The following is a 114,041-nucleotide window of genomic DNA, read 5'->3' on the forward strand; positions in this document are numbered from 1 at the left end:
CTGCTGCGTCGTCAGCGCGCGTTTCGCGAAGAGCCGGGCCTGATTGCCGATGGTCGCGATATGGGCACGGTGGTTTTCCCTGATGCGCCGGTAAAAATTTTCCTTGATGCCAGTTCGGAAGAGCGTGCGCAGCGTCGCATGCTACAGTTGCAGGAGAAGGGCTTTAGTGTTAACTTTGATCGCCTTTTAGCCGAGATAAAAGAACGTGATGATCGCGACCGTAATCGCGCCATCGCGCCTTTAGTGCCTGCGGAAGATGCTCTGGTGCTGGATTCGACCAGCCTCTCTATTGAGCAAGTGATTGATGCGGCACTAAAATATGCCCGCCAGAAGCTGGGCATGTGATTTTTCGCTAATAACAGAATTGCTGTAACCCTGTACCAGGGAAAAGGTGCAGGGCATGTGAAACAACCCCATCCGACATGAAGTCAGGTGGACGTTAAATTAAAGAATCCTGAAGATTACAATATGACTGAATCTTTTGCTCAACTCTTCGAAGAGTCCCTGAAAGAAATCGAAACCCGTCCGGGTTCAATCGTCCGTGGTGTTGTTGTTGCTATCGATAAAGATATCGTGCTGGTTGACGCTGGCCTGAAATCTGAGTCTGCCATTCCGGCTGAGCAGTTCAAAAACGCTCAGGGCGAAATTGAAATCCAGGTGGGTGACGAAGTTGACGTTGCTCTGGACGCAGTAGAAGACGGCTTCGGTGAAACTCTGCTGTCCCGTGAGAAAGCGAAACGTCACGAAGCTTGGATCACGCTGGAAAAAGCTTACGAAGAAGCAGAAACTGTTACCGGTGTTATCAACGGCAAAGTCAAGGGCGGCTTCACTGTTGAGCTGAACGGAATTCGTGCGTTCCTGCCGGGTTCACTGGTTGACGTACGTCCGGTACGCGACACGCTGCACCTGGAAGGCAAAGAGCTTGAATTTAAAGTGATCAAGCTGGATCAGAAACGCAACAACGTGGTGGTTTCTCGCCGCGCGGTTATCGAATCTGAAAACAGCGCTGAGCGCGATCAGCTGCTGGAAAACCTGCAGGAAGGCATGGAAGTCAAAGGTATCGTTAAGAACCTTACTGACTACGGTGCATTCGTTGATCTGGGCGGCGTTGACGGCCTGCTGCACATCACTGACATGGCGTGGAAACGCGTTAAGCATCCGAGCGAAATTGTCAACGTGGGCGACGAAATCACTGTTAAAGTGCTGAAGTTCGACCGCGAGCGTACCCGTGTGTCTCTGGGCCTGAAACAGCTGGGCGAAGATCCGTGGGTTGCTATCGCTAAACGCTATCCGGAAGGTACCAAACTGACCGGTCGTGTAACCAACCTGACTGATTACGGCTGCTTCGTTGAAATCGAAGAAGGCGTTGAAGGCCTGGTACACGTTTCTGAAATGGACTGGACCAACAAAAACATCCACCCGTCTAAAGTTGTTAACGTGGGCGACGTGGTTGAAGTTATGGTTCTGGACATCGACGAAGAGCGTCGTCGTATCTCCCTGGGTCTGAAGCAGTGTAAAGCTAACCCATGGCAGCAGTTCGCTGAGACGCACAACAAAGGCGATCGCGTTGAAGGTAAAATCAAGTCAATCACTGACTTCGGTATCTTCATCGGCCTGGACGGCGGCATCGACGGTCTGGTTCACCTGTCTGACATCTCCTGGAACGCGACTGGCGAAGAAGCCGTTCGTGAGTACAAAAAAGGCGACGAAATCGCTGCCGTTGTACTGCAGGTTGACGCAGAGCGCGAGCGTATCTCTCTGGGCGTGAAACAGCTGGCTGAAGATCCGTTCAACAACTACATCACTTTGAATAAGAAAGGTGCAATCGTCACCGGTAAAGTGACTGCAGTTGACGCGAAAGGTGCTACAGTTGAGTTAGCAGACGGCGTGGAAGGTTACCTGCGCGCTTCTGAAGCTTCACGCGACCGCGTTGAAGATGCAACCCTGGTTCTGAGTGTTGGCGACGACGTTGAAGCCAAATTCACCGGTGTTGATCGTAAAAACCGTGTTGTTAGCCTGTCTGTTCGTGCTAAAGACGAAGCTGACGAGAAAGATGCAATCGCAACTGTTAACACCAAACAGGAAGAAAGCAACTTCTCTAACGCAATGGCTGAAGCGTTCAAAGCGGCTAAAGGCGAGTAATCGACCTTACGCATCGGGCGACGTCATGTCGCCCGATTTCGGTAAAAAGCTGTCAAACCTTGCCAACAGGGATTAACCGGAGGATTAATGACCAAGTCAGAACTGATTGAAAGACTTGCAGGCCAGCAGACTCATATTCCGGCGAAAGTCGTTGAGGATGCGGTTAAAGAGATGCTTGAGCACATGGCCACTACCCTGGCCCAGGGCGAACGCATTGAAATCCGGGGATTCGGCAGTTTTTCTTTGCACTATCGCGCACCGCGCACCGGTCGTAACCCGAAAACGGGCGACAAAGTGGAACTGGAAGGTAAATACGTTCCCCACTTCAAGCCGGGCAAAGAACTGCGTGACCGTGCAAACATTTACGGCTGAGCAGTTACCGAATCGCAGAAACGACACCTCCGGGTGTCGTTTTTTTTGCGCGTTATTTTGTTTTGTGACTTCTTTTCCCCGATTTTGTACAGAGTAGCAAAGCTGTAAAAGGTTTTGCGGCTCTTCTCTCAGCGTTTTCTCTTCACAAGTGATTTTAAGCCGTCTGGTTGTCACACTGTCCGCGACAAAAGGAACGGATATGATGACGCTCACATGGACAGGACTCGCCGCGCTGACAATTGTTGGCGCCTTACCCTTACTCTTTCTGCCGAATCTGCCTGGCTTGCCATTGCTGGCAGGCATGGCCCTGATTGCCCTGATAGTGATTCATCTGCCCGCTGCCAGCCTGCGCCTGTGCGGATATGGCCTGTTGCTGCTGGTATGGGCATTAGCTGATGGCCGACAGATGACGGACACGATCTCCGTGCTAGTCGCGCAGCCGCAAACCGCCAGCGTACGTATTGATGAAGTGCAATCAGAGCGACAACGTATAAAGGTGAAACTGATTAAGGTGGAAGGTCGCTATCTGTTTCCACCCTTGTATGCCTGGCTGTCATTGCCGGACGAGGAGATCGACTACTGTCCCGGGCAGCGCTGGCAGATGCGCTTACGTTTGCGCGCTCTGCACGCGCAACTGAATGAAGGAGACTTTGACGCCCAACGTTTCGCCCTTGCTAACCACACGCCTTTTCAGGGTCGAATCCTCTCCCGCCAGCCTGAAAATGCGCAGTGCAACTGGCGCGAGCAAATTATCCTGCATCACCAAAAAGTGATGCAGACGCTGCCTGAACAGGGCGTACTGAATGCGCTGGCGTTTGGTATTCGTGACGGGCTGACGGATGAAACGCGTCAGCTGTTACGGGAAACGGGAACGGCGCATCTGATGGCGATTTCCGGCATGCACATCGCGCTTGCCGCCAGCGTCGGCTGGCTGATGCTACGCGGGGTGCAGTGGTTTTTGCCCGTAACGGCCATCGGTTATTTGACGCCGCTGCTCGGAAGCTGGCTTACCGCAGCACTCTATACCTGGCTGTCCGGCACGCTGGCGCCGGCGCAGCGCGCTCTGCTGGCGTTAACGCTCTGGACGGCATTACGTATTTTTGGCCGGAATCTTACCGGCTGGCACATCTGGACGTTATGCATCGGCCTGATGCTGTTTTTCGATCCGCTCACCGTGCTTTCAGACAGCTTCTGGCTCTCTGCGCTGGCGGTGGGCATGCTGCTAATCTGGTATCACTGGTTTCCCTTACCGCCGCAATATGCGCGCCAGCGTCGCTGGATGGCGCTGCAACTGGCACATCTTCAATTAGGTATGCTGCTTCTTATGGCACCGCTACAGGCGGCGTTGTTTAACGGCATCAGCCTGACGTCGCTGATAGCGAATCTGTTGGCGATTCCCGTCATCTCTTTTATCACGGTGCCGCTGCTCCTGCTGGCGATGCTGATTCCCGTAGCGCCGGTGCATACCCTGCTGTGGTGGCTGGCCGATCGATCCATTGCGCTGGTTATCTCCGGGTTGACGGCGTTGCCGCCGGGCTGGTGGCGCTTGAGTGAGGCAGGATTATGCGCCGCGATCGTCTGGGGCGGCATGCTGGTTTGGCGTCTTGGTTGGTGGCGCGTGTCGCCGCTGAGCTGTTGCAGCCTGGTTTTAGCGCTTCTGCTCTGGCGCTATCAGGAGGAAAAGGCGGACTGGCGCGTTGATATGCTTGATGTAGGACACGGCCTGGCCGTAGTGATTTCTCAGGGCAGCGAAGCGGTAATTTACGATACCGGCAATCGCTGGACAAAAGGGGATGCGGGAGAACGTATTATCGCGCCCTGGCTCCAGCGCAAAGGGATGCGCATTAAAGAAGTGATCCTGAGCCATAAACATCTGGACCATACGGGAGGAATGAATGGATTGAAGCAGGTCTGGCCATTTCTTGCCGTACGCAGCGCCCTGGCGCAGCCTGGACATCTGCCCTGTTATCGCGGTACAGAGTGGAAATGGGGAATGCTAAGTTTTCATGCGCTTTGGCCAAACATGATCCCCACACAAGGTAACAATAATGACTCCTGCGTAGTGAAAGTCAGTGACGGCACGGTAACGCTGTTGCTTACCGGCGATATCGAACGTGAGGCGGAACGTAAGCTGGTTGCGATGGAAAAACAGGAATTACACGCCGATATTTTGCAGGTTCCTCACCATGGCAGCCGGACGTCATCGACACCGCTTTTGCAACGCCATGTCTCAGGCAGCGCCGCGCTGGCATCGGTGGCGCGTTATAACGCCTGGCGAATGCCTGCCCGCGAGGTGGTAAACAATTACCGAAAAAATGGCTACCGCTGGTCTGATACGGGGCAATCGGGCCAGCTCAGCGTCCGGATACATCAGGGAAAATGGCGAATCGCCGGGCTGAGAGAGCAAATAATGCCTCGTTGGTATCATCAGTGGTTTGGCGTCAAACGCGATTCCAGGTAGAATGAGCGGCTATTTCTAACATCGTGAATAAATAATGCATCAAGATAAAGATCTCTCGACATGGCAGACATTTCGTCGACTCTGGCCGATGATCGCGCCACATAAAGCTGGATTGCTGGTGGCTGCTGTCGCCCTTGTGCTGAACGCAGCAGGCGATACGTTAATGCTCTCTCTGTTGAAGCCTTTACTGGATGATGGATTTGGTAAGGCAGATAAATCAGTACTGATATGGATGCCGTTAGCGGTGATAGGACTGATGCTGATCCGTGGTATCACCAGCTATATCTCCAGCTACTGTATTTCCTGGGTCTCCGGCAACGTAGTGATGAATATGCGCCGTCGCCTCTTTGGCCATATGATGGGGATGCCGGTATCGTTTTTTGATCAGCAGTCTACCGGTACCTTGCTGTCACGTATTACCTATGACTCTGAACAGGTTGCTTCTTCTTCTTCCGGCGCGCTGGTTACCGTTGTGCGCGAGGGAGCCTCGATTATTGGCCTGTTTATTATGATGTTTTACTATAGCTGGCAGCTTTCATTGATTCTGATCGTGCTGGCGCCGGTAGTGTCGATGGCGATTCGCACGGTGTCGAAGCGCTTTCGCAGCATCAGTAAAAATATGCAAAACACTATGGGGCAGGTGACGACCAGCGCCGAGCAGATGCTGAAAGGGCACAAAGAGGTGCTGATTTTTGGCGGCCAGGAAGTGGAAAGTAAGCGTTTTGCTCACGTCAGTAATCTTATGCGTCAGCAGGGAATGAAGATGGTTTCCGCCTCCTCGATTTCTGACCCGATAATTCAGCTGATCGCCTCGCTGGCGCTCGCTTTTGTGCTTTATGCCGCCAGTTTCCCCAGCGTGATGGATACCCTGACGGCGGGCACCATCACCGTGGTTTTTTCCTCCATGATTGCCCTGATGCGCCCGCTGAAGTCGTTAACCAACGTCAATGCGCAGTTCCAGCGTGGCATGGCGGCCTGCCAGACGCTGTTCACTATTCTTGATAGCGAGCAGGAGAATGATTACGGAACGCGCGTGATCGAGCGGGCAAAAGGCGAAGTGGAATTCCGTAACGTCACTTTCTTTTATCCGGGACGTGAAGTGCCGGCATTAAAAGATATCAATCTGTCGCTGCCCGCCGGCAAAACGGTAGCGTTAGTGGGCCGTTCAGGCTCGGGCAAATCGACGCTGGCCAGTTTGCTGACGCGTTTCTATGACATTCAGCAGGGAGAGATCCTGCTGGACGGACACGACTTACGTGAATACACGTTGAACTCGTTACGCAATCAGGTTGCGCTGGTGTCGCAAAATGTTCATCTGTTTAATGACACCATCGCCAATAACATCGCTTACGCACGCAGCGATGTCTATAGCCGCGAAGAGATTGAGAAAGCGGCCACCATGGCGCATGCCATGGACTTCATCAACAAGATGGAAAAAGGTCTGGATACGGTAATTGGCGAAAATGGCGTGCTGCTCTCTGGCGGTCAGCGCCAGCGTATCGCTATTGCCCGTGCGCTGCTGCGCGACAGCCCGATTCTGATCCTTGATGAGGCCACCTCAGCGCTGGATACGGAATCGGAACGTGCAATCCAGGCGGCGCTGGATGAGCTGCAAAAAAACCGCACCTCGCTGGTTATCGCCCATCGCCTTTCTACCATTGAAAAAGCGGATGAAATTGTCGTTGTGGAAGATGGCCGTATCGTCGAACGCGGCACGCATGAAACGTTGCTGGCACAAAAGGGCGCCTATGCTCAGCTGCATAAAATGCAGTTTGGCCAATGATTGAGCGTATCTGGAGTGGTCGTTCGCCGCTCTGGCTGCTGCTGTGGCCGCTCAGCCTGCTGTACGGACTGATTACGCGCCTGATTCGCCTGAGTTATCGGCGCGGCTGGCGTAAAAGCTGGCGCGCGCCGCTGCCGGTTATCGTGGTAGGCAACCTGACTGCCGGAGGCAACGGCAAAACGCCGGTGGTGATCTGGCTGGTTCAGGCTCTTCAGCAGCGCGGCTTGCGGGCTGGCGTAGTGTCGCGCGGCTACGGTGGTAAAGCCGAAAGCTATCCGTTGCTGGTGGAGCATTCCACCTCAACGCAGCAGGCAGGAGATGAGCCGGTCCTGATCGCGCAACGCACCGGGGCGCCGGTTGCCGTGGCGCCAAAACGTCGGGACGCCGTCGAAGCCCTGATTGCCCGCCATCCGCTTGATCTGATTATTACCGATGACGGCCTGCAACATTATGCCTTGCAGCGCGATATTGAAATCGTGGTGATTGATGGCGTACGGCGTTTTGGCAACGGCTGGTGGCTACCGGCCGGCCCGATGCGAGAGCGCGCCGATCGGTTGCGTAGCGTCGACGGCGTGATTGTGAATGGCGGCACGGCGAGCGACAGCGAGATTGCCATGACGCTACACCCCGCACTGGCGATCAATATGCTGAGCGGCGAAAAATGCGCGCTGTTAGCGTTAAATCAGGTGGTCGCGATGGCCGGTATCGGTCATCCGCCGCGGTTTTTCACTACTTTAAAACAGCAGGGGCTTACGCCGGTGGCGGAAATTGCCTTCGCCGATCATCATACCTACAGCCAGAGCGAGTTGATGGCGCTGGCAACGCCGCAGCAAACGCTGCTGATGACGGAAAAAGACGCCGTTAAGTGCCGCGCCTTTGCGTTGGAAAACTGGTGGTATCTGCCGGTAGATGCCGAATTGCAGGGCGCCGCGCTGGAACCCTTACTGAAGCAAATCGTGCAGCTCTGCGCGAAGCAAACCCATACTCCGGAAAAGAGCAGGCAGTAGCCATTTCGGCACAGGGAGAGGAAGATCGTGGAACAAAAGCGTTCAATTTCATTGCAAACCGCACGACATCTTCATCTCGCGGCACAAGGCTTGCTGCGTACTCCCGCTAAAGCGCGCTACGATGATCTGCTACGCGTTATCCGTCAGATGGCGTTACTACAGATTGACACCATCCATGTCGTGGCGCGCAGCCCTTATCTTGTGCTTTTCAGCCGGCTTGGCGACTACCCTGTGGCCTGGCTGGAGCAGGCGCTTGCACGCGGTGATCTGTTTGAATACTGGGCGCATGAAGCCTGCTTCGTGCCGTGGGAAGATTATCCGCTGTTGCGTCACCGTATGCTGGAGCCGGAGCGTCTGGGTTGGAAATATAATGCGCAATGGGTTGCCGATCACCAGACGGAGATCGCTGAGCTGCTGGCGCATATTGCGCAGAACGGTCCGGTGCGGGCAGCAGATTTTACCAGCGAGAAAAAAACGCCTTCGGGCTGGTGGGCCTGGAAGCCCCATAAGCGTCATCTGGAGAACCTGTTCAGCGCAGGCGAACTGATGGTGGTAGGGCGGCACAATTTTCAACGCGTTTACGATTTACGTTCACGCGTGATGCCGGAATGGCGGGATGAACTGCACAGTCTGAGCGAGGCGGAAGCAGTCAGTGAGATGCTGATGAAAAGCGCCCACAGCCTGGGTATTTTCCGTGAAGCCTGGTTGCCTGACTATTACCGCTTAAAACAAGTGGCGTTGAAGCCTTTTATAGCCGACGCGCAGGCCAGCGGCGCGATTGTGCCGGTTGAGGTCGAAACACTCGGCCAGCTGTGGCTGCATGCCGATCTGCTGCCCCTGTTGGAAAAGCCGCTTTCAGCCACCTACAGCGCCTTGCTTTCTCCTTTCGATCCGGTGGTCTGGGATCGTAAGCGCGCACGGGAATTGTTTAATTTCGACTACCGTATTGAGTGTTACACCCCTGAAGCCAAAAGAAAATATGGCTATTTTGTTTTGCCGATACTGCACCGTGGCGAACTCAAGGGTCGGCTGGATGCAAAAATGGTGCGCAAAGCCGGACAGCTGGTGATTAAAAATATTTGGCTGGAAGAGACCACGCGCGTAACAGGACAATTTTTGCAGGATATTCAGCGTGCTGTCAGCAGTTTTGCCCGCTGGCAGGGAGCAAATAGCGTTATTATTGAACAGGCGCCTGAGGCGTTGCTGGCCAGCTGGCAGCGCCAGTGGCGGCTTGATGAGTAAAAAAATTGCGGTTACTGCCGCAAATCACGCCCTTATCCTGCGCTATGGTATGCTACAGGGCACTGACGAATCGGTCCGTGATGGAGGAAATATGGATCACCGTTTACTTGAGATCGTGGCTTGCCCGGTATGCAACGGCAAACTGTATTACAACAAAGAGCAGCAGGAACTGATCTGCAAACCCGATGCGCTGGCCTTTCCGGTGCGGGACGGCATTCCGGTGCTGTTGGAAAACGAAGCGCGCACGCTCTCCGTTGAAGAGATCCATCCATGAGTTTTGTCGCGATCATTCCGGCCCGTTTTGCCTCGACGCGTTTGCCTGGCAAGCCGATAGTGGATATCCACGGTAAACCGATGGTCGTTCATGTGATGGAGCGCGCCCTGGAATCGGGTGCCGATCGCGTTATCGTGGCGACCGATCATCCTGACGTCGCGGCGGCCGTTGAGGCAGCAGGCGGTGAAGTCTGTATGACGCGCGCCGACCATCACTCCGGCACTGAGCGTTTGGCGGAGGTGATTGAGAAATATCAGTTCTCAGACGACACCATCATCGTTAACGTCCAGGGCGATGAACCGCTGATCCCGCCGACTATCGTGCGTCAGGTTGCTGACAATCTGGCCCGGTCGCAGGCAGGCATGGCGACGCTGGCGGTGCCTGTTACCGATGCTGAAGAGGCTTTCAATCCGAACGCGGTAAAAGTGGTGACCGATAAGCAGGGCTATGCGCTCTATTTTTCTCGCGCCACTATTCCCTGGGATCGCGAGCGCTATGCGCAATCCCGCGAAGTGGCAGGCGATACGCTGCTGCGTCATATCGGTATTTACGCTTATCGCGCCGGCTTTATTCGCCGTTACGTTACCTGGAACCCCTGTCCGCTGGAGCAGATTGAACTGCTGGAGCAGCTGCGTGTGCTGTGGTATGGCGAAAAAATCCATGTCGACATTGCGCAAGCCGTACCGAGCGTTGGTGTTGACACCCCGGAAGATCTGGCGCGCGTTCGTGCCGCTCTCTCATCGTGAAAAGATGCCGGGGCAGCTCCGCCCCGGCATGTTTTAATCGTTGCCAGGCCATTCACTGTTGTACCTTCAGGATAAGCCTGAGGAGGATGACGCATGGAACAGCTCAAATCAGAACTGACGCTGGTGCTGGGCGAGACGGTCAGCCGCCTGGAAACTCTCAGCGAACAGCCTTTTTCTCATCTTTACGCGCTCTACGATCGCCACGGCGATGCAATGCCGCTGGTGGCGAAATACTTCCGTCATAAAGGGCGCGCGGCGCTGGAAGCCAAAAAGCTGGCGATGCTGGGGCACGATGGCGTGATTAAAGTGCCTGTGGTTTACGGGCTGGTGCTCAGCCAGCAAAAACCGCCTCATGAAGTGCTGCTGATGGAGCGAATGGGCGGCGTGTCGGCGGAAGCGCCTGCGCGCAACGCCGTGCGCTGGGAGGCTCTCTGTAAAGAAATCGTCGAAGGCCTGCTCGGCTGGCACCGTATCGACAGCCATGGCCTGGCGGGCAGCATTGACAGCATTCAGGAGAATCTTTGGCCCGCCTGGTTTCAGCAGCGTGTGGAAGTGCTCTGGTCGACGCTGGGCTATCTGCGTCCGCCTTTTTTTACCCTGGAAGATCGGCAAATCCTGTTTCGCTGCCGTCAGCAGCTGCCGCGCCTGTTTCGCAACTTCCGCGATCCCGCCGTGCTGATCCACGGCAATCTCAGGCTGAGCGCCATTCTGAAAGATCCCCACAGCGATCGGCTTTTGGCGATGACGCAGCCGGGCAATGTGCTCTGGGCGCCGCGTGAATATGAGCTGTTTCGGCTCAGCGACAGCGGCGCCGAAGCGTCATTGCTGCACCACTATTTACAGCGGGCGCCGGTGGATGAAGGATTTCTCTGGCGCCGCTGGGTCTATCAGCTTTGGGACTGTGTGGAGAGTCTGGTGCATAGCGGCGAGTTTGATCGCCCGCGTTTCAATCAGGCGCGCGAGCAGCTATTGCCCTGGCTCGGATGAGGGCTGCGCTTCAGGCCTGAGCTGCTGCCAAAGGCGGCCCAAAGATTCATACCAGGCGCGCTCGCTGTGGCTCAGCCAGAGCGGCGACGGAATGGCTTTTTCCCACCAGTTCAGCGGCGAGGTAATCGCCAGCTGATTGGCGGGCGCCGCGATCGGCTCCAGTCCCTGCGCATGAAAAAATTGCATTGCGCGCGGCAGATGGTTTGCCGAGGTAACCAGTAAAAAGGGGCGTCGATCGATAACGCCCTTTACCGCACGCGCTTCCTGCTGCGTATCGCGCGGCTGATCAAGCGTAATGATCTGTTCTGAAGGGACGCCCAGACTTTCGGCCACCTGCGCCGCCACGCGCGCATTGCTCATGGGATTCTGACCTGCCGCGGCGCCGGTAAAGATCATTTTCGCCGTAGGATTGCGTCGCCATTGCCGCACCCCTTCCGTGACGCGCGCCAGGCTGTTGCCGACCAGGTTTGAACTCGGCGCCCATTGAGGATTAAAGGTGTAGCCGCCGCCCAGCACCACGATATAATCCACCTTTTCCGGGCCGTTCCAGGTTGTGTAACGACTTTCCAACGGCAACAGCAGGCGATCCGCGATCGGTTGCAGGCTGAGTAATAATAAAAAAAACCAGCTTACCGAGAGCAAAATTTTGCCTGTTTTTTGCCAGCGGCTGAACCAGAGCAGTAAAATTGCAATTGCCATCAGCAAAAGCAGAAACGGCAAGGGTAGCAATAAACCGCCGATCAGCTTTTTCAGGTTAAAAAACATCGAAACACTCTCCTTTTGTCTGAAAAAACAGCAGCTGATGAGGAAGAAGGGGATGAAAGGTTCATTCCTGATTTGGCTGTGACAAAATAGCACATCTTTTACAGCAGCAGAGCGGAGCTCACGGCATGCAGGATCGCAACTTTGACGATCTGGCGGAGAAATTCTCGCAAAACATCTACGGCACGACAAAAGGGCTGGTGCGCCAGGCGATCCTCTGGGATGAACTGGATGCGCTGCTGCCCAGCCTGCCGGATGGCAAACTTTCGATCCTTGACGCTGGCGGCGGCCTTGGGCAAATCTCCGCCGGGCTGGCGGCGCGTGGCCATCAGGTGGTGCTGTGCGATCTCTCAGCTGAAATGCTGCGCCGGGCGGAAGAGAATGCGCGTGAAAAAGGTGTGAGCGAAAACATGCAATTCAGACAAATTAGTGCGCAGCAGGTGGGCGATGATTTGGATAAGCCGGTGGATCTGGTATTGTTTCACGCTGTGCTTGAATGGGTCGCTGAACCTGAAAAAGTCCTCAAGGCGCTGTACCAGGTATTACAGCCTGGCGGCGTGCTGTCGCTGATGTTTTATAACCTGCATGGCCTGACGCTGCGTACGTTGACCTTAGGGAATTTCGGCTATCTGCGCGCCAATATGTCCAAACGTAAAAAGCGCACCCTGTCGCCCGATTATCCGCGCGATCCCGAGCACGTTTATGGCTGGCTGCGCGAATGCGGCTTTGAAATCGAGCGGCGCGCCGGTATCCGCGTATTTTATGACTATATGAAAAAGCCGATGGGTGTGGAAAAAAGCGTTGAGGAAATTATTGAGATGGAACGGCGCTATTGCCGCCAGGAACCCTTTTTGAGCTTAGGGCGCTATATCCACGTGACCGCGCGTAAACCCAGGCAGAAGGACGCATTATGAGTGAATTTTCCCAGACGGTACCGGAACTGGTTGCCTGGGCGCGCAAAAACGATTTCTCGCTTGCGCTGCCCGTGGAGCGTCTGGCGTTTTTACTGGCTATCGCCACCCTGAACGGCGAGCGTATGGACGGCGAAATGAGCGAAGGCGAGCTGATCGATGCTTTTCGTCACGTCAGTAAGGCTTTTGAACAAACCCATGAGACCGTGCTGGTGCGTGGCAACAACGCCATCAACGACATGGTGCGCCAGCGTCTGCTTAACCGCTTTACCAGCGAGCTGACCGAAGGCCACGCCATTTATCGCTTAACGCCGCTGGCGATCGGCATCACCGACTATTACATCCGCCAGCGCGAGTTCTCCACGCTGCGTCTGTCGATGCAGCTCTCCATCGTGGCGCAGGAGCTGAAGCGCGCCGCCGATGCCGCAGAAGAAGATGGCGATGAATTTCACTGGCATCGCAACGTCTTTGCGCCGCTGAAATATTCCGTGGCCGAGATTTTCGACAGCATTGATATGACCCAGCGCCTGATGGATGAACAGCAGCAGACGGTGAAAACCGATATCGCCGATCTGCTGAATAAAGACTGGCGCGCCGCGATCTCCAGCTGTGAGTTGCTGCTCTCTGAAACCTCCGGCACCCTGCGTGAATTGCAGGATACGCTGGAAGCGGCGGGCGACAAGCTGCAGGCCAACCTGCTGCGCATTCAGGATGCGACCCTGAGCAGCCCCGATTTAGGTTTTGTCGACAAGCTGGTGTTTGACTTACAAAACAAGCTTGATCGCATTATCAGCTGGGGCCAGCAGGCGATCGATCTCTGGATCGGCTACGACCGCCACGTACACAAATTTATCCGTACCGCCATCGATATGGATAAAAACCGCGTCTTTGCCCAACGTTTGCGCCAGTCGGTGCAGAACTATTTCGATCAGCCCTGGGCCTTAACCCACGCCAATGCCGACCGCCTGTTTGATCTGCGTGATGACGAGATGACGCTGCGCAACGATGAGGTGATGGGCGAGCTGCCGCCCGAAATGGAATACGAAGAGATCAATGAAATTCGTGAGCAGCTGGCGGCGATGATTGAAGAGGCGCTACAGATTTATAAAACCCGGCAACAACCCCTGAATCTGGCCAGCGTAATGCGCGACTATCTGGCGCAGTATCCGCGCGCGCGTCACTTTGACCTGGCGCGCATTGTGGTGGATCAGGCGGTGCGCTTAGGCGTTGCCGAGGCCGATTTAGCCGGTCTGCCCGCAGAGTGGCAGGCCATCAATGAGTACGGAGCCAAGGTGCAGGCACATGTCATCGACAAATATTGAACAAGTGATGCCGGTTAAGCTGGCTCAGGCACTGGCGAACCCGATTTTTCCCGCGCTGGACAGTCAGCTGCGTGCGGGACGTCATATTGGTCTGGAAGAGCTGGATCAACACGCTTTTCTGATGGATTACCAGGAGTTCCTGGAAGAGTTTTACGCCCGTTATAACGTGGAGCTGATTCGTGCGCCGGAAGGTTTTTTCTATCTGCGTCCGCGCTCCACCACCCTGATTCCACGCTCGGTGCTTTCCGAACTGGATATGATGGTCGGCAAGATCCTCTGTTATCTCTACCTCAGCCCGGAGCGCCTGGCGAACGAAGGCATTTTTTCCCAGCAGGAGCTTTATGATGAGCTGCTGTCGCTGGCGGATGAGAACAAATTGCTGAAGCTGGTGAATCAGCGCTCCACCGGCTCCGACCTGGACCGCGCCAAGCTACAGGATAAGGTGCGCGCCTCGCTGAGCCGTCTGCGCCGTCTCGGTATGGTGTGGTTTATGGGTCATGACAGCAGCAAGTTTCGTATTACCGAATCGGTATTTCGCTTCGGCGCCGACGTGCGCAGCGGGGACGATGCGCGTGAAGCGCAGCTGCGCCTGATCCGCGACGGCGAAGCGATGGCGCTGGAGAGCAAAAGCGCCCAGCCCGATAGTGATGATCCAGACAATGATAACGACATGGAAAGCGATGCGGTTGATAACGCAGAGGAAGAGCAGGCATGATTGAACGCGGTAAATTTCGTTCGCTGACCCTGATTAACTGGAACGGGTTTTTTGCCCGTACCTTTGACCTGGATGAATTGGTTACCACCCTTTCCGGCGGTAACGGCGCCGGTAAATCAACAACCATGGCTGCTTTTGTCACGGCGCTGATCCCGGACTTAACGCTGCTGCATTTTCGTAATACCACGGAAGCGGGCGCGACCTCCGGCTCACGCGACAAAGGGTTGCACGGCAAACTGCGCGCCGGCGTCTGCTACTCGGTGCTGGACGTGGTTAACTCGCGCCATCAGCGCGTTCTGGTCGGGGTGCGTCTGCAGCAGGTCGCGGGTCGCGATAAAAAGGTCGACATCAAGCCGTTCAGCATCCATGGCCTGCTGCCTGACAGCAATCCAACCGAAATCCTGACGGAAATTCTGAACAGTCGTCAGGCGCGCGTCCTCTCCCTGAGTGAAGTAAAAGAGCGGGTCGAAGCGCAGGAAGGGGTGCAGTTCCGCCAGTTTAACTCCGTGACCGATTATCACGCGATGATGTTCGATCTCGGCGTGGTGCCGCGTCGCCTGCGTTCCGCCAGCGACCGCAGTAAATTCTATCGTCTGATTGAAGCGTCGCTGTATGGCGGTATCTCCAGCGCCATTACCCGTTCGCTGCGCGACTATCTGCTGCCGGAAAATGGCGGCGTGCGTAAGGCTTTTCAGGATATGGAAGCGGCGCTGCGGGAAAACCGCATGACGCTGGAGGCGATACGCGTCACTCAATCCGATCGCGATCTCTTTAAGCATCTTATATCTGAAGCCACCAGCTACGTTTCCGCCGATTATATGCGTCACGCCAACGAGCGCCGCATTCATCTGGATGGCGCGCTGCAGCTGCGTAATGAACTCTTCACCAGCCGTAGCCAGCTCGCCTCCGAGCAGTATCGCCATATTGAAATGGCGCGCGAACTCTCCGAGCACAGCGCGGCGGAAAACGATCTGGAAAGCGACTATCAGGCTGCCAGCGATCATCTCAATCTGGTGCAGACAGCGATGCGCCAGCAGGAGAAGATCGAGCGCTACGAAGCCGATCTCGAAGAGCTGACTTATCGCCTGGAAGAGCAGAATGAGGTGGTCGCCGAAGCGCGCGAGGTGCACGAAGAGAATGAAGCGCGTGCCGAAGCTGCCGAGCTGGAAGTGGATGAGCTAAAGAGCCAGCTGGCTGATTTCCAGCAGGCGCTGGACGTTCAGCAGACCCGCGCCATTCAGTATCAGCAGGCGTTGCAGGCATTAGAGCGCGCCCGTTCTCTCTGCCAGCTGCCGGAGCTCAGCATTGAGAATGCCGAACCCTGGCTGGAGACGTTCCAGGCGCGCGAGCAGGAAGCCACCGGGCGGCTGCTGGAGCTGGAGCAGAAGCTGAGCGTGGCCGAGGCGGCGCACAGTCAGTTTGAACAGGCGCTTCAGCTGGTCACCAGCATTGCGGGCACGGTAAGCCGCCACGACGCCTGGCAAACCGGGCGCGAACTGCTGCGCGACGCCGCTAATCAGCGTCACCACGCCGATCAGCTCGCTTCGCTGCGTTTGCGCCTCTCCGAGCTGGATCAACGTCTGCGCGAGCAGCACGATGCCGAACGCCTGCTGGCCGAATTCTGCAAGCGTCAAGGCCAGCAGTTCGAGCCCGATGCGCTGGAAGGATTGCACCGCGAGCTGGAAGCGCAGATTGAACAGCTGAGCGGCAACGTTGCCGACGCGGGCGAGCAGCGAATGATGATGCGTCAGGAGCTGGAGCAGCTGCGCGAGCGCCTCGCTGCCCTGACCGCGCGTGCGCCGCACTGGCTGGCGGCGCAGGAGATCCTGACTCAGCTGAGCGAGCAGACCGGCGAACAGCTGGCCAGCAGCCAGCAGATCACCGAGTACATGCAGCTGCTGCTGGAGCGCGAGCGTGAAACCACCGTGGAGCGCGACGAGGTTGCCGCGCGCAAGCGTGAGGTTGAGCAGCAAATTGAGCGCCTCAGCCAGCCGGGCGGCGCCGAAGATGCACGTCTGACGCAGCTGGCGGAACGCTTCGGCGGGGTGCTGTTGTCAGAAATTTATGATGACGTGACGCTGGAAGATGCGCCTTACTTCTCGGCGCTGTATGGTCCTTCGCGTCATGCCATCGTGGTGCCGGATCTCTCGCTGGTGCGCGAGCAGCTGGATGGTCTGGAGGAGTGCCCGGAAGATCTCTATCTGATCGAAGGGGATCCGCAGTCGTTCGACGACAGCGTGTTCAGCGTTGACGAGCTGGAAAGTGCGGTGGTGGTGAAAGTGGCGGAGCGCCAGTGGCGCTACTCTCGCTTCCCCAAAGTGCCGTTGTTTGGCCGGGCGGCGCGTGAAAACCAGCTTGAGCTGCTGAATAACGAGCGCGATCGGCTGGCGGAAATCTACGCCACGCTCTCGTTCGACGTCCAGAAAACCCAGCGTCTGCATCAATCTTTCAGTCGCTTTATCGGCACCCATCTGGCGGTGGCTTTTGATGCCGATCCGGAAGCGCAAATGCGTGAGCTGAATGCGCGCCGCAACGAGGTTGAGCGTGCGCTGAGCCAACATGAAAACAGCAATCAGCAGCAGCGTCAGCAGTTCGAACTGGCAAAAGAGGGCGTGGCGCAGCTTAACCGCCTGCTGCCGCGCGTTAATCTGCTGCTGGATGATACGCTGGCGGATCGCTGCGAAGAGCTGCGCGAGCAGGTGGAAGAGGCGCAGGACGCCGCGCGCTTCCTGCATCAGCACGGCAGCAAGCTGACAAAACTGGAAAGCCTGGTATCGGTATTGCAAAGCGATCCGGAACAGCATGAGCAGCTACAGGCTGATTATCAGCAGGCCCGCCAGCAGCAGCAGACTGCGCGTCAGCAAGCCTTTGCCCTGACCGAAGTGGTACAGCGCCGCGCCCACTTCAGCTATGCGGATTCCGCCGGCATGCTAACCGGCAACAGCGACCTGAATGGCAAACTGCGCCAGCGACTGGAGCAGGCGGAAGCTGAACGCGCCCGCGCCCGCGAGCGTCTGCGTGAACATCAGGCGCAGCTGACGCAATATTCTCAGGTACTCGCCTCGCTGAAGAGTTCCAGCGACGCCAAACGCGACATGCTGAAAGAGCTGCATCAGGAGATGCAGGATATCGGCGTGCAGGCGGACGCAGGCGCGGAAGCGCGCGCCCGCACGCGTCGCGATGAGCTTTACAACGCTTTAAGCCATAACCGTGCGCGCCGCAACCAGCTGGAGAAACAGCTCACTTTCTGCGAAGCAGAGATGGAAGCACTGCAGAAAAAGCTGCGTCGTCTGGAGCGCGATTATCACCAGATTCGTGAGCAGGTGGTTTCGGCGAAAGCGGGCTGGTGTACGGTGATGCGTCTGGTGAAGGAAAACGGCGTAGAACGTCGTCTCCATCGCCGCGAGTTTGCCTATCTCAGCGGCGATGAGCTGCGTTCGATGTCGGATAAGGCGCTGGGCGCGCTGCGTCTGGCGGTGGCGGACAACGAACATCTGCGCGACGTGCTGCGTCTGTCGGAAGACGCAAAGCGGCCCGAGCGTAAAATTCAGTTCTTTATCGCCGTTTATCAACATTTGCGCGAGCGTATCCGTCAGGACATTATCCGTACCGACGATCCGGTGGAAGCGATTGAACAGATGGAAATTGAGCTGAATCGCCTGACTGAAGAGCTGACGGCGCGCGAGCAGACGCTGGCCATCAGCTCGCGCAGCGCGGCGAACATTATCCGCAAAACCATCCAGCGCGAGCAGAACCGTATCCGCCAGCTGAACCAGGGCTTGCAGACCGTGAGCTTTGGACAGGTGCGCAGCGTGCGTCTCAACGTCAACGTGCGGGAAACCCACGCCATGCTGCTGGACACGCTTTCTGAAGAGCATGAGCAGCATCAGGATCTGTTCAACAGCAACCGCTTCACCTTCTCGGAAGCGCTGGCGAAGCTCTATCAGCGTCTGAACCCGCAGATCGACATGGGCCAGCGTACGCCGCAAACCATCGGGGAAGAGCTGCTCGACTACCGCAACTATCTGGAAATGGAAGTGGAAGTGAACCGTGGCTCCGACGGCTGGCTGCGTGCCGAGAGCGGCGCGCTCTCGACCGGTGAAGCGATCGGGACCGGCATGTCGATTCTGGTGATGGTGGTGCAGAGCTGGGAAGAGGAGTCACGGCGTCTGCGCGGCAAGGATATTTCGCCCTGCCGCCTGCTGTTCCTTGATGAGGCGGCGCGTCTCGATGCCCGCTCTATCGCGACGCTGTTTGAGCTTTGCGAGCGTCTGGAGATGCAGCTGGTAATCGCTGCGCCGGAAAACATCAGCCCGGAGAAAGGCACCACCTATAAACTGGTGCGTAAAGTGTTTAACAACACCGAACATGTGCATGTGGTGGGTCTGCGCGGCTTTGCGGCCGATCCGGCTCCGATACGCCCTGATCCGGATGAGATCGACGAAACGGATCGGGAAGCGGAAAAAAGCCAGGCGGAAATATAGTCAAAAACCGCTCCACGGTTTAATCTGATAACGGCATTTGCTGCGTGAAGCAAATGCCGTTTTTTATTCGTATACTCAATATGATGAGTAACGGCCAAATGCGACGAGCTCTTGTTGTCGCTGAGTAGTGTGAGAGATGAGGGGCAGGGACGATGCTGATCAGAAAAACTTTTGTAAACCGTATTGCGGCTGCGTTGGGATTGGTGCTGGCGCTGGCGCCAGTAGCGGCTCCATCTGCCGCGATTATCGCCGCCTTGCCGGGCACAACGCACAGCACAACCTCTCTGCAGAATAGCCAACAGCGTATTCAACAGGCGTTCCCTGACGGCGCGCAGCCGTTTTATCAGGCGCAGCTGGCAAGCCTGTACGCAGCGCGCAATATGCAACTGCTGTGGCAGGATCGCGATGCCGTTCAACAGTTTCAGCAACAGCTGGCTGAAGTGGCGCTTTCCGGCGTGCAGCCGCAGTTTACCCGCTGGGTCGATCGTCTGACCGATCCCGATGTTAAAGGCTTCGCTCGTGATGTAGTGCTCTCCGACGCACTGCTCGGCTATCTGCAGTTCGTCTCCAGCGTGCCAGCCCAGGGTGAAACCTGGCTCTACAGCAATGTGCCGTACAAACTGGCGACGCCGACGACAGCGATCATCAATCAGTGGCTGAATGCGGTAAACGGCGGCGGCGCACGCACTTTTATCGCGTCGCTGGCGCCACAACATCCGCAATATGCGCCGATGCATGCCGCGCTGAAAACTTTGTTGACCGATAACCGGCCCTGGCCGCAGCTGAAAAACCGCGATACCCTGCGTCCGGGGCAGATGAGCGATGACGTTCCGGCGCTGCGCGAAATCTTGCAGCGTACCGGTATGCTCAATGCGCACACCGTGACGCCCACGCCAGCCGATGATGCGGTACCAACCGCGCCTGAGCCGGTCAGCCAGCAGGCGCAGCCGGTGGCGATCAGCCCGTCGGCAGCCAGCATAAGTGATTTGCCGGCGGAGGTGCCTCAATCGCCGGGCAACGTGCAGAACAGCGCCACGGCCAGCGCCGATACGCTGTATGACGAGACGCTGGTGGCGGCGGTGAAACGCTTTCAACAGTGGCAGGGGCTGGCGGATGACGGCAATATCGGCCCGCGCACTCGCGAGTGGTTGAACGTATCGCCGCAAATGCGCGCCGCGCTGCTGGCGCTGAATATCCAGCGTCTGCGCCTGCTGCCGGATGATATGCATAACGGCATCATGGTGAATATTCCCAACTATTCGCTGACCTACTACAACAACGGCAGCAAAATTCTCTCGTCGCGCGTGATTGTCGGCAGGCCGGATCGCAAAACGCCGCTGATGCGCAGCGCGTTAAATAATGTGGTGCTGAATCCGCCCTGGAACGTGCCGACGACCCTGGTGCGCCAGGACATCATACCCAAGGTAAAACGCGATCCCGGTTATCTCTGGAAGCATGGCTATACGCTGCTTTCGGGCTGGAACGCAGATGCGGAGGTGATCGACCCCACCATGATTGACTGGAGTATGGTCTCCGCCTCGTCCTTCCCCTATCGTTTGCAGCAGGCGCCGGGCGCGATGAACTCGCTGGGCCGTTACAAATTCAATATGCCCAGTTCAGATGCCATCTATCTGCACGATACGCCGAACCACAACCTGTTTCAGCGCGACATCAGAGCACTCAGCTCTGGCTGCGTACGCGTAAACAAAGCCTCAGAGCTGGCGGGCCTGCTGTTACAGGACGCAGGCTGGAACGACACGCGCATCTCCAGCACGTTGAAAGAGGGCAATACACGCTATGTGCCAATTCGCCATCGAATCCCGGTAAATCTTTACTACCTTACGGCATGGGTTGCGGATGATGGTAAGCCGCAGTTCCGCACAGATATTTACAATTATGATAATCCTGCGCGATCCGGCAGCCAGGTGCTGGCGCGGGCGGGGCAACTTTTTTCTACTCATTGATTCTGAACCGCTTCCTCAGAGTTTCGTTTAAGCGAGACCTGTCCTGAAAAGGCGATCCCGATCGGGATCGCCGCTCAAACCTGCATTTCACCGGTTGACGTCAAAACCTCGGGCGGTTATGGTTCCGTCCTGTGCACTTTTTGCACATTTCTATCGTTTTTTTCTCAGGTAATCGCGTTTCATGGCTAATTTTGATTCTCAACGTCGCAAACTGCTTCTTTGCGGCGGTGCAGCGGCAGGTCTGGCACTGCTTCCTGGCTCAGCGCTGGCCTCCCTTTCGACTTCCCGACCGCGTGTATTAACCCTTAGTAACATGCATACCGGTGAAACTCTTAAAACCGAATTTTTTAACGGCAAAAGCTACGACAGGGATGAGTTGGCCCGTTTGAATCATTTTTTCCGCGACTATCGCGCGAATCAGATTAAATCGATCGATCCCCGGCTATTCGATCAGATTTATCGTCTGCAGGCGATGCTGGAAACTCGCAAGCCCGTGCAGCTGATTTCGGGTTATCGCACCCTGGCAACCAATAATATGTTGCGCGAGCACGGCCCCGGCGTGGCGAAGCACAGCTACCATACGCTGGGCCAGGCGATGGACTTCCATATTGAAGGCATCGCGCTAAACAACGTACGCAAAGCGGCGTTAAAAATGCGTGCAGGTGGTGTAGGATATTATCCTCGCAGCAACTTCGTACACATTGATACCGGGCCGGTCCGGCACTGGTCCTGACGCCGGCAACGCTGCGTGCGCCGGTCATGGAGCGTTATGAACTATCACATTATTCCGGTTACGGCCTTTGCGCAGAACTGTTCCGTCATCTGGTGTGAACAGAGCCGTGAGGCCGCGCTGGTGGATCCGGGCGGCGACGCGGCGACGATTAAACAGCAGCTCGCTCAGCTTGATCTGACTCCCGCACAAATTTTGCTGACGCATGGACATCTTGATCATGTGGGCGCGGCGGCGGAGCTGGCGGCGCACTATCAGGTGCCGGTTATCGGCCCGCAGAAGCTGGATGCGTTCTGGCTGGAGGCGCTGCCTGCGCAGAGCCAGATGTTTGGTTTGGAAAAGTGCGCGCCGCTGACGCCGGATCGCTGGCTGGAAGAGGGCGATAGCGTGCAGGTTGGTAACGTTACGCTTGAAGTGCTGCACTGTCCGGGTCATACGCCAGGCCATATTGTGTTTTTTGACCGGACCGGGCGTTTGCTGGTTTCTGGCGATGTGATTTTTAATGGCGGCGTTGGTCGCACCGATTTCCCGCAGGGTAACCATCAGCACCTGATTGCGGCGATTAAGCAGAAGCTGCTGCTGCTGGGCGATGACGTGACTTTTCTGCCCGGCCATGGCCCTGTCTCTACCTTAGGCAGAGAGCGAATCAGCAATCCGTTTTTGCAATAAAAAATGGGCCATCAGGCCCATTTTTTTATCCTCGCTGACGCCGAAACTCAGAGCACAGCCACAATCGCTTCACACAGGGCCGACATATTATCGGGCGTCATGCCTGCAATGTTAACACGACCGGAATTCACCGCATACACGCCAAACTCTTCACGCAAACGCACAACCTGATCTTTGGTCAGGCCGCTGAATGAAAACATACCGTTCTGGCGGATGATAAAGCTGAAATCTCGGTTTGCCCCTTTTTCCGCCAGCGTATTGACGAACAGCTGACGCATACGCTGAATACGCTGACGCATATCGGTCAGCTCCTGCTCCCACAGAGTACGCAGCACATCGTTGCTCAGGATAGTGGCGACAACAGCCGCACCGTGCGCCGGCGGGTTAGAGTAGTTAGCGCGAATAGTATATTTCACCTGGCTGAACGCGGTATCGGCAACGGCAGACTCGGCGGCAACCAGGGTAAATGCGCCCACGCGCTCGTTATAGAGGCCGAAGTTTTTGGAGTAGGAACTGGCTACGATCAGCTCCTGATGGGAAGCGGCGAAGATACGCAGTCCTTCGGCATCTTCATCAAGACCGCGTGCGAAGCCCTGATAAGCAAAGTCAAACAGCGGCAGCCAGCCGCTCGCTTTTGACAGCTCAGCCAGCTGTTGCCACTGCTCAGGCGTCGGATCGATGCCGGTCGGGTTATGGCAGCAGCCGTGGAACAGCACCACGTCGCCCGCTTTGGCTTCACGCAGCGAGGCCAGCATACCGTCGAAGTCGAGCTGATGGTTTTGCGCGTCGTACCAGGCGTAGTCGCACACTTCAAGTCCGGCAGCGTTAAAGACGTTTTTATGGTTTGGCCAGCTCGGATTGCTGACCCAGACGCGCTTTACGCTGGTCTGGTTGGCGAGAAAGTCAGCCGCCACGCGCAGAGCACCGGTGCCGCCTGGGGTTTGCGCCGTGCGGGCGCGACGTTCAGTGAGCAGGCTGCTTTCTTTGCCAAACAGCAGCTCCTGCGTGCAACGGGCGAAATCGGCCAGACCATCAATGCTGAGGTAATTTTTTGTGGTTTCGTTTTCCAGCAGATACTGCTCGGCTTTTTTAACGCTGGTTAATACCGGCGTGTTGCCGGTTTCATCCTTGTAGACGCCAATGCCAAGATTGATTTTATTGGGACGGTCATCGGCGCGGAACAGATCGCCCAGTCCCAGAATAGGATCGGCGGGTGCGGCAGAAATCGATTCAAACATGAGTAAGGTCCGGTCAGCGTGAACTTTAGCAAAATGAGCTATCAGGTTAGCGCCAGCTCAGGCAAAAGCCAACCGTTTGCGAAAAAAATCAGGCGGTTTTACGAGGCAGATCGGGTTCGCTGAAAAAGTGTGCCGTTCGGCGCAGGCGAGGCTTTATACACCAGGTTAACTGGCTGAATCGCAGACAATAAAAAACGGGGCCGAAGCCCCGTTTCTCTCTGTACACCAGAGTGTGCAACTTAGAACTGGTAAACCAGGCCCAGTGCAACGGTGTCGCCAGAGTTAATGCCCAGTGCGTTATCGTCATCGATCTGGTTGATGATGTAGTCAACGTAGGTAGACATGTTTTTGTTGAAGTAATAAGTCGCGCCCACTTCAATGTATTTGATCAAATCAACATCGCCTACGCCTTCAACGTCTTTAGCTCTGGACTGAACGTAACCCAGAGACGGACGCAGACCGAAGTCGAACTGGTACTGAGCCACAACTTCGAAGTTCTGCGCTTTGTTAGCGAAACCTGAAATTGAATAGGTATCACCGTTAGCAAAGCTACCAGAAGTAGAAACCGGCGTAGAGTTGTGGGTTTCGCCATACATGGCTGCCAGATAGATGTTGTTAGCATCATATTTGATAGCGGTCGCCCAGTTTTCTGCGCGCTTACCAGCACCTTGACCCGTTACGATGGTGTCACTAGCGCCAGTATCTGCTGAGGTAACAGTCGTTGAAGCACCAGCAGCCTGTGCATTGGTACGATCGCTGTTGCTGTAAGCAGCTACGATACCCAGACCAATCGGAGAGGTATAGGTGGTTGAGAAACCGTAGCCGTCGCCGTTGGAGCGGCGCGTTTCGCTGCGTTCGTTTTTACCCTGATACTGAACAGCAAAGTCCCAGCCATCAACCAGGCCGAAGAAGTTGGTGTTACGGTAGGTCAGCAGACCGCCAGAACGACCGTTCATGAAGTTATCTGAGTAACCAGAGTCACCGCCGAATTCCGGCAGCATATCGGTCCAGCCAATTGCGTCATAAACTACGCCGTAGTTACGACCGTAGTCGATAGAGCCAGCATCGCCGAATTTCAGACCGGCAAAGCCCAGACGGGTTTTGTTACCGTCTTGCGCGTCAGAGCCTTCGGAGTTGTTGGCGTTAGCCTGGTATTCCCACTGACCGAAACCGGTCATCTGGTCATTGATTTGCGTTTCACCCTTGAAGCCGAAACGAATATAAGTCTGATCGCCATCAGTAGCATAGCCATCATCTTTAGAAAAATAGTGCAGGCCAACAGCTTTACCGTACAGGTCCAGTTTATTGCCGTCTTTGTTATAAATTTCTGCTGCGTTTGCTGCGCCTGCAGCTAACAGAGCAGGGATAACCACTGCCAGAATGTTGCGCTTCATCATTATTTATTACCCTCATTGGAGTTATCTGGACACCTGCCACTGCCGTCAAGAAACTTTTACAGGAACCTTGAGAGAAGTTTGGTGTCTTTCTGTGTCTGCACGCATCTTTCCATTCCGGGAACGGTAATTCTAGCGCGAAAATGCTACTAATCTCGTAATTATGTTTCACAAAGAAAAAATGTGTTTCTTTTTGTAAATAGAACGGAACTTTGTGAGATATCTCAAAATTTACAAAAATAAAAAAAGGCCGGCAAAGCCGACCTGATTTATATATATGAATTTCTTATAATTAATGAAACGTTTTAGAAACTCGCGTTACGTGGAGTACGCGGGAAGGGAATGACGTCCCTGACGTTTTGCACGCCGGTCACATAGGCAATTAAACGTTCAAATCCTAAACCGAAACCGGAGTGCGGCACTGTGCCGTAACGACGCAAATCGCGATACCACCAGTAATCTTCTTTGTTCAGGCCCATCTCTGCAAGTCGTTGATCCAGCACATCAAGGCGCTCCTCACGCTGGGAACCGCCGATGATTTCACCAATGCCAGGGGCCAGTACGTCCATCGCCGCCACGGTTTTGCCATCCTCGTTAAGACGCATATAAAACGCCTTGATATCTTTCGGATAGTTTTTCACCACTACCGGTGCTTTAAAATGTTTTTCCGCCAGGTAACGTTCATGCTCAGATGAGAGATCGATGCCCCAGGAAACCGGGTTTTCAAAGCTCTGGCCGCTTTTCTGCAATATGTCAACTGCGTCTGTATAGTCTACCTGAGCAAAATCAGCGGTAATAAAACGCTCAAGACGGGAAACCGCCTCTTTATCGACGCGCTCGGCAAAGAAGGCCATATCGTCGGCGCGCTCTTCCAGCACCGCTTTAAACACATATTTCAGCATCGATTCGGCCAACGCCGCGACATCATCCAGATCGGCGAAGGCCACTTCCGGCTCCAGCATCCAGAATTCCGCCAGGTGACGACTGGTATTAGAATTTTCGGCGCGGAAAGTCGGTCCGAAGGTATAGATTTTTGACAGCGCACAGGCATAAGTCTCGCCGTTCAGCTGGCCCGACACCGTCAGGAACGCTTCTTTGCCAAAGAAATCTTCGTTGAAATCGACTTTGCCTTGATCGTCGCGCGGCAGGTTTTCCAGATCCAGCGTTGAGACGCGGAACATTTCGCCTGCGCCTTCGGTGTCGGAGGCGGTAATCAGCGGCGTTGATACCCAGAAATAACCGTTTTCGTGGAAGAAGCGATGCAGCGCCTGCGCCAGGGTATGACGTACGCGCGCCACGGCGCCGATCAGGTTGGTTCGCGGACGCAAATGCGCCACTTCGCGCAGGTATTCAATGCTGTGACGCTTGGCCGCCATGGGATAGGTGTCAGGATCGTCAACCCAGCCGACAACCTCAACCTGAGTGGCCTGGATTTCATACGCCTGGCCCTGGCCGGGCGATTCCACCACGATGCCGGTAATCACCACGGAACAGCCGGTGGTAAGACGCAGTATGTCGTTTTCGTAATTATTCAAAGAATGATTGACGACAGCCTGAACGGGATTAAAGCAGGAGCCGTCATAAACGGCGATAAAGGAAATACCGGCTTTTGAATCTCTTCGGGTACGCACCCAACCACGTACGGTGACTTCACTGTCAACCGCCACGCGGCCATGCAGTACATCCGCTACAGGCACTACGCTCATAAATATCTCTCTATATAGATGAAGTGAAATTACAGATAAACCCCCGGAACCCGGAGTATTGCTATGTTACTTGCGGGCAATCAGGAAACAAGCAAAATTCCAGTCGGAGTCAGAGATTTATTGCAGAGGGAGGGGGCGACGACGCGCCCCGACAGGCGGCGATCAGCTTGCTTTTTTAACCAGCGGCAGATCGAAAGCTTTACGCAGCGCGCGTACAAAGGCTTTATCCTGACAGATGGTTTTACCCGGACTGTCAGAGAGTTTCGCTACCGGCTTGCCGTTACACTCAACCAGCTTAATCACGATATTCAGTGGTGTAACCCCTGGAATATCGCAGGTCAGACGCGTGCCGATGCCGAACACCACGTTGGCGCGCTGGCCGAAGTGGCGATAGAGCGCCAGCGCCTTGTCCAGATCGAGATTGTCAGAGAAAACCAGCGTTTTGCTCTGCGGATCGATGCCCAGCTTCTCATAGTGCGCGATCGCTTTTTCGCCCCATTGCACCGGATCGCCGGAGTCGTGGCGCAGGCCCTGATAGCGGCTGGCGAGGTGAACGCCAAAGTCGCGCAGGAAGGCATCCATGGTAATGCAGTCGGTCAGCGCGATGCCGAGCTGAGTATCATATTCATCCAGCCACGCCTGCAGGGCCGCGCGCTGGCTGTTTGCCAGCACCGGGCTAATCTGCTGATGCGCCTGAAACCACTCATGCGCCTGGGTGCCGACCGGGGCGATATCAACGCGACGCGCCAGATCGTAATTACTGGTGCCCACCAGCCACGGAAAATCCTGCTTCAGGGTACGGACGATCGCTTCCTGCACGCCCTGAGAGAAGCGGCGGCGGGTGCCGAAATCCATCAGCCGGAATCGCGACATATCGAGATCCTCAACCTGCTGGCGGAACACGGAAAGCTTATGCTGCAGATGATCCACGGCCTGCTCAACGCTGGCGTCCGGCGAGCGGTGACGATGCACCACTTCACTGATCAGCGCCAGCAGCGGCACTTCCCACATAATCACTTCTCGCCACGGACCCTGAATGCGAATGTCCAGCCTGCCGTTGTGGCTGCGCACCCTGACCTGGTTGGGGTTATAGCGGAAATCACGCAGCCAGCTAAGGTAGTCCGTCTGGAAGAAGGGCAGCGCGGCGAGGTAGCGGAACTCCTCATCATTGAGTGCCAGCGTCTGCATAGCGGCGATCTCCGCGCGAATTTCATCGGCGTAGATGCCGAGCAAATCGTCGCCGCGGCAGCGAAATTCCGCCGTGACCGTCACATCGTGGTAACGATGGAAAACGGCTTGCTGCATGTGAAGCTTATACGCATCGGTATCAAGCAGCGTGGTCAGTATCGGGGAAGCGTTTCCTGTCATGGTGCGTTTCAGCATCCTCTTCCGCGGAGCAGAGCCCGGTGTTTAACAAAGTCATAAAGACGCAGGAGTATAACCTGATTCATCGGTAATTGAAGGTGATCACAACATAATTCAGCTTAGCTGGTCGAGGGTAATCTGTGCCATTGTTAATGTTATGTAGCGATTTTTCACATCGCACGCATTGAGCATGGCAAGCTTCTGTGAAGAAGCTTAGACTTTGGCGGGTAACTTTTAACGATGCGAGAAGGATTTATGACGCAACAGCCGCAAATTAAATATCGCCACGATTACCGTGCGCCGGATTACACCATCACCGATATTGATCTGACCTTTGATCTGGATGCGGCAACAACGCGCGTCATCGCTGTCAGCACCATCAAACGCGTCGGCGCCAGCCAGGCTGAGCTGCGTCTGGATGGCGAAGAGTTAACGCTAATCTCGCTGGAAGTCGACGGTGCCGCCTGGCACGATTACCGCCTGGAAGAGGGCGCGCTGGTGTTGAGCCAGCTGCCGGACACCTTTACGCTGAAGATCGTTAATGAGATTCACCCGGACAAAAACAGCGCGCTGGAAGGTCTTTATAAATCGGGTGAAGCGCTCTGTACGCAGTGCGAAGCGGAAGGCTTTCGTCATATAACCTGGTATCTGGATCGTCCCGATGTGCTGGCCCGCTTTACCACTACCATCGTAGCGGACGCGCAGCGTTATCCTTATCTGCTCTCTAACGGCAACCGCATCGAAAGCGGACAGCACGAAGATGGCCGCCACTGGGTGAAATGGCAGGATCCCTTCCCGAAACCCTGTTACTTGTTTGCGCTGGTGGCCGGTGATTTTGATGTGCTGCGCGACAGCTTTAAAACGCGCTCGGGTCGCGATGTGGCGCTGGAGATTTTTGTCGATCGCGGCAATCTCGATCGCGCCGGATGGGCGATGACCTCGCTGAAAAACAGCATGAAATGGGATGAGCAGCGCTTCGGCCTGGAGTATGACCTCGACATCTTTATGATCGTCGCGGTCGATTTCTTCAATATGGGGGCGATGGAGAATAAAGGACTCAACGTCTTTAACTCCAAATATGTGCTGGCCAAAGCGGAAACCGCCACGGATAAAGATTACCTCGGCATTGAAGCCGTGATCGGCCACGAATATTTTCATAACTGGACCGGCAACCGCGTCACCTGCCGCGACTGGTTCCAGCTGAGCCTGAAAGAAGGGCTGACGGTATTCCGCGATCAGGAGTTCAGCTCCGATCTCGGATCGCGTGCAGTAAACCGTATCGATAACGTGCGCATTATGCGCGGCGCGCAGTTCGCGGAAGACGCCAGCCCGATGGCCCATCCGATTCGTCCCGATCAGGTTATCGAGATGAATAACTTCTATACCCTGACGGTGTATGAGAAAGGCTCGGAAGTGATCCGCATGATGCACACGCTGCTCGGCGAAGAGAATTTCCAGAAAGGAATGCAGCTCTATTTTGAGCGTCACGACGGCAGCGCGGCCACCTGTGACGACTTTGTGCAGGCGATGGAAGATGCCTCGAATGTCGATCTCTCCCAGTTCCGCCGCTGGTACAGCCAGTCCGGTACGCCGGTGCTTTCGGTACGCGACGATTACAACCCGGAGCTGGAACAGTATACGCTGCACGTCACTCAGCACACGCCAGCGACGTCTGACCAGAAAGAGAAGTTGCCGCTGCATATTCCGCTCGATATCGAGCTGTACGACGGCGAAGGCAAAGTGATCCCTCTGCAACACAACGGCCATCCGGTACATCATGTGCTGAACGTGACGGAAGAGTTCCAGAGTTTTGTCTTCGACAATGTTCCCTTCCAGCCGGTGCCTTCTCTGCTGCGTGAATTCTCTGCGCCGGTGAAGCTCGACTACAACTGGAGCGATTCGCAGCTCACCTTCCTGATGCGCCATGCGCGCAATGATTTCTCCCGCTGGGATGCGGCGCAGAGTCTGCTGGCGATCCATATCAAGCTGAACGTGGCGCGTCATCAGCAGGGGCAGCCGCTGTCGCTGCCGCTGCATGTGGCGGACGCCTTCCGTGCGGTGCTGCTGGATGAAACCAGCGATCCGGCGCTGATGGCGCTGATCCTGACGCTGCCCGGTGAAAATGAGATCGCCGAGCTGTTTGAGGTGATCGATCCACAGGCGATCAAAGAGGTGCGCGATGCGCTGCTGCGTACCCTGGCGAAAGAGATGGAGGACGAGTTCCTGGCGGTTTACCGTGCCCATCAGAGCAGCGAGTATCGCATCGACCATGCGGATATCGGCAAGCGGGCGCTGAAAAATGTCTGCCTGAACTATCTGGCGTTCGGGGATGTTGAGCAGGCGGATAAGCTGGTGCAGGCGCTATATCATCAGGCGAACAACATGACCGATGCGCTGGCGGCACTCTCTGCGGCGATGATGGCGCAGCTGCCGTGTCGTGAAGCGCTGCTGGCGGAGTACGATGAGCGCTGGCATCAGGATGGTCTGGTGATGGACAAGTGGTTTACCCTGCAGGCCACCAGCCCGGAAGAGAATGTGCTGAGCCGCGTTCGCGCGCTGCTTAACCATCGCTCCTTCAGCATGAGCAACCCGAACCGTATCCGCTCGCTGATTGGCGCTTTCGCCTCGGCGAACCCGGCCGCCTTCCATGCCAAAGATGGCAGCGGCTACCAGTTCATGGTGGAAATGCTGACCGATCTGAACACCCGCAATCCGCAGGTGGCGGCACGCATGATCGAACCGTTGATCCGTCTGAAACGCTACGATGAGGACCGTCAGGCGCTGATGCGTCAGGCGCTGGAGAAGCTGAAAGCGCTGGATAAACTTTCCGGCGATCTTTTTGAAAAGATCAGCCGGGCGCTGAACGCCTGATCAAAAACGGCGGGAAGTTTCCCGCCGTTTCTTTATCTGCAGCTTGTATAAAAAGTGCTTAACGCAGCGCATAGCGCTTCTGTTCTTCGTTGTCGCTGCGTTTCATCACGCGATCCAGCACCTCCGCCTCCAGCTCCGCCAGACGCGCCGATCCGCGCCGACGCGGACGCGGCAGATCCACCGCGAGGTCAAGACCAATCTGACCCTCTTCAATCAGCAGCACCCGGTCCGCCATCATCACCGCTTCGCTGACGTCGTGCGTCACCAGCAACACGGTGAAATTATGCTGCTGCCAGAGCGATTCAATCAGCCCCTGCATCTCAATGCGCGTTAAGGCGTCCAGCGCGCCGAGCGGTTCATCCAGCAGCAGCAGGCCGGGGCGATGGATCAGCGCCCGCGCCAGCGCCACGCGCTGTTTCTGCCCGCCCGACAGCGCCGCTGGCCAGTCGCTGGCGCGCTCCGCCAGGCCCACCGCCTCCAGCGCGTCAAGCGCCGCGCCGCGCCAGTCGCGTCCGCGCAGGCCAAGCCCGACGTTATTGATCACGCTTTTCCACGGCAGCAGGCGCGCATCCTGAAACATCAGGCGCGTCTCTTCGCGCGCCGACTGTAACGGCGCATTGCCTGCCAGCAGCTCGCCCTGGCTGGCCTGTTCCAGACCCGCCAGCAGACGCAGCAGAGTGCTTTTGCCACAGCCGCTGCGGCCTACCACGGCGACAAACTGGCCGGAAGGTATATGCAAATCGATATGATTGAGAATGGTGCGGCTGCCGTACTGCTTGCTCACGCCGTTGATCACCACCGGCGTGCCGGTATTCAGGCGGGCCGGGGACGCGTTCAGGTTGCTCATGCGTTTTCCTCTTTCAGTTGGTAAGCGGGATGCCAGCGCAGCCAGACGCGTTCCAGCAGCTGTGCCGTGACGTCCGCCAGCTTACCGAGCAGGGCATACAGGATGATGGCCACAACCACCACATCGGTTTGTAAAAATTCGCGTGCGTTCATCGCCAGGTAGCCGATGCCGGAGTTGGCTGAAATGGTCTCGGCAACGATCAGGGTGAGCCACATCAGCCCCAGCGCGAAACGCACGCCTACCATAATGGAGGGGAGGGCGCCGGGCAGGATCACCTGAATAAACAATCCCCAGCCGGAGAGACCGTAGCTGCGCGCCATCTCCAGCAGCCCCCGGTCGATATTACGAATGCCGTGCCAGGTATTCAGATAGATTGGGAACAGCGTTCCGAGCGCCACCAGGAAAATTTTCGCCGCTTCGTCGATGCCGAACCACAGGATAACCAGCGGAATCAATGCCAGGTGCGGCACGTTGCGTAGCATCTGCACCGAGGTATCCAGCAGCCGTTCGCCGAGACGCGACAAACCGGTAATCAGACCGAGGATAAGGCCGATCGATCCGCCGATGCTAAAGCCAATCAATGCCCGCCAGCCGCTGATGGCCAGGTGCTGCCACAGCTCGCCGCTGGCCGAAAGGTGCCAGAAGGTGATTACGATATTTTCCGGCGAGGGCAAAATCCGCGTCGAGAGCAGCCCGGTTTGTGATGCAATCTGCCAGACCACAATCAGCAGCGCCGGCAGCAGCCAGGGAGTAAGCTGGTTAGCCAGCCGTTGTTGTACTTTCGCCATGATAACCTCAGCTTTGCGCCACTTTTTGCGGGGTAAAATCGTTCGCCACCGCTTCGCCATGCACCTGCGTCACGCGCGGCTGCGGCACGTCGGGTATCACCAGATCCAGATGCGGGAACAGCAGTTCGCCGACGCGGTACGCCTCTTCCAGATGGGGATAACCGGAAAGAATAAAGGTTTCGATGCCCAGATCGGCGTACTCCTGCATGCGCGCCGCCACGGTGGGACCATCGCCCACCAGCGCCGTGCCTGCGCCGCCGCGCACCAGGCCGACCCCGGCCCACAGGTTTGGGCTGATCTCCAGCTTGTCGCGATTGCCATTATGTAACGACGCCATGCGGCGTTGGCCTACGGAATCAGCGCGGGCAAAAGCCGCCTGCGCTTTGGCGATGGTGGCATCGTCAAGATGGGCAATCAGACGATCGGCCGCCTGCCAGGCTTCGGCGTTGGTTTCACGCACAATCACATGCAGGCGAATGCCGAAACGTACATTGCGTCCCTGCGCGGCGGCTTTGGCGCGAACCTGCTCGATTTTCTCTTTCACCAGCGCAGGCGGTTCCCCCCAGGTGAGGTAGACATCCACTTGTTCCGCCGCCAGATCCTGAGCCGCATCCGACGAACCGCCGAACCAGAGCGGCGGTCGCGGCTGTTGCACCGGTTTAAACAGCAGGCGCGCGCCCCGGACCTTGACATAGTTGCCCTCATAATCGACGTTTTCACCCTCCAGCACACGTCGCCAGACGCGGGTAAACTCAGCCGATTCCACGTAGCGCTCACGGTGATCCAGAAACACGCCATCTCCCGCCAGCTCTTCCGGGTCGCCGCCGGTAACCAGGTTAAACAGCGCGCGGCCATTGGAGAGACGATCCAGCGTTGCCGCCTGACGCGCCGCCTGCGTCGGCGAGATCACACCCGGACGCAGCGCAACCAGAAAGCGCAGGCGTTGCGTCACCGGAATCAACGACGCCGCAACCAGCCAGGCGTCTTCGCAGGAACGACCGGTGGGGATCAGCACGCCGCCAAAACCCAGCCGGTCGGCGGCCTGCGCTACCTGTTGCAGGTAAGCGTGATCCACAGGACGGGCGCCTTCGGCGGTGCCCAGATAGTGACCATCGCCATGGGTAGGGAGAAACCAGAAAACAGATACGCTCATTTTTCATTCCTCATTGATTTTCGGTCCGGGGATGCCAGATACGATCGTTAATTGTCACTTTGACCGGCATCAGATGGTTGGCGTAAAACAGATCGGCGGTTTGCTGCTGCGCGCGGGCGGTCCTGTCACTGACCGGCGCAATCGAGGTGGGCGGCCGATGATCCAGATAGCTGGCGATTACCGGTTTCGGCAGTCCCATCGCCTGGGCTAGCAGATCGATACTCTGATCGCGCTGGCTGCGCGTCAGGGCATCAGCCGTGCTGAAGGTCGCCAGCACCTGTTCGATAAAAGGCCCGTTGGCTTCCGCAAAATGGCGGGTGGCGAGATAAAAAGAACCGGTTTGATTCAGCTCGCTGCCGTCGGTGAGAACCCGCACGTTGCCCTGCAGCAGCGCGGCGGAGTAATAGGGATCCCAGATCGCCCAGGCATCCACATCCCCCTGCTGAAAAGCGGCGCGTGCGTCCGCCGGCGTCAGGTAAGTGGGTTGAATATCTTTGAAGCCCAGGCCCGCTTTTGCCAGCGCACGCAGCAGCAGATTGTGGGAACTGGAGCCTTTCTGAAACGCCACCTTTTTGCCTTTCAGATCGGCCACGCTGTGCAGCGGGCTATCTTTCGGCACCAGAATCACTTCCGCTTTGGGCTTGGGCGGTTCCGCGCCCACATAGAGCAGGTCCGCGCCCGCCGCCTGGGCAAAAATCGGCGGAATGTCGCCGGTGCTGCCTAAATCGATGCTGTCCACGTTCAGCGCTTCCAGCATTTGCGGCCCGGCAGGAAACTCAATCCATTTGATCTGCGTGCCGGGAAAACGCTGCTCCAGCATTTGATGACGTTTTGCCAGCACCATGCTGACCGATCCTTTTTGATAACCGATGCGGAACTGCTGCGGCCCTGCGTCGGCAGCACGGGCGTTCAGGCTCAGCGCCAACAGCGCGGAGAGCGCCCACCCGGTTACGCCAGCTAATCGTCTGTTCATTTTGCGTCCTTGTTATACGGCTTGCGCAAAAGCGCGGGGTTGGCGGGTCAGCGCTTGCCAGAAGGTTTCCAGCGCCTGATCGATGCGCAACGCCAGCGTCTGATGCAGCTCCGGCTGACGGTCATACTGGGTGATCTGGCTGTCGTCAGCGAAAACGCCATGCAAAATTTCCTGCGCTTTCAGGGCGTTCAGCACAGGTTTCAGGGCGTAATCCACCGCAAGCATATGCGCCACGCTGCCGCCGCTGGCGAGGGGCAGCACGACTTTATGCTCCAGCGCCCGTTCCGGCAGCAGATCGAGCAATGTTTTCAGCGCGCCGGAAAAAGAGGCTTTATAGATAGGCGTCGCGACAATCACGCCGTCTGCGGCCGCTAAATCTTCGCGTAACGCCAGCAAGGCGGGCGAGTCGAAGCGCGCATGAAGCAGATCTTCGGGTGGAAAATTATGGATATTCCAGGGAATCACTTCAGCGCCGCGCGCCTCCAGCGCCTGCTGACACAACAGAAGCAGTGCCGTGGAACGTGAAGGAAACCGGGGGCTGCCAGCCAGAGTAATAACCCGCATAGTGACTCCTTATATCCAAAAGTTATTGATTATCTGATATTGAGAACCGATGGCTTCATCCTGGCAGAGCGACGCTGCGCGCTAAAATGATTTATCCGGTAATCCATAACCAAAAAGCGCAAATAGTTGCGTATTGAGTAGATAAAGAAGCGTGACGCAGCGCAGATTTTTACGACAAATCTGAAAGCAGCCATTTTCTGAAAAGCAAAACGTGCAGCATGGTTAAGTAAAAAGTAGAGGAAACATTATCCTGGCGAAAAACCAGTATTAATTAATGCTGAAGAAAAAACGGGCGCTCAGTAAAAAACCATGACTTACGCATAGTCGTTATAAAAAGCAGTAAAAACAGCAGTGAAAGAAGGGAGGATAAAAAATCGATCGGAGAAATTGCAGGCTTAAGGATAAGAAAAGATGCTTTATATAAAATTTCATTGATTAATTTTGTTACTCAACTACCCCAGAACGGCGTTTTTTGTACTGGCTATCTGGTTAAACAAATTGTCGCTGAACAACACACTTCAGGCTGGCCAGATAGTTTACGGGCTGATACATCAGTATCAGTAAAGTTAAAACACCGGTAAACATGCCGCCCGATAAAACAGAACTGGGAATGTATGATTAACTGCGGCTAAGATAACAGGGAAATTGAATCAGCGTTGATTGTTGCTTGCGCAACCAGCATGGCAGCGCAATAACGTGTCGGCTTGCCTTCAGAAAATAAATGGTTGAATTAATCTGACGCTATAAATAAGAGAATTAGCTATGTCTGAAAAAATCCTGTCAGTTATCATTCCTGCCTACAATGTTGAAAAATATATTGTTGAATGTGTCGATTCGTTACTAAAACAAATTTCGGCGCCCAATGAGATCATTATTATTAATGATGGTTCAACAGACGGAACGCTGCCGCTGGCTGAAAAACATTATGCTCATTTGCCGCAGGTGAACATTATCACCATCCCTAACGGCGGGCTTGGCAATGCGCGTGACACCGGTATGGCTGTGGCTGAAGGAGACTATATTTTCTTTTGCGACCCTGATGATAGGGTGGCCGAAGGGTTGTTCGATGAGCTGCAAACGGTGGTAAAAAACTATCCCGAGGTTGACCTGTTCTGTTTCAATTCCTGTACCTTTGAAGATGGCGACAGCCAGCGAACGCAGCCCAAAGTAAGGCATGACGGTTTGGGTTTGCAGGCGCCGCAGCAGGTGTTTGCCTCGCTGTTGCGTAATGGCAGCTACACATCGGCAGTATGGAATTACGTGCTGAAAAAGAGCGTAACAGAGCAGCATAACTTACGTTTTGTGAAGCGGTTACATGAGGATCACCATTTTACGCTGTCAGCCTATCTTAAAACAGAATGTGCCTGGGTAAGCGACAACGTTTATTATCACCGACGGGTTTATCAGGATTCGCTGACTAACAGTACCAAAAATAACGCGTATTTTATTTCGCGCTATGAGATTTTTTTGCGTGATTTTTATCTGTTAAAAACATCAGGGATGAAAAAAAGTGGACGTAGCGAGATAGAGAAATATTTTGTTATTCATTCATTGCTGCTAATGATTTCGCTCTCGCTCCATCATCGGGTACCGTTGCCTGATTATATCCTGAATGCGTTTCAGTACCTGGGGAGAAATATTAAACCCCAGAGTTTTAAAGAGTGGCTGATGCTTAAGAATCCTAAAGCTTTTACCCGGTTGCAAAAGTTGAAGGCGAATCGGAAAACAGGTGGTTCAACGATAAACATGAAAAATGCGGTTTAGCGAAGCCTCGCGGCTGGCTGGAACTCGCTTCATTGTTTTAAGATTTAGTCCGGTAGTGATTACGCTATTTTTATGCCACGCTTCTTTTTTATAAGGTCGTCCAGACGCCAATACGCTTATGTCAATTAAACGTAACGCCCTGGCTAACTATGTTAGCCAAATTTACCTGACGCTTTCAGGTATTTTTGTCGTACCGCTTTATATCCAACATCTTGGCATGGAGGCTTATGGTCTGGTTGGCTTCTTTTCCATTTTGTTGACATGGCTTCAGCTGCTTGATGCCGGTATCTCAACCACCCTGATGCGGGAGGCTGCACGCTATCGGGCAAATCGTGACGCATGCATCTGGTTCCCCGGCCTTTTCGCCGCGCTTGGAAAATTTTTCCTGATTTCCGCGCTGATTCTGGTGGTGCTCGGCTGGATCTTTACGCCCTGGATCGCGGCGCACTGGCTGGATGCACGTCATATCCCCTCACGGGATATTACCTTTGCTGTCGCTGTGATGGTGCTTACCGCCGCAATCCGCTGGCGCACCGGCCCTTACCGCAGCGTAATCGTCGGCTTTGAGCATCAGGTCTGGCTGAACGGCGTGAATCTGATCATCACTACGTTACGCACCTTTGGCGCGGTCGGCGTTATCCAGCTTTTCCCGAATCCGGTGATCACTTTTTTTATCTGGCAACTGCTGGTCTCGGTGGCGGAAGCTGCCTGCTGTATTTATAAATCCTGTCAGCTGGTTCCCCGTGAAGCACGGCGGCAGAGACCGGAAAACCTTAAATCGATCCTGAAGCCTTTTTTACGCTTTGCTATCAGCGCAGCCTTCGCCAGCGCTATCTGGACTTTTATTTCGCAAATTGACCGCCTGGTGTTATCGAAAACGCTGTCACTGGCTGAATATGGCGCTTTTACCGTGGTTGCGACGGCGGCCACCGGTATTTTGATGCTTAGCAGTCCGATTATGCAGGCGATTGTACCGCGTATGACGGGAATGAAAACCCACAAGGAGCAGGGCGATCGGGAGTCGTTGACGCTGTATCGTTATACGACACAGGCCGTCTCTATTTTTATGGCGCCGCTCAGCATTACTATCGCTTGCTATTCAGGACAGCTGCTTTGGGCCTGGACGCAAAAGCAGCAGATCGTGGATGAAATGGCTTTTGTGCTGACGCTCTATGCGCTGGGCAGCGGCATACAGGCGGTATGCGGCCTGCTTTATCACCTGCAATATGTAAACGGCAATCTGTCGCTGCACGTAAAGGGCTTTACGGTTTTCGCATTGCTGCTGGTGCCGCTCAATATTTATGTCGCAAAACACTATGGCGCCACCGGCACCGGTATGTTGTGGCTGGCGCAAAACATTTTTTATCTGTTCGGCTGGGCGTGGATTGTTCATCGACGCCATGCGCCAGGCATTCACTTGATCTGGCTGTCCCGGGATGTGATAGCCATTTGGGCGTTCTCAGCGTTAATTGCCTGGTGCAGCACTCTGTTACCCATCGACTGGGACGTCAACCGCTGGCTGAACCTGTTCTGGTTAGGCGCAATTGGCTTCGTCAACCTGGCACTTTGTACGCTGATGCATAGCCTGGTCATTAAGCGTTTTAGAAATTATTCAATGAAAAGCGTAAAGATAGGGAGTGAAGGCTAATGGAGCCATTACAACATGTGGTACCTACTCTGTCAGTGATTATGCCTAACTGGAACTGTCGTCCCTGGCTGGGCGAAGCGCTTGATTCTTTATTGCAACAGTCATCGCCGCCGGACGAGATTATTGTCATTGATGATGGTTCCACTGACGGCAGCGTCGAGTGGCTTACTGAGCAGGCTGAACGCTATCCTCAGCTCAGGGTGTTAAGCGGCGCACGCGGTGGCGTCAGTGCCGCACGCAACAAAGGAATGGCAATCGCGAAAGGTGATTTTATCTATTTTATGGATGCCGATGATTTTGTCGCTAACAACCTGTTTGCCGATTTTCGCCAGACTTATGCGGCGCATCCCTCGCTTGAACTGTTCTGTTTTGGCGCCAAACTCTTCCTTGATGCGCCATCGGAGCAGCGCGATTACAACGATATCCATCAACGCAATATCACCGGCGTGATGTCGGGAGGCAGCGAGACGCTGGAGAAGCTGATTGAACACCAATCGGCGCATCGTATCCTCTGGAGCAGCATTGTTTCCAGGGCGCTCATCCTCAGAGCTGGCATTCAGTTTATGCCTGTACAGAATCACGAAGATGCGCCTTTTATGTTTGCACTCTATTTACTGGCGAAGCAGATTTATCTCACCGACCAGCGCTACTATTTCAAACGTTTTATTAATACGTCGCTGTCACAAATCACGCATGACTTTTCCTGGGTGGAAAACTATTTCACTGTGCGTGAAAGCAGTGAGCGTTTTATGCAACAGCAGGGCATGCCGGTTGATGAGGGACTACTGGATGGCTACTACCTGGGGTTAATGGAAGGATGCCTGATTAAAATTCGCAAGAATCGTATGTCGGTACCGGAAACGCGTCGGCTGGGTATAAAGTCGCTGGCACGCAAAATGGCGCACAGTAACGCCAAACTGATGCTGCTCTGGTATTTCCCCCCGCTCTATGCAGGACTTGAGGCGTGTAAAAAACGACTTACCCGACTCGAACGCTAAAACAACAGGGCATCCTCCGGCAGGAGGATGCCAGAAAAATTTACTTTTGCGCCAAAGCTCTTTACCATTCTGGCGCACAATTCACGTGCACCTGACCATACGAACGCTTCCGCCATTCAGGAGAGTGCATGTTTTATCCTATCGTCCGTCCGGCCTTATTTAAGCTCGATCCCGAGCGCGCCCATGAATTGACCTTTCAGCAGCTGCGTCTGATAAGCGGCACCCCTTTTGAAGGCCTGATTCGTCAGAATTTACCCGCCCGCCCGGTGACCTGTATGGGCTTAACCTTTAAAAATGCGTTGGGGTTGGCGGCCGGGCTGGATAAAAACGCAGAGTGTATTCATGCTTTCGGCGCTATGGGCTTCGGCTTTATTGAAGTGGGCACGGTCACGCCGCGTCCGCAAGCGGGTAATGATAAGCCGCGTATGTTTCGTCTGGTGGAAGCGGAAGGGATTATCAACCGGATGGGATTTAATAATCTCGGCGTCGATCACCTGGTAGAGAACGTAAAAAAAGCGCGCTTTAACGGTATTCTCGGCATTAATATCGGCAAAAATAAAGATACGCCGGTCGAGCAGGGCAAAGAGGATTATCTGACCTGCATGGAAAAAGTCTATGCCCATGCCGGTTATATTGCCGTTAATATCTCTTCGCCCAACACGCCGGGATTACGCACGCTTCAATATGGCGAAGCGCTGGACGATCTTTTAGCCTCGATTAAATTAAAACAAAAAGAGCTTGAGAAGCGTCATCTGAAATACGTACCGGTAGCGGTAAAAATCGCCCCGGATCTGTCAGAAGAAGAGTTGATTCAGATTGCCGACAGCCTGGTCAGGCACCAAATCGATGGCGTTATCGCCACCAATACCACATTAGATCGTTCGCTGGTCAGCGGATTAAAACACAGTGAAGAAGCGGGCGGGCTTAGCGGTAGGCCGGTACAAACGCGCAGTACGGAAGTGATTCGCCGTCTCTCCGCGGAGTTACAGGGACGTTTACCGATAATTGGCGTGGGCGGAATTGATTCGCTGGTCGCCGCGCGGGAAAAAATCACGGCGGGGGCATCGCTGGTGCAAATTTACTCAGGTTTTATTTATAAAGGACCGTCCTTAATTAAGGATATTGTGACCCATCTCTGAAACTTTCCTGTTAATCACACCATTCATTCCGACATTATTCAGCCAGGGGGTTTATTTCTCCCTCTGGCTCGTTTATATTTTGAGCTGTCGGCACAAAATTCAGCTTTTTCCCCTCTTTTATCCAGCTGCGTTTTGTGTATTATCGCGACGCGCTTAACTATTTCAACAGGCGGTATTCCACAGGGCACATTATGAAATTCAAACCTGACGACAATTGGCGTTGGTTTTACGACGCACAGCATGACCGCATGATGCTCGATCTGGCCGATGGTATGCTTTTTTGCTCTCGTTTCTCGCGCAAAATGTTAACGCCCGATGCGTTCAGCGCATCCGGTTTTTGTGTTGATGACGCTGCCCTGTTTTATCATTTCGATGAAAAATGTCGTCTGAGCGATTTAAGTCGCGATCAACGGGCAGAGCTGGTGTTGAATGCGCTGGTCGCCACCCGTTTTCTTAAACCGCTGATGCCGAAAAGCTGGCACTTTACTCCCCATTACCATCACTGGCAGCCAGACGAAGGCGAGCTGGTTGAGGTAAGGCTGGCTGAAAACGGCGAGCAGGCGCGCCTGCTGGTGGTGGAAAGCGGCGAGAGCGCTGCTCTCTGTTTGCTGGCTCAGCCCGCGCTGACGCTGGCGGGCAAAAGTATGGTATTAGGGGACGCCATCAAGATCATGAATGATCGTCTGCAGCTGCACCATGAGCATGCGCAACTGCATTACGCCAGGGCGGTTTAATTCCCGCTGGATTGTCAGGCCAGTTTAATATCGCCAGCAGGTACGCAGCTACAGCTGAGTATCGTACCATCTTTGCGCACTGCGCTCTGTTTCAATGCCTTGACCTCACCCGATACCAGCGTGATTTTGCAGCTGCCGCACAGGCCCGCGCGACAGGAGTAGGGCACGCGAACGCCTGCCATCTCAAGCTGTTCCAGTAAGATATCCTGATTATTTCCCTGAAAGCTTTCCCCCTGCCAGCTGATCGTCAGCGGCTGCAATGCGCTTTTTTCCACCGGGATGCTTTCCACCACCTGGCCCGCGCCATAAGCACGTGGTGACTGCCGCTGCAGTACCGTCATTTCATCGCCGACGCGGATAATGCCGCTGCCGCGTGCGATCAGGTTGAGACCAAAATCGATATCGCCGCTGCCGTCGAGGGCGGTGCGGAAGCGTTGCAGAGTCGCCAGCGGTTCGCCTGCGGGATGTTTACGGCCCTGTTCCGGACTGACGGTAGTGAGCACGCAGCGGCTACAGGGTTTCGGTACATCAAAGATAATGTCGCCGATGCGCACCTGCGACCAGCTATCCTCATCCCAGGCGGGCGCGCCGGTGACCATCAGGTTAGGGCGGAACTGCTCCATGCGCACGCTGGCGGGGGTGCGCTGTTGCAGGTCATACAAAGAAGCCTCGTTGACCAGCAGGAAAGGGTAACCGTCGGCAAAGCCGAGGGGGATTTCCTCAAAACGCTTGACCCGGCGCGTCGGCTGTAAGCCAACCCAGCGCAATTGCACTTCGCGAGGAAAAAAGCCGCTCAACCAGCGGTTAATTTCGTCAGGGGCGATCTGCGCGCTGAAGCGGTTGCCCCACACTTCCGTCGGCGCGGCGTCGGCGCTGAAGTCAGCAAAGCGAATCAGCGCGCGCGTGCCGTCGGGCGCGGCCAGAAACAGACCTTCTGGCAGCACGGCGGGGGTAAAGCGTACCATCTCCGGGTACTGGCGGGCGGTAATAAAGGCACCATCCGTTTCCGTGATCATAAAGATGCGATCAAAGGCCAGACCGCTCTCCTGCACCTGGGCATGAGAGAGCTGTAAACCGCGCATCGATTTCACGGGATGGATAAACAGACGGGACAGCGTAATCATCGGGTTCTCCTTGAAACCGGCCGCTCAGGACAAAAAGAAGCTAACTTTATGACATAGGACGCTGATTCGCTATAATGCGCAACAATTTTCTCAAGAGTAGAAGTGACGATATGAATTCTCTGTTTGCCAGTACGGCGCGTGGGCTCGAAGAGCTGTTGAAAAGTGAGCTGGACGCGCTGGGCGCGCAGGATCTGCAGGTGGTACAGGGAGGCGTTCACTATCGGGGCGATGACCGCCTGATGTACCAGAGCCTGATGTGGAGTCGCCTGGCGTCGCGCATATTGCTGCCGCTGGGAGAATTCGGCGTCTGGAGCGATCTCGATCTCTATGTGGGTGCTCAGAGCATCGACTGGGGCGCGCTGTTTGACAGCAATAAAACCTTCGCCGTGCACTTCAGCGGCACCAACGAGGTGATTCGTAACAGCCAGTTCGGCGCGCTGCGCGTCAAAGACGCCATCGTCGACAGCTTCACCCGTCGCGGTATGGAACGTCCCGACGTCGATCGCGAGCAGCCTGACATTCGTATCAACGTCTGGCTGAACAAAGATCAGGCCAGCATCGCACTGGATCTCAGCGGTACTGCGCTGCATCAGCGCGGCTATCGTCAGCAGACCGGCCAGGCACCGTTAAAAGAGAATCTGGCGGCGGCCATTGTGCTGCGCTCCGGCTGGCAGGCGTCGACGCCGCTGCTGGATCCCATGTGCGGCTCCGGCACACTGCTGATCGAGGCGGCGCTGATCGCCAGCGACCGCGCGCCTGGCCTGCTGCGCAGCCGCTGGGGTTTTAACGGCTGGAAGAAATATGACGATGCGCTGTGGCGCGAGGTCAAAAGCGACGCGCAGCAGCGCGCCCGTGTGGGTACCGCGGCCACCGCCGCGCGCTTCTACGGTTATGACAATAATGGCCGGGTGCTGGAACATGCGATTGCCAATGCCCGTCGTGCCGGGGTGGCAGATCTCATCACCCTGACGCGTCAGGACCTGTTGCAGTTAAAAAATCCGCTGCCGCAAGATGTCACCGGCACCGTGCTGAGCAACCCGCCATACGGCGAACGTCTGGAGAGCGAACCGGCGCTGATTGCTCTGCACAGCCAGCTGGGACGCATCATGAAGCGTGAGTTTGGCGGCTGGAGCCTGTCGCTGTTCAGCGGCTCGCCGGAGCTGCTGAGCTGTCTGCAGCTGCGCGCCGATCGCCAGTTCAAAGCGAAAAACGGCCCGATCGACTGCGTTCAGAAAAACTATCAGCTGGCGGCCAGCAGCGGCGAAAGCACCGGGCAGATTGCCGAAGATTATGCCAACCGCCTGCGTAAAAATCTCAAGAAGCTGGATAAATGGGCGCGTCAGGAAGGCATTGAAGCTTACCGCGTTTACGACGCCGATCTGCCTGACTACAACGTTGCGGTGGATCGCTACGCTGACTGGGTTGTTATTCAGGAGTACGCGCCGCCAAAAACCATTGATGCCAACAAAGCGCGCCAGCGTCTGTTTGACGTGATCAGCGCCACCCTGAGCGTGCTGGAACTGCCGGCGGATCGTCTGGTACTGAAAACCCGCGAACGTCAGAAAGGCAAAAGTCAGTATCAAAAGCTGAGCGAGAAGGGCGACTTTTTCGAGGTGCAGGAGTATAACGCCCGCTTCTGGGTTAACCTTACCGATTACCTCGATACCGGCCTGTTCCTCGATCACCGCATCGCGCGCCACATGCTGGGCAAAATGAGCAAAGGGAAAGATTTCCTTAACCTGTTTGCCTATACCGGCAGCGCCAGCGTGCACGCCGGACTGGGCGGCGCGCGCTCCACCACTACCGTGGATATGTCGCGTACTTATCTGGAATGGGCGGAGCGCAACCTGCGTCTGAATGGCCTGACCGGCCGTCAGCATCGTCTGATGCAGGCGGACTGCCTGAGCTGGCTGCGTGAAAGCAACGAGCAGTTCGATCTGATTTTTATCGATCCGCCAACCTTCTCTAACTCCAAGCGTATGGAAGAGAGCTTTGATGTGCAGCGCGATCACCTTGATCTGATGAAGCAGCTGAAACGTCTGCTGCGTGCAGGCGGCACCATTATGTTCTCCAACAACAAGCGCGGCTTTAAAATGGATCGTGAAGGGCTTCAGGCGCTGGGTTTACAAGCGCAGGATATTACACCAAAAACGCAATCGCAGGATTTCGCCCGCAATCGACACATTCATAACTGCTGGCTGGTTACCCACGCCGGTAAGGAATAAGTTTTATGTCACTGATCAGTATTCATGGCGCTTATCTCTCCTTCAGCGATGCGCCGCTGCTGGATAATACCGAGCTGCATATTGAAGAGAACGAGCGCGTCTGTCTGGTAGGCCGTAACGGCGCAGGCAAATCGACGCTGATGAAAATCATCAACCGCGAACAGCCGCTGGATGATGGGCGCATTATCTACGAACAGGATCTGGTTGTGGCGCGCCTGCAACAGGATCCGCCGCGTAATATTACCGGTTCGGTATATGACTTTGTTGCGGAAGGGGTGGAAGAGCAGGCGGAACATCTCAAGGCCTATCACGCCATTTCGCATGTGGTGATGCACGATCCCAGCGAGAAAAATCTCAACGAGATGGCGCGCCTGCAGGGGATTCTGGATCATCATAATCTCTGGCAGCTGGAAAGCCGCATTAGCGACGTGCTGGAGCAGATTGGATTGCAGCCGGACACCGAGCTTTCCTCGCTTTCCGGCGGCTGGCTGCGTAAGGCGGCGCTGGGCCGCGCGCTGGTGAGCAACCCGCGCGTGCTGCTGCTTGATGAACCGACCAACCACCTTGATATTGAAACCATCGACTGGCTGGAAACCTTCCTGAAAAGCTTTACCGGCAGCATCATCTTTATTTCCCATGACCGCTCGTTTATTCGCAATATGGCGACGCGCATTGTGGATCTCGATCGCGGCAAGCTGGTCTCCTGGCCAGGCAACTACGATAAGTTCCTGGAAGGCAAAGAGGAGGCGCTGCGCGTTGAAGAGATGCAGAATGCGGAGTTCGACCGCAAACTGGCGCAGGAAGAAGTCTGGATCCGTCAGGGCATCAAAGCGCGCCGCACCCGCAATGAAGGGCGCGTGCGCGCGCTGAAAGCGTTACGTCGCGAACGTTCCGAACGACGCGAGGTGATGGGCAAAGCCAATATGCAGGTTGAAGAAGCATCGCGTTCCGGCAAGATCGTCTTTGAACTTGAGCATGTGGACTACGCGGTGGAAGGCAAAACGCTGGTCAGCGATTTTACCGCGCAGGTGCAGCGCGGCGATAAAATTGCTCTGATCGGGCCGAACGGCTGCGGAAAAACCACGCTGCTGCGCCTGATGCTGGGGCAGCTGAAAGCGGACAGCGGCCGTGTTCACAGCGGCACCAAGCTGGAAGTCGCCTATTTCGATCAGCATCGCGCCGAGCTTGATCCGGACCGTACGGTGATGGATAACCTCGCGGAAGGGAAACAGGAGGTGATGGTTAACGGCAAGCCGCGTCACGTGCTGGGCTATCTGCAGGAGTTCCTGTTCCATCCGAAACGCGCCATGACCCCGGTACGCGCGCTTTCCGGCGGTGAGCGCAACCGTCTGCTGCTGGCGCGGCTGTTCCTGCGTCCCAGCAACCTGTTGATTCTCGATGAACCCACCAACGATCTCGACGTCGAAACGCTGGAGCTGTTGGAAGAGCTGATCGACGGCTATCAAGGCACCGTGCTGTTAGTAAGCCATGATCGTCAGTTCGTGGATAACACCGTAACGGAGTGCTGGATCTTTGAAGGTAACGGCGAGATCGGCAGTTTTGTCGGCGGCTACCATGATGCGCAACAGCAGCGTTCCGCTTACCGGCAGCAGAAAGCCAGTGCGCAGCCCAAAGCGGTGTCCGGCCCGGCAAAATCCGACAGCGAAAAAAATGAATTATCCAAACGCAGTGCAGGCAAACTAAGCTATAACCTGGCACGTGAACTGGAACAGTTGCCGCAAAAACTGGAAGCGCTGGAAACGCGTATCGGTGAGCTACAGGCCCAAATGAGTCATCCAGACTTTTTCGGCCAGCCGCACGATAAAACGCAACCGGTACTGGATGAACTGGCCCGTACAGAGCAAGAACTGGAGAGCGCGTTCGAACGATGGGAATATCTCGAATCACTGAAGAACGGCGCATGAGCAGCAGTGAGAAGGAGAGCAGTTTAGCGACAGAGGCATCAGGATGGATACTCTGTTCGCAATGCGATCTCATGACCCGCTTGCCGACAATCCCTGTCGGCAGCAAAGCGAACTGCCCACGCTGTCATACCAACCTGGTCACCCGCTGGCATGAGCCGAGCAGACGGCCAACGGGATATGCGCTGGCCGCGCTGTTTATGCTGCTGCTGGCGAATCTTTTTCCTTTCATCAATATGCGTGTCGCCGGACTCAGCAGTGAAATTACATTAACAGCGATCCCACGCGTCATGGTGTCGGAAGATTATCGCAGCCTGGCGACGCTGTTCCTGCTGTTTGTTCAGGCCATCCCTGCATTTTGTATGCTTGGCATCATTCTGCTGGTCAACCGGGTTAAAATGCCGCACAGCCTGCGCCTGGGCCTTACGCGTATTCTGTTTCAGCTGCGTAACTGGGGCATGGCAGAGATCTTTATGGTCGGCGTGCTGGTCAGCATGGTTAAGCTGATGGCCTATGGCGATATTGGCCTTGGTACCAGTTTCTGGCCCTGGTGCCTGTTTTGTCTGCTTCAGCTACGTGCGTTTCAGTGCGTTGATCGCCGCTGGGTCTGGCAACAAATTGCTCCGCTGCCCGCGCTGCCGCGCATGCCGCAGCCGGGCATCAGCGGACTCCGCCAGCATTTACGCTCCTGCCCTTGTTGCACCGCCGTACTGCCCAAAAACCAACGTGCCTGCACACGCTGCGGCGTGAGCGCCCACGCACGCCGTAAGCACAGCCTGCAATGGACGCTGGCGCTGCTGATCACTTCTCTGATGCTCTATATTCCGGCCAATATCATGCCGATTATGGTCACCGAGACGCTGGGCAATCCTTATCCCTCCAATATCATGGCAGGGGTGATTTTGCTCTGGAGTGACGGTTCTTATCCGGTTGCGCTGGTAATTTTTATCGCCAGCATCATGGTGCCGTCGCTAAAAATGCTGGCGATTGGCTGGCTCTGCTGGGATGCCAGCGGGCGGGGGCGGCGCGACAGTGAAAAGATGCATCGGATTTATGAAGTGGTTGAGTTTGTGGGCCGCTGGTCAATGATTGATGTTTTTGTTATCGCTGTTTTATCTGCGCTGGTGCGGATGGGACGTTTAATGAGTATTTATCCTGCGTTCGGTGCGCTGCTGTTTGCGCTGGTGGTGATTCTGACCATGATTGCCGCCATAACCTTCGATCCGCGCCTGACCTGGGATCGCCTGCATAATGAAACACTTAAGGAGCCGCACGTTGACGGAAAATAATCACGGTATTGCTAAAGTTGACAGGATTAAACATTGGTCACCGGTGTGGATTGTCCCAATCGTTACCCTGTTTATCGGCGGATGGATCCTGTTTTATCACTTCAGCCATCAGGGACCAGAAGTAACCTTGATCACCGAAAATGCGGAAGGTATTGAGGCGGGTAAAACCGCGATCAAAAGCCGCAGCGTTAATGTCGGCGTGATAGAGAGCGCGGTCCTGACCGACGATCTGCATCATGTTGAAATCAAAGCGCGCCTGAATGCCGGGATGGAAAAACTGCTGCATGGCGACAGCGTATTTTGGGTAGTAAAGCCGCAAATTGGCCGTGAAGGTGTGACCGGCCTGGGCACCCTGCTTTCAGGTGCTTACATTGAATTACAGCCCGGCAGCAAGGGCGAACAGCCGGAACACTATCCATTGCTGGATGCGCCGCCGCTGGCGCCGCCGGATGCGAAAGGCATTCGTATCACCCTCGACAGCAAAAAGGCGGGTCAGCTGAATCCGGGCGATCCAGTGCTGTTCCGGGGGTATCGCGTGGGCACGGTGGAAACCAGCACCTTTGATACCGAGAAACGCATGATGACCTATCAGCTGTTTGTCGCGGCGCCCTATGACCGTCTGGTGACCTCTAACGTACGCTTCTGGAAAGACAGCGGCATCGCCGTGGATATGTCCGCTTCCGGTATGCGGGTAGAAATGGGCTCCCTGACCACGCTGTTTAGCGGCGGCGTCAGTTTTGACGTGCCGGACGGCTGGGAGCTGGGCAATGCGGCGCAGAACAAGGCGGAATACCATCTGTTTGACGATCAGCGCAGCATCCAGGATTCGCTCTACACCAATCATGTCGATTTCCTGATGTTCTTTACCGACTCGATCCGCGGCCTGCAGCCGGGCGCGCCGGTGGAGTTCCGCGGTATTCGTCTCGGAACCGTGGCGCAGGCGCCGTTTATGCTGCCGGGCGTCAATCAGAACCTGAACACTGATTATCGCGTGCCGGTGCTGATTCGTATTGAGCCGGACCGCTTTATCAGTCGCATGGGTGACAATTTCAATCTGGAACAGCATCTGCAGGATGGCAAGAAGCGCGGCCTGCGCGCCACGCTGAAAACCGGCAATCTGCTCTCCGGTTCGCTCTATATCGATCTGGATTTTTACGATAACGCCGGCCCCTATAAGGGTCCGAACAAGGTTGGCGGATATGAAATTATCCCGACGGTCAGCGGCGGCCTGAGCCAGATCCAGCAGAAACTGGTGGCGGCGCTCGATAAGATCAATGGCCTGCCGTTGAATCCGATGTTGAATGAGGCGACCGGAACCTTGAAAGAGAGCCAGCGTACGCTGCGTGAATTGCAAAAAACGCTGAACAACGTTAACCAGATCACCGCCAGCCCGGCGATGAAAACGCTGCCGGAAGATATGCAGCAAACCCTGCGTGAGCTGAATCGCAGCATGAAGGGCTTGCAGCCGGGTTCGCCAGCTTACAACAAGCTGGTGGGCGATATGCAGCGTCTGGATCAGGTGTTGCGTGAATTGCAGCCGGTACTGAAAACGCTGAACAGCAAGAGCAACGCGCTCGTCTTCGAAGCCAAACCGGGTCAGGATCCGCAGCCAAAGAGGGCTAAATAGTGAAAAAATGGTTAATCGCGCTGGCGACGCTCTCTGTCAGCGCATGCAGCAGCACTGTTGATACCACTTATTACCAGTTGCCCGCGGGCAGCAGTGCGGCAGCCAGCACCAGCAGCACGCTGACCGCGTCTTCGCAGCCGATGCTCTGGGTACAGCAGGTCACCGTACCGGATCATCTGGCGGGTAACGGCGTGGTCTATCAAACCAGCGATGTAAAGTATGTGATTGCGTCGCAAAATCTCTGGGCAAGCCCGCTGGATCAGCAGCTGCAGCAAACCCTGGTGACCAACCTGAGCCGGGCCTTGCCCGGCAGGCTGGTTTCCGCCACGCCGCTGAGCGAACAGCATGACACGCTGAACGTCAACGTTACCGGTTTTCAGGGACGCTATGACGGCAAAGCGGTGATAAGCGGCGAGTGGGTGCTGCAACATCAAGGACGGCTAATCAAACAGCCGTTTAATCTGATCCTGCCGCAGCAGGAGGATGGTTATGATGCGTTGGTCAGAACCCTGGCGGCGGGCTGGCAGCAACAGGCCCAACAGATAGCGCAAACGCTGACTGCTTTAAATTAGGAATAGTTCGATATTGTTGTTAAGTCCCTGATTTGTCGTAGCGGTGCGGCAAAACCCATCAGGGACTTTTTTATTCATGAATCAGGCAGATGGCGCGATCCTGCGTGGCGTTTTCGGATTGACAGATATCAGCTTCAGGTCAAATTTATGACATTGGCGTGAAATTTGCGCATTGATCTTTTATTTCAGAGACGGTAGAACATTAGTGTGGTTGAATAATATTTCGCCACTCTTTTCTTTCCACCAGATTCCACCAGACATGAAATGAGGGAAACGAGGTATGAAGAGACAAAAACGAGATCGCCTGGAACGAGCCCATTCACGCGGCTATCAGGCAGGTATTTCGGGACGTTCTAAAGAAATGTGTCCCTATCAGTTGATTGACGCGAAGTCTCACTGGTTGGGAGGTTGGCGACAAGCCATGGAGGACAGGTCGGAAGTAGCCTAGCCGAATGTCACGAAAAGGATGACAACCTCCGCTGCGTGCGGAGGTTTTCATATCCGGATCAGAACGACGTAGTATCTTTGAACAGACCCACTTTCAGATCGCTGGCGTTATAGATCAGGTTACCATCTACAAAGACTTCGCCATCCGCAACGCCCATCACCAGTTTACGGTTAATCACGCGTTTGAAGTGGATGCGGTAGGTGACTTTTTTCGCTTCCGGCAGGACCTGGCCGGTAAACTTCACTTCACCCACGCCCAGCGCACGGCCTTTACCTTCTGCACCCAGCCAGCCCAGATAAAAACCCACCAGCTGCCACATGGCATCCAGCCCCAGACAGCCCGGCATCACCGGATCGCCAATAAAATGGCAGCCGAAGAACCACAGGTCGGGATTGATATCCAGTTCCGCTTCCACGAAGCCTTTATCATATTTCCCGCCGTCTTCGGTCATTTTGACCACGCGGTCCATCATCAACATATTGCCTGACGGGAGCGGCGGGCCGTTTTCGCCAAACAGTTCGCCGCGACCTGAGGCAATCAGGTCTTCTTTGCTATAGGATTCGCGTTTATCTACCATGTTCTCAATAAGCCTTATTTAAATGAATCACAAATGTTAGCTAACGGGTATAGCTGAACAAATCCGATCAGCTGTGGTTAAACCAGTTTAGCCAACGAAGTGGCCAGGGACGATGTTGGGCCTCTTGCTGATTAAGCTGCGTGATACGATCCTGAATCGTCCGTAGCAAACAGGTTCCTTCATCCGTGCGCCATTCCACACCGGTCAATAACGACAATGCTTCATCCGCCTGTTCAATCGCCCAGATATGGAACTGACCCTGTTCAACGGCTTCGATGACCGCGGGGGTCAGACTCAGATGGCGCACATTGCAGGCCGGAATGATCACGCCTTGCTGTCCCGTGAGATTACGTTGACAACAAATTTCGAAAAAACCTTCAATTTTTTCATTCAGTCCGCCGACCGGTTGCACGTTGCCAAACTGATCGACCGAGCCGGTTACGGCAATCTGCTGATTTACCGGCTGGTTGGCAAGTGCGCTGATTAAGGCGCAGAGTTCCGCCAGCGAGGCACTGTCGCCGTCCACTTCCGAGTAGGACTGTTCAAAAACCACGGAAGCGGAGAAGGGCAGCTGCTGATCCAGCTCCAGCTCGGCAATCAGGTAAGCCTGCATGATCATCATGCCTTTGGCGTGAATGTTGCCGCCCAGCTCTGCCTTGCGCTCAACGTCGGTAAATTCGCCGTCGCCGGGATGTACCACGCAGGTAATACGCGACGGCTCGCCCCAGGGACGGGGATGGCCGGGAAACTCAATCACCGACAGGCCGTTAATCTGACCCACCACTTCGCCTTCGGTTTCGATCAAAATCTGCTTCAGCAGGATCTCATCGCGCATCCGCTCAGCCAGATAGCTTTCACGCCAGCTGCGCGCTTCCAACGCGGCCTGTAACGCTTCGGCGTTAAGGCTCTCGCCGTGCAACGAGGCTTCCTGCAACTGACGCAGCAGCCAGCGCGGGCAGAGCGGCAAGGTTTCCTGATCGCCAGTAAAGCGTACGCTCTCATGAATTAATGGCGGCCAGAAATCTGCTTCCGGTGTCGGCAATCCTGCCTGACAGGCAATATCGGTAGTCCAGCGGCACCAGGACGTCATATCCTCTTCATCCAGCACCTGAATATTCTCTTCAAATTCAGTGTAGATGGCCATTTCATGCACTTCCGGGTCCAGCTCCTGGAAATCAGCCAGCGCGTCGCGCTCGCCGCAAATCACCAGTCGCAGCTGCATTGGCAGCGCAGGGATAGAAACCGGCAACGGACGGGCTTCATCAGGTGAAAGCCACTCAAAGCGACCTTTAACGATGCATTGCTTAAGGCGCATCCACATCACCGGCTGCGCCAGTAGCGTACGCAGCGAGAGCACCAGCGTGCCGCCATTCGCCTTATGCAACAGGCCAGGTTCCAGCTGAATACGATCTTTATGCAGACGCACGCAGCCGAAAAGCTGCTCAAACTCTATCCATTCAGCGAAATGAACCTCGCCGCTGCCGGTAAAAGGCCGATTCTTGTCTGTCGGCGGCAGAAGTGTAACGTTATCCGCAATGATATGGTACTCGCCGCCATACAGCGTGCTTGCTGGCGTGGCGACATGTTGAACAGCCTGGGCGATGCGCGCCAGATAATCGCTGTTCTCCTGACTGCGAACCAGCAGAAGGGGAAAGCCGAGAGTTTGATGGTGTAAATGAGCCAGCGCGTTGAGCAGTCGGGGTTGAACCGATGCCAGGCTATCGATATCGTCTTCAGGCAGTTGAGAGAAAACGGACTGGTAGCGCGTGGTATCAGGCTGCAATGCCTGCCACGTAAGTTGAGAGCTGGTCAATGTTATCGCATTTATCTGATTATGAGAAAAGCGAGATTATACAGGAATCAACCTCGTTAAGCACTGTGGAGATCTCATCGGCCCTGTGAAGGTGACCAGATGTTTTTCCTTGCTGCATGAGAGAAAAAAGCTGTTATTCTTAGCTTGTTACGTGATCACGATGAGATTCCGATGAAATACCAGCAACTCGAAAATCTTGAAAGCGGATGGAAATGGAAATACCTGGTGAAAAAGCATCGGGAAGGTGAGTTGATCACGCGTTATATTGAGCTTAGCGCGGCTCAGGAAGCGGTTAATGCGCTGCTGGCGATGGAGAATCATCCTGTGGATGTCGCCGAGTGGATTGCACAGCATATTCACCCCGATCTGGATAACCGGCTTAAACAGACGATTCGCGCCCGGCGCAAACGACACTTCAATGCGGAACATCAGCACACGCGGAAAAAATCGATCGATCTGGAGTACCTGGTCTGGCAACGGCTGGCCGGACTGGCGCAACGGCGCAGCAGTACCCTGTCGGAAACCATTGTTCAGCTGATTGAAGATGCGGAACGCAAAGAGAAATATGCCAGCCAGATGTCCACATTAAAACAGGATCTGCAGGCTATTTTAGGAAAATCGGACCCGGATAAAAAATAAGTGGTCCTGGCGTTATGAGCATGCTGCAACGAGCACAGCCATAAAAAAACCCCGCCGAAGCGGGGTTTTTATTACGTGATAACTTAAGCCTGCGGCTGAGTTACGACATCTTTGATGCCTTTCACGTCGATTTCTACACGACGGTCCGGACCCAGGCAGTCGATCAGGGCATTACGGCCTTTCACGCTGTCACAGGTATTGCCGGTAACCGGGTTGGATTCACCCATGCCACGCGCAGAGATTTTGTTAGACGGGATGCCTTTAGAAACCAGGTAGTCCACAACAGACTGCGCACGTTTCTCAGACAGTTTCTGGTTGTACTGGTCAGAACCGATGCGATCGGTGAAGCCCAGAACAACAACGGAACCGTCTTTCGGATCCATGGAGCTCAGCTGGCTGTACAGCTGATCCAGCGCCTGCTGACCTTCAGGTTTCAGGGTCGCTTTGTTGAAGGTGAACAGAACGTCAGACTTCAGGGTGAAGCGCTTGGTTTCAACAACCGGAGCCGGAGCCGGGGCAGGAGCCGGTGCCGGAGCAGCTTCATCCTGACCGAAGCGGTAGGAAACACCTACGCTCAACATGGCGTTGTCAGGACGGGTGCCAACAGTGCCGGCGTCGCCGAGGTTGTTAACCCACTGGTAGTCCAGACGAGTCGCCCAGTTCTGGGTCAGCGCATACTCAACACCAACAGCAGCCAGCGGAGAAACGCCGGTGTCGTGGTCGCTGATGCGGGTACCATTGTTGTTCTGAGTAGAGTCAGCACGCCATACCATGCCGCCCAGACGGGTATACACGTCCAGATCGTCATTGATCGGGTAGCTCAGTTTCGCTGCCAGCTGAATGCCCTGTGCTTTGTACGCGCCGTTGATGGTGTTGCCTTTATACGGCATACGGCCCAGCCAGTCATAACCCAGCTCGAAGCCCAGGTAAGGATTAGCCTGATAACCCAGGAATGCACCAGCGCCAAGCTGGCTTTCATGAGTCGGACCATCGTTGTTTACGTAACCATTACCGTAGTAACCAGTATCGTGATACTGAGACCAGCCCAGTTTAGCACCGGTATACCAGGTGTTATCTTTAGGAGCGGCCTGCGCTACGGTAGCGAAGCCAGCCAGTGCCACTGCAATTGCGATAGCTGTCTTTTTCATTTTTGCGCCTCGTTATCATCCAAATAGGCAATGAGCAAAAAGGTTGCTCTTGGTTGTAATCCTTCGCCGGGTCCAAACGCTCGCTTATGACTCTACCGAAAAAAAACGGAGGTTATTGAGCACCCTGGCGAGGTAAAGTCTACAACGAGATTGGAAACTTACAAGTACGATGTGACGTTGCGCGGTAAAAAAACAGCGATTTATACACACTTTCTCACAATGCACATGGTGATATTGCCGTAAGAAAAGCTCTGTAATTCCGCTAACCCATTGTCAAAGCTGGAAGTAAGAGAATCAGTGAGTTAGCGATAAAACAGTAAAACAAACCACTGAGATAAATCTCAATTTTACTTAATGAAACAAAGTAGACTGAATTTTCAGCTGGTTTGCTGGTCGCGAAGCAACTTTGACGGAATTGCTCGATCGCATGATAAGTCCAAGCGCCTGACCTTCGGCTGCGGCCTTTTCTAACTCACGTCGTTCCTGATCGTTCAGCTCATAATGAATCCATGCCAACACCACGCTGTAATTACCGGTACGTAATGCTTTGATCATCGCTTCAACCGTACTAAAACGATCCGAATGCGCAATATGCATGCTCTTTTCCAGCGGCAAACCCGACTGCTGTAGCCATTCGCGATTCAGCTTATGGGCAGGCGTCAGCCAGAGCTGCCAGCGTGATTCAAGACTTAACTGCTGTAGCAAAGGCAGAAGCAGCATCTGCATCATTCCGGGTTGTTGATCGTGATAGCTCAGTTCAGTGATCCACCCGGAGGAGAAGCGGGGGGTGGAAGTCGATGCATAACGGGCGTGTGGACCAGCTTTTTTCATGAGTTCAGTACGCATGGGGTTATCACTCAGTGATGAACTGTATGAATATACAGTACTGTTTTTATGCACAGAGATCAACCTCATTTTCGGAAAGCGTCTCGCATTTTCACAACAAGAGCGGCGGGAATCGTATTTATTCATTGAACACATAACGCGTTTTTTTTATCTTTTAAATGCATGATTTTCAGGGGATTAATACGTTTCCTCTACAGGGAGGTTATAGCATGAAGAAGTCTCTCCAGGTGATTGAACAATCCAGGCAGCAGCTCGCCGCGCTGGGCAACATTGAGTCCCGTACGCAGTTTGGCGGTTATGCGCTTTCTGTCGAAAAGGTTGTCTTTGCGCTGATAAATGAAGGCGAACTCTATCTGCGCGCCAGCGAAGCGTTACGGGGCTATGCGGCAGAACGCGCCTTACCGCTCCTTGTTTCCCGAAAGCGCGGCATACCTGTTATTCTTGATTATTACAAAGTGGATGACACGCTCTGGCGCAATCCTGATCGCTTGCTGACGCTGTCACAGGCCTCGCTGCAGGAAGCGCGTATCCATCATGACAGGAAAAATATCTCGCAGCGGCTAAAGGACTTACCTAACTTAAGCCTGCGTATCGAGATGATGTTGCGGCAGGTCGGGATCTGTACCGCGGCGCATCTGCGCGAAGCTGGCGCCAAGCAAAGCTGGCTGAAGCTGAAAGCGTTAAATAAACATCTGGGACTGAAAACGCTGCTGGCGCTGCAAGGGGCAATATCCGGCCAGCATCAGGCCGCGTTGCCACAGGAGGTAAAAACGGAATTAAATGAATGGTATCTGAAAGCGATCGGGCAGGAGGCGCTACCCGATACGCTTAACCCTTAGGTAATGGACAGTATTTTTCGTAAGCGAGCCACTTCCGGCAATAGCGCAACCAGAAGCCCGGTCTGCTGCAAAACCAGCGGTGCCCGGGTTTCAGGATTCACTTCGGTCTGACTGATGCGGCTTGCCAGCGCTTGCCGCATCTTTTCGGCCTGCTCATCGCTGACGACATTCACCTGCAACACATCTTCGACATAGCAAACCACATCGTCCAGCAAGGCCAACAGCTCCTGCTGGGTTAACTTCTCCCGATGAGCGCCCAGCGCTGAGATATAGCTGAGAAAAGAGTGGTTAAGACAGAGTAAACGGAAGGCGGATTCACGCAGTCCCTGCTTTGTGCGCGCTTCGCCGCTCATATTGGAAACCACAGAGGCGAGTTCGGCATCGGCATTATGCGCATCGCGCCGGGCGATACGGTAGGCGAGACGGTTATCTTTGCCCTGATGATACTGCTCAAGAATCGCATCCAGATAGCGGCAGTTTGCCGTCAGCGCCCGGTCAGCCACCGCCGACAGGCGACGAAAGCGCCAGTCGGGCCAGATAAATGCCACCGCCAGCCAGGCGAGCGCGCAGCCGAGCAGGGTGTCGATAATGCGCGGCAACGCCACCTCAAAGCCTTCGCCCAGCAGATTGAAGCAGAGCAGTACCAGCAGGGTAATAAACAGCGTGGCCTGGGCATACTGCACCTGACGAAAAGCGAAAAACAGCACACCGCTTAAGACGATAAGAATCAGCTGGCCTTCCGCAGAAGGCACCAGCCAGAGCACCGGCAGGCCAATGGCGATCCCGGCCAGGGTGCCGATGATGCGCAGCGCCAGACGACGTCGCGTGGCGTTATAGTTCGGCTGACAGACAAACAGACTGGTGAGCAGGATCCAGTAGCCGCGCTCAAGCCCGGTTATCTGAATAAAGGCGTAACCAATACAGAGCACCGTCGTCATACGCACGGCATGGCGAAACAGGGGTGAGGCGGGCGAAAGATGACGGCTGAGACGCAGCCGGATATCGCTCCAGCCGCTGAGGCCTTCGCGGGAGAGGTCGATATCGCTCTGATTGGCCGGATCGGCCAGCGTCTGTTCCGATTCAAGGGACGCCAGCTGAGCATCGATGGCGCGCAAATTGCGCAGCAGCCAAAAAAGCGCGCGGATATTGGCTTCCTCTGGCGCGCTTTGCTGCAGACGTTCCAGCGCGGTTTGCAGATGCATAAACGCACGCTCGAAGCGCGCGTCATGTTGCCAGGGCTCGCGCAGCAAAATAGATTGCGCCAGCTGTCGACAGGCGCGCGCCTGCGAATTCAGCAGGCGCTGAAAGCGAAACAGCACTTCATTGTAACGCCAGTCATCACGTAACTGCTGATATTGCAGATGCGAAGAGCTGGCGCGTTCATGAATATCCTGCGCCACAAAATAGTAATGCAGGCTGCGTCGGGTGCTGCGTGAACCGCGATCGCCGCGCAGTCGGCTTTGTATCGTGGTTTTGGTGAGATTCAGCTGCGCCACCAGCTGGCTGTTGACCATCGCCGTCTCGATCAGGGCCGCATCATCCTGCTTTTCCGCATCGGGATCGAACAGATTCGCTTTCGCTTCAAGGTAGCGCGCCAGCTGAGAAAAGCTGCCGGCAAGCTGCTCCTGAACCGGGCGCACGGGAAAGATAAAGTGCCCGGCCAGCGTCAGCAGATTATACCAAAGCGCCCCGACCAGCAGCAGCACCGGCTGCATATACCACTGGCTGAACAGACCGATGCCCAACATGGTGTAGACGGCGATCAGCAGCGCGCCGAAAGCAATAGTGGCGTAGCGCTGACCCAGCGCGCCGAGCAGAATAAAGCCCCAGGTAGAGAGCGCAAGGCCGATGATAAACCACAGCGGATGAGGAAACAGCAGCTCCACCGAGACCGAAGCGATGCAAAAGCAGATCAACGTAATGACCAGATTGCGCAAACGTCCGGTCCAGCGATCGTCGAGATCGGCCAGCGCGGCGGCGACAACGCCCAGCGTCAGCGGAATTGTCCAGTTGATCTGTTGCAGCCACCAGGGCACGGCCGCGCAGCCCGCCAGCGCGATGAAAATACGCAGCAGATAGCGCCATGTGCTGTTAAACAGATAACGACGCCAGCCCGGCAACGCTTGACTCATCATAACTGCGCCTCAATAAGGGCGGCGGACATTCGCTTCGCGTGCCGCGCGCGCTTCCTCTACGGAGACTACGCGGCGACCCACCGGCCAGAGCGCAATCGCTGCGATTTTGAAGTTGGCGATCCCTGTCGGAATGCCGATGATCGACAGGCATTGAACAATGCCGGTAGTGATATGCGCCAGGCAGAGCCACCAGCCGAACAGAATCAGCCAGAAAATGTTCAGCAGCGTGCCGCCGGTATTCATAACGTGACTTTTACTCTCCGGGCGCAGCAGGTCCACATGAACCGCTTCGTTGCCAAAAGGAAGCAGCGAAAGTTTTGTGATTTCCCAACAGGATCGGGTCAGCGGCAGGGTAAAAATCAGGACGATGCTCACCAGCGTGGCGAACAGCCAGCTGAGCGTGGTAAAAAAGCCGCCGAGAACAAAGTTAAGAATATTTAAGACCGTGCGCATAGAAACCTTTTCCTTTTGCATTCCGCAAGATGTGTCGCCAAGTGTAGCCTGTTTTAAGGCTGGAGCGCCAAGGGTCTGACAGGTAAACTGCCCTTAATTCTTTCTTCCTCAGTGACGGCTCTCGTGCATGGAACTCAAAGCAACATCAATGGGCAAACGTCTCGCTCAACATCCTTATCATCGCGTACGTCTGCTGGCCGCTGGCGTGGAGGTCAGCGGAGACAAACATGAATATCTGATTCCCTTTAACCAGCTGCTGGGCATAGCCTGCAAGCGCGGGCTGGTTTGGGGCGAGCTGGAGTTCATGCTGCCTGAAAAGAAAGTGGTGCGCCTGCATGGTACTGAGTGGCAGGAGACCCAACGTTTTTATCACTATCTGCAGCAGGCCTGGCAACAGTGGAGCCAGGAGATGAGCGAGGTCTGCTGCGAGGTATTGAATGCGTTACAGGCGCGTATCCACGCCTTCGAACAGCAGGATCGCTGGCTGAAACGCAGCGAGCTTAACGCCATCACGGAGTCTATCCATCAGCAGTTTGACGCTCTGCCTTTGCCGCTGGCGCGACTGAACGAGTTCGATAACTGTCGTACGCAATGGCGCTATTGCCAGCACTGGCTGGAGCAGGGCGAAGCCGCGCTGAGTCAGCGCAACCGCGACTGGACCGCGACCATGCTGACGCAATATCACGATTTTTTCGCCAGCGTGGAATCTACGCCGCTTAATCGCGCGCAAAGCGAGGCAGTAGTAAATGGCGAAGATGCGCTTCTGGTGCTGGCCGGAGCGGGCAGCGGCAAAACCTCGGTGCTGGTGGCGCGGGCGGGCTGGCTGATGACGCGTAAGCTGGCGGCGCCGGAGCAGATATTGCTGCTGGCTTTTGGTCGCCAGGCGGCGGAAGAGATGAATGAGCGTATCCGGTCAAGGCTGAGCGAAAGCGCGATACAGGCGCGCACTTTTCATTCGCTGGCGCTGCATATTATCCGCGAAGGGAGCAACAAGCAGCCCAACGTCAGCAAGCTGGAAAGCGATCCACAGGCGCGGCGTACGCTGCTTATCGAGACCTGGCGTCAGCAGTGCAACGAGAAAAAAGCGCAGGCCAACGGCTGGCGTCAATGGCTACGCGATGAGCTTGAGTGGGAGGTGCCCGAAGGCCATTTCTGGCAGGATAATGCGCTGTCGCAACGGCTGGCGAGCCGTCTTGAACGCTGGGTCGGGCTGATGCGTATGCACGGTGGCGCCCAGGCGGCGATGATAGCCGAGGCGCCGGAAGCGATCCGCGATCGCTTCAGTAAGCGTATCCGGTTGATGGCGCCGCTGTTGAAGGCCTGGAAAAGCGCATTGAAAGAAGAAGGGGCGGTGGATTTTTCCGGCCTGATTCACCAGGCGATCAATATTCTCGAAAAGGGCCGCTTTATCAGCCCGTGGAAGCAGATTCTGGTTGATGAGTTTCAGGATATCTCACCCCAGCGTGCGGCATTGCTCACTGCGCTGCGTAAGCAAAATAAACAGACGGCGCTGTTTGCCGTGGGGGATGACTGGCAGGCCATTTATCGCTTCAGCGGTGCGGAGATGAGTTTAACCACTGCTTTTCATCACTACTTTGGCGAGGGCAACCGCTGCGTGCTGGACACTACCTACCGTTTCAACGATCGCATCGGTGAGATCGCCAATAACTTCATTCAGCAAAATCCCCATCAGTTAGCCAAACCGCTCAACAGCCTGACCAAAGGCACGAAAAAGGCGATTGCGCTGTTGCCCCAGGATCAGCTTAAGCCGCTGCTGAATAAGCTCAGCGGCTATGTCAAACCTGATGAGCGTGTGCTGCTGTTGGCCCGTTATCACCATCTGCGGCCGGAAATTCTGGAAAAAGCCAAAACCAAATGGCCGAAGCTGCGGCTGGATTTTATGACCATTCACGCCAGCAAAGGGCAGCAGGCCGATTTTGTGATTTTGCTGGGACTACAGCAGGGCAAAGAGGGGTTTCCGGCTGAGGCGCGCGAATCCATTATTGAGCAGGGGTTACTGCCGCAGCCGGAGGATTTCGAAGATGCCGAAGAGCGGCGTCTGGCTTACGTTGCGCTGACGCGTGCGCGCCAGCAGGTCTGGCTGCTCTACGATCGCGAGCAACCCTCACGCTTTGTCGACCATTTTCGCGATCTGGGCGTGCCATCGCTTCGTAAAGCCTGACGTGGCTGTTATTTCAGCCGTTCAGCGAGGTAGTGTTGGTAATCAGGGATCTGAATATCCAGCGCTTGGGCAAACATCGGCGAATGGATAATAAAGTCGGCGGTTGAGCGATTGGTGGCAACCGGAATATTCCAGACGGTGGCCAGGCGCAGCAGGGCTTTTACGTCAGGATCGTGGGGAACGGCATTCAGGGGATCCCAGAAAAAGATCAGCACATCAATCTTGCTTTCAGCGATCAGTGCGCCGACCTGCTGATCGCCGCCCATCGGGCCGCTCAGCATCGCTTTAACATCCAGGCCGGTGCTGCGATTGATAAGATTGCCGGTCGTGCCGGTTGCATAAAGCACATGGGCGCTGAGCGCTGTCTTGTTAAGGCTGACCCACTCAAGCAGTGCGGCTTTGCAGTGGTCGTGCGCCACCAAAGCAATATGCTTTTGTTCGCCAAGGGTACGGGTGATTTGATCCATAACTGCGTCCTGAGTAATGTGTTTTTATGATGGGTATGCGGACGAGTTTACCCTTGCCGTTTCCTTTGTATCAACTTGTGCGTAACGTTTTCACCCAGGCAAGAAAACGCTGGCGCGTCGCTTCATCAAAACGGTGAAACCAGATTTGCAGCGACGGCATGTCGCTGTTGGCTGACCAGGCGAGATCGGCTGTCAAGCGAGTCGCGGGAGCGGCGGAAATATTTTCTGCGAAGCGCGGTACAGAAGCGACGTTACCGTTGCGGTTATAGGCGTGCATCGCTTTTTCATAATCACCAGGCGCGTCGGCATGCAGACGATCGCGCTTGCTGTGAATTTCTTTTCCCTGTTCATCCACCAGCTGAAAGCCATATTCGCGATCGAAATGCTGGCGTTCCCGACGATTTTCCAATGAGGGCAGACGAATGCTGATCGATTTTGCCTCTGCGTTAAACGTCACAATCAGCGGCGCGGAATGATAACCTGCCGTACCCTGAAGCTGATTCAGCCGCGTTTTTTCTACCCGGAACAAAAACTGATGCTCTCCACGATCCAGTTCAAGGCTGTCAGCGCCTTTTAACAGCGAGCCAGATATTTTTCGGCCATCCAGCACCAACAGATCAATATCCGGATCCAGTTTCAGGGTAATCGCATGGCAGGATGCTGTGACGAGTAAAGCCAGTAAACCCGTAGCAGCCAGTGACAGCTTCATTTCATCTCCCGTGATGAGGGCGCAAAGTAAATGTTAATGTATCAAATTCTTACATTATGGCAGCTTATTTACATTTAAACATATTTATTCGTGCGGCAGCGCAAACTTTTCCTTATCGGGAATTTCGCGCCGCCATCTCTGCCCATCTACACTGATGCAAGCGACAGAAGGAGAAAATGATGAACGACCAAACGATTCGCGATGTACTGACCTCAACTAAACGCATTGCGCTGGTAGGCGCCAGCGATCGGCCTGAACGCCCCAGCTATTACGTGATGAAATATCTGCTCGATCAGGGGTACGAGGTAGTGCCGGTGAGTCCAAAACTGGCAGGCAAAACCTTGCTGGGACAAACCGCTTACGGCAGTCTGGCTGAGGTGCCGGGGAAGGTGGATATGGTGGATGTGTTTCGCAACGCCGAAGCGGCCTGGGGTGTGGCGCAGGAGGCGATTGCCATCGGGGCGAAAACCCTCTGGCTGCAGATGGGCGTGGTAAATGAGCAGGCCGCGGTACTGGCCCAGGATGCGGGCATGACGGTCATCATGGATCGCTGCCCTAAGATGGAAATACCGCGTCTGGGGTTAACGAAACCGGCTGCCTGAGCAAGTAGCTGCGGATAGCGCAAAGAGGACCTTAGTGGCGCAGGCGCGGAGCCTGTAGCTGCTGGCGGATTGATGCGGCGAGCTCGTCCATAGAGGGTTGTTCAGGATGTTCTTTACTGCTTTCTCCTGACAGCTGAACCTCTGCAACGTAGGTATGAACCGGCTCGCCTTCTTCATCTTCCATAACGACGTGATACCAGGGCGCTGCGCGCAGCGCTTCAGTACCGCCGACCTCTTCCAGCTTCGGCGTATCAAGTGAATATTCAGGATCCACGTCAATTATTACGCCGAGCACGCCAGAAAGCTTATGTCTTACCTGCTGACCAATTCCAAATTTACTGGCAATCATAGTGACCTCCGAAAAGAACTGCCTTGTCCCACATATAAGGGCAAGGCGAGTGTTTTCAAGTCACAGCACGCGACAGGCGAAGCCTTTTAAATACAACCCTTCCGGATAGCTGGCAATGACAGGATGGTCGGCCGCCTGACGGAACTGCTCTATAAATTGTACATCACGACCAGCGTCGACTGCGGCATCGGCAACAATTTTTTGAAAAAGATCGGTCGCCATCAGGCCGGAACAGGAGAAGGTCAGCAGAATGCCGCCCGGATTCAACAGCTGCATCGCCAGCATATTAATATCTTTATAACCGCGACAGGCACCGGCCAGCTGGTTTTTATTTTCCACAAATTTGGGTGGATCCATGATGATAAGATCAAATTTTTCGCCGCTGTCGCGATAGTTGCGCAGGAGTTTAAACACATCATCACGAATAAACTGCGCGCGCGACACATCCAGACCATTCAGCGCCACGTTCTGGCGCGCCACGTCGAGCGCATCCTGTGAAGTATCCACGCTGATCACTTCACGGCAGCCACCCATCAGCGCAGAAACCGCGAAGCCGCCGGTATACGAGAAGCAGTTCAGTACACGGGCATCCTGCGCATAGCGACGCGTCGCCAGGCGGCTGTCGCGCTGGTCCAGGTAGTAGCCGGTTTTATGGCCGCTCTGAATATTCACCAGCAGCTTCATGCCGTGTTCGGTAATCGGCAGCAACGCAGGAGGCAGCTCGCCGCTCACCGGACCTTGCGTCAGCTCAAGGCCTTCCTTTTTACGTACGGCAACGTCAGAACGGTCGTAAATGGCGCAGTCGGGAAAACAGTGCTGCAGCGCGGTCAGGATTGCCGGACGCTGATATTCCGCACCGGCTGAGAGCAGCTGCAATACCAGAAAATCACCGAAGCGATCGATAGTGACGCCGGGCAGGCCATCCGATTCGCCAGCAATCAGACGATAGCTATCGAGGCCATCCTGTTGCGCCAGCCAGTTGCGCCATTGCTGCGCCTGTTCAAAACGACGGATAAAAAAGGCGATATCGATCGATTCATCCTGTTGCCAGCTCCAGACGCGTGCGCGAATTTGCGACTGCGGGGAGTAAGCGGCGCGTGCCAGCCATTTTCCGTTGCTGTCGCAAACGTCTACGGTTTCGCCCAGCTGGGCTTTGCCTTCCATGCGTGCCACGGCGCCGGAAAAGACCCAGGGATGGCGACGAAGCAGGGACTTTTCACGTCCCTTAGCGAGAATCAATCGAGCGGTCATATTTTGCTATGCTTACCTGAAAAAAAGAGGCGCCATTGTCCGGCGGTTACCTGAAAAATGCAACGAGCAAGGTAAAGGAGAGAACGATGGCACAAATCTGTATGAAAGTCTGGGTGCACGGCAGCGTTCAGGGCGTGGGTTTTCGCTACAGTACGCAGTCACAGGCCAAAACGCTCGGCCTGCAAGGGTATGCGCGCAACCTGCATGACGGCAGTGTGGAAGTGCTGGCGTGCGGAGAACAGGATCAGGTTGATGCTTTAATCGCGTGGTTAAAAGCGGGCGGACCGAGCAGCGCGCGTGTTGACAAAGTATTAGTAGAACCCCATCAGCCTGCTGATGCGCCGCGCGGTTTTTCCACCCGCTGAGTCAGAGGCATTTTGCAGGCTTCGGCAGCCCGGCAATTTTCGTTGCCTGTTTGGCCGGACCTTCGGGAAACAGCCGGAACAGATAACGACTGTTGCCTTTCTCCTCGCCATATTTTTGCGCCATCGCTTTGACCAGCATACGAATCGCCGGCGAGGTATTGAATTCAAGATAGAAGGCGCGGACAAAGCGCACCACTTCCCAGTGCGCCTCGCTCATTACGATGCCTTCCTGTTCGGCAAGATGCGTGGCGAGCGCTTCGCTCCACTCTTCACGATGTTTTAAATAGCCTTCCGCGTCCACCGCGATCTCTTTGCCAGCAAAATTCACGTTATTACCTCACAGATAAACCTGCGCGCATTTTAACAAAATCGCGGGCCAGAAAAAGCAAAACCCCGCCGAAGCGGGGTTGGAAAAGGTTATTTACCTTTACGCTGAGAGCGCATCAATCATTACGGGCAAATCCAAGCAGGCTCAGCAGGCTGACAAAAATATTGTACAGCGAGACGTAGAGGCTGACGGTGGCGCGGATATAGTTGGTTTCACCGCCGTGAATAATGTTGCTGGTTTCCCACAGAATCGCCCCGGCGGAAAACAGGATAAACAGCGCGCTGATCGCCAGATGCAGCGCCGGCAATTGCAGGAACAGGTTAGCAATCACTGCCACCAGCAACACAACGAAGCCCGCCATCATCATGCCGCCAAGGAACGACATGTCGCGCCGGGTGGTTAATACATAGGCTGAGCAGCAAAAAAACACCAGCGCCGTGCCGCCAAGCGCCAGCGCAATCACATCACCCATGCCGGCAGAAAGGAACGAAGCAAGGATTGGCCCCAGGCAGTAACCCAGGAAACCGGTAAAGGCGAACGCCGCCAGAATGCCCGCCGGACTGTTAGCCAGACGATAGGTCAGAAACATCAGTCCGTAAAAACCCACCAGCATCAAAATCAAACCCGGCGCGGGCAGGGCAAGCATAGTGCTGGCGGTGGCGGTGACAGCGGAAAACGCCAGCGTCAGGCCAAGCAGAAAATAGGTATTGCGCAACACCTTATGGGTGCTGAGCAGCGATTGTTGACGTGAAGAACTAATAATTCTGTCCATAAAGCGCTCCTGTTATCAGAACACAATTCTGCGCTGAGCATACGAAGCGCCAGCAGGCGGGGGAAGCCGTTTTACCCTTCTTTACGTGATAAGCTGCTGTTTATCTAAACGGAATGGCGATTAAGACGACGAAAAGCGACTTTTTGGCTGTTTTTCAGGCAAATGAAGCGTGACAGGCTTTACATCTTTCGGGGGGATGTTTATAGTGCGCGTCATTGCGGAGGGGTGGCCGAGCGGCTTAAGGCAGCGGTCTTGAAAACCGCCGATGGGAAACCATCCGAGAGTTCGAATCTCTCCTCCTCCGCCATTTCTTATCTTGCCTGAGATAAGAAAGCGGCAAATGAAAAATATTTGCCTGCTGTATGGGTAAAACCCGACAGCGACAACTGGCATTGCCAGCATACGGAGGGGTGGCCGAGTGGCTTAAGGCAGCGGTCTTGAAAACCGCCGATGGGAAACCATCCGAGAGTTCGAATCTCTCCTCCTCCGCCACAGATTTCAGGGCCAGCACAGCGTGCTGGCCTTTTTCTTTTCCGCCCGACGCTTTTCTCTGGCAGCAATTCCGAAAAACATTTTGTCGCTTTTCAATCTGCTAATGACGCTCAGCCGGCTGGCAGCATCTTTGCTATAGTCCTGTAACAGTTTTTGCAAACATCTGGCGCTTTTCCGAGGCGAGCTGGGTTACACTGTGCGTCAATCCGCTCGGAGGCGAGCTAATCGGTTGAAAGCCAGAATGTTTCTCTAATGAATTAATGGAATAGGCACAATGATCAAGAAACTGAGTCTTTGCGCATTGTCGGTAATTGCGGCATTCACGTCCGGCGTCTCCGCGCAGGCGGCTGAGGGTGATATGCAACTACAGCAGGTTCTGCTGTTTAGCCGTCACAACTTGCGCGCGCCGCTCGCTGACAACGGCAGCGTGCTGGAGCAGTCGACGAAAAAGAGTTGGCCGCAGTGGGATGTGCCAGGTGGTCAGCTCACCACCAAAGGCGGCGTGCTGGAAGTCTATATGGGCGACTACACGCGTCAGTGGCTGGCCCAGCAAGGACTGGTGCAGAACGGCAGCTGCCCTGATGCCAGCAACGTTTTCGTCTACGCCAACAGCCTGCAACGTACCGTCGCCACAGCCCAGTTTTTTATCAATGGCGCGTTTCCGGGCTGTGATATCACCGTTACCCATCAGGATGCGATGGGCACCATGGATCCGATTTTCAATCCGGTGATCACCGACGCCAGCGACGAGTTCAACAAAAAAGCGCTGGCGGCGATGACCGCAGCCAATGAAAAGCTGGCGTTAAAGCCCGCTTTCCAGCGTCTGGAAAAAATTGTCGATTATAAAACCGCGCCTGCCTGCAATAACAAAAAGCAGTGCGATCTCAGCAACGGTCAGAACAATTTCACTGCGGAAAATGGCAAAGAGCCGAATGTCAGCGGCCCTCTGAAGGCGGGCAATTCGTTAATGGATGCCTTTACGCTGCAGTATTATCAGGGCTTCCCGCTGGAGCAGGTTGCCTGGGGCCAGATCAAAACCCCGGAGCAGTGGCAGGAGCTGTCAGCGATCAAAAATGGCTATCAGAACGTGCTTTTCACGACTCCCGATGTCGCGCGTGAAGTTGCCGCTCCGCTGGTAGATTATATTCGCAGTCAGTTAATCGATCAGGATAAAGCTAACGCGCCGAAAGTGACGCTGATGGTGGGACATGATTCGAATATCGCTTCGCTGCTGACGGCACTACAGGTAAAACCTTATCAGCTTCCGGGTCAGTATGAAAATACGCCGATCGGCGGACAGGTGGTGTTTGAGCGCTGGCATGACGGCAAAACCAATAAAGATTTATTGAAGATCGAATACGTTTATCAGACTGCGGAGCAGCTGCGCGACGCTGACGTGCTGAGCCTGAAAAATCCGCCGAAGCGCGTTACCCTTCAGCTGGAAGGTTGCCCGGCCGATGCTAACGGCTATTGCAGCTGGGATCAGTTTGCGCAGGCGCTGAACGGCGCGCTGCAGGGAACGCCGATGCAGCCCGCCACGCCGCCAGCCGCAGCTCCGCAGCCCGCCGCCGCGCCGCAGCCCGTAGCACCGGCTGATGAGAGCAAGCAGAAAGCGGATAAAGCGGCTGCCGATAAAGCCGCTGCGGACAAGGCTGCCGCTGACAAAGCAGCAGCCGAAAAAGCGGCGAAGGCAAAGGATGGCGAGAAAGCGAAAGCGGCTGAATCCAAAGCGCAACCCCAGCCTAAAGCAAGCGATAACGCTCCGGCGCAGCAAAAACCGGTTGAAGCGAAATCAAGCTAAGCGAGCAACAAGAAAAAACCCCGTGCTGACGGGGTTTTTTTCGTTTTACTGACCGGCAACCACCACCAGTTTCTGATTGGCAAACTCTTTGATGCCGAGATCGGAGAGTTCACGCCCGTAACCCGAACGCTTCACGCCGCCAAACGGCAATTCAGCCGCGGTATCGCTCTGGGAATTGATAAACACCATACCGGTCTCTATCTGCGACGCCATGGTTTTCCCGCGTGCGATATCCCGCGTCCAGACCGAGCCGCCGAGGCCGTAATGGGAGTCGTTAGCGAGCGCCACGGCGGCGCTATCGTCCCTGACCACATAAACCTGCGCCACCGGGCCGAAAAATTCCTGGAAATAAGCGGGATTGTCGCGGGTAATCTGCGTCAGAATGGTCGGCTGATAGTAGCAGCCTGCGCCTTCAATCTTGTTACCGCCGCAGATCGCTTTCGCTCCCTTGCTGACCGCCTCATCCACCTGTTTAACCAAACGGTCGCGCGCATCCATCGAAGAGAGGGGACCAAGCGTGGTTTTTTCATCCAGCGGATCGCCGGGCATGGCCGATTGCAGAGCGGCGGTAAATTTCGTCAGAAAGCTGTCAGCAATTTTTTCATGCAGGATAAAGCGTTTCGCTGCGGTACAGACCTGGCCGCAGTTGCTTAAACGCGCCTGGGCACCCTGACGCACGGCTTCATCGATATCCGCATCGTCCAGCACCACGAAGACATCATTGCCTCCCAGTTCCAGAGTCGATTTCTTCAGATATTTACCCGCCTGTTGCGCAACCGCGCTGCCGGCGCGTTCTGAACCGGTCAGCGCCACGCCCTGAACACGATCGTCTGCAATCAGATCGGCGATCTGGTCGGTAGTGACAAACAGGTTAGTCCAGGCACCCTCCGGCGCACCCGCCTTCGCGACCAGCTTTTCAAACGCGTCTGCGCAGTGCGGCACGATGTTGGCATGTTTCGCCAGTACCGGATTGCCCAGCGCCAGATTGGGCGCAAGCACGCGCATCAGCTGGTAATAAGGAAAGTTCCACGGCTCGACGGCAACCAGCGTGCCCACAGGATGGTATTCCACCCAGGCCTCTCCCAGTTCGCTGGGATAAGGCTGCGGCTTCAGAAAGGTTTCACCATGCTCGGCATAATAGCGGGCGATTTGCGCACAGATTTTGACCTCGCCACGACTCTGAGCAATCAGCTTGCCCATCTCCCGACTGGCGATAGCAGCCAGCTCGTCCACCTGATTATCAATCAGATCCGCCAGTTTTTTCAGCACCTGCAGGCGCGGCTGAATATCGCCTTTGCTCCAGGCAGAGTGGTAAAGCCGATCGGCCTTCTCCAGCGCCTGGCTGACAAAGGCTGCATCATGCTCGGGCCAGGTTTTTAACAGCTGATTATTGGCAGGATTCACGCTTTGGTAAGATGACATAGAAAGCCCCCGATGAAGGATAAAACTAAGGCGGGTAAAAACCCGCCTTGTGCTTAAATATTTTTACGCTCTACCTGCTTATCATCCCAGGTCAGGACATCCTGATCGGTTTTGTCGAAGGCGCGAAACAGCACTTCGTCATTTCCCTGTTGTTCCCAGATTTGCTCGGCGAGCGCTTCATCGTAGTTCGCCACTTCAAAAATGGCTTCCGCAATTTCCGGCGAAGTGTGGCGTAAGGTGGCCCATTCGCCGACGTGATGCGCTTTCGATTGATCTGTAGCCATAATGATCTCCTGTTGGGGGATTATCCTGCAAGTTTAACCGCCAGTCCGGCGACATATTCGCCCTGATAACGAGCGATGGTTAATTCCTGTTCCGTGGGCTGGCGCGAACCGTCGCCGCCTGCCATCGTGGTTGCGCCATAAGGGGTGCCGCCACGTACTTGTGAAATATCGAAAAGTTCTGGCGTGCCATAGCCGATAGGCACAATCACCATGCCGTGGTGCGCCAGAGTGGTCCAGACAGAGGTGATGGTCTGTTCCTGTCCGCCGCCGGTGCCGGTGGAGGTGAAAACGCTGGAGAGCTTGCCGTAGAGCGCACCGGACGCCCACAGACCGCCGGTGCGGTCAAAGAAGGTGCGCATCTGACCTGACATATTGCCAAAGCGGGTCGGGGTGCCAACCAGAATGGCGTCATAGTTCGGTAAATCTTCCGGTTTTGCCTCTGGCGCAGGCTGATCGGTTTTGCCGCCAACCTGAGCAAAACGCTCTGCATCCATGGTTTCCGGGACGCGCATGATGGTGACTTCCGCGCCGTCTATTTTCCGGGCGCCTTCTGCCACAGCTTGCGCCATGGTTTCGATATGTCCATACATTGAATAGTAGAGCACCAGAATTTTGGCCATGCAGAACTCCCTGACTGGTTTTAAATGAGTAAACAGAAGTATAGAAGAGCTTTGCGGGTGTGGCTGGCGAGAGAGTGAGCAGGCAGTACGCGCAATTCTGGTAAAAACCATCCATGCCTGGTGCCTTTGATATAAAATTTTGCATTTAAATGAATTTTTAGACTTTTATTTGTTTTTATGGGCGGTTATTCCACTGTGTCAGAAGAAAGCGGCTAACCTGTAAACATGGCTGACGTCGTTCTCATGCCTGTTGCGGCCACTGCTTTTCATCGAACGGCAGTGGTGAAAAGTTTCAATACATGATGCTAAAAACTCTACGGGAGGAAATAATGGCTCAACATCGTGGAGGATCAGGTAATTTCGCGGAAGATCGTGAAAGAGCCGCCGAAGCCGGACGTAAAGGAGGCAAAAACAGCGGCGGTAACTTTAAAAACGATCCGCAGCGCGCCTCAAAGGCGGGTGAAAAAGGGGGAAGGAGCAGCAATAAATCTTAATCTGCTGCTCCGGGCCAATTGAGCATCGCCAACCGCCGGGAAAACCCGGCGGTTAACCCGAAGAGAGACTAACGATTCTGGCGTATAATATCAGTGCCAAACAGCGCCGTGCCGCGTCGACAAAGAATGGCATTAAGGATAATGGCGCCAAAGGTTGCCGTACCGATTCCCCCCAGCGTAAAGCTGCCAATCTTCAGCGCGAAATCGCCCGCCCCGAGTACCAGCGTAGTAGCCACCATAATCAGGTTGCCGTTCTGACTGAAATCCACATGGTTTTGTACCCAGATGCGCGCCCCTGCAACGGCGATCAGGCCGAATACCACAATAGACGCACCGCCAATCACCGGGCCAGGAATAGTATGGATCAGCGCGCCGAATTTCGGCGAGAAGCCCAGCACCAGCGCAATCAGCGCCGCCGCGACAAAGGCCAGCGTGGAATAAACTTTCGTCACGGCCATCACGCCGATGTTTTCCGCATAGGTCGTCACACCGCTGCCGCCAAGCATGCCGGAAATGAGGGTGGCGAGGCCGTCGCCAACGAACGCGCGTCCGATCCAGGGATCGAGGTTGCGTCCGGTCATCCCGGCGACCGCTTTGACATGGCCAAGATTTTCCGCCACCAGAATTATTGCCACCGGCGCGATTAATACCATCGCCTGCAAATCAAAGGCAGGCGTCGTGATTTGCGGCAGACCGATCCAGGCCGCCTGCGCCAGCTGCGTGAAATCCACCGGCTTACCGAAGCCCAGCCCGTTGGTCAGTAACGCATAAATTGCCCAGGCGAGGACCAGGCCAATCAGGATCAACAGGCGCTGCACCATGCCGCGCGTGAATACCGCAACCAGGCCGATGCAAAGCACCGTCATCACCGCCATCCAGCTGTCGAAGGTGGAGGCAGAGACGCTATGCACCGCAATCGGCGCCAGGTTAAGGCCGATCGCCATCACCACCGCGCCGGTCACCACGGGTGGCATCAAACGTTCAATCCAGCGCGTGCCCGCTTTCATCACGATAAAGCCAATCAGGGTATAGAGCACGCCGCAGGCGATAACGCCGCCCAGCGCCACGCTCAGGTTGGGATTCAGTCCCTGTCCCGTAAAGCCGGTAACCGCAATCACGACGCCGACAAAAGCGGCACTGGAGCCAAGATAGCTGGGGATGCGTCCGCCGGTGACCATAAAGAACAGCAGGGTGCCTATGCCTGACACCAGAATCGCGAGATTGGGATCCAGCCCCATCAGCAGCGGCATCAATACCGTTGCGCCAAACATAGCGACCGCATGTTGCAGGCCGAGAATCAACGTTTGCCCGACAGGCAGCGTTTCATCGGGTGCGATCAGACCATTTTCTTCCACTGCCGATCTTTTTTGCCATTGAGGAAACCAGGAACTTGCCATCGTTTTCTCCAGAAAGTGATTCACGCCGGGGCCGCCAGCAGCGGATTATCGGGCTTCCTGCCGCATCAGATGATGATATCCACGATCGAACCAGGCCAGGCCGTGCGATTCATCGTTACGCACCAGCGCCAGCACTTCGCAAAACAGAATGTCATGGGTACCCACGCTGACCATCTGGCTTACTTTGCAGTCGAACGATGCCAGCGCACCGCTCAGAATGGGCGAACCTGTCGCCAGCGTTGACCAGTCGGCTGCGATAAAGCGTTCAGGCATTGGCGTTTTGCCGCCAAACAGCGTGGAGAGCGTTTCATGTCCCGCCGCCAGGGTATTGACGCAGAGCTGGCGGTTCTCACGAAATACCTGATAAACCGAGGCTGAACGATTCAGGCACACCAGCAGAGTGGGCGGCGCGTCGGTTACGCTACACACTGCCGAGGCGGTAAAACCGGCGCGTCCGGCCGGGCCGTTGGTGGTAATTATGTTTACCGCGGCGCCCAGCGATGCCATGGCATCGCGAAACGCCTGTTTGTCTACGTTTGTCGCATGGGCAGCAATTTCATGCAGGCTCATTTTTTTCTCCTTTGCCGGTTAACCGGCCGCGTGCTGCGGCAGTGCAGCGGACGCGGTCGCCTTTAGCCAGTCGAGCAGCAGTTGATTAAACGCATCAGGATCGGTGACGCTCATCGCATGTCCGCCCCATGTCATCTCCGCCAGGGTGGCATTGGGCAGCGCCGCCGCCAGCTCGTGAGAACAGCTCCAGGGCACCAGCAGATCGTCCCGGCTGTAAATCGCCAGCACCGGCTGGGCAATACGCGCCGCGCTGCGGGTGAAGTCGGCGCTCATTAACGCGTTCAGCCGCCGCAGCAGGTTTTCCGTACCCTGGAAATGCGCGACGTGCAGGGCATCTTCCGCTTCGATGCGCGGCTGATGGCGTGACAGCCATTCAGCGGGATAGAGGAACAGCGGCTGGGCGCGCACAAAGGCCTCGACGCCCACGTTGAGCAGCAAATCCTGACGCACCTTAAAGCAGCGGCGGGTATGAGAATTCAGGCTGAGCCAGCCGTTTATCACCACCACACGTCTGACCCGATCCGGGTAATCCAGCGCCATCTGCAAACCGATCAATCCTCCCAGCGCGTGACCAATCAGGTCAAAGCGCAGAATATTGTGGCGCGCCAGCGCATCGGCCAGCTCGGCCGCCATCATCGCCATGGTATAGCCTTCAGGCAGCGCATCCGGGCTGCGCCCGGTGCCGCGCTGGTCATAAACCACCACGCGATAGTGCTCGCTTAACGCGTTCAGCTGCGGCAGCCAGAAGCTGGCGGAACCGCCCAGACCGGCGGAGAGCACCAGCGTCGGCGCGTCCTCTGCCGGCTGACCCAGGATTTCAAGATGCATTACGCCTCCTGTTTTCCGATGTGGGCCACGCTGGCGATCTCCACCAGCGCATCCGGTTTGACCAGCCCGCACTGAATACAGAAGCGGGCGGGCTTATCGCCGGGGAAGTAGTCGGCATACACCTGATTGATGGCGGCGTAGTGGCTCCAGTCAGTAAGGAAAATCGAGTTAAAGGTGACGTCCGTCATGGTGCCGCCAGCGGTCTCAATCACGCGCTTGATGGTTTCCAGTACGTGGCGGGTTTGCGCCGCCGCGTCGCCGACATGCACCACATTATTCTGCGCATCAAACGGCAGGGTGCCGGAAACGTAAACCACGCCATCGGCCAGGGTGCCGGGCACAAAAGGGGCGATGGGCGTGCCGCTGCCGGGTGGAATAATCACAGACTTAGGCATATGTTCTCCTGTTAATGGTGTTGACAGTGACGCGCGCTTACGCCGGGCTTTTCAGCGTTTCGCAGAAGGTGTTTACGTCAGAGACCCAGCCGAAAAAGGTTTCGATGTTAAAAATCGCCGCCTGCTGGGCAAAGGGAGGCCCGGCCTGATAAGTCGCATCTTCCAGCACCACGCCGAAGTATTCGAGGAAGAAGCCGTCGCGCAGCGTCGACTCGACACAGACATTGGTAGCAATGCCGGTAAAAATCAGATGACGAATGCCGCGGCTGCGCAGCATGCTGTCCAGCGGCGTATTGAAAAAGCCACTGTAACGCGGTTTTGGCAGCACGATATCGCCGGGTTGCGGCGTCAGCTCATCCACCAGCGCATAATCCCAGCCCCCTTTGGCCAGCAGCTTGCCCTGCAGCTCCGGCTGTTTGCGCATGGTTTTCAGCGCGTTGGATTTGTGATAGTTCGGCGATCCGGCATCGCCCGCCTCGACATACTTATCGTCCCAGCCGTTCTGGAACCAGATGATCTGAATACCTGCCGCGCGTGCCGCGGTGACTGCCTGATGAATTTTTTCAATCACCGGTTTGGTCGCCGATACGTCAAAACCGGCGAGATCCAGATAGCCGCCCGTGGTGGCATAGGCGTTTTGCATATCCACCACAATCAGCGCGCTCTGCTGCGGCGGGAAAGCGATCGCTTCCGGGCGAGCCGGTAAGGTGGCCAGGGGCAAATCAGACGCGTGGGCGCAGATAACCGTATTCATTACGCAACCTCCTTCGCAGCGTCAATCACACTGGCGCGGCACTGCATCAGCGGCTGGATGCGCTCGCCGAAAGCTTCAATGCCCTGCAGAAAATCATCAAAGGTCAGCAGCACGCCCTGGGTTCCCTCTACCTGAGCCACCTCATCCAGCATGCGCGCCACGCTGACGTAAGAGCCGACCAGCGTCCCCATATTGATATTCACTGCCGAGGTGGGATCGGCCATCTGGCGGACGTTGGTATCGCTGCCCGATTTTTTATCCTGCTGGCTCTGCGTGGTGAGCCAGGCCAGCGCCTCTTCGTCGGCGCCCGCTTTGTAGTGCTCCCATTTGGCGCGTGCCGCTTCGTCTGTCTCATCGGCGATGATCATAAACAGCACGTAGGAGCCGACCTCGCGTCCCGCTTTATCCGCCGCCTGCTTCATGCGCGCCGCGGTAGGTGCAAAGGCGGCTGGCGTGTTAACGCCTTTGCCGAAGCAGAAGTTGTAATCGGCAAAGGTCGCCGAGAAGGCCATACCGGCATCGCTTTGACCGGCGCAGATCACCTTCATGGGCTTTTGCGGCTGAGGGCTGACGCGGCAATCGTTCATGGTGAAAAACTCACCTTTAAAATCGGATTTGCCGGTGCCCCAGAGATCGCGCAGCACCGTGACGTACTCCGTGAGGTATTGATAGCGACTGGCAAAGTAGTCGTCGCCGGGCCAAAGTCCCATCTGCTCGTATTCTGGTTTCTGCCAGCCGGTCACCAGATTGACGCCAAAGCGACCGCCGGAGATAGAGTCGATGGTTGCCGCCATGCGCGCCACGATGGCGGGCGGCAGCGTCAGGGTAGCGGCCGTGGCGTAAATTTCAATGCGTGAGGTAACGGCGGCCAGGCCCGCCATCAGGGTAAAGGATTCCAGATTGTGATCCCAAAATTCGGTTTTACCGCCGAATCCGCGCAGTTTGATCATCGACAGCGCGAAATCGAAATGATAATGCTCAGCTTTCTGCACAATCGCCTTATTCAGCTCAAAGGTGGGCTGGTACTGCGGCGCATGGGTTGAGATAAGCCAGCCGTTGTTACCGATAGGAATAAATACGCCAATCTTCATGTGAAACCCTCGTGCTGTGGTTGATATTGTTTCACGCGCTGCGTTGCATCCTGCATTTTCCCTTGAGGCGGCGCTCAGAAAAGAAATTGCAAAGGCTGTGCCAGAAAATAAGTTATCTTTAATTACAAACAGTTAGAAAATAAAACGGAACAAAAGGTCTGAAATGGACCAGCTGGTAAAAACAATTTGCACGCTTTTCAGGCAGGTCTGGTTGAAAAGGGTGCAGCAGTGACATTAGGCATGTTTCAGCGCCTTTGTTATGATGCGCCCAGGAAGAAAATGAGGTAACCATGTGAAAACCGATGAAAAAAAGCCCACGAGACGCGCGCGCGCGGTGGCTGCCAAGCGTGCCGCGATCCTGGAGGCGGCGCTGACGCTTTTTTCCCAATTTGGGATTCACGGCACCAGCCTGGATAAAGTGGCGGAGCTTGCCGATGTCTCAAAAACCAATCTGCTCTACTATTTTTCTTCAAAAGAAGTGCTTTACGTGGCGGTGCTGAAAGAGATCCTCGACGTCTGGCTGGCGCCGCTGCGTGCGCTGCGCCACGATCAGGATCCGCTGTCGGCGATTCGCCGCTATATTCGTCTGAAGCTGGAAGTTTCACGTGACCATCCGCAGGCATCACGCCTGTTCTGTCTGGAGATGTTGCAGGGCGCGCCGCTGCTGAAGGATGAACTGGCAGGCGATCTGAAAAAACTGGTAGATGAAAAAGCGGCCATTATCGAACAGTGGGTTGCGGAAGGTCGGCTGGCAGGCGTACAACCGCAACATTTAATTTTTATGCTCTGGGCAACGACGCAGCACTACGCCGACTTCGCCACCCAGGTTGAAGCGGTGACGGGCCAGACGCTGAGCGATGCGCAGTTCTTCGAGCAAACGCTGGAAAACGTTCAGCATATGATTATTGAGGGAATACGGGTGCGCTGATCCGCTAAACCTCGTCTGCCGGGTGCGCGCCTTCACAACAAGCAAAACAGGGCGGAACTTTATGGATTCAGTGTCGCAGATTGTCCTTGGCGCATCGGTAAGCATGGCAGCAATGGGGCGACGCGTGCCGCTCTGGCAATCGGCGCTGGCGGGGGCCGCCTGCGGCACCTTGCCCGATCTTGATGTGTTTCTCGATCATGGCGATGCCATTCGCAATATGACGTTGCACCGAACGGAAACCCATGCGCTGCTCTGGCTGACGCTGATTTCGGCGCCGCTCGGCTGGCTGATTGCCGGTCTGTTTCGCCAGCCGGTGGGCTGGCAGCAGTGGTGGCTGGCAGTCTGGCTGGCGTTAATTACCCATCCGCTGCTCGATCTGATGACGGTTTACGGCACGCAGCTCGGACTGCCGCTCACGGACTATCCCTATGCGATCGGCAGCATCTACATCATCGATCCGCTCTACACCTTACCCTTGCTGATTTGTCTCGCGGTTGCCTTGTGGCGCAGAGGGGAACAAGGTCTGCGCTGGAACCGCATCGGCCTGACGCTGAGCACGCTATATCTCGTCTGGAGTGTGCTGATTCAGAGCGTCGCCAGCTGGCAGGTAAAGAGCGATCTGACGCGCCAGGGCATTCCCGTCGACAAAGTATTGGTGACGCCCACCGCCTTTAATACGCTGGTCTGGCGCATCGTGGTGATGGCGCCGGACCGCTATGGCGAAAGTTACTGGTCGTTATTTTCGCCGCGTCGCGCGCTGGCAGTTAAGTGGCAGCCGCGCGGTGAAAACCTGTTTCGTGACATGAAAGGCGACTGGTATGCGGAGCGTGTGGCCTGGTTCAGCCATGGGTTTTATGCGATGCGTGAATGGGAAGGGCGGCTTTATATCGCCGATCTGCGGATGGGAGAAGATCCCGCTTATACCTTTACTTTCGATCTCGGTTCGCCTGAGCAGCCCGCCGCGCACCCCCGGCGTATCGCCTCGCCGCGTCCCAGCCTGAAAACCGCCTTCAGCAGGCTCGGCGCACGGTTGTAAATAACCAGCCCGACGCTGATAGCCGGGCTGGTTATCAGAACGGTTACGCCTGCTGGCGGCGGCGCAGCAGCCAACCCATGGTCAGCAGCGCAAACCAGAGCGGCGTCACCATCAGCGCCTGACGGGTATCCTCTTCCAGCGTCAGCAGTACCAGCACAAAAGCAAAAAAGGCGATGCAAACCCAGCACATCATTTTGCCCAGCGGCATCTTAAATTTTGATGCGGCGTGCAGTTGCGGATGCTTTTTGCGGTAGACCAGATAGCTGCAGAGAATAATGGTCCAGACGAACATAAACAGAATGGCAGATACCGTGGTGACCAGGGTGAACACGGTCATCACGTCCGGGATCAGGCAGATAAGCCCGACGCCGCCCAGCAGGCAAAGGCAGGAGAAAAACAGGCCGGTCGTGGGTACGGCGCGGGCGGAAAGACGACCAAACCCGCGATGGGCCACGCCCTGCTGTGACAGGCCATAGAGCATGCGGCTGGTTGAGAAGATGCCGCTGTTGGCGGAAGAGGCGGCGGAGGTCAGCACCACAAAGTTCACCATGGTGGCAGCAGCCGGTAAACCAATCAGCATAAACATCTCAACAAACGGGCTGCGATCGGCCATCACCTGGCTCCAGGGCGTGACGGCCATGATCACCATCAACGCCAGCACGTAGAACATAATAATGCGCAGCGGAATAGCGTTAATCGCGCGCGGCAACACTTTATGCGGATCCTGAGTTTCGGCGGCGGCAGTCCCTACCAGTTCAATGCCGACAAAGGCAAAAACAGCAATCTGGAAACCGGCAAAAAAGCCGCTTAATCCTTTCGGAAAGAACCCGCCGTGATCCCAGATATTGCTCAGCGCGGCGTGACCACCGCCCGGCGAAGGGTAATGCAGCGAGACCAGCACAATGCCGGTAATAATCAGCGCCACAATCGCCACGATTTTGATAATCGCGAACCAGAACTCCATTTCGCCAAACAACTTCACGGTAAGAATGTTCAGCGTCAGAAACAGCGCCACGCAGAGCAGGGCGCTCATCCCGACGGAAAAACCGGGAAACCAGAGCTGAAAATAGGAGCTGATGGCGACCACATCGGCAATGCCGGTGACCACCCAGCAGAACCAGTAGGTCCAGCCGGTAAAATAGCCCGCCCAGGGACCGAGCAGATCGGCGGCAAAATCGCTAAAGGATTTATATTCAAGGTTAGAGAGCAGCAGCTCGCCCATTGCTCGCATGACAAAAAACAGCATAAAGCCGATGATCATATAGACAAAGATGATCGAAGGTCCGGCCAGACTGATGGTTTTGCCCGACCCCATAAACAGGCCGGTGCCGATAGCGCCGCCAATGGCAATCAGCTGAATATGGCGGTTATGCAGACTGCGCCGCAGCTTTTCCGGATTCTCCTGCACCTGAAACGTTTCGTTTGATTGATCAACCATGAGATTGTCTTTCCTGTCTTGATGTTGTGTCAGCTCTGTTGGCTGTTAGATAAAGCCTGCCGTGGGGCAAGACGGCATAAGATAGTGGAATAAAGCCATTATCCGGTAATTGTTTTTTTACAAACCGCTGCTTCCATCACCTGCGCACTGGCAAAAGAAATTTACATGGCACAATCTCTCGCCGGAATGATTTTTTTTTAAGCGGATCAACACGCATCAGCGCGTTAGCGAAGCCCGATCTTCTACACTTCCAGTTCAGGAAAGGGGTCATCAAAGGGCATGATGCATGCGAGCATTGATTTTGTTAGTGGTTTTGGTTGGTATCGGTTGGTGGAGTTTACCCTGGCTTAAACACAATCTTCCTGCGCAGTACAATCCGTTTACTCCGCTTTCGGTTACCGATGCGCCGGGCTGGATCACGCGTTATAAGCTTGAGCGGCTGGAGCATGACCCGGCCGCCTGTCTGGCGGTGATGCAGCGCGCACAGCAGGCGGGCCTGGTGACTTTTCGCGAGGTGCCTGCGATGCGCGGTGCCTGTCCGATTCAACGACCGCTGCGCATACAGCGCTTCGGTGCGGTCAGCCTGAGCAGCAGCTTTCTGGCAAGCTGCCCGATGGCCGTCGCCAGCACCATGTATGTGCTGCGCAGCAGCGCGATTATCCAGCAGAGCGAACTTCACAGCCCGCTGGCGCGCATCAGCCATGTCGGCAGCTATGCCTGTCGTAATATTTATCATCGCAGTCAGGGGCGGCTGAGCGAACATGCCAGCGCCGACGCCTGGGACGTGACTGGCTTTCAGTTGCGCAATGGCGTCTGGCTTGAAGTGGGTAAAAACTGGCGCAAACCCGCCGCTTCCTCGCAGCTTTTGCAGGCGCTATGGCGTAACGGCTGCAACAGTTTCGGTAATGCGCTTGGTCCTGATTATAACGCCGCGCATGCCACGCATTTTCATCTGGGCATGCGCGGCGCGGGTTACTGCCGTTAGATTCACACCGCCGGATTAAGTCCGCGTTTGATCAGGAAATGGTTGGCAGGCCAGGAGAATAAAAAACCGATCATCATTGCCAGCTGCAACATAAACCAAAACACAAGCAGCATCGGATTAATTTGCTGCGCCAGGACAAATTTCAGGGCCAGTGCCATAAAGATAAAAATACCTGACTGGTAAATCAGCAGCGGAAAGGTTTCGGTTTTTAATGCCAGCAACAGGGCGCGCCATATTGAGAGATCTTCACGCTGTCGGATGGCGTGAAATTGAAAAAACAGGCCAATAAACAGTGACAGCGCCACGGAAATAATAATCTGCAAGCCGATCGGAGAAAAAACCGTAAAATGCTTTACCAGGGTGATTATCGGAAGTGTGATTATATTGCCAAAAATACAGGCGGCGGCAGTCAGCGACGTTGAAATAAAAATAGATTGCCAGCCGGCATGACGCTGTAATTTCTGTGGTGCCAACAGTAAAAGTTTTACCTGACGTGACGGCTTACGCCCCAGATACCACCAGGCCAGCCAACCTAAAAAGGGCATATATAAGCCGGTCAGCGGCCAGATGATATTCATCACCGCCACGGGATGCGGATGGCGAAAAAGATCTTTCAGAATCATCAGGGCCGTACAGCCCCCTAAAACAAGGAAAGGTAAAGCCAACTGGTTCAACATGGGAGATCCTGCTTTGGTCAATGATGGCGTAGGCAACAGAGCGGCAGAGCTGTCGCTGCCGCGTCTTCCTCACTGCTGGCCGCTGTCGCATGGCTTAGGATAAGAGTAGCGCGAAAGTGCCGCAGCGGAAAATTCCGCAGCGGGGCAACGGAAAAAAGCGGAATAGCCCCATCATTTTGCTCTTCATTTTTGCTGAAGCTAAAAACCTTTGGCTGTTTAACGCTCTGTTTACAAAACAGTTACGTTATGCGGCTGAATTTTTCTTAATAGCTCTGCTTTACGCTTATCCATCCGTTGAGCATTTCCAATGAATATGGCGATTGAATCTCTATCAGAAAAATCCTATTCTAAACTTAAGCGCAGCAAGACTCTGTAAAGTGCTTAACATGATAGAGAAGGGCCGGTGTTAACTCCATTCCGGAAAAGCAATGACAGCGGGAGGTCATTGATTTTTTCCAGCAGCCTGTTTTTTTCTCAATCAATATTTTTGCTCAGATTAATTAATTTTGTGATTTTCGGACCGAATAACACGGCGTATGGGCGTGGGGATAACGCTGAGGTAATAATGACGACCGACAATTATTTCGTCTGGCATGGCGAAACAGAAAAAGAATTTCAGGCGTTAACAGGGGCTCTGCAATTAAAAACGCTTTTACAGCGACAGACGGAATTGCTGGGTTTTGACAGCTATGCATTTTTGATTCAACACCCGGTGCCCTTTACCCGGCCGCGAATTTTTCTCTACAGCAGCTATCCTGACGGCTGGATTAAACGCTATGAAGCGCAGAATTATTTTGCTGTGGATCCGGTGCTGGCGCTCTGTCAGCGGCCGGGACGCGGGGTGGAATGGACGCGCGATCTCTTTACTGGCGCAGGAGAGTTATGGAAAGAAGCGGGCGAGCATGGGCTGGCAAGCGGATTTTCCTGCTCCGCCATGGCACCTAATCGTGCCATTGGTATATTATCTATATCGTCCCATCAACCCTGTAAGACTCAACACTTACGCGTTGAGCTGGAAGTGAAACTGCACTTCCTGGCGGAACTGAGCTTACGTACGCTGGAGCGTTTCGCTGATGACTCGATGAGCATCCTTGGAAACGATTTCAGCCAGCGCGAGCTGGAAATACTCAAATGGACGGCAGAAGGGAAAACATCTGCAGAAATTTCGCTTATTTTATCTATCTCTGAACACACGGTGAATTTCCATCAGAAGAACATGCAAAAGCGTTTTAATGTTTCTAATAAAACACAAATTGCCTGTTATGCCGCAGCGATTGGTCTGATATAGCGAAAAGACAACTACTAAATTTAGTAGTTTCATCGCTAAAGTCAGTTGTCTACCCTGCGCCGGAACTTTGCCAGGCTGGCGCAAAGAAATCATTGCAAACATGGGGATGTCAGGGGCGCATGATGAAAATAATTCAAACCCAGTTAAAGGATATGCCATCCTCCTTGCTGGCGGAGTTGGGCAGTTATCGTTACAGCGTATTTGCTCGTGGCGAAGGCTGGTCTATTCCCCCGCGACTCACTACGCCGGGACAGGAATATGATCGCTACGATCGTTCTGATGTGACCTGGCTGATTGCCTGGAGCGCCAGGCATGGTATCAGCGGCTGTGCCCGACTGATTCCCTGGCAAGAACCGGAGCATAATGAAACCATTGTGTTGCCGTTCAGTCATGAAAAAGTTTGGGAAATGTCGCGCTTCTCTGCGCGTCTGGAAGTGGACGATGAGCTGCCGCTGACGATTCTCTGGCATGCGGTTCAGTTAGCTGAGCAAAGCGGGATGGAATATATTCTCAGCTCCGCGACGCCAATGCTGGAAAAGATGTTTGAGCAGCACCGGATAGCCTACGAGCCGTTGACGCCAGGTTTGATTCAATCAGAGGATAACCTGTTTGCCATCCGTATTCCGGTGTCGCAGCCAGCGCTGGCGGACAAATATCGCGGCACGCGCCGCTTTAGTCCGGAAGAGGTCTTGCCTTCGCTGGGCGTCTCCATTAACTGGCAAACGCATAGCTGACAGGTCGCGATAGCCCCATGGTCCGGGCGGCCATGGGGAGATAAGGCTTACTGGCGGTAAGCCTTTTTGATTTGCTTGATGGTGTTGCTGAACACGTCAGCCTGTGGCTTATCACCCAGCGTTTCCACATAACGTTCCATGTTGATAATCACCTTACCGGCATCTGCCTGTCCCATGCCTTTCAGAATCAGCGTTACCATCATTTTCAGACAGGCCACTTCATCTGCCAGCGCCTGAGTTTCCTGTGAGGTTAAAAAATCTTCGTCGCTCATCTTTTCTCCTGGGTATTGGTCTAATAAAAACAGAGGGTATTTACCCTGCGCCGCATTTATTGAGTATATCACACCGCGCTGACAGGATTTTTGTCTCATAACTCAGCTCAGAATTCTCTGTTAAAGAGGTTATACCAATTTAATATTTGTTATGACGGATTTATTTTTTAATGTAAAAAATCAGGGCGTTGATATTGATAAAATTTTATTTTATATGCATCATTTAAGTCATTGATAGTTATTAATTTTTATATTTTCCACTTTCGTGTGATAAGAAACGGCAGATGTTTTATCGCTTTCTTATCAGATTTGATTTAAATCATTAAAAACCATTAAACCCGATGGCAATTGATGTTCATTTCAGTGGAAAACAGGTATGCTAATCGGCCTGAAATATAACTTCTCTTCACTTTAGCATTCGGAGTACTCCTCGTTGATCAGCGTGCTTCTTGTTGATGACCATGAACTGGTGCGTGCCGGTATTCGCCGCATACTGGAAGACATGAAAGGTATTTTGGTTGCGGGAGAAGCCTGTTGCGGAGAGGATGCGGTTAAATGGTGTCGCAACCAACCGGTCGATGTCATTTTAATGGATATGAATATGCCGGGGATTGGCGGACTGGAAGCCACCCGCAAAATTGCACGCTTCAATCCCGACATCAAAATCATCATGTTAACCATCCATACTGAAAATCCGCTGCCGGCGAAGGTGATGCAGGCGGGAGCCGCAGGCTACCTGAGCAAAGGCGCCGCGCCGCAGGAAGTGGTAAACGCTATTCGCTCGGTGCATGCGGGCCAGCGTTATATCGCGTCAGATATCGCGCAACAGATGGCGCTCAGTCAGATTGAGCCGCAAAAAGCGGAATCGCCCTTCAGCTGTTTGTCGGAAAGGGAATTGCAGATTATGCTGATGATCACCAAGGGGCAAAAGGTGACGGAAATTTCCGAGCAGCTTAATCTCAGTCCTAAAACCGTTAACAGCTACCGTTACCGCATGTTCAGTAAGTTAAATATCAGCGGTGACGTAGAGTTAACGCATCTGGCCATTCGACATGGCCTGTTCAATGCGGAGCCGTTAATCAGTAGTGAGTGAAGTTTTCAACCCCAAGGCATTTCTTAGCACAGTAACCAGCCAGCCTGGCGTTTATCGTATGTATGACGCCTCGGGTACGGTTATCTATGTAGGCAAAGCCAAAGATCTCAAGAAGCGCCTCAGCAGCTATTTTCGCACCCAAGTGGGCAGCCGGAAAACCGAAGCGCTGGTGGCAAATATTCATCAAATCGATGTTACCGTCACACATACTGAGACGGAAGCGCTGCTGCTTGAACATAATTACATCAAGCTCTATCAGCCGCGCTATAACGTGCTGTTGCGTGACGATAAATCTTATCCCTATATTTTTCTCAGTAGCGATACCCATCCGCGTCTGGCGATGCACCGCGGCGCGAAGCATGCCAAAGGGGAATATTTTGGCCCGTTCCCCAACGGCTATGCGGTGCGTGAAACCCTGGCGCTGCTGCAAAAAGTGTTCCCTGTTCGCCAGTGCGAAAACAGCGTGTACCGCAACCGGTCGCGTCCCTGTCTGCAATATCAGATTGGACGTTGCCTCGGTCCCTGCGTCGCGGGACTGGTCAGCGAAGAAGAGTATGCGCAGCAGACAGACTATGTGCGGCTCTTTCTTGCCGGCAAGGACGATCAGGTTCTCAACATGCTGGTAAAACGCATGGAAGAGGCGAGCACAGGGCTGCGTTTTGAAGAGGCGGCGAGGCTACGCGATCAGATCCAGGCGGTGCGTCGTATCACTGAAAAGCAGTTCGTCTCTAATCAGGGCGACGACCTCGATGTAATGAGCGTGGCCTATGATGCCGGCATGGCCTGCCTGCATGTGCTCTTTATCCGTCAGGGTAAAGTGCTTGGCAGCCGTAGCTACTTCCCCAAAGTCCCGGCGGATACCGATCTGGCGGAAGTGGTGCAAACCTTTGTCGGTCAGTTTTATCTGCAGGGCAGCGAGGCGCGAACGCTGCCGGGTGAGATTCTGCTCGATTTTAATCTGCCCGAGCGGGAACTGCTGGCTGACTCCCTGAGCGAGCTGGCGGGGCGCCGCGTTAATATTCAGAGCAAACCGCGCGGCGACCGCGCCCGCTACCTGAAGCTGGCGCGCACCAATGCCGGTACGGCGTTAGTGACCCGCCTGTCGCAGCAGTCTACTATCCAGCAGCGTCTGATGGCGCTGGCTGAGTTTCTGCACCTGGATCGCATTACGCGCATGGAATGTTTCGATATCAGCCATACCATGGGTGAACAGACCGTCGCTTCCTGTGTGGTATTTGACAATAATGGTCCGCTGCGTGCGGAGTACCGGCGTTACAATATTGTCGGCATCACCCCCGGGGATGACTATGCGGCCATGAATCAGGTGCTGCGTCGGCGCTATGGCAAGGCGCTGGAAGAGGATAAGATCCCCGATGTGATTCTGATTGACGGCGGGAAAGGGCAGCTGGCGCAGGCGAAAAATGTTTTTGCTGAACTGAATGTGCCCTGGGATAAAGATCGCCCCGTGATGCTGGGCGTCGCCAAAGGCAGCGATCGTAAAGCAGGACTGGAAACGCTGTTTTTCGAGCCGGAAGGCGAGGGCTTTTCAATGCCGTCGGACTCACCTGCTCTGCATGTGATTCAGCATATTCGTGACGACGCTCACAATCACGCCATTTCGGGCCACCGTAAAAAACGCGCCAAGGTGAAAAATACCAGTGCGCTGGAAAGCATCGAAGGAGTAGGGCCTAAACGGCGCCAGCAGCTGCTTAAGTACATGGGCGGCCTGCAACCCTTGATGAATGCCACGGTAGAAGAGATTGCCAAAGTCCCGGGTATCTCATTCGCTCTCGCGGAAAAAATCTACTATTCCCTCAAACCCTAGCATTGAAACAGGGGGGGCAATGTAGGAACATATATGAAATTCTACCCAATCCAGACAGTTACCGGCATATGCAATTTAACATACCGACGTGTCTTACCCTGTTTCGTGTCGTTCTGATCCCGTTCTTTGTGCTGGCGTTCTATTTGCCATTCCACTGGGCGCCTTTGGTGACCGCATTGATCTTTGTCGTCGCCGCCGTGACTGACTGGTTTGATGGCTTTCTGGCGCGCCGCTGGAAACAGACCACGCGCTTTGGGGCGTTCCTCGATCCCGTCGCAGACAAAGTCATGGTGGCGATGGCATTGGTGCTGGTGGCCGAATATTTCCATGCCTGGTGGATTACGCTGCCGGCGGCCACTATGATTGCCCGCGAGATTATTATTTCTGCGCTGCGTGAATGGATGGCAGAGATTGGCAAGCGCAGCAGCGTGGCGGTGTCATGGATTGGGAAAGTGAAAACCACCGCACAGATGCTGTCGCTGGTCGCCTTGCTCTGGCGTCCTGACGGCACGGTGATTGGTGTTGGCGTGCTGGCGCTTTATATCGCGGCGGTGCTGACCTTCTGGTCAATGTTCCAGTATCTTAACGCGGCGCGCGGCGATCTGTTCGAACGGTGATCGATGCGATTTAAAAAGCAGCAAACGCACGCAGCGTACGGATAATTTTATTGACTCATCGCGTCAGGTCAGTAGAATGCATCGCATCGAACGGCAGCCAGTCTGTCAGAAGATAAATTAAATCAGCAAGTTGGTAAAACTGCTGTTAAAAGCGGGAATAGCTCAGTTGGTAGAGCACGACCTTGCCAAGGTCGGGGTCGCGAGTTCGAGTCTCGTTTCCCGCTCCAGATTCGTTTTTCAGATCCTTTTCTGAAGAACAGCGGAATTAAGGCGCGTTGGCAGAGTGGCCATGCAGCGGATTGCAAATCCGTCCACCTCGGTTCGACTCCGGGACGCGCCTCCACTTTACACCCTGCCCGGGTGGTGAAATCGGTAGACACAAGGGATTTAAAATCCCTCGGCTGTATGGCTGTGCGGGTTCAAGTCCCGCCCCGGGCACCATCGCTTTACCGATAAAAACCCGAATTAAAACAAAGCAATATGTAGTAATGTCGTGACCGCCCGAGGGCGGTTTTTTTGTGCCTGCTTGCCGTTTTCAGAATATAATTTACCCTTCTTTATCTCCCACAACCGGCATAACAGCAATTTTACGTTTATACCAGGTCGGTAATGGCGCACACCTTAAAACGCCAGAAAAGTCTCCTTACCCACGTAAGATGCATTAAAGGTCAGGCGGCATCGCTGGAAACGGCCCTGGAAACGGGAGAGAAATGCGTGAAGATGCTACACAGCAGGAGCAGAGCGAGAAGCTTGAAGAGATCGTGGCGGTTATTCGCTCTTATCTGAAATAAGTAATCTGGCACGGCACCAGCCTGCCGGTTCAATGACAATCAACGGGAAAAAATGCTCTGGCTTATCTCAAAATATGCGATCACTGCCTTTATGGTGGTGCTTATTTCAGAAACAGCGAAGCGCAGCGATCGCCTGGGCGGCCTGCTGGCTGCCTTGCCACTGGTCACCGTACTGGTACTGATCTGGATGAAACTGGAAGGACAAACACAGGAAAAAATCAGCGCCCACGCCTGGTACACCTTCTGGTATGTGGTGCCGACGCTGCCAATGTTTATCCTGTTTCCGTTTCTCTACCAGCGCACCGGCTTTTGGCTCACGCTGTTAATATCCTGCGCACTTACTGTCGTGCTCTTCGCACTCTGGACGCTGCTTCTGAAGCGGTTTGGTATCATTCTTATGTAGGCATTACCGGCTGCTCATTTGTTTCCATTGATTAACTTGCTCCAACATTTTTAAAGACCGCTTTTGGCACGAAACAGCCATGCTGAAGCCAATTGGGGCTGTTATGAGCGAAAGCAGACGGATGATCTGAAAAAATTAAATGTGAAGCATTTACCGTGTCGTAGCGCTATGGGTACTGAACTTCTGGCACCAGTATCAGAGTCCTTCTTCTATGAGCATCAGGATCATGAATCCCGCAAAAAACATCGCGGTTCCAAGTGGCGTATCCCGGTCACCCTGGTGCGCCTCTACAAGTAGTTCTTCCGTAACCAGATAAAGCAAAGCCACCAGACCAAATGAAAGGAAATAGGTCAACCAGAACTCGCCCAGATGAGCAACGGGTGTACCTATCATGGCACCAGTCGGCAAAAGCAGCGCAATACCTGCCACGGCAAGAAGCACCTTTACTTTACTGCCCAGCATAGATTTCAAATTACCCACTACTGACAGACCCAGGAAGAGGATCTCAAGTGTCAGGGCTAGCGTCAGCATCATGCCGGTTTTGGCACCTGCCGCGAAACTTATCCCCAACACTAATCCGTCAATGAATATGTCGATGCCGATGGCTACCAGCATGCCTGATTTACTGGCCGCCTTTTCGCCATAGTACTGAATAAGCATCATCAGCGCGACGCCGGTCACGCCGCCTGCCAGTACCGCTATCATCGAATGCTGTTTCAGGCCAGGAAGCACCTCGGTGGCTGCTGCGGAAAAGATCACGCCAGCGGTAAAATGGTGTATCAGGCTCATGGTTTTTTCGCCCGGCTGGCGGAAAAGTGCAGCACCGGCACCCGCTATCGCAGCGCTAACAGGAAAGAGGGTGTAAAGCAGAGTGAAGAACATGTAACGATCTTTTGTGTAATATCACATTGCCATGCAAGAAAGGGGCATCGCAATATCAGGCTGTTGTGCCGAAAAAAGCGCGGGTTACCGCGCCTGGCACCGATTCCTGGCCGGGCTCCCGAAACGGGGGAGAGGCTTAACGTTTTTAAGAGGTCGCTATCCTGCCACAAACAGCGAAACGAAAAAACCATAAAATTCAAGTGCTTATAGCTATTGCTAAGTTTGATAGCCAGTGCTATAAGTGTTGAAACATTAACCGGGACGGGTGGCTTTAATGTTGAATGAAAATCAGATGCAGGTAAGCCCTTAATATACTCATAAGAATTAAGTGGTAGGGTGAGCAAAATATACCGATGAGAGGTAAATAAATGCGGGAAAAATATGCACGTTCACAAATATTTTTTCACTGGCTGACGGTGCTACTGCTTATTGTGGCTTACGCCACGATTGAGTTACGCGGACTGGCAGAGAAGGGGAGCTGGCAGCGCAATGCTGTCATCATTACGCATTTCTCAGCAGGCTTTTGCGTAATGATCACTATGGTTGCCCGTCTGTATCTGCGCGCCCGTAAAATTACACCTTCCATTACGCCGCCGGTGGCGCGCTGGCAGACCGGGATATCACATCTGGTACACACGGTGCTTTATGCGCTCTTCACTGTTTTACCTGTGCTGGGCCTGACGTCACGTTATCTGCGCGGTAAAGAGTGGTCGCTGTTTGGGCTGAATATGCCTGTCGCGGCAACCCCCGATCCAGCCACAGCTTCAATGCTCATCAACTTGCATGAAACGTTAGCACCGCTGGGTTACTGGCTGATTGGTCTACATGCGCTGGCGGCCATCTTCCATCACTGCTTCTTGCGGGATAATACGGTGTGCAGAATGTTGCCCTGAACCTGTGATTTTGAAGATTTTAAAACCGGTGCACAGATCCCTGACAGAGAATCGCTTATGACTAACATTACCATTTACCACAACCCGGCCTGTGGAACGTCCCGTAACACCCTGGCGCTTATCCGCAACAGCGGCAACGAACCAACAGTGATTCTCTATCTGGAGACGCCACCGTCGCGCGACGAACTGAAAAAACTGATTGCAGACATGAGCATCAGCGTGCGGGCCTTGCTGCGCAAAAATACCGAACCGTATGAGCAGCTCGGGCTGGAAGAAGACCGGTTCAGCGATGACGAGCTGCTGGACGCCATGCTGGCCCAGCCCATTCTCATCAACCGCCCGGTGGTAGTAACGCCGCTCGGCACAAAACTCTGCCGCCCGTCTGAAGCGGTTCTGGAGATTCTGCCGGACCCGCAGCAGGGAGTGTTTACCAAAGAAGACGGTGAAAAAGTGATTGATGAACACGGTAACTGCGTCAGCCACTAATCTTTCAGCAGGCAGTCAGTAAGGCGGTTATCGTGAAAAATAAAAGCCGGCACCTACCGGCTTTTTTCATGTGCTTCGCGCATTGATCCGCTCAGCACTCTCTTTCCTTCCACCGTAGCGGTCGGTGAGGTAGTCACTACGATCGCGCGTCAGCAGGGTGAACTTTATCAACTCTTTCAACGCGTCCACCCGTTCGCTAACCGGCAAGTCGTCATGACCCGCTCTGGTACACGCTGAAGCGTATCGGATGTTCCAGCTCACAAAGTGCGTTTGCTGCAGTATTCAAAGCCATACTGCCTCGTTAAACTCTTTTTCCAGGAAGCGCTTACGAATTGCCACGCGTTCTTACCTTAGCGAGGAAACTACGCAAATCGGCTTCGGGTATATGCGTTTCAGGCACAAATTTTAGCTGGTTGCTTCTGACAAATTGCCACCATTCATCCGGGATGAATTCATAAGCGGGCAAAGACACATCATCGTCATCATCTTCGTTAACCGCATTAACGACAAAAAAGGGATCGTCCTCTTCTGCTTCATCCAGCTCTATGACAATCACTTCCGTGACGATCAGTTTCATTGAAGGATTATTGCCGGAGACATAAAACCCCTCCATCGGGATGACGTTTTGATTTTTCATAAAGCCTTCCTTGTGCTTCAGGCAATCTTTTATCACCTTCAGAATAAGTCTGAATCTGTGATATGACCTGCCCGTTTGGTAAATTCTGTGTGATTGAGCCTGCGCTTTTCTCGCCATCTGCTGCCAGCATAAATTCATTATTTGCTATTACGCGATCACATAACAGATAGTTAGTATTTTCAAAGAGATACAGAAAATGCACTATACTACTATGGCATCAAAGCATCTTGTGCAGAGATCACGAATGTCCAGGAAAATTTCGCTAAAGGCGGGCGTCGCGAGGGCAAGAAAAAACAGTTCCGTGAGACCATTGCAGTGGGATTTTTCTCAGGTAACAGGCCATAAAACTCAAAAAATCTGTGGGCTTAATCTGGTTATCGTACAGATGACGTTAAAGCTGCTATTGTTCGGTATTACATACCAGCAACGCGAGGCATTACATTGACCAGTTATAAAAATTTCACCTTTTTCCCCATTACCGGATGGCATATAGGTCCACTCATTGATCAAAAAGCCATTGTGTTGCAGTTTGGCTATATTGATGAAATTAGCAAATCAATGGGTAAAGAAACGCACTCTGTTTTTTTTGGTTTAACCGCTGACATGGCAAAAAAACTGATAGCAAGCCTTGAAAAACATATTGATTACCTTGAAAGTCACTCACAGCCTCCGCATAAGCATTAACTTAAGCTCCTGAGCTTTTACATAGCGTCGCTGACAAAGGGCGTTTCAGTTTTTATTTATTCTGTACTTTATCTTCATCTGGCCGTCTTTACCTGGACAGGCTGAACAGTTTAGCTTTACTTAAACTGCTTTTAATTACAACATCCATAAGCAGAGCCTGTCAAACCCTGGCAACTGAGTACATGATTTTTCTTTGCAGCGAGCGCATTGACACGCACGCCGATGCGCTTAAGAATGTTAACCACATATTGGATATTTGATCCGTTATTCGGATAAGTGCTCAGGGGAAACCATGAATCAGTTAAGTAAAGCTGGTGCCTTCACGCTGTTGAGCGTGGCCTGCCTGACCATAATGGTAGGATGCGTGATCGTGCCGGGGCTCAATACCATTGCGCTGCAATTGGGCGTTCCTCAAGCAGCAAGCTGGCTGGTGACCGTGCCTTCTCTTGGCGTAGTCATTTTTGGACCGCTGGCCGGTAAAACCATCGATAAGATGGGCGCGCATGGCGCGTTACGCTGGGGACTTTTTCTTTATGGTCTGCTCGGCGCAGGAGGCGTTTTCTTGCACGGCCTGGTGCCGGTGCTGCTTAACCGGCTGTTATTAGGCGGCGCAACGGCACTGGTAATGGCGTCCGGCACCGGACTGATTTCGGGGTTTTTCCAGGGAAATGCCCGACTGAAAATGATTGCGCAGCAGGGCATGTCTATTGAGCTTGGCGGAGTAATATTTCTGTCGATTGGCGGGCTACTGGCGACGGCAGGCTGGCGCTGGCCTTTCCTGCTCTATCTGCTCGCCTGGCTGCTGTTAATTATGTTGATGTTGTTTGTGCCGAAACCGCCTGTAACCGAACAGGGATTGTCCGATCATGGCGCGGTACCCGCTGCGGGTTCGCTAAAAACCGTCTGGTTCGCCGCGGTCTGTTCAATGATCTGTTTTTTTACCGGCGTGATCGTGATTCCCCAGCATTTTCATGACGCCGGCATCAACGCCGCGCAAACCGGCTACTTTCTTTCATTTATCTCGCTGATCGCGGTTGTTGCTGCTTTTCTTATGCCGCGCGTCATATCGTTTCTGACTGATAAAAAGACGCTCTGCCTGGCTTTTTTATTTTATGCGCTGGCGCATCTGGTTTTTGCTTTTGCCGCCACGCTGCCGCTTTTTGTCCTCGGCGGAGTCATGATGGGCTGCGGCTTCGGCCTTTCCGTGCCGCTGGTCAATCATATGACCGTTGAGCAGAGCGCAGAAAACGTGCGTGGACGTAACCTCGCCTGGCTGGCAATGGCGCTCTTTTCCGGCCAGTTTCTCTCAAGCTTTATGGAGTTTATTCCGGGCGATCTGTCGGTGGTTTTTACCGGTGCGGCAATATTTGCTCTGGTCGCGCTGGGCTGTCTGATGATGAGCGGTAAACGCGGGGAGTGAAGAGAGAGAACAGGCCTGCGCCAGGGCTGGCGCAGGCGGTACGGCTTAGCCCAGGTTCCCCGTCAGGCGACGATGGAAATCAGTGCTGCGTACGTCAAGACCCACAATCGTTACCGTCGCACCATAACGCTGATAACGGTATTCAATGGCGTCCAGCGCCGCAACGCTGGAGGCGTCCCAGACTTGCGCGTGGGTTAAATCTATCGTGACCTGTTTCGGATCGTGCGCATAATCGAAATGTTCGAACAGGTCATTGCTGCTGGCAAAGAAAAGCGGACCGCGAACCAGATAGTTTACCTGCTCGCCATCTTCGCTGAGATGACGCTCCGCGTGAATCACATGCGCGATACGGCGGGCAAACAGTATCATGGCGATGATCACGCCTGCCAGCACGCCTATTGCAAGGTTACCGGTCCAGACGGTGACCGCGACAGTCAGCACCATCAAAAAGGTTTCAGACCAGGGCATGCGCTTCAGGGTGGCGGGCTGGAGGCTATGCCAGTTGACCGTTTTTACCGCCACCACCATCATAATACCGGCCAGCACCACCATTGGAATGCGCGCCATTACCTGGCTCAGTCCGGTCACCAGCAGCAGCAATACCAGCCCCGCCGCCACAGTGGAGACACGGGTACGCGCTTTGCCCAGCTCAACGTTAACGATGGTTTGTCCAATCATGGCGCAACCGGCAATGCCGCCGTAAAAGCCAGCGAGAATATTCGCCACGCCCAGTCCCCAGGATTCACGGCGTTTGCCGGAAGGAGTATCGGTAATATCATCCACCAGCTTCGCGGTGAGCAGCGACTCCATCAGACCGACAAAAGCGATACTCAGCGCGGTTGGCCAGATTATCTGCAACGTTTGCAGATTCAGCGGCACCAGCAGTTGCGTGAAGCCCGGAAGGCCGGCGCTCATCGGCCCTTCATCGCCCACATTGGGCACGCGATAGCCTAGCAGCAGCGCGACGGCAGTCACCGCTACAATCGCAACCAGCGGCGACGGCACGCTTTTCAGCACCCGCGGCAGCAGCAGCACAATCGCCAGCGTCACGGCAAACAGCACCCACACCACACCTGACTGGCCCCAGACGTGCGGCACCTGAGCAAAGAAGATCAAAATGCCAAGGGCATTAACGAAGCCGAGCATCACCGAGCGGGGAATATAGCGCATCATGCGCGCCAGACCGGCGAGGCCGAAAAGGATCTGAATCACGCCGCCCATGATTACCGCCGGCAAAATATATTCCACGCCGTGCGCATGCACCATCGGCCCGATAACCAGCGCAACGGAACCCGCTGCGGCGGTGACCATTGCCGGACGGCCTCCCAGGATGGAAAGCGTCAGGCACAACACTACGGATGCGACAAGACTCACCTTGGGATCGACACCGGCGATAACGGAAAAAGAGATCACTTCGGGGATCAGGGCCAGCGCGGTAATCACACCGGCCAGACATTCACGGGTGAGCAGTGTGGGCGAACGCAACACACGTCCCACACTCAATTCGCTGTCCACATGCTCATGCGTAGCGACGTCATTTGAGTGACTCATAGTTTTTTGCAGGCTCTTTTTATTTTGCTCTCTGACAGGAAAGGTGCAGAGATAAATGAAGGAGATTCACAGTACGATCCAGATGTTACCGGGCAATGATGCAGGATGCCAGCGCTGAAAGCAGAGGAGGGCGATTCCATCCATGGAATCATGACTTACATCGACAGATCATCATCCGGTGTTTTATGCACCACCAGCTCCAGCAGCTGACGATAAACATCCAGCGAAATGATATCGCTTTCCAGTTCGAGGCGATGGATCAGCTTTGAAATAATTGCTTTATTGCTGACCGGCAAGCCGGATTGCAGGATTTCAGCGACCACCAGGCCTAACACTTCCATATCGCTTGCGCTTTTGTTCGCAGCAACATTGAAGTAATCGGCGATCTCTTTATCCGTTTTAGGTAATGCATTTGGCATGGTGTAGCCCTTCAAAATCGCCCGATCTTCCGTTGGGATGTCAGGACAAAAGGATGAAAAAACGGCCATCGCATGGACAGATGCGATAAGCCATTGCTCAACAAACCAGGATAAAAAAGGACCTCTGAAGGTGGAAATCCACTTACACCTTCAGAGGTGACGCAAGTGCGTCATTCGTTACAAGAATCTTCGTTTTGATTCACGCAGGTAAAGTTATACAAACTGAGGTAATCTGTACAATAAGAAAGTGATCATTTTGTGCTAATTATTAGCAAACAAAGCTTTATGAAGAAAATTCTTAGCTGAAACCTGTACAAAAAGGTTGTACAGGCTTTGATTGGGGAAGTTTATTCGTGGCCTGTGCGCCTGTTGCTAACCAAACAGACGCAGTTTCGCCGTCAACTTACGCAGCGCTTTCTTTTCGCCAACAATGGCCAGCCCGAGCAAACGCCAGTTTTCGCCGGGTATCTGGCGCATGGCATCGCTGAACGCCTGATAATCAGTGGTGGTCTGGCCCTGTTCCGGGAACAGGATCAGATCAACCTCCTCGCTGACGCAGCGGTCACGCAGCGCGCTGAACTCTGTCTGGCTGGCGGCCAGCACCGGAATACCAACCGGAATCAGACCTGGATAATCGCGCTGCTCCGCATCAACCAGCGGTTCGCCGACAAAACGCGGGTGGCGCTGTCCGAGCGTCAGGGCGAGCACTGCCGCAGCGTTTGTTGCTTTCCCGGGCGGCAGCGCCTCATTCAAAACCATCACACATCGCTGTTCTTGCATTACCATTTCTCCTTTATAAAAGGGCATCATGGCAAAGCTAGCGGCGTGGGTCTGGAAGATTTGTGCAGGCGAGTTGATAACGGGCGGGGCTGATATGGCAGGTTCGTTTAAACCAGCGTCCCAGATGACTTTGATCGGCAAAGCCAAGCTGCGCCGCCACGTCGGCAGGAGAGTGGCGACCCGTCGCGAGCAGCTGACGGGCCTGACACAGACGCAGCTGGATCAGCCACGCATGGGGCGGCAGGCCGAACGCCGCCTGAAATTCACGCGACAGGCGAAAGCGATCCACATTCAGCGCCTGCGCCATCGTCTGCAGGCCGGGGTTTTCCGTGGAATGGGCTATCAGCCAGTCACGCGCCCGCTGCGCCAGGCTTTTATCGTGGCATGCAAGGGGCTCGTTGTTACGCCACAGCGGATGCTGGCTCAGTAGCAGAAACAGGCGATCCAGCGCCGCCTCTTTCACCATTTTTATCTCATCCTGCCAGAGATAATCGAAGCAGCACCAGAGGGCTTGAGCCAGCTGCGTATCCTGTCGTAGCGTGGCGGCAAAGTGCAGCTCCTGACCCGCAGGCGCAGCGGCAAAAAAGTCGCTGAGCTGATGATGCACATACGCCTGTGAAACGTAGAGCATACGATAGGTGAAACCCTGGTCATCAATGGCGTCGCCGTCATGAATCTCTTCCGGTTCCAGCATAAAAACCGTGCCGGGGCGGCTGCGATGCTGACGGCGGCGGGAGTGAAATTGCTGAACGCCTTGCTCCGTGACGCCAATCAGATAGCTGTCGTGCCAGTGCGGATCGTAAGCGTGGCCGGTAAAATGGGCGCGAATCGCTTCGATGCCGCTTTCTCCATCGCGACGCAGATCGACCCAGCTTTGCGGCGTTGTTATCATAAACGTCTCGTTTCTCTCTGTTGCTATCAGACTGGTCTTAACATTTAACCGGACGCGCATGCAATCAGAAAAAAAACTCTGGCTGTACCGCTGTTCACTGCTATTTTTTCCTGAGTATAATATCGTCATTATTTAGTTAGATATCTAACCATTAGGCAGCTACGCTTTTATGTCGCAACCGCAACACTTTTCCCGTCTGCTTCATCTTACCGCCCATGCCTGGCGACTGGCGATCGATCGACGTCTGAAAGAGAGCGGGCTCAGCATGAGCAGCTGGCTGGCTATCGCCACGCTGGCAAGCGAGCCGACGCCGCTGACGCAAAAAGAGCTGGCGCAACTGCTCGGCCTGGAAGATGCCAGTCTGGTGCCGCTGATTAGTCGTCTGGTTAAAAACAACCTGGTGATACGCATCCAGCCGGCGGAAGATCGCCGCAAACGGCTGTTGATGTTAACTGATGCCGGCAATATGGCCTTCAGAGAAGTCAAAACCCAGGCGGATACCTTGCGCAGCGAGCTGCTGAATGACATCGATCCGCACGAGCTGGCTGTTACCCAACGGGTATTGCAGCAATTGTTGACCAGCCTCGGGACGATCTAATTTTGGCGAAACGTAATCCTTATGCACCGCGCGAATGGCTGCCTCATGAAAAACCGACAATGCCGGGTTCGCCTTCTACGCCGTTGCACTCCACGCCAAAACGCATCGCGTTTGGACTTATCGGCTTATTGATCTCCATTACCGGCGCGCTGAGTAACGCGCTGGTTACCGCCAACCTCACCAGTTTACAGGGCACCTTCGCCGCTTATACCAATGAAATCGCCTGGCTGCCGGCGGTGTATGTGATGGGCAATATCTCCATTAACCTGATGCTGGTGAAGTTCAGACAGCAGTTCGGACTACGTGCCTTCACCGAAGCCTTTCTGGTGCTCTATGTGCTGGTGGCCTTTTTTCATCTCTTCGCGAACGATTTAAGTTCTGCGATTATCGTGCGTACCGCCCACGGCATGGTGGGCGCGGCGCTCAGCTCGCTGGGCATCTACTATCAGGTTCAGGCCTGGCCGGCGAAGCACCGGCTGAAAGCGCTGGTGATCGGTATTACCGCTTCGCAGCTGGCGATACCGCTGGCGCGTCTCTTCTCCAGCGAGCTGCTGGAGCTGGAAGAGTGGCGCGGACTTTACCTGTTTGAGCTTGGTCTGGCGATGATTGCGCTCGGCTGCGTGCTGGTGGTGAAACTGCCGCCGGGGGATCGCAGCAAGGTTTTCGAAAAGCTCGACTTTCTGACCTTTATCCTGATGGCGCCTGGCATGGCGCTGCTTTGCGGCGTGCTGTCGCTGGGGCGTATCGAATGGTGGTTTACCACGCCATGGCTCGGTATCGCTCTGGCGATTGCGTTGGTGCTGATCGTGGCGGCAATCGTGATTGAGCACAACCGTAAAAATCCGTTGATCAACACGCGCTGGATCAGCAGCGGCACCATGCTGCGGCTGGGCATCGTGATGATTATGATGCGTATCGTTCTGGCGGAGCAGAACACCGGCGCGGTGGGTTTTCTGCAGCAGCTCGGCTTGCTGAACGATCAGATGCGCGGTCTGGCGCTGGCGATCATCGCGGGCGTCATAGCAGGAATGGCCCTTAGTGCGCTGACCATCAAGTCGAGCCATCTGAGCTGGCCAATCGTCGCCTCGCTGGCGGTTATGATCGTCGCCTCGTTGATGGATGCGCAATCCAGCCCGCTTACGCGCGCCAATAACATGTACCTGAGCCAGTTTCTGCTCGGTTTTAGCAGCACCTTTTTCCTCGCGCCCGCGATGTTGATCGGCATCGGCAACGTGGTCACGCAGCCGAAAAATCTGGTGAGCTTCGTGGTGCTGTTCGGCATGAGTCAGAACCTCGGCGGCCTGATCGGTGCAGCCATTCTCGGCACCTTTCAGGTGTTCCGCGAAAAATATCACTCCAGCCTGTTAGGCGATCGGCTGTCGCTGCTCGACCCCAACGTGACGGAGCGCATCAACCAGTACAACGCGCTGTTTAATAACCTGGTGGGCGACACCGTCTTACGCAGCGCGCAGAGCACCACGCAGCTGCAGACGGTTGCGACGCTGCAGGCTAACGTACTGGCCTATAACGATACCTATTTTCTCACGGCCGGACTGGCGCTGGTGACGCTGATGTGGGTGCTGTGGCGACTGAGCCGCCAGCGCTACCTCAACTGGCGACAGGCGCGTCATAACCTGGCCGAACAACGCATGATAGCCACTTCAGTAAGTACTACGGAGCAACAATGAGTCAGCAGGGTGAGAGTCAGACCGCAGAGCGCGAGCGCGTCAATCGTCGACGCATTCTTTCGATTGCCACAGGCAGCGGTATCGTCATCGTCGGGATATTGCTCATTCTCTATGCCTGGCAGCTGTGGCCGTTTACCAATGCGGTGCAGAGCACGGAAAACGCCTATGTGCGTGGGCAGGTGACCTTTATCAGTCCGCAGGTGAGCGGCTACCTGACGGCGGTTGAGGTGATCGATCTGCAGCCGGTACGCAAAGGGCAACTGCTGATGACCATTGACGATCGCATCTATCGCCAGCGTGTGCATCAGGCGCAGGCGCAGCTGGCGATGAAGCAGGCGGCGCTCAACAATAACCTGCAACAGCGTCGCAGCGCCGAAGCCACGATTCTCAGCAATAAAGCCGCCATCGAAAACGCCAAAGCGCAGGCGTTGAAAAGCGGCCTGGATCTGAAAAGAGTGGAAAATCTCGCCGCCGATGGTTCGCTGTCGGTACGTGAACGTGATGCGTCGCGCGCGGCGAACGCGCAGACTGAGGCTCAGGTGCGCCAGGCCACAGCAACGCTGGCGGTATCCCAGCAAAATTTGCAAACCACCATCGTGAATCGCGCCGCGCTGGAAGGGGATGTGGAAAGCGCCAAAGCGGCGCTGGAGCTGGCGGAAATCGATCTCGCCAACACGCGTATTCTGGCGCCCGACGATGGTCAGCTTGGTCAGCTTTCGGTGCGCACCGGCGCGTACGTCACGGCCGGTACCCGTCTGACCTCGCTGGTGCCCAACAGCAAATGGATCATCGCCAACATGAAAGAGACACAGCTGGCCTGGGTGCGGCCCGGACTGCCGGTCAGCTTTACCGTCGACGCCCTGAACGGCAAAAAGTTTGACGGCAGCGTGGAGTATATCTCTCCGGCGGCCGGCTCGGAATTCAGCGCCATCTCGCCCGATAACGCCACCGGCAACTTTGTGAAAATCGCCCAGCGTATTCCGGTACGCATTAAGATCCTTTCGCCACAGCAGGAATTACTGCGTCCGGGCATGTCGGTGGAGGTACATATCGATACCTCGGCGGCGGTAAAAGACGAGGCGCAGCAATGAGTCGACAAAGGCTGATGGCGGTGCTGATGGCCCTGACGCTCAGTGGTTGTGCAACCCAGGTGGAAAAAGCGCCATCCTCACTGCCGATTCCGCCGCAGTGGCGTAATCAGGTGGGGCCGGGCGCGCCGGTGGAGGCGCGCTGGTGGCGCGCGTTCGGTGATGAGAGCATGAGTCGGCTGGTGGAGCAGGCGCTGCGCAATAATCCCGATATTCTGACTGCGCGTTCCCGCGTCGATCAATACCGCGCCCAGCTGCGTGCGGCGCAGGGCGATAATTACCCGACGCTGAGCGCTGGCGTCGCGGCAACGCGTGAGCGCACGCTCTCCTCCGTCACCGGGTTACCTTATCAAACCGACGTGTTCCAGGGATTGCTGCAGGCTAACTATGACGTGGACCTGTGGGGAGCGCGCAGCAGCGACATCAGCGCGGCGCAGGCTTCGCTGGCGGCGCAACAGGCTGCGGCGTCGGCTGCGGAGCTGACCATCGCCAGCTCGGTGGCGTCAGGCTATCTCAACCTTTGCGCGCTCGACGAACAGCTGCGCGTAACCCGCGCCACGCTCGCCACCCGTGAAAATTCTCAGCGTCTGGCCCAGCGTCAGTTTGAAACCGGCTACACCTCGCGGCTGGAGTGGATGCAGGCCGCCTCGGAATATCAGACGGCGAAAGCGCAGGTGCCGCAGCTGGAACATCAGATCGCCGACCAGGAGAATGCCTTAAGCATTCTGGTGGGGATGAATCCGCGCGAAATCGCACGCAGCCGCCGCTTCGACCAGATCATGCCGCATCAGCTGCCTGCGATAATGCCTTCTCAGCTGCTGAATCGTCGGCCAGATATTGTACAGGCGCAGCGCCAGCTGATCGCGGCGGACGCCTCGCTCGCCTCTGCCCGCGCGCAATTGCTGCCGTCGTTGAATCTGACCGCCAGCGGCACAATGCAAAGTTCGGTTTTGCATCAGCTGGTGGATAATCCGTTCCGCCTCTGGAGCGTCGGCGGCAGCATACTGGCGCCGCTGCTGAATCGCGAAGCCCTGACGGCGCAGGTGGATGTGTCGATGGCCACGCGTAATCAGGCGCTTTATGGCTATGAAAAGGTCGTGCGTAACGCCTTTTCGGAAGTGAATACCGCCGTGGACGCCATCCGGCGCGGCGAAGAGCAGTTGGCGGAGCTGCAGAAGCAGGAAAAATATGTAGCGGAAGCGCTACGCATCGCCCATAACCGCTACCAGAACGGCTACGCCTCTTTTCTGGATGAGCTTGATGCGCAACGCACCCTGTTCAGCACCCAGCTGGATCTGGTATCGGTGAAAAATTCGCTGCTGCAGGGACAAATCGATCTCTACCGCGCGCTGGGCGGCGGCTGGCAGGGTAAGTAACCTTTCGCCTGACGGTAACGTCTTTTCGGTCATGCAGACCACACTTTTTACTCACTTTTATCCATGCAGGCAGGATGATTATCGGTCATCCTCGCCTCGCCCTGAGATAACCCACTATAGCGAATTCAGAACCAGTGATGTTCAGAGAATACGCTGATGCGCAGGGCCATGACATTTCACTTGCATTTAGCGTAACGCTGCGGATAATCGCAAACCTCAATAATAATGATTCTCACTATCTTTAGCATTAGGGAACCCATATGCGTCGCACGCTTTCAACGCCACGTTTCAAACCAACTTTGCTTGCGCTTCTGGTCAGCACCGGCTCGCTGCCGGCGCTGGCTGCTGCTACAAACAGTGCCGCCGATGCCGCCACAGCGGCGCAGAGCGGTCAGGATCAAACCATGACGGTGGTCGCCGCGCCGGAGAATGATTTCAAACCCGGCGGCGACCAGTTAGTACCTGCTTATCTCGACGGGCAGGTGGCTCATGGCGGTCGTCTCGGCATGCTGGGCGAGCAGAACGCCATGGATGTGCCTTTTAACGTGATCGGCTTTACGTCAAAAATGATCCAGGATCAGCAGGCGAAGACCATCGCGGACGTGGTGCGTAACGATGCGGGCGTGCAAAACGTGCAGGGCTACGGCAACTTCGCTGAAACCTATCGTATTCGCGGCTTTGATTTGGACGGTGATGACATGACCTTTGGCGGCCTGCCGGGCATCGTGCCGCGTCAGGTCGTGGATGCGCAGCTGATCGATCGCGTCGAAATTTTTAAAGGGGCGAATGGACTGCTGAACGGCGCGGCGAGCAGCGGCGTGGGCGGGATGATCAACCTTGAGCCGAAACATGCTGACGATACGCCACTGGCGCGCGTGGGTCTTGATTACACCTCTTCTTCACAGGTCGGTGCGACAGTTGATGCCGGTCGTCGCTTTGGTGACGATAACCAGTTCGGCGTAAGGGTCAACCTGATCAACCGTGAAGGGGAAACCGCAGTACACGACGAGAAAAAACGCACCACGGCAGCCTCCATCGGCCTCGATTATCGTGGCGATCGCCTGCGTACGTCTCTGGATATGGGCTACCAGAAAAAAACCTTCCATGATGCGCGCCTGGGCGTCAACATCAGCGGCGTCGATTTTGTTCCTGATGTGCCGGATAACCGCAATAACTACAGTCAGAAATGGGTCTACAGCGACATCGAAACGGAATATGGTCTGGCGAAAGCAGAGTACGACCTGACTGACAACTGGACGCTGTATGGCGGCCTCGGCGCTCAGCACTCCCATGAGCTGGGTGATTACGCTTCGCCCACTCTGACGGACGCTGATGGCGATGCCACTATTGGTCGTCTCGATACAAACCGCATCATCAATAATTTCAGCGGCATGGCGGGCATTCGCGGCAGCTTCGATACCGGTTTTATCTCTCACAAGGTGAATTTTGGCTATTCCGCCGTCACCAAGCGTGATAACACCGCGTGGCGCATGGCTTATGGCGACAATGCGGAAAGCACCAATATTTACCACACTGACGACGTGGCGAATCCAGTTAATAACCTGACCGGTGGCGACTATCATGATCCGCTGACCACCAGCCGTTCACGCATTCAGGGATATCTGCTGAGCGATACGCTGGGCGTGCTTGACGACACGCTGTTATTTACCGTAGGCGCGCGTCATCAGAAAGTTGTGGTGCGTAACTACAGCAACGCTACCGGCGCCGAAGATACCTCTACGCGTTATACCGCAAGCCGCTGGATGCCCACTTACGGGGTGGTTTATAAACCCTGGCAGTCAGTTTCGCTCTATGCCAACCATACGGAATCTCTCCAGCCAGGCGATGTTGCGCCCAATACGGCGACTAACTACGGCTCGGTCACTGGAATCGCCCATTCCAAACAGAATGAAGTGGGCGTCAAGGTCGATTTCCAGCGCGTCGGCGGATCGCTGGCGCTGTTTGAAATCAAGCAGCCCTCCGGCATCCTGAACAGCAATAATTATTACAGTATGGATGGCGAGCAGCGTAACCGTGGCGTGGAGCTGAACGTGTTTGGCGAGCCGGTGCTGGGCCTGCGTCTGAACGGCAGCGCCACCTGGATCGATCCCATCATGACCAAAACGGAAAACGGCACGGATAATGGCAAAGAGGCGATCGGCGTACCACGTTATAACCTTGTGTTGGGTGCCGAGTACGATATCAAGCCGGTTGAAGGCCTGACGGCTACCGCGCGGGTTAACCACTCGGGTTCGCAATGGGCAGATTCTGCTAACACCAAAAAAATGGACAGTTTCACCACGCTGGATCTTGGCCTGCGTTACCGCACCAAAGTTAACCAGAACGATATGGTCTGGCGTGTCGGTGTGGAAAACGTAACCAACGAGAAGTACTGGTCAAATATTGACGGCACCGGCACCTATATCTATCAGGGGGACCCGCGTACCCTGAAAGTATCGATGAGCTACGACTTTTGATGAAAAACGGGGCGATTATCGCCCCGTTCCTGTTTTTGCCTGTGTGCGCTGCCAGTAAGAAATATCTGGCCTGCTGGCGCGATTCCGCTACTATGTATCCCCAGACCCGGGTTTGTGAGACAGGCGCTGCGCGTGCATTTTCCCGTCCGTTAATCAGAACCGTTAAGACGCCACTATGAGTCATCCTGCTCCCCCTGACGAACCTGAAGAGCTTTTGCGGCACTCGCTGGACGATGCGCATTTCGCCATCGTGGTGCTTGCGGTGACCTCGGTTACTCTTATAAGCTTCGTCCTGATGATAACGCTATGGATGAGCTGACTGTCGGATAAGGAAGCAGGAACCTAAGGAGATGTCGATGGAATCCAGAGATGACATACTGATTGCCATTACCGGCCTGCTCTCGGCCTGTCTGATCGGCGTGGTTTTCCTGTTTACCATGACCTGGCTGACCGATGTCCGCCATCCCGCCGATCCCGCGCTGAATATTCAATCCTGCACGAAAAAACATTCCACCGCTCAACGCTCCTGATAGCGGCTCTGCATTTTGATCTGCTGACTGCGTAATTCCAGCGCCAGCGCCTCATGCAGGGTGCGATTGCCGTTGGGATCGCCGAGACCAAACAGCGAGCCGGGCGAGCGGCGATCGTCGGCCCATGCCGGATATTCCACAACCGGGTAAAGCGAAACGCCTTCTACCGCCACTCCCTGGTTAAGCGCCAGCGCCACTTCATCACTGACCTTACGTAGCCAGGACGCGCGTGCATCTCCCTCCGCCCCGGTTTCCGCCAGCAGCAAGGGGCGGTGGTAACGCGCCCAGTACTGCTCCAAAAGCTTATGCAGCGGCAGACGCGCCGGATGATCCTCCGGCAAAGTATTGTCAGGAAAGAACCAGTGATTATCGGGATAGTAATTCAGGCCGATAATATCGAGATTGCCGGTATGGCCTCCCAGCTCAGGCGCCTGCTTGCCCGCCAGCATATCCCAGGCTTCAAACTGCGCCTGATGCTGGGCGTCGGCCCAGGGCTTGCTGTCCGGATTTTTCGGATCGGCGGCGACCTGCACCAGCGGATCGGTTAATACAAAACGGGCGTCGGGAAACACTTCCCGGATAGCATTGATAGCCGCCAGCGAGGCGCGAACCAGCTGACGTTTCAGCTCCTTGCCCCGCTGCGCGCTGTGCGGATTCAGCCAGGCGACGTCAGCGCCCGCCCATGACCAGAAAGAGATCTGATTAATCGGGGTAAAAAAAGGATGCGTAATGCCTTCATCGCGCATCAACCGGGCCATGGCGCGGGCAAAGCGTTCGAAATGATCGACGAAGGCGCTTTTCCAGATGTTCAGATGATCGGGATAACCAAAGTGCGCCAGCTCCCAGATAATCTCCATGCCGTGCCGTTCGGCAGCATGGATCATCGGCAAAAAGGTGCGCCAGTCATACTCGCCGGGGTGCTTTTCTATTAAATACCAGCGCGCGCCGTCGCGCGCCGTGAGCAGCTGGCGTTCCGCCAGCGCGGCATAATCTTTATCCAGCAGCATGTCGTGTCCGCTGCTGATCACCATGTCCAGTCGCTTGCCCTCCGCCCGGCGGGCGGTTGAACAGGGAAAACTGCCCTGAAAAAAGCTGCGAAACAAACGGGGTTGATAGCGCTGCGGTCTGGCGGTAAGGGGCTGATTGGGCATTTTCCTCTCCTTCCGGGCGATCGCCGGACACAGAATGTCTCGCTAAGTCTAGACTAAAAAGCAGGCAGGACATTTTGTCGCGGGCCAATGCTTTAGACGCAGGCAGGAGGAGATACGGATGACAAACCGTATGCGCATTATACGTGGCGATATTACGCGCTTACAGGTGGGTGCTATCGTTAATGCGGCAAACTCGTCGCTGATGGGGGGAGGCGGCGTTGACGGAGCGATCCATCGCGCAGCCGGACCGGCATTGCTGGCCGCCTGCCGCGCCGTGGTCACCAGGCAGGGCGAATGTCCTGCCGGTGAAGCGGTGATCACTGAAGCGGGTAATCTCAATGCCCGCGCGGTGATCCATACCGTGGGGCCAATCTGGCGTGGCGGCACGCAAGACGAAGCCAGGCTGCTGGCGAACGCCTATCGCAACAGCCTGCTGCTTGCCCGCGAAAATCAGATAGAAAGCGTGGCTTTTCCCTCTATCAGCACCGGCATTTATGGCTATCCCAAAGAGCAGGCGGCCCGGATTGCCTTTACTACTGTGGTTGAGACGCTGCAACAGAATGAATGGCCGCGGCAGGTGTGGTTTGTCTGCTTCGATGAACAGACGTTTGCGCTCTATGAGCGCCTGCTGGTGAAATGGCAACACTCGGAAGGCTCGTATAGCCAGCGGGCGCGAGACGGAGAATAATAAAAAAGTGTGACTAAGACAGGGAATAGAAATGGCAGAAGCGTTAGATCTTAATCAGGATGAGCTTTCACAGACCTGGCTGGGCCAGATTGTCGGCGCGCGTGTTGTCAGGCACCCCGGACTGAGCGGCATCCATCCGCTTAACGACGGTCTGGATGCATTCGCCGCACGCTATCTGTTGATGAGCATGGCGCAGCGCAGCATCGATGTGCAGTACTACATCTGGCAAAACGATATGTCGGGGCGACTGTTGTTCAGCGCGCTGCTGGAGGCGGCGACGCGCGGCGTCAGGGTCAGACTGCTGCTGGATGACAACAATACGCCGGGACTGGATGACACCCTGGCCGAGATGAATCGTCATCCCAATATCGAAATCAGGCTGTTCAACCCTTTTTCGTTTCGCACGCTACGCGCGCTTGGCTATCTCACCGATTTTGCCCGTCTCAATCGCCGCATGCATAACAAGAGTTTTACCGTGGATGGCGCGGCAACGCTGGTGGGCGGGCGAAATATCGGCGACGAATATTTTGGTACCGGCAATGAGCCGCTGTTTGCCGATCTGGACGTACTGGCGATCGGCCCGGTCGTGCAGGAGGTCACGGAAGATTTCGAGCGTTACTGGAGCAGCAAAGCGGTCACGCCGTTGCAGCGAGTGGTAGAGAGCAACCGGGATCCGCATGAGGCGGTACGGCTGCCGGAGGCGTGGCACAACAGCGAACCGGTTGCGCGCTATATGCAGCGGCTGGAGGAGTCGCAGTTTATCAGCCAGCTGGCGAGCGGCACGCTGAAGATGACCTGGGCGAAGACGCGCTTGCTCAGCGACGATCCGCGCAAAGGATTAGGCAAGGCGCGACGCGGCAGCCTGTTGCCGCAGCGCATGCTGGAGGTGATCGGCAAACCGCAGCACCAGTTCGATATCATCTCTGCCTATTTTGTCCCGACGCGCGCCGGTATCGCTCAGCTGCTGTCGCTGAAGCGCAACGGGGTGAAAATCGCTATTCTGACGAATTCGCTGGCGGCGAACGATGTCACCGTTGTGCATGCCGGCTACGCCAAATGGCGCAAAAAGCTTTTGCGTCACGGCATCGCGCTCTATGAACTCAAACCGCAGTTCAGCGCCAGCGAGACCCCGCACGATCGCGGTCTGACCGGGAATTCCGGCTCCAGCCTGCATGCAAAAACCTTTACCGTGGACAACCATAAGCTGTTTATCGGCTCGTTTAACTTTGATCCACGCTCTGCCGAGCTGAATACCGAGATGGGACTGGTGATTGAGAGCAGCGAGCTGGCGCAGCAGACTCATCAGCGGTTCAGCCAGTCGCTGCGCGATCGCGCCTGGACCCTGAAGCTGGATAAGTGGGGCAGGGTGAACTGGATTGAATATCCGGGAGAGGCGAACGAGGTGGTGCACAAGCACGAGCCGCGCAGCAGTTTGCTGCAACGGCTGCTGGTACGGCTGGTGTGGCGATTGCCGGTAGAGTGGCTGCTGTAAGCGCGGCCAGCCTGGCTGGCCGCAGTAGATTACTGACGCGGTTTTTTACCTGAAAAGAGGAATTTCAGCAGCGGAATCCGCAAGTGGATTTCATACAGGGCGAAGGCGATACCAAACACCAGCAGCAGGCCGCAGAAAAAGCCCAGCGTGTTGTTAGCGATATGGGGCGTAATAAAGATGCCGTACAGCAGCGTCAGCGGATGGTGCACCAGATAAATAAACAGCGAGGCGTTCACCAGATAGAGGATGCGCGGCGAGTGAGAGTTGAGCATCTTATGACCAAAGCTGAAGCAGAGATTCAACATGCAAAGCCCCATCAACGTTGAGATCAGCGCATCGATTTCATATAGCCAGCCTTCGCCGCTGCTGTAACGCTGGTTCAACATGTAGGCGATAAAGGTCACTACCGCTCCGCAGCACATCAGCGGGTTAAAACGCACAAACAGCGCTTTCAGCGGCGGGTGTTTCCAGGCCAGCGCGCCCAACATGAAAAAGGGCAGGAAAAATAGCGTCTGCATTACCGCGATGCTGAACAGGCCATCCATTAGCCACAGAGGCTGATAAGTAAAAATCAGGCGTCGGAACAAACACCAGACCAGCGCCCAGCCCAGCAGGCAGAGCGTCAGCGTGCCCCAGCCAACGTGGGAATAGTTTCTTTTATGCTGCTGGTCGCGCAGCCAGCGAAAACTGAGCATGCCGAGCGAGGTCAGGATCACCAGCACCAGCAAAAACCACAGATGAGAGATCAGCTCCCACATCAGCGTGTTGTATTTTTGATAGAGGGTAAAGCCGTCCCAGTTGCCGATTTTTTGCGTCCAGGCTTTCAGCATAAAAAACTGCGGCAGGGTGATCAGCGGCACGGCGGTAAGCATCGGAATGCCAACGCGCTCAAGACGCACCTTCAGCCAGCGTTGCGGCTGATAGCGCAGATAGAGCATGTAGGAAAAATAGCCGGAGATGACGAAGAACACCTGCATGCGAAAGGCGTGGATAAAATCATTCAGCACCGTCAGCCAGAGTGACGGATCGAGACTGTTAACCGCCCATTTCTGGCTGGAGTAGATAAGAGAGACGTGAAAAGGCACGCCTAATAACATCAAATATGCCCGGATCGAATCAAGGAAATATTCACGTTCAGGTTTTACTGTACTCATAGGATCCCAATCGTCAGTACGTTTTGGCCGGTTTCGCCCTGAAACCGGAGTATGCCAGTTTGAAATTCTACCTGCTGTAAACAAGGTATACTATCAGTTGAATCTGTTTCGTTTAATTATCTGAAAAGGGCGTTTTGCGCTTACGAAATAAGGGAACAATCTTTTGTCTCCGCTGTCGGAACACAGAATAATCCTTTAAGATAAATGGGTTTGATCCGGGCACACGAAAGGGGGGGATGTGCTGAATAAAGTGAAAAATAGTACCGGGCTGGTGAAGATGCGCTGGGTTGGCGCGGCAGTTCTGGTTGCGTTATACGCCAACAATAGTTGGGCGTTCAATATTGATGATGTGGCGAAACAGGCCAAAGCGCTGGCAGGGAAAAGCTTCGAAGCGCCTAAAAGCAATTTACCCTCTCAGTTTCGTGAAATGAAATTTGCTGATTATCAGCAGATCCAGTTTAACCACGACAAAGCATACTGGGGCAAACTCCGTACGCCTTTTAGTCTCGAGTTTTATCATCAGGGGATGTATTTTGACACGCCGGTCAAAATCAATGAGGTCACGGCCAATTCGGTGCGTGAGATCAAATACAGTCCCGATTACTTCAATTTCGGCAACGTCAAACACGATCCGGACGCGGTGAAAAACCTGGGTTTTGCCGGATTTAAAGTACTTTATCCTCTGAATAAAAAGGATAAAAAAGATGACGAAATCACCAGCTTCCTTGGCGCCAGCTACTTCCGGGTAATCGGCGCCGGTCAGGTCTATGGTCTTTCCGCACGCGGCCTGGCGATCGATACCGCGCTGCCGTCCGGCGAAGAGTTCCCGCGCTTCAAAGAGTTTTGGATTGAGCGCCCGAAACCCCAGGATAAGCAGCTGGTGATCTACGCGCTGCTCGACTCCCCGCGCGCGGCGGGCGCTTACCGTTTTGTGATTCATCCGGGACAAGAGTCCACCGTGGACGTGGATTCCAAAGTTTACCTGCGTGACAACGTCGGCAAGCTGGGCGTGGCGCCGCTCACCAGTATGTATCTGTTTGGCGCCAATCAGCCGTCGCCGGTGATGAACTTCCGTCCGGCGCTGCATGATTCGGACGGGCTTTCCATTCATAGCGGCAACGGCGAGTGGATCTGGCGTCCGCTGAATAACCCGCGCCATCTGGCGGTCAGCACCTTTACCATCGAAAGCCCGAAAGGCTTTGGTCTGTTGCAGCGTGGGCGTGATTTCAGCGACTATCAGGATCTCGACGATCGCTATGATCTGCGCCCGAGCGGCTGGGTCGAACCGCTGGGCGACTGGGGCAAAGGGCGCGTAGAGCTGGTGGAAATCCCGACAGCGGATGAAACCAACGATAATATCGTAGCCTTCTGGACGCCGGAAAGCCTGCCGGAACCCGGCAAAGAGATGAATTTCAAATATCGTCTCCACTTTACCCGCGATGAAAATCAGCTGCACTCTGACGATACCGCCTGGGTGAAATCAACGCTGCGCTCAGCGGGCGACGTGAAGCAATCCAACCTGGTGCGTCAGCCAGATGGCACCGTTGCCTTTACCATTGATTTTGTCGGTAAAGATATGAGCGCCATGCCGGAAAACAGCCAGGTTGCGCCGCAGGTCAGCGTGGGTGACAACGGCGAAGTGGTGGAACAGAGCGTTCGTTATAACCCGGTAACCAAAGGCTGGCGTCTGGTGTTGCGTCTGCGCGTGAAAGACAACAAGCAGGCCACGGAGATGCGCGCGGCGCTGGTGAGCGGCAACAAGACATTGACGGAAACCTGGAGCTATCAGTTACCTGCCAATGAATAATCTGACTTTAACACCTCAAAACTATCTGAAAGCCTTGCCGCTTGATGCGGCAGGCCGGACACAGCTCAGCGCCTCCCTCTCAGGGGCGCAGGCGTTTCATTATATCCACGAGTCGCTGGGTCAGGACGACGCCGCAAGCAATCGCGCCGATGATGCGCCGTTAAAATCGGTGTCGTCCCGTGTGCGGATGGCCTGGCCGGAATCGGTGGCGGAGGGGCAACAGTTCGGTAAAGATTATCTGAATCGCACCACGCTGAAGGCGATGCCGAAAGTGACGCGTTCGCTGATGTTTCCGGAAGCCTGGCGTACCAACCCGCTTGCGCGCGCCTGGGCTTCGCTGCGCGGTCATAAATCCACGCCGCGCTATGCTTCAGCGGAAGAGCAACGCGCCGAGGAGAAGTGGCGTCATGTAGGATCAATGCGACGCTATATCCTGCTGATCCTGACCATTTTCCAGACCGTTATCGCAACCTGGTACATGAAAACCATTTTGCCTTATCAGGGCTGGACGCTGCTTGATCCCATGGAGATGATCAACCAGAACTGGCAGCAGTCGTTCCTGCAAATCCTGCCTTATATCCTGCAAACCGGCATTCTGTTCCTGTTTGCCATTCTGTTTTGCTGGGTTTCCGCCGGTTTCTGGACGGCGCTGATGGGCTTCCTGCAGCTGCTGATTGGCCGTGATAAATACAGCATCTCTTATTCCACCAGCGGGGATGAGCCGCTTAACCCGGAACATCGCACGGCGCTGATCATGCCGATCTGTAATGAGGACGTGGAGCGCGTCTTTGCGGGCCTGCGCGCTACCTGGGAATCGGTGATGCGTACCGGCAACAGCGAGCATTTCGACGTCTATATCCTCAGCGACAGCTACGATGCGGATATTGCCGTGGCGGAGCAGAAAGCCTGGATGGAGCTGGTGCGCGATGTGAGCGGGGCCGGTAAAATTTTCTACCGCCGCCGCCGCCGCCGCGTGAAGCGTAAAAGCGGCAACATCGACGATTTCTGCCGTCGCTGGGGCAGCCAGTACAGCTACATGGTGGTGCTGGATGCAGACAGCGTAATGAGCGGCGAATGTCTTACCGGTCTGGTGCGCATGATGGAAGCGAATCCCAATGCCGGAATTATCCAGTCATCGCCAAAAGCTTCAGGGATGGATACGCTTTATGCCCGCTGTCAGCAGTTCGCCACGCGCGTTTATGGTCCGCTGTTCACCGCCGGTCTGCACTTCTGGCAGTTAGGGGAATCCCATTACTGGGGACATAACGCCATTATCCGCGTGAAGCCGTTTATTGAGCATTGTGCGCTGGCGCCGCTGCCGGGCGAAGGTTCCTTTGCCGGTTCGATATTATCCCATGACTTTGTGGAAGCCGCGCTGATGCGTCGGGCCGGATGGGGCGTCTGGATCGCTTACGATCTGCCCGGTTCGTATGAAGAGCTGCCGCCTAACCTTCTGGATGAGCTGAAACGTGACCGCCGCTGGTGTCAGGGCAACCTGATGAACTTCCGCCTGTTCCTGGTGAAAGGGATGCATCCGGTGCACCGTGCGGTCTTCCTCACCGGCGTGATGTCCTATCTCTCTGCGCCGCTGTGGTTTATGTTTCTCGCCTTATCCACCGCGTTGCAGGTGGTGCATACGCTGATGGAGCCGCAGTACTTCCTGCAGCCGCGTCAGCTGTTCCCGGTGTGGCCGCAGTGGCGACCCGAGCTGGCGATCGCGCTGTTCTCCACCACACTGGTGCTGCTGTTCCTGCCGAAGCTGCTCAGCGTGGTGCTGATCTGGTTCAAAGGAGCGAAAGCCTACGGCGGGGCGCTGCGTCTCTTTGTCTCGTTGCTGCTGGAAATGCTTTTTTCCGTACTGCTGGCGCCGGTGCGTATGCTGTTCCATACGGTATTCGTGGTCAGCGCCTTCCTCGGCTGGGAAGTGGTATGGAATTCGCCGCAGCGTGACGATGATGCGACCCCCTGGAAAGAGGCCTTTGCCCGCCACGGTTCACAGATGCTGCTGGGTATCGTCTGGGCAGTGGGAATGGGGCTACTGGATCTTAACTTCCTCTGGTGGCTGTCGCCAATCGTTTTTTCGCTGATCCTGTCGCCGTTCGTTTCGGTGATTTCCAGCCGCGCCACGGTTGGACTGAAAAGCAAACAGGCGAATCTCTTCCTTATTCCGGAAGAGTACGATCCGCCGCAGGAGCTGTTAGATACCGATCGTTATGTCGAGCAGAATCGTGCGCGCGCGCTGAAGAACGGCTTTATGCATGCGCTGTTCCATCCCGCCTTTAATGCCCTGGCGACCGCGCTGGCGACATCGCGTCATAAGCAAAGCCAGCTGCTGGACCATGCGCGCGATCGCCGCGTCGATCAGGCGCTCAGCGATGCGCCGGAAAAACTGAATCGTGAGCAGCGTTTGCAGCTGATCAGCGATCCGGTGGTGCTGGCGCGCGTGCATACGCGCCTGTGGGAAAATAGTGATAAGTATCATCAGTGGGTGGAGAGCTATCAGAAGCTGAAGCTGAATCCGCTGGTGCTTCCTCATCAGCTATAAAAAACAAGCGGCAGAAATGCCGCTTTTTTTATGTCTCATTTTTATCCTGTCGCGCTTTACGGATAATTTACGCGGATTAGCGGGAACAAAGTGGATTGTCTGGCTGACGCGCAGGTAGAATGGCAGCGGCTAA

Annotated in this window: 101 protein-coding genes, 5 tRNA genes and 2 pseudogenes (1 of these 108 running past the window's edge); 64 read left to right on the top strand and 44 right to left on the bottom strand. The window is 55.0% G+C overall.

Going from position 1 to position 114,041, the window contains the following annotated elements:
• The 10 genes from cmk to ABU178_RS07405 all read left to right on the top strand — a co-directional run.
• Positions 1–345, top strand: the 3' portion of a protein-coding gene (cmk, locus tag ABU178_RS07360) for a (d)CMP kinase (RefSeq protein ID WP_397213414.1). Its footprint begins 336 nt before the window's first position; only the last 345 of its 681 coding nucleotides appear in the window; its start codon lies beyond the left edge, outside the window; its stop codon occupies positions 343–345.
• Between the two features lie 123 nt (positions 346–468).
• Positions 469–2,142 (top strand): 30S ribosomal protein S1, encoded by a 1,674-nt coding sequence (gene rpsA, locus ABU178_RS07365; protein WP_397213416.1) that lies wholly within the window; start codon positions 469–471, stop codon positions 2,140–2,142.
• A gap of 87 nt (positions 2,143–2,229) precedes the next feature.
• Positions 2,230–2,514: an integration host factor subunit beta gene (ihfB, locus tag ABU178_RS07370; protein ID WP_033751281.1), complete on the top strand. Its 285-nt coding sequence runs from the start codon at positions 2,230–2,232 to the stop codon at positions 2,512–2,514.
• Positions 2,515–2,716: 202 nt separating this feature from the next.
• Positions 2,717–4,975, top strand: coding sequence for a DNA internalization-related competence protein ComEC/Rec2 (locus tag ABU178_RS07375; RefSeq protein ID WP_397215734.1), 2,259 nt, complete (start codon positions 2,717–2,719; stop codon positions 4,973–4,975).
• A 34-nt stretch (positions 4,976–5,009) separates the two neighbouring features.
• On the top strand, positions 5,010–6,758 hold the full coding sequence (gene msbA / locus ABU178_RS07380; RefSeq protein WP_397213419.1) for a lipid A ABC transporter ATP-binding protein/permease MsbA: 1,749 nt from the start codon (positions 5,010–5,012) through the stop codon (positions 6,756–6,758).
• Entirely contained in the window at positions 6,755–7,765 is a 1,011-nt protein-coding gene (gene lpxK, locus ABU178_RS07385; RefSeq protein WP_397213422.1) for a tetraacyldisaccharide 4'-kinase, read from the top strand. Before msbA ends, lpxK begins: the two co-directional genes overlap by 4 nt.
• 27 nt (positions 7,766–7,792) lie before the next feature.
• Positions 7,793–9,007, top strand: a complete 1,215-nt coding sequence (locus tag ABU178_RS07390) for a winged helix-turn-helix domain-containing protein (protein WP_397213423.1) — start codon at positions 7,793–7,795, stop codon at positions 9,005–9,007.
• Between the two features lie 91 nt (positions 9,008–9,098).
• Positions 9,099–9,281, top strand: coding sequence for a Trm112 family protein (locus ABU178_RS07395; RefSeq protein ID WP_397215736.1), 183 nt, complete (start codon positions 9,099–9,101; stop codon positions 9,279–9,281).
• On the top strand, positions 9,278–10,027 hold the full coding sequence (kdsB, locus tag ABU178_RS07400) for a 3-deoxy-manno-octulosonate cytidylyltransferase (protein WP_397213425.1): 750 nt from the start codon (positions 9,278–9,280) through the stop codon (positions 10,025–10,027). The genes ABU178_RS07395 and kdsB overlap by 4 nt, the downstream gene beginning before the upstream one ends.
• Before the next feature lie 93 nt (positions 10,028–10,120).
• A complete protein-coding gene (locus ABU178_RS07405; protein WP_397213427.1) occupies positions 10,121–11,014 on the top strand; it encodes a YcbJ family phosphotransferase in 894 nt (297 codons plus the stop codon).
• Here the strand turns inward: ABU178_RS07405 and elyC are convergent.
• Complete coding sequence (gene elyC / locus ABU178_RS07410) at positions 10,994–11,779, bottom strand: envelope biogenesis factor ElyC (RefSeq protein ID WP_397213429.1); 786 nt, start codon at positions 11,777–11,779, stop codon at positions 10,994–10,996. The two genes, ABU178_RS07405 and elyC, sit on opposite strands and share 21 nt — an antisense overlap.
• Positions 11,780–11,904: 125 nt before the next feature.
• On the opposite strand from elyC, the gene cmoM reads away from it, so the two are divergent.
• The 7 genes from cmoM (at position 11,905) to ABU178_RS07445 (ending at position 22,571) form a co-directional block, all read left to right on the top strand.
• Positions 11,905–12,690 (top strand): tRNA uridine 5-oxyacetic acid(34) methyltransferase CmoM, encoded by a 786-nt coding sequence (gene cmoM, locus ABU178_RS07415; RefSeq protein WP_397213431.1) that lies wholly within the window; start codon positions 11,905–11,907, stop codon positions 12,688–12,690.
• Complete coding sequence (gene mukF, locus ABU178_RS07420; RefSeq protein WP_397213433.1) at positions 12,687–14,009, top strand: chromosome partition protein MukF; 1,323 nt, start codon at positions 12,687–12,689, stop codon at positions 14,007–14,009. The genes cmoM and mukF overlap by 4 nt, the downstream gene beginning before the upstream one ends.
• The gene (gene mukE / locus ABU178_RS07425; protein WP_397213435.1) at positions 13,990–14,724 is read left to right on the top strand and encodes a chromosome partition protein MukE; all 735 of its coding nucleotides are present in this window, start codon (positions 13,990–13,992) and stop codon (positions 14,722–14,724) included. The genes mukF and mukE overlap by 20 nt, the downstream gene beginning before the upstream one ends.
• Positions 14,721–19,208 carry a chromosome partition protein MukB gene (mukB, locus tag ABU178_RS07430; protein ID WP_397213437.1) on the top strand — a complete coding sequence of 1,496 codons (4,488 nt, stop codon included), beginning with the start codon at positions 14,721–14,723 and terminating at the stop codon, positions 19,206–19,208. The genes mukE and mukB overlap by 4 nt, the downstream gene beginning before the upstream one ends.
• Before the next feature lie 152 nt (positions 19,209–19,360).
• Positions 19,361–21,172, top strand: coding sequence for a L,D-transpeptidase (ldtD, locus tag ABU178_RS07435; RefSeq protein WP_397213439.1), 1,812 nt, complete (start codon positions 19,361–19,363; stop codon positions 21,170–21,172).
• A 181-nt stretch (positions 21,173–21,353) separates the two neighbouring features.
• Positions 21,354–21,905: a DUF882 domain-containing protein gene (locus ABU178_RS07440; protein ID WP_397213441.1), complete on the top strand. Its 552-nt coding sequence runs from the start codon at positions 21,354–21,356 to the stop codon at positions 21,903–21,905.
• Positions 21,906–21,941: 36 nt separating this feature from the next.
• The gene (locus tag ABU178_RS07445) at positions 21,942–22,571 is read left to right on the top strand and encodes an MBL fold metallo-hydrolase (RefSeq protein WP_397213443.1); all 630 of its coding nucleotides are present in this window, start codon (positions 21,942–21,944) and stop codon (positions 22,569–22,571) included.
• A 47-nt stretch (positions 22,572–22,618) separates the two neighbouring features.
• On the opposite strand, the gene ABU178_RS07450 is transcribed toward ABU178_RS07445, so the two are convergent.
• From ABU178_RS07450 to pncB, 4 genes are all read right to left on the bottom strand, one after another.
• A complete protein-coding gene (locus ABU178_RS07450) occupies positions 22,619–23,809 on the bottom strand; it encodes an amino acid aminotransferase (RefSeq protein WP_397213445.1) in 1,191 nt (396 codons plus the stop codon).
• A gap of 239 nt (positions 23,810–24,048) precedes the next feature.
• Positions 24,049–25,206: a porin OmpF gene (ompF, locus tag ABU178_RS07455; RefSeq protein WP_397213447.1), complete on the bottom strand. Its 1,158-nt coding sequence runs from the start codon at positions 25,204–25,206 to the stop codon at positions 24,049–24,051.
• A 302-nt stretch (positions 25,207–25,508) separates the two neighbouring features.
• A complete protein-coding gene (gene asnS / locus ABU178_RS07460) occupies positions 25,509–26,909 on the bottom strand; it encodes an asparagine--tRNA ligase (RefSeq protein ID WP_397213449.1) in 1,401 nt (466 codons plus the stop codon).
• Positions 26,910–27,071: 162 nt separating this feature from the next.
• Positions 27,072–28,292: a nicotinate phosphoribosyltransferase gene (gene pncB / locus ABU178_RS07465; RefSeq protein ID WP_397213451.1), complete on the bottom strand. Its 1,221-nt coding sequence runs from the start codon at positions 28,290–28,292 to the stop codon at positions 27,072–27,074.
• Between the two features lie 237 nt (positions 28,293–28,529).
• Between pncB and pepN the strand changes: the two genes are divergently transcribed.
• Positions 28,530–31,145: an aminopeptidase N gene (gene pepN, locus ABU178_RS07470; RefSeq protein WP_397213453.1), complete on the top strand. Its 2,616-nt coding sequence runs from the start codon at positions 28,530–28,532 to the stop codon at positions 31,143–31,145.
• A 58-nt stretch (positions 31,146–31,203) separates the two neighbouring features.
• On the opposite strand, the gene ssuB is transcribed toward pepN, so the two are convergent.
• The 5 genes from ssuB to ssuE are packed head-to-tail and all read right to left on the bottom strand — an operon-like array spanning position 31,204 to position 35,470.
• Positions 31,204–31,992: an aliphatic sulfonates ABC transporter ATP-binding protein gene (ssuB, locus tag ABU178_RS07475; protein WP_397213455.1), complete on the bottom strand. Its 789-nt coding sequence runs from the start codon at positions 31,990–31,992 to the stop codon at positions 31,204–31,206.
• Complete coding sequence (gene ssuC / locus ABU178_RS07480; RefSeq protein ID WP_397213456.1) at positions 31,989–32,780, bottom strand: aliphatic sulfonate ABC transporter permease SsuC; 792 nt, start codon at positions 32,778–32,780, stop codon at positions 31,989–31,991. The genes ssuB and ssuC overlap by 4 nt, the downstream gene beginning before the upstream one ends.
• Positions 32,781–32,787: 7 nt before the next feature.
• Positions 32,788–33,933: an FMNH2-dependent alkanesulfonate monooxygenase gene (gene ssuD, locus ABU178_RS07485; protein WP_397213458.1), complete on the bottom strand. Its 1,146-nt coding sequence runs from the start codon at positions 33,931–33,933 to the stop codon at positions 32,788–32,790.
• Positions 33,934–33,943: 10 nt separating this feature from the next.
• Positions 33,944–34,906 carry a sulfonate ABC transporter substrate-binding protein gene (locus ABU178_RS07490; RefSeq protein ID WP_397213460.1) on the bottom strand — a complete coding sequence of 321 codons (963 nt, stop codon included), beginning with the start codon at positions 34,904–34,906 and terminating at the stop codon, positions 33,944–33,946.
• Between the two features lie 12 nt (positions 34,907–34,918).
• The gene (gene ssuE / locus ABU178_RS07495) at positions 34,919–35,470 is read right to left on the bottom strand and encodes an NADPH-dependent FMN reductase (RefSeq protein ID WP_397213461.1); all 552 of its coding nucleotides are present in this window, start codon (positions 35,468–35,470) and stop codon (positions 34,919–34,921) included.
• 762 nt (positions 35,471–36,232) lie between these two features.
• On the opposite strand from ssuE, the gene ABU178_RS07500 reads away from it, so the two are divergent.
• The 5 genes from ABU178_RS07500 to ABU178_RS07520 all read left to right on the top strand — a co-directional run bounded on the left by ABU178_RS07500 (position 36,233) and on the right by ABU178_RS07520 (position 41,753).
• The gene (locus ABU178_RS07500; protein WP_397213463.1) at positions 36,233–37,234 is read left to right on the top strand and encodes a glycosyltransferase family 2 protein; all 1,002 of its coding nucleotides are present in this window, start codon (positions 36,233–36,235) and stop codon (positions 37,232–37,234) included.
• Between the two features lie 118 nt (positions 37,235–37,352).
• Positions 37,353–38,882, top strand: a complete 1,530-nt coding sequence (locus ABU178_RS07505; RefSeq protein ID WP_397213465.1) for a lipopolysaccharide biosynthesis protein — start codon at positions 37,353–37,355, stop codon at positions 38,880–38,882.
• On the top strand, positions 38,882–39,880 hold the full coding sequence (locus ABU178_RS07510) for a glycosyltransferase family 2 protein (protein ID WP_397213467.1): 999 nt from the start codon (positions 38,882–38,884) through the stop codon (positions 39,878–39,880). The genes ABU178_RS07505 and ABU178_RS07510 overlap by 1 nt, the downstream gene beginning before the upstream one ends.
• A gap of 128 nt (positions 39,881–40,008) precedes the next feature.
• On the top strand, positions 40,009–41,019 hold the full coding sequence (gene pyrD, locus ABU178_RS07515) for a quinone-dependent dihydroorotate dehydrogenase (protein ID WP_397213469.1): 1,011 nt from the start codon (positions 40,009–40,011) through the stop codon (positions 41,017–41,019).
• A 191-nt stretch (positions 41,020–41,210) separates the two neighbouring features.
• Positions 41,211–41,753, top strand: a complete 543-nt coding sequence (locus ABU178_RS07520; protein WP_397213471.1) for a cell division protein ZapC — start codon at positions 41,211–41,213, stop codon at positions 41,751–41,753.
• A gap of 14 nt (positions 41,754–41,767) precedes the next feature.
• On the opposite strand, the gene ABU178_RS07525 is transcribed toward ABU178_RS07520, so the two are convergent.
• Entirely contained in the window at positions 41,768–42,877 is a 1,110-nt protein-coding gene (locus ABU178_RS07525; RefSeq protein WP_397213472.1) for a YcbX family protein, read from the bottom strand.
• A gap of 110 nt (positions 42,878–42,987) precedes the next feature.
• Here ABU178_RS07525 and rlmKL point away from each other — a divergent pair, with 110 nt between their 5' ends.
• The 6 genes from rlmKL (at position 42,988) to rmf (ending at position 50,960) form a co-directional block, all read left to right on the top strand.
• A complete protein-coding gene (gene rlmKL, locus ABU178_RS07530) occupies positions 42,988–45,102 on the top strand; it encodes a bifunctional 23S rRNA (guanine(2069)-N(7))-methyltransferase RlmK/23S rRNA (guanine(2445)-N(2))-methyltransferase RlmL (RefSeq protein ID WP_397213473.1) in 2,115 nt (704 codons plus the stop codon).
• A 5-nt stretch (positions 45,103–45,107) separates the two neighbouring features.
• The gene (locus ABU178_RS07535) at positions 45,108–47,027 is read left to right on the top strand and encodes an ABC transporter ATP-binding protein (protein WP_397213474.1); all 1,920 of its coding nucleotides are present in this window, start codon (positions 45,108–45,110) and stop codon (positions 47,025–47,027) included.
• A complete protein-coding gene (gene pqiA / locus ABU178_RS07540) occupies positions 47,024–48,313 on the top strand; it encodes a membrane integrity-associated transporter subunit PqiA (RefSeq protein WP_397213476.1) in 1,290 nt (429 codons plus the stop codon). The genes ABU178_RS07535 and pqiA overlap by 4 nt, the downstream gene beginning before the upstream one ends.
• The gene (gene pqiB, locus ABU178_RS07545; protein ID WP_397213478.1) at positions 48,300–49,940 is read left to right on the top strand and encodes an intermembrane transport protein PqiB; all 1,641 of its coding nucleotides are present in this window, start codon (positions 48,300–48,302) and stop codon (positions 49,938–49,940) included. Before pqiA ends, pqiB begins: the two co-directional genes overlap by 14 nt.
• The gene (gene pqiC / locus ABU178_RS07550) at positions 49,940–50,512 is read left to right on the top strand and encodes a membrane integrity-associated transporter subunit PqiC (protein ID WP_397213480.1); all 573 of its coding nucleotides are present in this window, start codon (positions 49,940–49,942) and stop codon (positions 50,510–50,512) included. The genes pqiB and pqiC overlap by 1 nt, the downstream gene beginning before the upstream one ends.
• A gap of 280 nt (positions 50,513–50,792) precedes the next feature.
• Entirely contained in the window at positions 50,793–50,960 is a 168-nt protein-coding gene (gene rmf / locus ABU178_RS07555; RefSeq protein ID WP_397213481.1) for a ribosome modulation factor, read from the top strand.
• A 58-nt stretch (positions 50,961–51,018) separates the two neighbouring features.
• Here rmf and fabA read toward each other — a convergent pair whose 3' ends face one another.
• Both fabA and ABU178_RS07565 read right to left on the bottom strand, forming a co-directional pair.
• Positions 51,019–51,537, bottom strand: a complete 519-nt coding sequence (gene fabA / locus ABU178_RS07560) for a bifunctional 3-hydroxydecanoyl-ACP dehydratase/trans-2-decenoyl-ACP isomerase (protein ID WP_397213483.1) — start codon at positions 51,535–51,537, stop codon at positions 51,019–51,021.
• 67 nt (positions 51,538–51,604) lie between these two features.
• A pseudogene (locus tag ABU178_RS07565) lies at positions 51,605–53,468 on the bottom strand (AAA family ATPase).
• A 53-nt stretch (positions 53,469–53,521) separates the two neighbouring features.
• Here ABU178_RS07565 and matP point away from each other — a divergent pair.
• Positions 53,522–53,989, top strand: a complete 468-nt coding sequence (matP, locus tag ABU178_RS07570) for a macrodomain Ter protein MatP (protein ID WP_397213485.1) — start codon at positions 53,522–53,524, stop codon at positions 53,987–53,989.
• 83 nt (positions 53,990–54,072) lie between these two features.
• Here the strand turns inward: matP and ompA are convergent, their stop codons facing one another.
• Positions 54,073–55,137: a porin OmpA gene (ompA, locus tag ABU178_RS07575; protein ID WP_397213486.1), complete on the bottom strand. Its 1,065-nt coding sequence runs from the start codon at positions 55,135–55,137 to the stop codon at positions 54,073–54,075.
• A gap of 351 nt (positions 55,138–55,488) precedes the next feature.
• A complete protein-coding gene (gene sulA / locus ABU178_RS07580; RefSeq protein ID WP_397213488.1) occupies positions 55,489–55,983 on the bottom strand; it encodes an SOS-induced cell division inhibitor SulA in 495 nt (164 codons plus the stop codon).
• A 209-nt stretch (positions 55,984–56,192) separates the two neighbouring features.
• On the opposite strand from sulA, the gene ABU178_RS07585 reads away from it, so the two are divergent.
• Entirely contained in the window at positions 56,193–56,822 is a 630-nt protein-coding gene (locus ABU178_RS07585) for a TfoX/Sxy family DNA transformation protein (protein WP_397213490.1), read from the top strand.
• On the opposite strand, the gene yccS is transcribed toward ABU178_RS07585, so the two are convergent.
• Together yccS and ABU178_RS07595 are read right to left on the bottom strand one after the other, a co-directional pair.
• On the bottom strand, positions 56,819–58,957 hold the full coding sequence (gene yccS, locus ABU178_RS07590) for a YccS family putative transporter (RefSeq protein WP_397213492.1): 2,139 nt from the start codon (positions 58,955–58,957) through the stop codon (positions 56,819–56,821). The two genes, ABU178_RS07585 and yccS, sit on opposite strands and share 4 nt — an antisense overlap.
• 9 nt (positions 58,958–58,966) lie before the next feature.
• Entirely contained in the window at positions 58,967–59,410 is a 444-nt protein-coding gene (locus tag ABU178_RS07595) for a YccF domain-containing protein (protein ID WP_397213495.1), read from the bottom strand.
• Between the two features lie 127 nt (positions 59,411–59,537).
• Here ABU178_RS07595 and helD point away from each other — a divergent pair, with 127 nt between their 5' ends.
• A complete protein-coding gene (gene helD, locus ABU178_RS07600; RefSeq protein ID WP_397213497.1) occupies positions 59,538–61,592 on the top strand; it encodes a DNA helicase IV in 2,055 nt (684 codons plus the stop codon).
• A gap of 8 nt (positions 61,593–61,600) precedes the next feature.
• Here helD and ABU178_RS07605 read toward each other — a convergent pair whose 3' ends face one another.
• The gene (locus ABU178_RS07605; protein WP_397213499.1) at positions 61,601–62,059 is read right to left on the bottom strand and encodes a methylglyoxal synthase; all 459 of its coding nucleotides are present in this window, start codon (positions 62,057–62,059) and stop codon (positions 61,601–61,603) included.
• A 70-nt stretch (positions 62,060–62,129) separates the two neighbouring features.
• Positions 62,130–62,768 (bottom strand): DUF2057 family protein, encoded by a 639-nt coding sequence (locus ABU178_RS07610; RefSeq protein ID WP_397213501.1) that lies wholly within the window; start codon positions 62,766–62,768, stop codon positions 62,130–62,132.
• 179 nt (positions 62,769–62,947) lie between these two features.
• On the opposite strand from ABU178_RS07610, the gene ABU178_RS07615 reads away from it, so the two are divergent.
• Positions 62,948–63,370, top strand: coding sequence for a CoA-binding protein (locus ABU178_RS07615; RefSeq protein ID WP_397213504.1), 423 nt, complete (start codon positions 62,948–62,950; stop codon positions 63,368–63,370).
• 31 nt (positions 63,371–63,401) lie between these two features.
• On the opposite strand, the gene hspQ is transcribed toward ABU178_RS07615, so the two are convergent.
• Entirely contained in the window at positions 63,402–63,719 is a 318-nt protein-coding gene (gene hspQ, locus ABU178_RS07620) for a heat shock protein HspQ (RefSeq protein WP_397213505.1), read from the bottom strand.
• 60 nt (positions 63,720–63,779) lie between these two features.
• Positions 63,780–64,970: a 23S rRNA (cytosine(1962)-C(5))-methyltransferase RlmI gene (gene rlmI / locus ABU178_RS07625; RefSeq protein ID WP_397213508.1), complete on the bottom strand. Its 1,191-nt coding sequence runs from the start codon at positions 64,968–64,970 to the stop codon at positions 63,780–63,782.
• Positions 64,971–65,056: 86 nt separating this feature from the next.
• Here rlmI and yccX point away from each other — a divergent pair, with 86 nt between their 5' ends.
• The gene (gene yccX, locus ABU178_RS07630; protein WP_397213511.1) at positions 65,057–65,335 is read left to right on the top strand and encodes an acylphosphatase; all 279 of its coding nucleotides are present in this window, start codon (positions 65,057–65,059) and stop codon (positions 65,333–65,335) included.
• 1 nt (position 65,336) lies between these two features.
• Here the strand turns inward: yccX and tusE are convergent, their stop codons facing one another.
• Both tusE and yccA read right to left on the bottom strand, forming a co-directional pair.
• The gene (gene tusE / locus ABU178_RS07635; RefSeq protein WP_397213513.1) at positions 65,337–65,663 is read right to left on the bottom strand and encodes a sulfurtransferase TusE; all 327 of its coding nucleotides are present in this window, start codon (positions 65,661–65,663) and stop codon (positions 65,337–65,339) included.
• Positions 65,664–65,778: 115 nt separating this feature from the next.
• Positions 65,779–66,435 (bottom strand): FtsH protease modulator YccA, encoded by a 657-nt coding sequence (gene yccA / locus ABU178_RS07640; protein WP_397213514.1) that lies wholly within the window; start codon positions 66,433–66,435, stop codon positions 65,779–65,781.
• A gap of 219 nt (positions 66,436–66,654) precedes the next feature.
• On the opposite strand from yccA, the gene ABU178_RS07645 reads away from it, so the two are divergent.
• From ABU178_RS07645 to agp, 3 genes are all read left to right on the top strand, one after another.
• Positions 66,655–66,742, top strand: a tRNA-Ser gene (locus ABU178_RS07645).
• Between the two features lie 97 nt (positions 66,743–66,839).
• Positions 66,840–66,927 (top strand) — tRNA-Ser (locus ABU178_RS07650).
• Between the two features lie 274 nt (positions 66,928–67,201).
• Entirely contained in the window at positions 67,202–68,728 is a 1,527-nt protein-coding gene (gene agp, locus ABU178_RS07655; protein WP_397213515.1) for a bifunctional glucose-1-phosphatase/inositol phosphatase, read from the top strand.
• Between the two features lie 45 nt (positions 68,729–68,773).
• Here the strand turns inward: agp and ABU178_RS07660 are convergent, their stop codons facing one another.
• From ABU178_RS07660 to wrbA, 3 genes are read right to left on the bottom strand one after another with little or no spacing between them, the layout of a single operon-like run.
• Positions 68,774–70,150: an NAD-dependent succinate-semialdehyde dehydrogenase gene (locus tag ABU178_RS07660; RefSeq protein ID WP_397213517.1), complete on the bottom strand. Its 1,377-nt coding sequence runs from the start codon at positions 70,148–70,150 to the stop codon at positions 68,774–68,776.
• Between the two features lie 53 nt (positions 70,151–70,203).
• Positions 70,204–70,434: a YccJ family protein gene (locus ABU178_RS07665; RefSeq protein WP_397213519.1), complete on the bottom strand. Its 231-nt coding sequence runs from the start codon at positions 70,432–70,434 to the stop codon at positions 70,204–70,206.
• Positions 70,435–70,454: 20 nt separating this feature from the next.
• Complete coding sequence (gene wrbA / locus ABU178_RS07670) at positions 70,455–71,054, bottom strand: NAD(P)H:quinone oxidoreductase (RefSeq protein ID WP_397213521.1); 600 nt, start codon at positions 71,052–71,054, stop codon at positions 70,455–70,457.
• Positions 71,055–71,383: 329 nt separating this feature from the next.
• Here wrbA and ABU178_RS07675 point away from each other — a divergent pair, with 329 nt between their 5' ends.
• Positions 71,384–71,548 carry a con-10 family general stress protein gene (locus tag ABU178_RS07675; RefSeq protein ID WP_312836933.1) on the top strand — a complete coding sequence of 55 codons (165 nt, stop codon included), beginning with the start codon at positions 71,384–71,386 and terminating at the stop codon, positions 71,546–71,548.
• 68 nt (positions 71,549–71,616) lie between these two features.
• On the opposite strand, the gene rutG is transcribed toward ABU178_RS07675, so the two are convergent.
• From rutG to rutA, 6 genes are read right to left on the bottom strand one after another with little or no spacing between them, the layout of a single operon-like run.
• Positions 71,617–72,945, bottom strand: coding sequence for a pyrimidine utilization transport protein G (rutG, locus tag ABU178_RS07680; protein WP_397213523.1), 1,329 nt, complete (start codon positions 72,943–72,945; stop codon positions 71,617–71,619).
• A gap of 45 nt (positions 72,946–72,990) precedes the next feature.
• Positions 72,991–73,515: an NADH-dependent FMN reductase RutF gene (rutF, locus tag ABU178_RS07685; protein WP_397213525.1), complete on the bottom strand. Its 525-nt coding sequence runs from the start codon at positions 73,513–73,515 to the stop codon at positions 72,991–72,993.
• Positions 73,516–73,533: 18 nt separating this feature from the next.
• Positions 73,534–74,343, bottom strand: coding sequence for a pyrimidine utilization protein D (gene rutD / locus ABU178_RS07690; protein ID WP_397213527.1), 810 nt, complete (start codon positions 74,341–74,343; stop codon positions 73,534–73,536).
• Positions 74,343–74,738: a pyrimidine utilization protein C gene (gene rutC / locus ABU178_RS07695; RefSeq protein ID WP_397213529.1), complete on the bottom strand. Its 396-nt coding sequence runs from the start codon at positions 74,736–74,738 to the stop codon at positions 74,343–74,345. The genes rutD and rutC overlap by 1 nt, the downstream gene beginning before the upstream one ends.
• A 37-nt stretch (positions 74,739–74,775) precedes the next feature.
• Positions 74,776–75,453 carry a pyrimidine utilization protein B gene (rutB, locus tag ABU178_RS07700; RefSeq protein ID WP_397215738.1) on the bottom strand — a complete coding sequence of 226 codons (678 nt, stop codon included), beginning with the start codon at positions 75,451–75,453 and terminating at the stop codon, positions 74,776–74,778.
• Between the two features lie 38 nt (positions 75,454–75,491).
• Positions 75,492–76,583, bottom strand: a complete 1,092-nt coding sequence (rutA, locus tag ABU178_RS07705) for a pyrimidine utilization protein A (RefSeq protein WP_397213531.1) — start codon at positions 76,581–76,583, stop codon at positions 75,492–75,494.
• A gap of 292 nt (positions 76,584–76,875) precedes the next feature.
• Between rutA and rutR the strand changes: the two genes are divergently transcribed.
• Complete coding sequence (gene rutR, locus ABU178_RS07710) at positions 76,876–77,511, top strand: HTH-type transcriptional regulator RutR (RefSeq protein WP_397213532.1); 636 nt, start codon at positions 76,876–76,878, stop codon at positions 77,509–77,511.
• A gap of 61 nt (positions 77,512–77,572) precedes the next feature.
• Positions 77,573–78,547, top strand: a complete 975-nt coding sequence (locus ABU178_RS07715; RefSeq protein ID WP_397213534.1) for a metal-dependent hydrolase — start codon at positions 77,573–77,575, stop codon at positions 78,545–78,547.
• Between the two features lie 43 nt (positions 78,548–78,590).
• Here the strand turns inward: ABU178_RS07715 and cycA are convergent, their stop codons facing one another.
• A complete protein-coding gene (gene cycA / locus ABU178_RS07720; RefSeq protein WP_397213536.1) occupies positions 78,591–79,985 on the bottom strand; it encodes a D-serine/D-alanine/glycine transporter in 1,395 nt (464 codons plus the stop codon).
• 286 nt (positions 79,986–80,271) lie between these two features.
• Here cycA and ABU178_RS07725 point away from each other — a divergent pair, with 286 nt between their 5' ends.
• Complete coding sequence (locus tag ABU178_RS07725; RefSeq protein WP_397213538.1) at positions 80,272–80,970, top strand: extensin family protein; 699 nt, start codon at positions 80,272–80,274, stop codon at positions 80,968–80,970.
• A gap of 2 nt (positions 80,971–80,972) precedes the next feature.
• Here the strand turns inward: ABU178_RS07725 and ABU178_RS07730 are convergent, their stop codons facing one another.
• Complete coding sequence (locus ABU178_RS07730; protein ID WP_397213540.1) at positions 80,973–81,647, bottom strand: DUF4396 domain-containing protein; 675 nt, start codon at positions 81,645–81,647, stop codon at positions 80,973–80,975.
• 565 nt (positions 81,648–82,212) lie between these two features.
• Here ABU178_RS07730 and sdiA point away from each other — a divergent pair.
• Positions 82,213–82,935, top strand: a complete 723-nt coding sequence (sdiA, locus tag ABU178_RS07735; RefSeq protein WP_397215739.1) for a transcriptional regulator SdiA — start codon at positions 82,213–82,215, stop codon at positions 82,933–82,935.
• Positions 82,936–83,057: 122 nt separating this feature from the next.
• Positions 83,058–83,669 (top strand): acyl-homoserine-lactone synthase, encoded by a 612-nt coding sequence (locus ABU178_RS07740; RefSeq protein WP_397213542.1) that lies wholly within the window; start codon positions 83,058–83,060, stop codon positions 83,667–83,669.
• 47 nt (positions 83,670–83,716) lie between these two features.
• Here the strand turns inward: ABU178_RS07740 and ABU178_RS07745 are convergent, their stop codons facing one another.
• Entirely contained in the window at positions 83,717–83,941 is a 225-nt protein-coding gene (locus ABU178_RS07745; RefSeq protein ID WP_397213544.1) for a DUF2594 family protein, read from the bottom strand.
• Positions 83,942–84,374: 433 nt separating this feature from the next.
• Between ABU178_RS07745 and uvrY the strand changes: the two genes are divergently transcribed.
• The 7 genes from uvrY to ABU178_RS07780 all read left to right on the top strand — a co-directional run bounded on the left by uvrY (position 84,375) and on the right by ABU178_RS07780 (position 88,670).
• Positions 84,375–85,034 (top strand): UvrY/SirA/GacA family response regulator transcription factor, encoded by a 660-nt coding sequence (gene uvrY, locus ABU178_RS07750; protein WP_397213546.1) that lies wholly within the window; start codon positions 84,375–84,377, stop codon positions 85,032–85,034.
• On the top strand, positions 85,027–86,859 hold the full coding sequence (gene uvrC / locus ABU178_RS07755; RefSeq protein ID WP_397213548.1) for an excinuclease ABC subunit UvrC: 1,833 nt from the start codon (positions 85,027–85,029) through the stop codon (positions 86,857–86,859). Before uvrY ends, uvrC begins: the two co-directional genes overlap by 8 nt.
• A 68-nt stretch (positions 86,860–86,927) precedes the next feature.
• Complete coding sequence (gene pgsA / locus ABU178_RS07760; RefSeq protein ID WP_397213550.1) at positions 86,928–87,476, top strand: CDP-diacylglycerol--glycerol-3-phosphate 3-phosphatidyltransferase; 549 nt, start codon at positions 86,928–86,930, stop codon at positions 87,474–87,476.
• A 151-nt stretch (positions 87,477–87,627) separates the two neighbouring features.
• A tRNA-Gly gene (locus ABU178_RS07765) sits at positions 87,628–87,703 on the top strand.
• A gap of 42 nt (positions 87,704–87,745) precedes the next feature.
• Positions 87,746–87,819, top strand: a tRNA-Cys gene (locus ABU178_RS07770).
• 11 nt (positions 87,820–87,830) lie between these two features.
• Positions 87,831–87,917: transfer RNA gene (locus tag ABU178_RS07775), tRNA-Leu, on the top strand.
• A gap of 402 nt (positions 87,918–88,319) precedes the next feature.
• Positions 88,320–88,670 carry a DUF3147 family protein gene (locus ABU178_RS07780; RefSeq protein ID WP_397213552.1) on the top strand — a complete coding sequence of 117 codons (351 nt, stop codon included), beginning with the start codon at positions 88,320–88,322 and terminating at the stop codon, positions 88,668–88,670.
• Positions 88,671–88,865: 195 nt separating this feature from the next.
• On the opposite strand, the gene ABU178_RS07785 is transcribed toward ABU178_RS07780, so the two are convergent.
• Positions 88,866–89,552 carry a ZIP family metal transporter gene (locus tag ABU178_RS07785; protein WP_397213554.1) on the bottom strand — a complete coding sequence of 229 codons (687 nt, stop codon included), beginning with the start codon at positions 89,550–89,552 and terminating at the stop codon, positions 88,866–88,868.
• A 368-nt stretch (positions 89,553–89,920) separates the two neighbouring features.
• Between ABU178_RS07785 and cybB the strand changes: the two genes are divergently transcribed.
• Both cybB and arsC read left to right on the top strand, forming a co-directional pair.
• The gene (cybB, locus tag ABU178_RS07790) at positions 89,921–90,445 is read left to right on the top strand and encodes a cytochrome b561 (RefSeq protein WP_397213556.1); all 525 of its coding nucleotides are present in this window, start codon (positions 89,921–89,923) and stop codon (positions 90,443–90,445) included.
• Positions 90,446–90,502: 57 nt separating this feature from the next.
• Positions 90,503–90,931 (top strand): glutaredoxin-dependent arsenate reductase, encoded by a 429-nt coding sequence (arsC, locus tag ABU178_RS07795; RefSeq protein ID WP_397213558.1) that lies wholly within the window; start codon positions 90,503–90,505, stop codon positions 90,929–90,931.
• A 66-nt stretch (positions 90,932–90,997) separates the two neighbouring features.
• Here arsC and ABU178_RS20365 read toward each other — a convergent pair.
• A pseudogene (locus tag ABU178_RS20365) lies at positions 90,998–91,120 on the bottom strand (arsenical resistance protein ArsH); the annotation flags it as partial.
• Between the two features lie 136 nt (positions 91,121–91,256).
• Entirely contained in the window at positions 91,257–91,568 is a 312-nt protein-coding gene (locus ABU178_RS07800; RefSeq protein WP_397213559.1) for a hypothetical protein, read from the bottom strand.
• Positions 91,569–92,009: 441 nt separating this feature from the next.
• Here ABU178_RS07800 and ABU178_RS07805 point away from each other — a divergent pair, with 441 nt between their 5' ends.
• Positions 92,010–92,252 (top strand): hypothetical protein, encoded by a 243-nt coding sequence (locus tag ABU178_RS07805; RefSeq protein WP_397213561.1) that lies wholly within the window; start codon positions 92,010–92,012, stop codon positions 92,250–92,252.
• 292 nt (positions 92,253–92,544) lie between these two features.
• Positions 92,545–93,672, top strand: a complete 1,128-nt coding sequence (locus tag ABU178_RS07810) for an MFS transporter (protein WP_397213563.1) — start codon at positions 92,545–92,547, stop codon at positions 93,670–93,672.
• Between the two features lie 45 nt (positions 93,673–93,717).
• Here the strand turns inward: ABU178_RS07810 and ABU178_RS07815 are convergent, their stop codons facing one another.
• The 4 genes from ABU178_RS07815 to ABU178_RS07830 form a co-directional block, all read right to left on the bottom strand.
• Complete coding sequence (locus tag ABU178_RS07815; protein ID WP_397213565.1) at positions 93,718–95,223, bottom strand: SulP family inorganic anion transporter; 1,506 nt, start codon at positions 95,221–95,223, stop codon at positions 93,718–93,720.
• Positions 95,224–95,378: 155 nt separating this feature from the next.
• A complete protein-coding gene (locus ABU178_RS07820; protein ID WP_397213567.1) occupies positions 95,379–95,642 on the bottom strand; it encodes a biofilm/acid-resistance regulator YmgB/AriR in 264 nt (87 codons plus the stop codon).
• A 372-nt stretch (positions 95,643–96,014) separates the two neighbouring features.
• Positions 96,015–96,422: a DUF2000 family protein gene (locus tag ABU178_RS07825; RefSeq protein WP_397213569.1), complete on the bottom strand. Its 408-nt coding sequence runs from the start codon at positions 96,420–96,422 to the stop codon at positions 96,015–96,017.
• 37 nt (positions 96,423–96,459) lie between these two features.
• Positions 96,460–97,314 (bottom strand): AraC family transcriptional regulator, encoded by an 855-nt coding sequence (locus ABU178_RS07830; protein ID WP_397213571.1) that lies wholly within the window; start codon positions 97,312–97,314, stop codon positions 96,460–96,462.
• A gap of 169 nt (positions 97,315–97,483) precedes the next feature.
• Between ABU178_RS07830 and ABU178_RS07835 the strand changes: the two genes are divergently transcribed.
• The 6 genes from ABU178_RS07835 to ABU178_RS07860 all read left to right on the top strand — a co-directional run bounded on the left by ABU178_RS07835 (position 97,484) and on the right by ABU178_RS07860 (position 105,071).
• Positions 97,484–97,912, top strand: coding sequence for a MarR family winged helix-turn-helix transcriptional regulator (locus ABU178_RS07835; RefSeq protein WP_397213573.1), 429 nt, complete (start codon positions 97,484–97,486; stop codon positions 97,910–97,912).
• 2 nt (positions 97,913–97,914) lie between these two features.
• The gene (locus tag ABU178_RS07840; protein ID WP_397213575.1) at positions 97,915–99,600 is read left to right on the top strand and encodes an MFS transporter; all 1,686 of its coding nucleotides are present in this window, start codon (positions 97,915–97,917) and stop codon (positions 99,598–99,600) included.
• Entirely contained in the window at positions 99,597–100,691 is a 1,095-nt protein-coding gene (locus ABU178_RS07845) for an HlyD family secretion protein (RefSeq protein WP_397213577.1), read from the top strand. Before ABU178_RS07840 ends, ABU178_RS07845 begins: the two co-directional genes overlap by 4 nt.
• Positions 100,688–102,064, top strand: coding sequence for an efflux transporter outer membrane subunit (locus ABU178_RS07850; protein ID WP_397213578.1), 1,377 nt, complete (start codon positions 100,688–100,690; stop codon positions 102,062–102,064). Before ABU178_RS07845 ends, ABU178_RS07850 begins: the two co-directional genes overlap by 4 nt.
• Before the next feature lie 260 nt (positions 102,065–102,324).
• Positions 102,325–104,541 (top strand): TonB-dependent receptor, encoded by a 2,217-nt coding sequence (locus tag ABU178_RS07855; RefSeq protein WP_397213580.1) that lies wholly within the window; start codon positions 102,325–102,327, stop codon positions 104,539–104,541.
• Positions 104,542–104,897: 356 nt separating this feature from the next.
• Positions 104,898–105,071 (top strand): hypothetical protein, encoded by a 174-nt coding sequence (locus tag ABU178_RS07860; protein ID WP_397213581.1) that lies wholly within the window; start codon positions 104,898–104,900, stop codon positions 105,069–105,071.
• Here the strand turns inward: ABU178_RS07860 and ABU178_RS07865 are convergent.
• Positions 105,059–106,222, bottom strand: a complete 1,164-nt coding sequence (locus ABU178_RS07865) for a beta-glucosidase (protein ID WP_397213583.1) — start codon at positions 106,220–106,222, stop codon at positions 105,059–105,061. The two genes, ABU178_RS07860 and ABU178_RS07865, sit on opposite strands and share 13 nt — an antisense overlap.
• Before the next feature lie 118 nt (positions 106,223–106,340).
• Between ABU178_RS07865 and ymdB the strand changes: the two genes are divergently transcribed.
• Positions 106,341–106,910, top strand: a complete 570-nt coding sequence (gene ymdB, locus ABU178_RS07870) for an O-acetyl-ADP-ribose deacetylase (RefSeq protein WP_397213584.1) — start codon at positions 106,341–106,343, stop codon at positions 106,908–106,910.
• Between the two features lie 31 nt (positions 106,911–106,941).
• Positions 106,942–108,402, top strand: a complete 1,461-nt coding sequence (locus ABU178_RS07875; RefSeq protein WP_397213585.1) for a phosphatidylserine/phosphatidylglycerophosphate/cardiolipin synthase family protein — start codon at positions 106,942–106,944, stop codon at positions 108,400–108,402.
• A gap of 29 nt (positions 108,403–108,431) precedes the next feature.
• Here ABU178_RS07875 and mdoC read toward each other — a convergent pair whose 3' ends face one another.
• On the bottom strand, positions 108,432–109,556 hold the full coding sequence (gene mdoC / locus ABU178_RS07880) for a glucans biosynthesis protein MdoC (RefSeq protein ID WP_397213587.1): 1,125 nt from the start codon (positions 109,554–109,556) through the stop codon (positions 108,432–108,434).
• A gap of 268 nt (positions 109,557–109,824) precedes the next feature.
• On the opposite strand from mdoC, the gene ABU178_RS07885 reads away from it, so the two are divergent.
• Complete coding sequence (locus ABU178_RS07885) at positions 109,825–111,363, top strand: glucan biosynthesis protein G (protein ID WP_397215741.1); 1,539 nt, start codon at positions 109,825–109,827, stop codon at positions 111,361–111,363.
• The gene (mdoH, locus tag ABU178_RS07890; RefSeq protein ID WP_397213589.1) at positions 111,356–113,908 is read left to right on the top strand and encodes a glucans biosynthesis glucosyltransferase MdoH; all 2,553 of its coding nucleotides are present in this window, start codon (positions 111,356–111,358) and stop codon (positions 113,906–113,908) included. The genes ABU178_RS07885 and mdoH overlap by 8 nt, the downstream gene beginning before the upstream one ends.
• Positions 113,909–114,041: the final 133 nt, after the last annotated feature.

It is taken from the genome of Pantoea osteomyelitidis (assembly GCF_044342975.1).
Lineage (GTDB): Bacteria > Pseudomonadota > Gammaproteobacteria > Enterobacterales > Enterobacteriaceae > Pantoea > Pantoea osteomyelitidis.

What these genes read in the sequence shown, in the direction of transcription:
- rpsA (WP_397213416.1), top strand. Translation starts at nt 469, where the DNA reads ATGACTGAATCTTTTGCTCAACTCTTCGAAGAGTCCCTGAAAGAAATC.
- ihfB (WP_033751281.1), top strand. Translation starts at nt 2,230, where the DNA reads ATGACCAAGTCAGAACTGATTGAAAGACTTGCAGGCCAGCAGACTCAT.
- ABU178_RS07375 (WP_397215734.1), top strand. Translation starts at nt 2,717, where the DNA reads ATGACGCTCACATGGACAGGACTCGCCGCGCTGACAATTGTTGGCGCC.
- msbA (WP_397213419.1), top strand. Translation starts at nt 5,010, where the DNA reads ATGCATCAAGATAAAGATCTCTCGACATGGCAGACATTTCGTCGACTC.
- lpxK (WP_397213422.1), top strand. Translation starts at nt 6,755, where the DNA reads ATGATTGAGCGTATCTGGAGTGGTCGTTCGCCGCTCTGGCTGCTGCTG.
- ABU178_RS07395 (WP_397215736.1), top strand. Translation starts at nt 9,099, where the DNA reads ATGGATCACCGTTTACTTGAGATCGTGGCTTGCCCGGTATGCAACGGC.
- kdsB (WP_397213425.1), top strand. Translation starts at nt 9,278, where the DNA reads ATGAGTTTTGTCGCGATCATTCCGGCCCGTTTTGCCTCGACGCGTTTG.
- ABU178_RS07405 (WP_397213427.1), top strand. Translation starts at nt 10,121, where the DNA reads ATGGAACAGCTCAAATCAGAACTGACGCTGGTGCTGGGCGAGACGGTC.
- elyC (WP_397213429.1), bottom strand. Translation starts at nt 11,779, where the DNA reads ATGTTTTTTAACCTGAAAAAGCTGATCGGCGGTTTATTGCTACCCTTG.
- cmoM (WP_397213431.1), top strand. Translation starts at nt 11,905, where the DNA reads ATGCAGGATCGCAACTTTGACGATCTGGCGGAGAAATTCTCGCAAAAC.
- mukF (WP_397213433.1), top strand. Translation starts at nt 12,687, where the DNA reads ATGAGTGAATTTTCCCAGACGGTACCGGAACTGGTTGCCTGGGCGCGC.
- mukE (WP_397213435.1), top strand. Translation starts at nt 13,990, where the DNA reads ATGTCATCGACAAATATTGAACAAGTGATGCCGGTTAAGCTGGCTCAG.
- mukB (WP_397213437.1), top strand. Translation starts at nt 14,721, where the DNA reads ATGATTGAACGCGGTAAATTTCGTTCGCTGACCCTGATTAACTGGAAC.
- ldtD (WP_397213439.1), top strand. Translation starts at nt 19,361, where the DNA reads ATGCTGATCAGAAAAACTTTTGTAAACCGTATTGCGGCTGCGTTGGGA.
- ABU178_RS07440 (WP_397213441.1), top strand. Translation starts at nt 21,354, where the DNA reads ATGGCTAATTTTGATTCTCAACGTCGCAAACTGCTTCTTTGCGGCGGT.
- ABU178_RS07445 (WP_397213443.1), top strand. Translation starts at nt 21,942, where the DNA reads ATGAACTATCACATTATTCCGGTTACGGCCTTTGCGCAGAACTGTTCC.
- ABU178_RS07450 (WP_397213445.1), bottom strand. Translation starts at nt 23,809, where the DNA reads ATGTTTGAATCGATTTCTGCCGCACCCGCCGATCCTATTCTGGGACTG.
- ompF (WP_397213447.1), bottom strand. Translation starts at nt 25,206, where the DNA reads ATGATGAAGCGCAACATTCTGGCAGTGGTTATCCCTGCTCTGTTAGCT.
- asnS (WP_397213449.1), bottom strand. Translation starts at nt 26,909, where the DNA reads ATGAGCGTAGTGCCTGTAGCGGATGTACTGCATGGCCGCGTGGCGGTT.
- pncB (WP_397213451.1), bottom strand. Translation starts at nt 28,292, where the DNA reads ATGCTGAAACGCACCATGACAGGAAACGCTTCCCCGATACTGACCACG.
- pepN (WP_397213453.1), top strand. Translation starts at nt 28,530, where the DNA reads ATGACGCAACAGCCGCAAATTAAATATCGCCACGATTACCGTGCGCCG.
- ssuB (WP_397213455.1), bottom strand. Translation starts at nt 31,992, where the DNA reads ATGAGCAACCTGAACGCGTCCCCGGCCCGCCTGAATACCGGCACGCCG.
- ssuC (WP_397213456.1), bottom strand. Translation starts at nt 32,780, where the DNA reads ATGGCGAAAGTACAACAACGGCTGGCTAACCAGCTTACTCCCTGGCTG.
- ssuD (WP_397213458.1), bottom strand. Translation starts at nt 33,933, where the DNA reads ATGAGCGTATCTGTTTTCTGGTTTCTCCCTACCCATGGCGATGGTCAC.
- ABU178_RS07490 (WP_397213460.1), bottom strand. Translation starts at nt 34,906, where the DNA reads ATGAACAGACGATTAGCTGGCGTAACCGGGTGGGCGCTCTCCGCGCTG.
- ssuE (WP_397213461.1), bottom strand. Translation starts at nt 35,470, where the DNA reads ATGCGGGTTATTACTCTGGCTGGCAGCCCCCGGTTTCCTTCACGTTCC.
- ABU178_RS07500 (WP_397213463.1), top strand. Translation starts at nt 36,233, where the DNA reads ATGTCTGAAAAAATCCTGTCAGTTATCATTCCTGCCTACAATGTTGAA.
- ABU178_RS07505 (WP_397213465.1), top strand. Translation starts at nt 37,353, where the DNA reads ATGTCAATTAAACGTAACGCCCTGGCTAACTATGTTAGCCAAATTTAC.
- ABU178_RS07510 (WP_397213467.1), top strand. Translation starts at nt 38,882, where the DNA reads ATGGAGCCATTACAACATGTGGTACCTACTCTGTCAGTGATTATGCCT.
- pyrD (WP_397213469.1), top strand. Translation starts at nt 40,009, where the DNA reads ATGTTTTATCCTATCGTCCGTCCGGCCTTATTTAAGCTCGATCCCGAG.
- ABU178_RS07520 (WP_397213471.1), top strand. Translation starts at nt 41,211, where the DNA reads ATGAAATTCAAACCTGACGACAATTGGCGTTGGTTTTACGACGCACAG.
- ABU178_RS07525 (WP_397213472.1), bottom strand. Translation starts at nt 42,877, where the DNA reads ATGATTACGCTGTCCCGTCTGTTTATCCATCCCGTGAAATCGATGCGC.
- rlmKL (WP_397213473.1), top strand. Translation starts at nt 42,988, where the DNA reads ATGAATTCTCTGTTTGCCAGTACGGCGCGTGGGCTCGAAGAGCTGTTG.
- ABU178_RS07535 (WP_397213474.1), top strand. Translation starts at nt 45,108, where the DNA reads ATGTCACTGATCAGTATTCATGGCGCTTATCTCTCCTTCAGCGATGCG.
- pqiA (WP_397213476.1), top strand. Translation starts at nt 47,024, where the DNA reads ATGAGCAGCAGTGAGAAGGAGAGCAGTTTAGCGACAGAGGCATCAGGA.
- rmf (WP_397213481.1), top strand. Translation starts at nt 50,793, where the DNA reads ATGAAGAGACAAAAACGAGATCGCCTGGAACGAGCCCATTCACGCGGC.
- fabA (WP_397213483.1), bottom strand. Translation starts at nt 51,537, where the DNA reads ATGGTAGATAAACGCGAATCCTATAGCAAAGAAGACCTGATTGCCTCA.
- matP (WP_397213485.1), top strand. Translation starts at nt 53,522, where the DNA reads ATGAAATACCAGCAACTCGAAAATCTTGAAAGCGGATGGAAATGGAAA.
- ompA (WP_397213486.1), bottom strand. Translation starts at nt 55,137, where the DNA reads ATGAAAAAGACAGCTATCGCAATTGCAGTGGCACTGGCTGGCTTCGCT.
- sulA (WP_397213488.1), bottom strand. Translation starts at nt 55,983, where the DNA reads ATGCGTACTGAACTCATGAAAAAAGCTGGTCCACACGCCCGTTATGCA.
- ABU178_RS07585 (WP_397213490.1), top strand. Translation starts at nt 56,193, where the DNA reads ATGAAGAAGTCTCTCCAGGTGATTGAACAATCCAGGCAGCAGCTCGCC.
- yccS (WP_397213492.1), bottom strand. Translation starts at nt 58,957, where the DNA reads ATGATGAGTCAAGCGTTGCCGGGCTGGCGTCGTTATCTGTTTAACAGC.
- ABU178_RS07595 (WP_397213495.1), bottom strand. Translation starts at nt 59,410, where the DNA reads ATGCGCACGGTCTTAAATATTCTTAACTTTGTTCTCGGCGGCTTTTTT.
- helD (WP_397213497.1), top strand. Translation starts at nt 59,538, where the DNA reads ATGGAACTCAAAGCAACATCAATGGGCAAACGTCTCGCTCAACATCCT.
- ABU178_RS07605 (WP_397213499.1), bottom strand. Translation starts at nt 62,059, where the DNA reads ATGGATCAAATCACCCGTACCCTTGGCGAACAAAAGCATATTGCTTTG.
- ABU178_RS07610 (WP_397213501.1), bottom strand. Translation starts at nt 62,768, where the DNA reads ATGAAGCTGTCACTGGCTGCTACGGGTTTACTGGCTTTACTCGTCACA.
- ABU178_RS07615 (WP_397213504.1), top strand. Translation starts at nt 62,948, where the DNA reads ATGAACGACCAAACGATTCGCGATGTACTGACCTCAACTAAACGCATT.
- hspQ (WP_397213505.1), bottom strand. Translation starts at nt 63,719, where the DNA reads ATGATTGCCAGTAAATTTGGAATTGGTCAGCAGGTAAGACATAAGCTT.
- rlmI (WP_397213508.1), bottom strand. Translation starts at nt 64,970, where the DNA reads ATGACCGCTCGATTGATTCTCGCTAAGGGACGTGAAAAGTCCCTGCTT.
- yccX (WP_397213511.1), top strand. Translation starts at nt 65,057, where the DNA reads ATGGCACAAATCTGTATGAAAGTCTGGGTGCACGGCAGCGTTCAGGGC.
- yccA (WP_397213514.1), bottom strand. Translation starts at nt 66,435, where the DNA reads ATGGACAGAATTATTAGTTCTTCACGTCAACAATCGCTGCTCAGCACC.
- agp (WP_397213515.1), top strand. Translation starts at nt 67,202, where the DNA reads ATGATCAAGAAACTGAGTCTTTGCGCATTGTCGGTAATTGCGGCATTC.
- ABU178_RS07660 (WP_397213517.1), bottom strand. Translation starts at nt 70,150, where the DNA reads ATGTCATCTTACCAAAGCGTGAATCCTGCCAATAATCAGCTGTTAAAA.
- ABU178_RS07665 (WP_397213519.1), bottom strand. Translation starts at nt 70,434, where the DNA reads ATGGCTACAGATCAATCGAAAGCGCATCACGTCGGCGAATGGGCCACC.
- wrbA (WP_397213521.1), bottom strand. Translation starts at nt 71,054, where the DNA reads ATGGCCAAAATTCTGGTGCTCTACTATTCAATGTATGGACATATCGAA.
- ABU178_RS07675 (WP_312836933.1), top strand. Translation starts at nt 71,384, where the DNA reads ATGGCTCAACATCGTGGAGGATCAGGTAATTTCGCGGAAGATCGTGAA.
- rutG (WP_397213523.1), bottom strand. Translation starts at nt 72,945, where the DNA reads ATGGCAAGTTCCTGGTTTCCTCAATGGCAAAAAAGATCGGCAGTGGAA.
- rutF (WP_397213525.1), bottom strand. Translation starts at nt 73,515, where the DNA reads ATGAGCCTGCATGAAATTGCTGCCCATGCGACAAACGTAGACAAACAG.
- rutD (WP_397213527.1), bottom strand. Translation starts at nt 74,343, where the DNA reads ATGCATCTTGAAATCCTGGGTCAGCCGGCAGAGGACGCGCCGACGCTG.
- rutC (WP_397213529.1), bottom strand. Translation starts at nt 74,738, where the DNA reads ATGCCTAAGTCTGTGATTATTCCACCCGGCAGCGGCACGCCCATCGCC.
- rutA (WP_397213531.1), bottom strand. Translation starts at nt 76,583, where the DNA reads ATGAAGATTGGCGTATTTATTCCTATCGGTAACAACGGCTGGCTTATC.
- ABU178_RS07715 (WP_397213534.1), top strand. Translation starts at nt 77,573, where the DNA reads ATGGATTCAGTGTCGCAGATTGTCCTTGGCGCATCGGTAAGCATGGCA.
- cycA (WP_397213536.1), bottom strand. Translation starts at nt 79,985, where the DNA reads ATGGTTGATCAATCAAACGAAACGTTTCAGGTGCAGGAGAATCCGGAA.
- ABU178_RS07725 (WP_397213538.1), top strand. Translation starts at nt 80,272, where the DNA reads ATGCGAGCATTGATTTTGTTAGTGGTTTTGGTTGGTATCGGTTGGTGG.
- ABU178_RS07730 (WP_397213540.1), bottom strand. Translation starts at nt 81,647, where the DNA reads ATGTTGAACCAGTTGGCTTTACCTTTCCTTGTTTTAGGGGGCTGTACG.
- sdiA (WP_397215739.1), top strand. Translation starts at nt 82,213, where the DNA reads ATGACGACCGACAATTATTTCGTCTGGCATGGCGAAACAGAAAAAGAA.
- ABU178_RS07740 (WP_397213542.1), top strand. Translation starts at nt 83,058, where the DNA reads ATGAAAATAATTCAAACCCAGTTAAAGGATATGCCATCCTCCTTGCTG.
- ABU178_RS07745 (WP_397213544.1), bottom strand. Translation starts at nt 83,941, where the DNA reads ATGAGCGACGAAGATTTTTTAACCTCACAGGAAACTCAGGCGCTGGCA.
- pgsA (WP_397213550.1), top strand. Translation starts at nt 86,928, where the DNA reads ATGCAATTTAACATACCGACGTGTCTTACCCTGTTTCGTGTCGTTCTG.
- ABU178_RS07780 (WP_397213552.1), top strand. Translation starts at nt 88,320, where the DNA reads ATGCTCTGGCTTATCTCAAAATATGCGATCACTGCCTTTATGGTGGTG.
- ABU178_RS07785 (WP_397213554.1), bottom strand. Translation starts at nt 89,552, where the DNA reads ATGTTCTTCACTCTGCTTTACACCCTCTTTCCTGTTAGCGCTGCGATA.
- cybB (WP_397213556.1), top strand. Translation starts at nt 89,921, where the DNA reads ATGCGGGAAAAATATGCACGTTCACAAATATTTTTTCACTGGCTGACG.
- arsC (WP_397213558.1), top strand. Translation starts at nt 90,503, where the DNA reads ATGACTAACATTACCATTTACCACAACCCGGCCTGTGGAACGTCCCGT.
- ABU178_RS07800 (WP_397213559.1), bottom strand. Translation starts at nt 91,568, where the DNA reads ATGAAAAATCAAAACGTCATCCCGATGGAGGGGTTTTATGTCTCCGGC.
- ABU178_RS07810 (WP_397213563.1), top strand. Translation starts at nt 92,545, where the DNA reads ATGAATCAGTTAAGTAAAGCTGGTGCCTTCACGCTGTTGAGCGTGGCC.
- ABU178_RS07815 (WP_397213565.1), bottom strand. Translation starts at nt 95,223, where the DNA reads ATGAGTCACTCAAATGACGTCGCTACGCATGAGCATGTGGACAGCGAA.
- ABU178_RS07820 (WP_397213567.1), bottom strand. Translation starts at nt 95,642, where the DNA reads ATGCCAAATGCATTACCTAAAACGGATAAAGAGATCGCCGATTACTTC.
- ABU178_RS07825 (WP_397213569.1), bottom strand. Translation starts at nt 96,422, where the DNA reads ATGCAAGAACAGCGATGTGTGATGGTTTTGAATGAGGCGCTGCCGCCC.
- ABU178_RS07830 (WP_397213571.1), bottom strand. Translation starts at nt 97,314, where the DNA reads ATGATAACAACGCCGCAAAGCTGGGTCGATCTGCGTCGCGATGGAGAA.
- ABU178_RS07835 (WP_397213573.1), top strand. Translation starts at nt 97,484, where the DNA reads ATGTCGCAACCGCAACACTTTTCCCGTCTGCTTCATCTTACCGCCCAT.
- ABU178_RS07845 (WP_397213577.1), top strand. Translation starts at nt 99,597, where the DNA reads ATGAGTCAGCAGGGTGAGAGTCAGACCGCAGAGCGCGAGCGCGTCAAT.
- ABU178_RS07850 (WP_397213578.1), top strand. Translation starts at nt 100,688, where the DNA reads ATGAGTCGACAAAGGCTGATGGCGGTGCTGATGGCCCTGACGCTCAGT.
- ABU178_RS07855 (WP_397213580.1), top strand. Translation starts at nt 102,325, where the DNA reads ATGCGTCGCACGCTTTCAACGCCACGTTTCAAACCAACTTTGCTTGCG.
- ABU178_RS07860 (WP_397213581.1), top strand. Translation starts at nt 104,898, where the DNA reads ATGGAATCCAGAGATGACATACTGATTGCCATTACCGGCCTGCTCTCG.
- ABU178_RS07865 (WP_397213583.1), bottom strand. Translation starts at nt 106,222, where the DNA reads ATGCCCAATCAGCCCCTTACCGCCAGACCGCAGCGCTATCAACCCCGT.
- ymdB (WP_397213584.1), top strand. Translation starts at nt 106,341, where the DNA reads ATGACAAACCGTATGCGCATTATACGTGGCGATATTACGCGCTTACAG.
- ABU178_RS07875 (WP_397213585.1), top strand. Translation starts at nt 106,942, where the DNA reads ATGGCAGAAGCGTTAGATCTTAATCAGGATGAGCTTTCACAGACCTGG.
- mdoC (WP_397213587.1), bottom strand. Translation starts at nt 109,556, where the DNA reads ATGAGTACAGTAAAACCTGAACGTGAATATTTCCTTGATTCGATCCGG.
- mdoH (WP_397213589.1), top strand. Translation starts at nt 111,356, where the DNA reads ATGAATAATCTGACTTTAACACCTCAAAACTATCTGAAAGCCTTGCCG.